We start from the raw sequence: 108,169 nt of genomic DNA, 5'->3' as shown, positions 1-108,169 counted from the left end.
GCCAGCGCGTATCGCCTGCGAGCGGCGCCAGACTAAGCGCGGCATTACCGCGGAAGTCGTAATTGAAATCGACGAGAAGCGGCCGACCGATGAGGCCCGACGCGTCGATCCAGGCGAAGAATCCGCGACCGCCACTGCTTCCGCCACCCGGCTGCAGCCGCAACGGCCGCCCATCGACGATCACGCGGGGATTCGCACCGAGCCCCCGCGGGTCGCTCAGGCCGAAGCGAAACTCTGCGCGGCTAAGGTTCATCTGGTCGAGCGCAACGCCGGCGCGCGACAAGTCAGGTGGAAAGGCGAAACGGGAACGGCCACTGACTTTCGCGTCATAGACCACCGCTTCGTAGATCGACCTCTTGCGCACTTCCGGGCCGACATTGGTGGAGACCTCCGCAATCTCGGGCGCCAGCGTCAGCTCGCGCATGATGTCCCGGCTTCGCGTGACGCTTTGCCCGTTTTCGACGACGGTCTCGGTCGCGCTTGTGCGATAGGGAATGACGAGGACCGGCCCTGTCATCGCCTGCGGACCGCCCCAGCCAGCAGTGATCGACTGGCTGGCCTGCTCTGACTGACTCTGGCGGTCGTATACGAGGAACCATACCATGAAGATCGGAATCGCGAGCGCCGCGGCGATCAGAATTGCGATAAGCAGCTTCGTCGCAGGCGTTCGCTCGATACCCGTCTTGAACACGATCATGCCTCCTGATGTGGGAATTCAGCTGCTGCCCCACGTTGCGGGGAAAGGTCATGAGCAGCTTATGAGGAATTGATGAGCTAAGTCACATCGGTGACACTTGAGAGCTTTCGGCAGGCTGGCCATGTCCCGATCATGATCGACATCCGCAAATTCGACAGCCTTGGCCACGCCGATCACGGCTGGCTCAATGCACGCCATCACTTCTCTTTCGCCAGCTATCATGACCCGAGCCGGATGGGATGGGGCCGGATCCGCGTCTGGAACGACGACCAGATTGCGGCGAAGAGCGGCTTCCCGCCGCATCCGCACCGCGACATGGAGATTGTGACTTACGTTCGCACCGGCGCGATCACGCACCAGGATTCCATGGGCAACAAGGGTCGCACCGGGGCGGGCGACGTGCAGGTGATGAGCGCCGGCACGGGGGTCGTGCACGCGGAGTATAATCTGGAGGACGAACAGACGACCTTGTTCCAGATCTGGATCGAGACCGACAAGCCGAGCGCCCAGCCGGGCTGGGGGGCAATGCCCTTCCCCAAGGACTCGAGGAAAGGCAGTTTCCAGCTGCTCGCCAGTGGCGATCCGGCCGACGGTACGCTGACCGTCAATGCCGATGCGCGCATTCTGGGCGCGACGGTCGCCGCGGGCGAATCGATCGACATCGACGTGGCCCCCGATCGCCACCTTTACCTCGTTCCCAGCGGCCGCGTCCGGGTTAATGGTATCGAAGCGGGCCCGCGCGACGGGGTCGCCATCACCGGTGAAGAACAGCTCCGGATCGAGGCCGAGGATGATGCGGAGCTGGTGCTCGTAGACGCTCTCTAAAATGCGTTTCCACCCGCGATTTCGGCTAGGTTCATCCAAGCTATGCTTGAATAGGCTGCGATAGGCGGGCATGTGCCTGAGGCCGCGCGGGATTTCGCGCGATTCAAGGACAAATGAGCGGGTTTTCATGAAGGCGGGCGGGCGCTGGACTATTGCAATTGTTGCTGTCGGGCTTGCGTTCGCGTCCGCACGGGTCTCTGCGCAGGAAGCGGACCAGCCCGCCGCGCCGGCAACTGAGACGATCGGGCCGCGCGACCTCCAGAACTTCAATCTTCAGGGTACGGTCACCCGCTCCGCCGACACGCCCGCGCCGGCGACCCAGTCCACGCCGCCTGCGACCCGCGCAGCTAACGCGGAGGCGCGCCCGGCTCGCTCGCAGACACGGCAGGCCGCTTCAGCTGAGTCCCGGGAGTCTCCCGCCGAGCGCCGGACGCCGACGGCGCAGGCCTCGTCGACCGGCCCTTCGCGCGCGACGGCGGAAACCAGCCGGCCTCACGCCTCGATCACCGCAGCGCTTCCGCCTATTTCTACGGGCCTATCCGGAAATGATGAAGCGCCCGCGAACCCCGGGTTCGCCCAAGAGGAGGTTGCGGCCCCTTCTCTCGCCCCTGAGCATCGCATGGCGTTGTGGCCTTGGCTTCTTGCGGCAATGGCGCTCGGTGCGGGTGGCGCTTTCCTGTTCTGGCGTCATCAGCATGGGCGGCATGCCTTTGCCGGCGGACCTCAGGCGGATGCCTTCGTCGCGCCGGAAGCGGGTGCGCCGCGCCCGCGTCACGCACCATCCGTCCCGCCACCGGCGGCGCCGGCCAGCAATGGCCTGGTCGCAAGCCGCCTTCGCCCCTGGCTGGACATTTCCTTCGAGCCGCTACGCTGCGTCGTGGAAGATCAGCAGGTAACGTTCGAGTTCCAGCTGGCACTGCAAAATACCGGAACGGGCCCTGCGCGTAACGTGCTCATCGAGGCCTGCATGATCAACGCTAGCCCGACGCAGGAGGAGGAGATCAACAACTTCTTCGTGAATCCCGCAGGCAAGGGCGAACGCATCGCAGCAATCCCGCCACTGAAGAGCGTAGAGCTCCGGCCGCGGGTGGTGGTCGGCGTGGACCAGCTGCGGATTCTCGACGCGGGCGGACGCAAGGTCTTCGTACCGCTGCTCGCCTTCAATGCTCTCTACCGCTGGGGCTCAGGCGAGGGCCAGACGTCGGGAGTTTACCTTCTCGGCCGCGACAATAAGGGCGACAAGCTCGCGCCGTTCCGCCTGGACCTTGGGCCGCGTCTTTTCCGGGGAGTTGAAGCGCGCCCGCTTCCACAGGCGGTGCGTAGCTAAAGTACGCTGCTGTTGTAGCTGTGCCAGGCGAGCACGGCCGCTGCCCCGCGATACGGTCGCCATGCCTCCGCAAGCTCGCGCAATTGCTTCTCGCTGGGCTTGGCCGGCAGTCCGAGCAGGCGCCCCAGTTCAACCAGCACGGCCAGGTCCCCGGCAGGGAAGACGTCGGCCCTTCCCTCGGCGAAGAGAAGGTAGATTTCCGCCGACCAGCGCCCGATGCCCTTGATCTTCGTCAGCAGCGCGATCGCCTCTTCATCATCGGCCGGAAGGCTTTCCAGGTCGAGCTCGCCTGAGATGACCAGCTCGGCGAGGCTGCGGATGTAGCCGGACTTCTGTCGGGACATGCCGGCGGCGCGGAGTTCCTCGTCGCTGGCCGCGAGCAGCTTCGCCAAGTCCGGCGGGGAGCCGAAGGCCGCTTCCAGTTTCGCCCACATCGAACGCGCAGCCGCAACGCTGACCTGCTGCCCGACGATGGTACGTAGAAGCGTCTGCGCCCCCCGCTCGCTGCTGCGGGGCTCCGGCACGCCATGCGTCTCTACCACCCTGGCAAAGACCGGCTCACGTTCTGCCAGGGCCTCGACATGACTACGAATGCTCTTCGACGTGCGGACCATCAGGCGATGCTCGCTGCGTACAGGGCGACCGCTGCGGCGTTCGACACGTTCAGGCTTTCGATGGTGTCGCTGATCGGCAGGCGCGCCAGTGAGTCGCAATGCTCGCGGGTGTTCGGACGGAGGCCGGCGCCTTCGGCCCCGAGCACGAGCGCAACTCGCGGCGACCCCAGCGCCTCGCGCAGGTCTGTGTCGGCGTCGCCCGCGAGCCCGATGCGCCAGAAGCCTGCCTCGCCGATCTCGTCGAGCGCCCGGGCGAGGTTGACGACGCGGACCCAAGGGACACGCTCCAGCGCACCCGAGGCGGCTTTCGCCACTACACCGCTCTCGGGCGGCGAATGTCGGTCCTGTGTGACGATCCCGACCGCGCCGAATGCCGCTGCCGAACGCAGTATCGCGCCGACATTGTGCGGGTCTGTGACCTGGTCGAGAACCAGCAATGTTCCGCGTTCGCCTCCCTGGCCCGCGACCTCGTCGAGCCAGACTTCCTCCAGCGGTTCGACGTCTATCACCACACCCTGGTGCGGGGCGTCGTGGGGTACGAGCCGCGCCAGGTCGGTCACCTCGGCCATGGTCAACGCCACATCGTTCGGAAATTGCATGAAGCCTGCCGCCTCTCGGGTGGCCCAGGCGCGGAGGATTTTTCGTTCGGGATTATCCAGCGCGGCGGCGACCGCGTGCTTGCCCCAGAAGCGGGGACGCTGCGGTGTTCCGTGCGACTGGTGCGACTTTTTCCGGCGCGGCATCGCGTTCCCATGGGAGGATGGGACGCGGCGCGCAACAGCCTTCAGGTCGCGGCCGGCCGCAAGCGCTCGCGTCTCCTCCGGTGCTGACGCCACGCACCCGCGAAAAGGATGAGAAGGATCGGGTAGCTCCAAAAGCGCTCGGCCGCGGCATAGGCGAACGGCATAAGGTCGGGCTTAATCGCTTTCATTACGTGCGATACGGTTACTGTCAGCTGCAAACCTGCCACCCACAGAGGCCAGAACCGATCGGATCGAAGCGCAATCCCAAGCAGGGCCGCGAGTACGCCGAGGTCGATGACGAGGTCGCTCGTCTCGATCCCGATGTAACGGTCCTGCGCCGGAGCATGCGACAGGAGCGATGCGATGCTCGCCGCGATGAAGACCAGGGCTGAAAGCTGCTCATATTTCCGGCCTCGCCAGAGCGCATATCCGCACGTGAGCAGCAGGAATGCCCAGAAGATGATGTAATGCGGGATCATGGTGGCGGACCGGACCACATCGCTGTGGCCCGGTCAAAGGCCGTTTACGCAACGACGCGCAGGTCTGGGGCCTGGACGCCGCCTGGAGGCGGGCATTCGTCGACATCGCCCCACGCGACCGTCCTCAAGCCCGGAATGGACTGCTTCGCGGCGGCAAGAGCCGCATGGCAATTGGCAATTCCTCCGCGCGCCGCCACCAGCCCCGACGTCGTCGCCGCGAGTTGTTCGAATGCGGCGTGCGTCGTAACGAAACCGGCGTTCATGGCGCCGCGGGCATTGCACATGCGGGCCTGCAGCTCAGCTAGCTGAATGAGCGCCGCCTCGATGCTTTCCTCGACCGCGCGCACCTGCGTTGCGACTTCGTAAGCGGCATTTTCGATCATCTGTTTGCGCATGACTGCTCCTTCCCCGGCGAACAGGCGCCGGAGTGGCTGTCGGTCTGATTGAATGCCGGCTGGGCAGTAACTTTTACTGGGTCACCAGCCGCGAGAGGCTCTCGAGCCCGGCGAGGTACATGCCCGCCGAGAACGCCGCTCCGATCGCAATTGCCACGATCCAGAACAGCCTCTGGCCGACACTCATCTCATTCCGGGGGTTGCTCCTCGTTGCGAACGGCGGTTGCAGGGAAGGCCAGAATGATGCCGGCCTCTGCTCGGTAAGGAAACCTGCTCCTCCAACCTCCCCTGCGCGGTCAGCGTGCCGAATCTGTTTGCTGACCGCGGCTTCTGGGTGGCTGTCCTGGCCTGCTCCCTCAATGTGCGGCGATTGATGTATCAATCGTTGATATGGTCCCCCGTATTGCGCGACGATGCGCGCGGCCTGGGCTCGCCGGGGAACGCCGAGGATCTGCAACGCCTGGCGAATGCGCTGGTCGACTGTGTGGGGCGAGATGTTCAGCTCTGAAGCTATCTCTTTCGACGAAAGATGCTGATCGACCAGCCGCAGGCAGTCGAGCTGGCCCTGGCTCAACCGCGCAACGCGACCTAAGACTTCCTGACCGGCGCAGCCTGCCGGCTCCCGTGCGGCGTCGACCACGCCACTCTCCTCCCACTCAAATTTTTCCGTCCCCCAAAAACGGCTGCCCGGACGTCCGAGTCAGTCATCACTTAGGTCAGCATTGTCAGAATCGCCAGTTTTTCAAGAATTTTGATCCGAAGCGGATCGGTTAAAGTCCAGGATGCGTGGAATGGCCGGGGCAACGGGTGATCCGGATTGTCCCTTATGGATGATGCGGGTCTCGACGGTAAGCATCCCTGCCTGGGCATCGGGAGGTATGAGATGGGGCATTGTCGCAAGGCCGCTGCGGTCTTTCCGCTGCTGTTCGTTTTGGCGAGCGCCGCCGAGGCAGCTCAACCGGCTGACGCTCCAACCGACACCCCGCCTGTGGAGGCTGCGAGCCCCGAACCGGCCGACGCACCGCCCCCGGCCAAGGACGGTTGGCAGTTCGCCACCATCGGTTATGCCTGGTTCGCCAACGCGCACGGGGAAACGGATGTGATAGGCCCCGCCGCGCCGGTGGGGCTCGACCTATCCTTTTCTGACGTGCTCAAGGCTTTCAAGTTCGCCTTCATGGGCGCCGCGGAAGCGCGGCACGATCGGTTCGTCGCCCTGGGAGACCTGACTTTCATCCACCTCGACACCAAAAAGGGAATCGACATCCGGGAGCAGGATTTCCTGGATGCGGAGCTGGATAGCCGGACTGCGGAGGTTACGCTGCTTGGCGGGTACCGGGTGGCCGACAGCGGACCCGTGATCGTCGACCTGCTCGGCGGGGGCCGGATCAACTTCTTCAAAACGACGCTGCAATTGGACGGTCCCAACCGAAGCGCTGATGGATCGGTCAAGCAGACCTGGTTCGACCCGCTAGTTGCCGCGCGCGTCGGTGTTCCGCTCGGCGGAAAATGGAGCGCGTCGCTGTATGGGGATCTCGGCGGCATCGTCATGGGCTCCGATGTCACCTGGCAGACAGTCGCGGGCGTAGACTATCAGCTGAAGCCCAAGATGAGCATCGGTGCCGGCTATCGAATCTATAAGGTCCACTTCGACGAGGGCGATTTCCTCTACGACGTCGCGCAAAAGGGCCCGATGATCACCTTCCGGACGGACTTTTAGTCCCGTCGCCGTGAAATGGTGGAGAGGGCTGGATTCGAACCAGCGTACGCTTGCGCGGGCAGATTTACAGTCTGCCTATGAGCCGCAGGAAACTGCCATTTTCGGCCGGTCATGTATCATCTGTGTATCGCGGCTCTACGCGAGCAACGCAGCTTCGGCCCCCGCGGCAAGGGCGGCGTCCTTCTTCGCATCAATGATTAGGTGGCCGTAAACGTCGATCGTGAGCTGGATATTCTCGTGGCCGATCCAGACTTGAAGCCGTTTCAGGTCGATCCCGTCATTGAGCCAGTTGGAGGCAGCGACATGCCGCAGATGGTGCCAGTCGTACCGCGGCGCCCAGATGGTGCGGCCCTTGCGGTCCTTGCGGCCGGTGTCGAGTGCGAGCCCAGCCGCAACCTGCACTTTCACCAGCAGGCCTATAAACCCCTTCTGATCAATGACGCCGCCCCGGGCGTTAGGAAACATGAGATTGAGTTTTGATGGCGGGCAGCGCAGCTGCCATGCCTTTAGCGTCGTAGCGAGCCTCGGGCCGATGGGAACGCAACGGTGACCAGCGTTCGACTTCGGCCGACCAATCTCGTTCCAGCGGTCGGCGCGCTGGGTTACTGACAGGCTAGGGATCTTCAAGTCCGCGCTCGGCCATGCGAAGCCTCGCGCCTCGCTGGCGCGCAGTCCCCCGAGCATCACGACCCGGAGCAAGACCGGCAGTCTGGGATCCTCATCACCGAGCTGATCGGCGGCTTCGATCATCGCCTTCAGATGCTCGGCCGGCGGTATCTCGGCGCGCTTTGCCAGCTTCTGATGTTCGCCGCGCGGACGCTTCACCTTCACCGCTCGAGCTACGTTCTGGGCGACGAGGCCCCGCCGCATCGCCTCGGCAAGGATCATCGACAAATGGCGAACGGCCTTGCCCGCCATGGCATGGGAGCGCGTAACCATCATTGCATCGCGGAACTCGACGACCCGGGGCGCGGAGAGACGGGACAGTTTCTCGTTGCCGATCTGCGGCTTGATGTGTCGGTTGGCGATCTCACGGTATGTCTTGAGCGTACCACGGTCGCAGCCGCTCGCCTCGCAGGAGGCGATCCAAACGTCTGCCGCTTCGGCGACGGTGGCGCTCTTGGCGTCCGGAGTGTGAATGCCCTGTGCAAGTTCACCTTCGACCTTGATGCGATACGCGTCAGCGTCCCGTTTGAGGGTAAACTGCTTGTGCTGCCGTTTGCCGGAGCTGTCCGTGTATGAGACCCGGAAGGCATCGCGCTTCTCGCCGGCCGCTGTCGTCCACGCGCGTTTCTTAACGGTCGCCATCCTTGCGCCTCCGCTTCTTGGGTGTGACCTGCTTCTCCTGCTTGGCCTTGTTCCTCGTAGACGCTTCCACCGCGCCGCGGGCAAGAAACTCCGGCAATCCGCTCATGGTGAGCCGGCCGATCATTTCCTCGACGAACTCCGGCCCGCTCATGTTGGCGATAGGTTTGCCGGTTAGGCCCGCGCCGGGCCCGGGCACCTCTCCGGTTTCGACGATCCGTCTGACGCGCTCAACCAGTGCCTCTGCCACTGGCTTGGGCAATCCCTTCAGGCCTTTGAGCGTCTCGGCATGCTCGATGATCTTTTCCGGGGAGTCGAGGACGAGCATGTCCTCCTCAACGGCTCCTTCGACAGTCTCGGTAAGGTGCTCCCTTTGAAGTTCGTCGGCCCATGTCTCGACCTCTTTGCAGAATTGCTGCTGACGCTCCGGCTTCGTGCGCACGATCAAGCTCCAGAGTAGGGCCGTAACATTGATGAGGGAAAGGCGTCGGGTGTGCGGTCCAGCGGTCCAGCGAACGATGTTCTCGCGCACTATGCCAGGGCCACCGTAGAAGAAGGTTGCGGAGGCCTGATCCTCGTATTTCTCTGGAATATCCGTCAGCGATGCGAGCGCGGTGGGATCGAAGAAGAGGAACATCGACATCGGGTCGTCCTCTTCGTCGTGGGTGACCCACTGGCTCCCCGTAGCGACGGTCATGTTCTGGTCGACGCGCTCCCTGTCCGGCAGGAAGCCGCCCTTTTCCATGATTGCCCGCGCGGCCATCGCGACCCCTTGCGCGATAGGGAACTTGTTCAGCTGGAACACTTGGACCACGCGCTCGGGCAGCAGGCCGAGCTGGGTCAGCTCTAAGGCTAACGCCATCTCAACGACTTGTCCCGGCGAGTAGTGAACCGATTTGCCGCGGCCGGTTGAGACGTTCGCGGGGATGCCGAGTCGCTGGAAGTTGCGAAGGCGGGCCTGGAACTGGGTTCGCTTCTCGCTCGCAATCTCGTGGAGTATGGAGAGCCTAGCTTCCATCTCACCGAAGTTCAGGGTGATCCCTTCCGCATTCTCGTCTTGGCTCGGCATTTCCGCGTGAACCTCCGACCCACAATCCACAGCCAAAGTTCAGACGCGCTTCTAAACCCGTTGACATGGAAGCCGTGTCATGTCCTAGTATGATTCAGAAGCGTTTCAAAACTACGCTGCTAATGTTGGCGACTACGGAATAAACGGAGTTCATGCAAATGCTTTCTGAAGACCTAATCCGGGGCGCACGCGGCGCAGCGGAATACACTGGCCTTCCAGTGCGGACGATCTACCACATGACCGAGAAGTCACTCCTTCCTGTGATCCGAAAGGGCCGGGCCCTTTTTTACCGCAAGTCCGATCTGGATTTGGCGTTCACGTCCAAATGACCCGGCGGCGAGCGAATCCGAATCTCATCAAGATCCATCGAAACTACACGGCGCGGGAACTGGCTGACCGCCTTGGCGTGCACAAAAACACAATCCGGCACTGGCACCGGAATGGACTCACGCCGATCGATGGACAGCGGCCCTACCTCTTCAAAGGGGCTGCCGTGCGCGCCTTCCTAGTCGCCCGTTACGCGAAACGAAGACGGCCTTGCCCCGCAGGAACGCTCTATTGCTTCAGATGCCGGGAGGCGCGGCCGCCAGTCGTGACGTGCGTCGAGTACGTCCCAATGCGCTCCGCATCTGGCAATCTCAGGGGTATCTGCGTGGATTGCGGAACCGTCATGCATAGACAGACGAGGCAGGCGGCAATCCACTCGGTTCTGCCGGGAATGCTGGTTCAAATCAGGGAAGCGCCATCGCGATTAAGTGAGTCCTCGGACCCCTCCCTAAATTGTGACCAGGAAAGGCGCTTAGCGACATGACGAAAGCCAACGGCAAGAACGAGCGCATCAAGCGCGCTTACTGCGATTACCTGCGCGAAGCGAACGGCCGGGACGAGGCAACGATCGATCGCATTTTGGCGTCAATCGCGCGCTTCGAAGCGTCCACTCAAAGCAGGGACTTCAAGCGTTTCCATCGTGAGCAGGCCGTCTCCTTCAAGCGTAAGCTCTCCGAAGCATTGAACCCGCGGACTGGCGAACGTCTAAGCAAGTCGACGGTGCTCGCCACCGTCCGCGATCTTCGAGCTTTCTTTCTCTGGCTGGCTCGCGAGCCGGGCTTCCGGTCGCACATAGACTATGGCGATGCGGACTATTTCAGCCTCTCCGATAAAGATGTCGCCGTGGCTCGAGCTCGCCGCGAGCGCGATGTGCCGACCGTCGAGCAATGCCAGCGCGCCTTAGCTGCGATGCCGGCCGATACCGTGCTCGCTCGTCGTGACCGGGCCCTGTTCGCCCTGACGCTCGTCACGGCCGCCCGAATCAGCGCCCTCGCGTCGTTCAGGCTGGGTCACATCAACGTCGCCCAAGGCTTCGTCGATCAGGACGCACGAACCGTTCGCACAAAGGCCGCCAAGACATTCCGAACCTACTTCATGCCCGTCGACGACACGGCCCGGTCTATTGTAGCGCAGTGGGTCGACGAGCTTACCACGGAGCATCTGTGGGGGCCGGCTGATCCATTGTTTCCGAAGACCCAGATGGGACTTGATGCCGACCGCGGGTTCGTGCCCATTGGAATCGCCCGCCAGGCATGGGCATCCGGCGACCGGGCTCGAGACATCATTCAAGGCGCCTTCGTTTCCGTCGGCCTGCCCAAGTTCCATCCGCACAGCATTCGGCACGCACTAATCCGCTATGCGATGGCTCTCGATCTATCGCCCGAGGAAATGAAAGCGTGGTCCCAGAATCTTGGGCATACTGACGTTCTCACCACGTTTCTTAGTTACGGCCAGGTTTCGACGTACCGGCAGGGAGAGCTGATCCAAGCGGGGTCGCTTTTTCCGCGAGGCAGAGATCGGGTCGATGATCGCGCGCTGCTGGAGGCGCTAGCCGCGAGGCTCAATGGTGGTGGCGTCAACCCGGTCGGCGGGGGGAGGGGGTCGGTAGATCTCTAGAAGATTTGCGCAGGAGAGCGGCGCTGGTCAGTTACGATAACGCTAAACCAGCTTTTTCCGGTCTCACGGCTGTCCCGGCCGAATTAGGGGCGTGCCGGCCGCTCAAGCACCGCTTTGACTTGCGCAGCATGCCACTTGCCACCGCGCGGCGCCGTGATGCCACGGGCATTCAAGGCTGCCGCAATCTGCCGCAGGCTCTTTGCGTTGGTCTCGGCAGTTATGGCGTCGATTCGTCGGCGGACCTTTAGAGCGCGTTCCGCAGCGTGCCGGCCCCGGACGTCCGCGCTTATCGCAGGCCCCTTCCTAAGATCGTCTAGATTGCCACGGTTGCCGCCTAGGCGCACGCCTCGCGCTTTGGCAGCGGCGAGAGCCTCTCGCGTGCGAGTCGAAATGGCCTTGCGCTCCGCCTGGGCGACGGCAGCCATGATGTGAATGGTGAGCTCGTTCGCCTCGGGCATGTCGGCAGCAACAAAGCGGGCGCCGCTGTCTTGGAGCTTCGCAAGAAATGCCAGATTGCGGCTCAGTCGGTCGAGCTTGGCCACCACCAGAGTGGCGCCCGACAGCTCGCAGGTTGCCAGTGCCTGCTCCAGCTGCGGCCGATCGTCAGCTTTGCCGGACTCGACTTCAACAAACTCGGCTAGGAGCTCCCAAGAGCCGCCGTCCAGGAAGTCCGTCACGGCTCGACGCTGCGCCTCCAAACCTAGTCCGCTTCGGCCCTGGCGGGCAGTGCTGACGCGGTAATAAGCGACGAAATTGCCCTGTGCCACGTGCGTTCCATTTATAGCAACCAACGTTGCTACTAATAAAACACCAATGTGATGTGTGCAAGGGGCGGCGGCCGCGGGGGCCCGACCTATTGGAGGTGCGGTTGAAGAACCGCGCCCGACCTTAGCCTTCCATAGATCGTAACATTGGGCGTGCGGCCGACGGGACTCTTATGTCTGCTATCGACCCATTCCTGCCATTAGCGGCGTGTCCTCTTGCCCCATGATCCGTCCTCGGGCCGGCAGAGCGTTCGGCTCTGGCGAAGCAAATGGTTTGGGACTAAAATCCGCAGGTGCGATCCAGCGATGGCGCATCCTGCGACCGCCGCTGGGGAGTTGCCGAATGGATCACGAACCCGTCCTTGAGCCGATGCTTCGGAAGCTGCGGCTGTGGGTGAACCTCGACACCGCGAGCGAACAGGCTCTGCTTGATCTACCGCATAGCGTGGTCATGATCGAAAAGAACAAGTCGGTCGTCCGGGAGGGAGACGCCGTATCGCACGCTTGGCTGGTGCTTAAAGGCTTTTGCGTGCGCCTTAAATATGTGGGCACCGGCGGTCGGCAGATTGTCTCCATTCACATGAAAGGCGACCTCGTCGATCTGCAGAACGCCTTGCTGGGCATCGCCGATCACACCGTGCAAACCCTGACGCCATGCAAGATGGCGAAGCTGCCCATCCGGGCTGTGCGACAACTTACCGACACCAACCCCGCGATCAAGGATGCGCTGTGGCACGATACCTTGGTGGATGGTTCCATCCATCGTGAATGGGTCGCCAATGTGGGGCGGCGCGATGCTCCAACGCGCGTTGCGCACTTGCTTTGCGAGTTCGCTCTCAAGCTGGAGGCCGTCCATTTGGGGGAGCAGCTCGATTACGAGCTTCCCATGACGCAGGATCAGTTGGCGGATGCAACCGGCTTGACCGCCGTTCACATCAACCGAGTCTTACGCGATCTCGAAAAGAATGGGCTGATCGAACGGATCACGCCGAGATCTGTTCTCATTGGCGATTGGAAAAAGCTCGCGGCCTATGGCGATTTCCGCAGCGACTACCTCCACTTGGATATGGCGAAGCGGAGGGCCCAAGGCCGCTAGCTCAATCGTCGGACGGGAACTTGGGCCGGTCGCCGTGGATGGGCGGGCGGAGAGCATGAATGTTGTGCCCGTCCAGCTGCGACGCACCCTGCCGATCCCGGACTGCTTCAAAACTAGAATATGTGCGCTGTAGTATGGTCAGCGCTGGGCTTGTCTCTGGCGATGGCGTTCCATCATCTTCCATCCGACTGCGGACCACTTCTGCCGCCGTTTGAACCACGCTCAGGGCGTCGTTCTTTGTGAGGACGCCTTTTTCGATCAGGTGATGAACCAAGCTGTCGAACAGCAGGTATCCAACCTCACCAGATGCCTCGGTATGGGTTTGCTCAGCCGGCTTTGTGCCGTCGTTATCGGAGCGCATGTGCTTCTACCTTTGAAATGCAGGCGGGAGCACGTCACTCTCAGCCGCTGACGCCCGAACAATCGCTATGTCAGCGATGCTCCAGATATGAGCGCGCGCCGGTCGAAAGGCAAACTCCGCGCGATTGAAAAGCTAAGCGCTTCTCTGCTCAGGTTCGGCGGCTATCTCGGTAGCGAGGATGCCGTTCGGGCTAGCAAGAGAGTCGTATTTAGCTGCCATCTCCAGGTGAATCCTGCGCACGTTTTGATCAGCAGAAGCCATTGCGAGGCGACGCTCCTCGCTCGCGCGGGTAGCGTAGTAAGATGGGTCGTCGGACATAAGACACTCCCCAATGCAGCGGGAGCTCTCATTTTGTCTCTCGGTCGCCGGCTCGCTGTATGCCGTGCCCGGCGATTGGTGTGGATTACGCCTCCGGTCTGACGATTGATCTAACATATGTGGGTGGCTCTCTAATGGCAGATTTCCACTTACGGCCATTCGGGGGCGTAGGGCGTCAACCTTCCAACCCGAGCCTTAACCTCCGTGCCAGAGCGGACAGCCGTTCTCCAACTGCGGCCTGAAGGTCGGGGTCGTCGGGGGTAGGCGAAAACCTGGCAACCAGCCGATTGCCCTGCCAGACTTCGCACCAAGCATCGGGATATTTAGTCTTTACTTGAGAGGCCGCTTCCTCGTCGCTCTCAGCGACAAACCAATCTCCGACCTGTGTGTGGCCGCGACCATCGAGACGGTAATAGCGATAGTTCTCTGGAGGCATGGAAGCACCCCTACACAGCGGGAGCTTTCCATTTACTCTCGGTCGCCGTCGGGCTGAGGCTAGAGCCGGCGATAGGAACGCCGTAACCCCTCTTTACGAGAGAGTATCTAACAGGGGTTAGGTGTCTGCTTTCCACCCAAACCTGCCGTCAGCAATCGACCCATTGCTGCCGTTAGCGACGCCCACTTTCTGAGTCGTGTTGCGGACATGTCGACTTCTGTTACTCTCCAAACGTCGCCGGGGGGATCGCATGAGCGACTTCGAGGGACTCTTCGGATTATTGAGTCTTATGTTCGGCCTCATTGTCGCCGAACTCGCAATCAAATCTGCGGATGCGATTGATTCACACGCTGAGCGACCCATCGGGATTTTGACGCCCGCTCTGGCGTTGCTTGTCCTGACCGATGTGACCAGCTTCTGGCTGTTCGTTTGGGGAGCTCGCAAAGTATTGATGACCAACTGGTCCACTGTCTTTGGAAGCGTCTTCCTGGCATTCGTCTATTTTCTCGCGGCATCGCTTGTTTTCCCTCGAACGAGCCGCGGATGCATCAATCTCGATGATCATTACTGGTCGCGCAAACGACTGGTCGCGCTTGGCATGCTGTTTGCCAACATTGTCATCACAGGGTCGATGCTGACCCGCGCGATGCCGGCCTGGAACGACTGGTGGTTCTATTTCAATTTCGTCGGCTATTCGATCGCGCTTGCGGGATTAGTGGCGAGCCGATCGCGCCGCCTCGATTATGTGTTTCTCATTTGGGCGATCGGTATCAATGTCGCGGCGGGAGCTAATCTGCTCCCCGGTTCCCAATGGGGCCACAAAGTCGCGATAGATTTTTCATCGTAGCAATTGCCGCGAATCTCTAATGTCAGCCTTCCACCCATCGGACATTGGTCGGACTACGAGGGCGCTGGTCCGTGAACGGTCTTAAAGCACGAAGTTCAAAGCGCTGAGATTCTGCAGTCCGTCCAGCCGTATCCAGAAGTCCGCAACGGCATCGCCGTTCACGTCGCCTTGAATGTAAGTGTTGCCGCTGATCTGCTCGTAACGCAGCTGACCGGCGACATGGCCGAAGGCAGCTGTGCCGATAAAGGCGAAAGCCTGATCGCCGATCAGCCCTTTGTTCGCATCCACAAGGTTCAGCCGGATCGTGTCGCCAGCTGCACCGTTGAAATCGTGGACCACGTCGCAGGTCGTGGCGGTGGCTCCGCCGAAGTGCGAGTCATCGAAAATAAATCCGTCGGCACCCGTGCCGCCCCACATCTCGTCCCGGCCCGCATCGCCGCGCAGCGAATCGGCGCCATCACCCCCATAGAGCTTGTCGGCGCCTGTCCCTCCATAAAGGCGATCGTTGCCGGTCCCGCCATCGAGCAGGTCGTTGCCGGCATAGCCGCGGATCGTGTCATTGCCGCCAAGTCCGTAGATGGATTCTGCAGCAGACGTGCCGGCGAGGACATTTGCGAGATCGTCGCCGGTGATCGTGCCGGAAGGCGGCGGAGGAGGCGGTGGCGAACCGCCGAAGGCAACCACGTTCTCCACATTGGCGGGTTTTGAATACGACCCGGCGGCAGTTAGAATAATGGTGTCTGTGCCCGCGCCAACGTTCTCCAGGATCGTCGGGGGAGACGCAGGGTCCACGTAATAAGTGTCATTGCCCGCGCCGCCGTCCAGCGTGACGCTGGCGTTCAAGAATCCGAAGAATTGGTCGTCGCCAGCGTCCCCGCTGATAGTGCCAATGATGGCATGGCGGTTTCCGTAGAACAGATCGTTATTGTCCCCGCCGGTAACGTCCGTGGCGATGTTGGAATAGAAGTTGACGCGGTCGGCACCCGCGCCCCCGTCGAACGACAGATGGACACCGCCATACACGTTGGCGGTGTCGTTCCCGATCCCGCCCACAAAGAGCACGGAGCTTGAGTACATGTCCACGCGGTCGATCCCGGCTTCGCCGTAGACGTGAACGTATGTTCCTCCGTTGACTCGGACGAAGTCATCTCCGTCACCCATGTTGCAAATGGTTTCCCAGCCGCCGGTAACGGTGATCGAGTCACTGCCTGCCAAGGCGTTCACGGTAATGGGGATGTCGACGTTGAGTCCGGCGGTCGTGTAGACGTCGTTGCCGCTGGTCAGCGTGATTGTGAATAGGTCGATTGTTGCCATGGGGCCTTCCCATCCGTCGACTCGAACGGTGAGACGCTCACACCAGGAAGCTCCCAATACTGCGTTCGTATCGGGTCCACAATGAACGTCGGGCAGCGCGTTTCAGCAACAATCTCGGTATGTCTGTTTTCGACCCATTCTTGCCGTTAGCGGAATGGCAGCTCTCGACTACACCGGGGTTGTCGGCATTCAAGTCGCGGCGCCGTCGCGGCACCCGATCTAGGAAAAAGGAAAGAGCCGCGGCTTTCGCCGCGGCCCTCCTTACTCGCATAATACGCGCGTGATCGATATTAGAAGCCGCGGTACGCCACCTGATTGCGGTTGATGTTGACGTCCGTCACCTGCCCAAGCGTGTTGACCTTGCAAGTGAATCGCAGGTCGGCCGCCTGGTTGGCGTAGGAGTTCGGGCCGTTATAGCCATTGCTGTAAGCCTGGCCATTGTATCCATAGCCACGACCCGAGCTGGCAATTCCCGACACCTTCAGGCTGCCGTTATAGCGGGGTTCGACATTGGTGATGCCGAGGACACGGCCGATCTGGCCATTGTAGCCATTGGCATAGCCCGGATAGCCGCTGTTATAGCCGTAGCCCGGCTGGCCGCGATAAGTTGCGCTGATCCGCTGTTCGGCGGCGGCGGCACACATGCCGACCGCTGCGCGCTGGTTCGTCTGACCGTAGCCGTAATTGCCTTGCGGGTACTGGCCGTAGGAGTAGGCGACCGGCGGATACTGGCCGTAACCGTAAGCGCCCTGCGGATACTGGCCGTAACCGTAAGCGCCCTGCGGATACTGATTGTAGCTGTTACCGGTGACGGCATTGACGATTGCGCCCAATACCCCAGTGCCCTGGTTGTTATAGGGATAAGGCTGCTGAGCCGCGGCGGGCGAAGCAAGAGCAAGGGTCGCTGCAAGTCCGGTAGTACCGATGAGGAGTCTCGATAGGCTTGTCATATTAAAAGTCCTTAATTAATCCAAGAGTATGTCTCGTCATGGAATATAACTAAGCTAAACGCTTTTAGATGCATATCGCATGTATCTAAATAAATATTCCGGGTCCGTCATGGTATATTTGGAATATTATCTATTATAAGTAATAGCCTATCCTTCAGAGACCTATGGTAGCTATCAATCCACTTCCGCCAATGTGCAGGACGCGATCAATGGATCTTAATCGGCGAAAGCTAATGTAGTTCACCTTCCGGAACACAATGCCTCTCGCGTTGTTTAAACTTTGTCAGCCGACAATTTAATTCTCTCACCAAATGTGGCGACATCGCCGCGTCGGCTGTTGGGGGTTAGCGTGGAAGAGCCTGTGTTGCTGCTTGTTGAAGATGACGCCTTGGTTGTCATGGTTGCCGAAGACGCCCTCAAGCGGGGCGGTTACGCGGTGAGTGTCGCCACAAGTGGCGTCGAGGCTGTCAGTGCGCTCAACGCACCTTCAGCCAACTTTGCGGCCGTGATCACGGACATTGGTCTGGGTGTTGGTCCCGATGGCTGGGAAGTCGCTCGGTATGCGCGCGAGTACCAGGCCGACATGCCAATCGTTTATATGACTGCGGAGAGTGCGGGAGAGTGGCCGACCCACGGAGTTCCGAACAGCCTGCTTGTGCAGAAGCCCTACGCCCCGGCGCAGTTGCTCGCCGCGATCGCGACACTGATTATGGATGCGGATGCCAGCCGAGCTACATCTGAACCTCCTTGCGACCCTCCTCGAGCAGGCGATTAATCCGTGGTGGGATCATCATCCCAAGTAAAGTATGAGAATCCGATCACCGGACGGCCGCGTGGCGCGCTAACGACAGATCGATGCGAAGCTCCCGCCCGATTGGAGCAACGTCGATGAAACAGCTGCACGATAGAGAACAGGCGCAAGCCTTGGCGCTGGCGATCGTCGACACCTTGCCGGAACCGTTCCTCGTTCTGGATGACACGCTCCATCTTCTTGCAGCCAGTCGTTGCTTCTACGAGGTCTTCGGCGAGGACCCAGCCGCTGTGCACGGTCATTCTCTGTTTGAGCTATCGGGAGGCGCTTGGGACATACCGGGCCTGCGACAGCTGCTTGCCGCGGTTGTCGACGACCGGACAACCATCGACAGTTTCGAGTTCGAGCGCGACTTCAGCAAGCTCGGGCGGCGCACTTTGTGCCTCAACGCCCTTCCGATCCGGGACGAAGTCGGATCGGGTCGAATGGTATTGGTTGCGATCAAGGACATCACCGAGCGTCGGGTCGCAGAACAAGAGAAGCAGAAACTACTCGAGCATACGGAGGAGTTGCTGGAGCAGCAGAGGACGCTTCTTCGCGAAATGCGGCATCGAATCGCAAACAGCCTGCAGATCATTGCCAGCATACTGTTGTTGAAGGCGGGCGCGGTGACCTCCGAAGAAACCAAGAATGAGCTCCGTGCAGCGCACCAGAGGGTCATGTCAGTAGCCGCGGTGCAGAGCCACCTGCATGCCTCGGATGGCATCGAGCACATTGAGATCGGCCCCTACATTACGAAGCTCAGTTCCGGCCTTGCCGCGTCCATGGTGGACCCGCGTCAGGACATCGCCATTACTGTTAGTGCTGACCCTGGCGTGCTCCCAACAAGCCACGCAGTTAGCATTGGCTTGATTGTCACAGAGCTGATCATCAACGCGGTCAAATATGCATTCCCCGTGGCCCATTCGTCTGCGCGGATTCGAGTGACCTTCGAGATGGCAAAGTCGGATTGGAAGCTGACCGTGGCGGACAACGGCATCGGCAGACGGGAGACCGGCGAACCGAGTGCATCAACCGGACTTGGAACGGCGCTCGTGGCTGCGTTGGCGAAACAACTAAACGCCCAGGTTTCCGAAACTTCATCGAAGGTTGGGCTGGCCGTCACGATCACTAAGGCAACATTTGAATCACGGCTCACTCACGCGGCCTGATCCTTCGTTTAAGCTAACGGCAGCTTTCCACCCATTACGGACACTTAATTCATAGCTCCAAGGCTTCCGACAGCTCCAAGGCATCATCGACGTCGACACCGAGGTAGCGGACGGTACTTTCCAGCTTGGTGTGGCCGAGTAGGAGTTGGCAGGCGCGCAGGTTGCCCGTCTTCTTGTAAAGCAGCGCCACCTTTGTGCGCCGCAGGCTGTGAGTCCCGTAAGCGGCCCGGTCCAATCCGACAGTTCAACCCAATGGTCCACCAGCCGCGCGTACTGGCGTGTGCTGAGATGGCAGCCAAGTTTCATGCGGCTAGGGAACAGCCAATCGTCCGTCCCGAGCTGCTTGGCTTCGACCCACGCTGCAATCGACCGGCGCGCCTGTTCCGTCACCTCGAACTGAACTGGCCTGCCAGTTTTCTGCTGGAGGTCGTTACGCGGCGTTTCACGCCATTCGCAGATAGCAGGTCCGCTACCCGTAGCTGTACCAGGTCGCACCCGCGAAGCTTGCTGTCTAACGCCAGGTCGAGCAAGGCCAGGTCGCGAGTGCGGTTGCTGACCTGTAACCGCACTCGAATGCCCCAGACATGGAACGGCTTGAGCGCGAGCTTCGTGCCAGTCGGCCGGCGAGCGGGGAATTGAAAGTTGGGTGAGTAAAGCATGGGCGCCTCCAGCGTGTGCTGGACCGCTACTGCTGGACGCGATTGAAGGTCCGTTAAGGGTGGAAAGCGGACATCAAGTTGCGCAGCCTGCCTGGACGGAACTCGTGCGAATCATCGACAAATCGCCCGGCGACTTCCTCCTAGCCGCGGCAACATCTTATCGACCTAAGCTCGGGCCACTCGGTTAGCGGATGGGCGAGTCTGATGGCGGTTCTGGCTCCGCCGGCTCGACTAAAGCGTCCGGCAGACCGGCATCCGCTTCGACCGGAACCGCCATGCCCGCGGCGACCAGCTGCTCGCGCTGATCGAAGAATTGCGCCCGCTTGATCCGCTTCTTGATCGACAGCGAAGGGTTGTCCGCACTCGGCCCTTCGCAGGCGGCCTCGACATGGCTGCCCGGCGCCGCATCGGCACAAGGGGATGGCGATGCGGCTGGCGCAGAGGTGTCGTCGGACGTGGCGGATGGGTTTTCTGGGGTGCTTTGGGTCATGATAAGGGTCAACGAACGACGTGCCAGTATGGGTACACGCCCGCGGTTCCGCTAATGGCAGGAATGGGTCGAAAGCGGGCACTATCGCACCAAGGGCCGCTAGAGTCCGCGACGGCCACCCGTCCTATTCACCGACAACTGTCTCTGCCTCGATCGCTTCAACTATCCGTCGGCGACTTGCGAGACGCGCGACCAATGTCGTGACAGCCATGTCCATCGTGACGTTGGCAACGGTATTGAACATGTCGGGTATCGCGTTGACCGCGATCATCAGCGCGAGGATTTCGATGGGAATGCCCATGCTGTTGAAAATGGGCACGTAGGTTGCAAAGAAGGTTATTTCTCCCGGCACCCCAGCACCGGCGGCAATAATGATGATCGCTATCAAACCCCCGGTCACGAGCTGAGACGTGCCGAGCGGAACGCCGAGGACGTGAGCGGCGTAGATCGCTCCAGTGAAGCTAGACATCGGGCCGCAAATCCGGAACACCGAGACGGCCAGCGGCACCGTAACCGACGTGACCTTCTGGGGTAGCTGGAGTTGGTTCTCGCAGGCGCTGATCATGGCCGGGAGCGTTGCGACCGAGGAGCGCGTGCTGAACGCGATCGATTGTGCCGGCGCAGCGGCGCGCGCAAAGCGCAAAAATCTGGACCTTCCACCGAACACGGCGACACAAAACGCAAACGCCACAGCAAGCACGGCCATTGCAATTACCAGCACTACGAATTGGGCGAGCGCGCCAATTGCGCTTAGCCCGGTCTTCGCGCCCAGCTCGAGCGCCAGCATGAAAACGCCGACCGGCGCCAACAGGAGAACCCAGCCGACGATCACAAGCATCGTTTCGCGGATCCACTCGAAGAAAGTTGAGAGACCGAGCCGGCGGTCGCCCGGACCGCTCGCGACCGCGAAACCGAAGACCAGCGCGAACATGACGACTGGAAGCATGTTGTCAGCCGCCGCGGCACTGAAAACGTTGATGGGAACGAAGCCTTTCAGCATTTCTCCGAGCCCTGGCAACGGCGGTAGCCTGCTACCGGTCGACAGCGCCTGGCGAACAACCGCCGTGGCTCCTTGCGAGATCGGCCAGAGCGAAAGCAAAGTGGGGACGATAATCCCAACGATCGCCGATCCCACGAGCAGGATCGATACGAAAGTGAGCAGCGACAGGCGGGTCAATCCGCCGGCCGAGCTCGCTTCCACGCGCGAGGCTACGCCTGTCACGACTAGGGCAAAGATCAGGGGAAGGATCGTCATCCGAAGCGCAGCGATCCACAAGCCGCCAATGGTATCGGCGGTCGTTACGAGAACGCTGTCAGGATGTACGCCGGCAGAAGCCAGTGCGAAGCCGCCCGCGAGGCCGAGCCCAAGGCCTGTGAGAATGCGTACAGGTGGTGACATCGCAACCCCCCGATCAGCCCGCGTCGCAGCGGGTCCCCCATTTCATCGGATATCACATGGATGAGACCTTGGTGAGCCCACTGGCTTATTGATGCGGCTCGCGGGTTCGTAATGGATGGAAAGCGGGCATTCGCCGATGAACGCGCTATGCTTCTCTCTGCGTGTTGAAACGTAGGCCCTCAAACGGCTGACGGAGGAGCAGTTGGCAGCGTCTAAGACAAAACCCACCAGGGTGAGCGTCGATGCCTTTCTTGAAGGAATCGAGCACCCCGTGCGCCGTGCGGACGGCAAGGCAGTGCGCGCGATGATGGAGCGTGTCACGGGCCAGCCTGCAAAGATGTGGGGACCGTCGATCGTCGGGTTCGGCACCTACCATTTTCGTTACACCAGTGGACATGAGGGTGACTCACCTCGTGTGGGCTATTCACCCCGCTCCGCCAATCTGGTGCTCTATGTCGGCGGCTTCCCCGAATATGAGGCCCTTCTGGGCCAGCTAGGAAAACACAAGGGGTCGAAGGCTTGCCTCTACCTCAACAAGCTGGCCGATGTGGACTTGGACGTTCTCGAGGAGATCACGCGGCGCACGTTTGCAGCGGCGGAGGACATCGATCGCTGTCCGGTGTGCTCCGCCTCAAGCGAATGACCGCAACGGGTGGAAAGCGGTCATTAGCGCCATCAGTTGGGTACGGCCTTCATTCCATCCGCGAACGAACGCGTTGGGAGGCCTTGGCTCTTGCAGAATTTGTAAGTGCCGAACCGCTCGACATCGCGGACGGCATCCGCTGGCCGCGGAACCATTCCGACTGTTTGGATATGGTCGATCAGCTGTCCCGCCTGAACGTCCATGAACTCAACCCGGCCCCGCAGCCGCTCTAGCCGTTCAATGAGGCTGAAGCGGACGACTGCATCGAGCAGCAGCGGGCGCCCGAACGTCTGCAACGTCATCTGATCTTCGAGGTTAGACTGCGTTTCGGCCCGGAGCATTGCAGCCTGCGTGTAATGGTCAGCCAGTTCGCGCCTAAGCTCTGGAGGCAGGCGGGACGCGGTGCCGTCCGCGATCGCCGCCTGCCAGGCCGCATCGGAATACTCCTTCCCCGGTAAACGGATGGTATAGCGAGGAACGGCGGCTTCCGAGAACAGCGGTGCCGGCTGAAGAACCGAGCCACTCCGTTCAACGCGATCGCGCAACCGGTCAGTTTGGGCGACCAAGCATGGAAGGATAACCCGCCATTCCACCGACCAATTGTAATGCTTCGCGAGCTCGCCACTGATAGCGGCGCGCGATTGGCGGAGTTTAGCATCCCATGATCGCGCCTCCGCCCACTGCTGCGCGGCGAGCGCGATGAGCACACCGAGCGTGACTATGGCCAATTCCCACAGCACCGTGCGCCAGCCATGCGGGGGCCGCAACTTCAGCATCCGGAACATTATGGCCCCCTGTCGATCAACAGCATGGGGGCTCCGGTCGCTCAACACAACAAGCGGTCGTGCAATGTCCGCAATGGGTCGAAAACAGACACAAGCATTTTGAACAGCCGAACAGCTGGTGCGCATCCTTTTTGTGTCTCATCATGTATCGGGCATGTAGCGCGGAAGCGCGGGGAGCCGACGGAAAATGGCGGAAAACTAAGGAAGCCCGTAAGACTCTACCGGAAACGCGTAACCCGCCCCTTTCGCGGCTGCCAACTCTTCACGACTGGCGCAAAACTGCGATTTTCGTGATGGTGGAGAGGGCTGGATTCGAACCAGCGTACGCTTGCGCGGGCAGATTTACAGTCTGCTGCCTTTAACCACTCGGCCACCTCTCCACGAGGTCATGCGGGTCCGCATGGGCAGGCGCGCCATGTGGCGAGACCTGCACTATGTGTCAACGCAGGTGGGTGCGAAGAGTTGTCGCCCCTCCGCTACGCTGCGGGCGTTCCAAGTTTCAGCAGTCCCCGAGACTGCAAGAATTTGGAGCGGGTGAAGGGAATCGAACCCTCGTCGTAAGCTTGGAAGGCTTCTGCTCTACCATTGAGCTACACCCGCCCGGGCGCTGAGGCGACGCCCATGCCATTCCGGGACAAGTCCAGTCAACCGATCGGAATCATGGCGGACTCGGAACGACTCTTAAGCTAAGATGGTTGAATCCGCCCTGATTCAAAGGGAGTGAATATGGCTGCGCGTCCTGTCTGGAGAGGACAGATCCGATTGGCGCTCGTGTCGATTCCGGTGGAGATATTCCCGGCGACGAAGAGTGGTGCCCAGATCCAGTTTCATCAGGTGCATGAGCCGTCCGGCAAGCGCATCAAATATGAGAAGGTGGTTCCCGGCATCGGCCCGGTCGACCGCGACGAGATCGTCAAGGGATACGAGGTATCGAAGGGGCATTATGTGCTGCTCGATCCCGAGGAGATCGAGAGCGTGAAGCTCGAGAGCCGCAAGACGCTCGATCTGGTCCAGTTCGTCGACGAGGACGACATCGCGCCAATGTATTTCGAGAAGCCCTATTATGTCGTGCCGGCCGACGATCTGGCCGAGGAGGCCTATGTCGTATTGCGCGACGCGCTCAAGGATGCCCGCAAGGTCGGCGTCGGCCAGCTCGCGATGCGCGGACAGGAATATGTCGTGGCGCTGAAGCCGCATGATCGCGGCATGCTGATGGAGACCCTCCGCTACGCAGACGAGGTCAACAAGTCGTCGGGCTTCTTCCGCGACATCGGCGACACCAAGCCGGACCCCGACCTGCTCGACATGGCGTCGATGCTGATCGAGCGCAAAGCGGGCGAGTTCGACCCGAGCGAGTTCCACAACCGCTATGTGGATGCGCTCAAGGACCTGATTGCCGAGAAGCAGAAGAAGAAGGGCGAGAAGGTCATCCAGGATCCGGATACGGATGCCGCGCCGCCCAAGGGATCGAACGTGATCGACCTCATGGCAGCGCTCAAGAAAAGCCTGGGTGAGGGAAAGTCGGAGGCCGGTGCCAAGGGGAAAAAGGCTGCGCCGAAGAAATCCGCCGCCAAGCGCGCGACATCCAGGAAGGAACCGGAAAAGGCGCCAGCGCGTAAACGGGCATAATCTCTTGGCTGAGTGATGGCTGCCCGCAAGCTCGACATCGAGACGTACAACCGCAAGCGCGACTTCTCGAAGACGAAGGAGCCGCGCGGCCGAAGGCTGAAAGGGAAGGGCGACAGCTTCGTCGTCCAGAAGCATGAGGCGTCACGGCTTCACTGGGACTTCCGGCTCGAGCTCGACGGCGTCCTCAAAAGCTGGGCAGTGCCGAAGGGCCCCAGCCTCGATCCCGGCGAGAACCGGCTCGCAATGCGGACCGAGGACCATCCGCTCGATTACGGTGGGTTCGAGGGGACGATCCCGAAAGGCGAATATGGCGGCGGGACCGTCATGCTGTGGGACCAGGGGCGCTGGATTCCCGATCCGCGCAAGGACCCGAGCAAGACCATCGAGGAAGGCCATCTTCATTTCACGCTCGAGGGCGAGCGGATGAAGGGCGAGTGGGTGATGTTCCGGCTGAAGCCCAAGCCTGGCGAGAAGGCCGAGCCTTGGATGCTGAAGAAAGTCACCGATGATTTTGCGGACGCCGACGATGGCGACGCGCTGGTCGACAATTGCGTCACCAGCGTAACTACCGGCCGAACCATGGCAGAGATTGCGACCGGCGTGGACGTGTGGCGTTCCAATCGCGGTGGACAGAAAGGCGGGCGCACCAGGCGCAAAGCGAGCAAGGCGCCGCCTGTGTTTCAGGAACCGCAGCTGGCGACGCTGGTCGACGAGGTGCCCACCGGAAGCAGCTGGATCCATGAGATCAAATATGACGGTTATCGCCTGCTGCTGGCGGTAGGCGAGGGCGCCGCGACGGCATGGACGCGGAACGGCAAGGACTGGAGCGACAAGTTCAAGCCGCTGGTGAAAGCTGCCGCCAGGCTGCCTGCCGGTTGCCTCATCGACGGCGAAGCGGTTGCGCTGGACGAGGATGGCCGGCCGAGTTTCCAGCTCCTGCAATCGACTCTGAAGGGCGGGAACGCCAACCTCGCCTTCTACGCGTTCGACCTGCTGGTCGATCGCGGCGAGGACATCAGGAAGCTTCCGAACATCGAGCGCAAGGAGAGGCTAGCCGCGCTGCTCCAGGCTGTCTCACCGCCGATTCTCTACGGCGATCACATCATCGGTCGCGGCGAGGAGATGTTCGAAGCCGTTTGCAAGCAGGGCGGGGAAGGGATCATCTCGAAGAAAGCCAGCGATCCCTACAGCGGCACGCGCACGCGGAACTGGCTAAAGATCAAATGCATCCAGCGACAGGAGTTCGTGATCGTCGGCTGGTCGGAGAGCGATAAGCGGCGTGGATTTCGGTCGCTTCTGCTCGGCGCTCGCGAGGGGCGCAAGCTTACCTACGTCGGGAAAGTCGGCACGGGCTTCAACGCGGCGCTGATCGAGGAATTGATGGAGCGGATGGAGCCGCTCGCAGTCGAAAAGTCCGCCGTCGACGTGCCGCGCGCCGACCGCAAGGGCGCGCACTGGATCAAGCCGGAACTGGTCGCGGAAATCGCCTTTACCGAATTCACCGATGACGGCGTCCTGCGGCATCCTAGCTTCATGGGGCTCCGCGAGGACAAGCCGGCGAGCAAGGTGGTGCGCGAAATGCCCAAGCATCTGAAAAAGTCGGAAAAGAAGGGGACGCCCGCGACGGCGGAGAGCTTCGGCATCGAGATCAGCAGCCCCGAGCGGATCATCTTCCCCGAGCTCGGCCTAACCAAGAAGGACCTCGCGGACTATTACGCCCAGGTCGAGCCCCTGATCATGGTCGACGCCGTCGAGCGCCCGATGACGCTGATCCGCTTTCCCTCGGGGCGAACCGGCGAGAGCTTCTTCCAGAAGCATGACAAGGGGACGTTTGGGCCGCACGTGAAGCAAATCCCGATCGAGGAGAAGGACGGCCACTTCGAGGATTATCTTTACTTCGATGACATTCGCGGCCTGCTCGCCTGCGTCCAGATGGGCACCATCGAGTTCCATGGCTGGGGCAGCAGGGTCGCCAAGGTCGAATATCCTGACCGCTTGGTGTTCGACCTCGACCCCGACGTCGGGCTCGATTTCGGGAGCGTGAAAGAAGCCGCGCTGCTGCTTCGAGAGTTGCTCAAAGGCTTGGGTCTTGAGAGCTGGCCGCTGCTGTCCGGCGGCAAGGGCATGCACGTCGTCGTTCCGCTCGACGCGTCCGAGGACTGGCCTACCGTCAAAAGCTTTGCCGAACGGTTCAGCCGCGCAATCTCAGAGGCCGAGCCGCAGATGTTCACGGCGAACATTCGCAAGGAGCAACGCAAAGGTCGGATCTTCCTCGACTGGCTGCGCAACCAGCGCGGTGCGACGGCCGTGTTGCCTTACTCCGCGCGCGGGCGGGAAGGCGCGCCGGTCGCCGCGCCCGTCGCGTGGGACGAGCTCGACCGCTATGAGAGCGGCCATCATTTCAGCATCCGCGACGCGAACGAACTGCTCGAGCGCGCGAGCTCGAAAGCACTGGCCGGCTGGTGCAAGGCGAAGCAGGCTTTGCCCGACGCCTGAGCCTATGGCGCTTAGTCCATCTTCCTCACGCGGTCTCGGATCTCGGTGATCATCGGGCCTACGCTCTCGCCAGTGCCGGAATTCATGTACATCGCGGTGGATCTGACCCGGCCTTCGATCAGGCCGAGCTCCTTCTGAGTCTCATCCAGACGATCGTTGAGTTGCTGGATTTGCTGAAGCAGCATCTCCGTATTCTTGAGGATCTTGCCGATCTGAACGTTCGGATCGAACTGGCTGTAGTCGGTAGCCGTTTGCGTCGAGGCATTTGGGTCGAACGGCCTCGCCTTGAAGGCGCGTTGAGCATCGGCCGCGGAGGCGCTTGCAAGCATGATCCCCGCGATGAGACCGTTAAGCAGAACGTGTTTGCGCATATCACTTCCCCTGTCTGCTGGTGATACGACTTCGGGCGCCACGATTTCGGCCCCGCAAGGGCAGCTTGCGCCTCGCGCCAACGCCACGCAAGTTCGGGCTTGAGACGCTTAGCGAGGCTGGGCGGAAAGCCGGCTCATCAGGATAGCGGCGCGCTTGGCCTGAAGGCTGATCGAGGGGATGTCCACGCGCTCTGCCGGCGTGTGGTCTCCGTCGCTCGCCGGACCGAGGCCGGCAAGGCCGTCGACGTCCGCGGCGACGAAGCTGATGTCGCCGGCGCCGCGCTTCACCGGATCGAGCTCGGGCATGACCTGGAAGCCGGCATCGCGGTTGACCCGGTTGAGTTCCTCCAGGACTGCGCGATTGCCCGCGGTCGGGGGCATGGGCGGATAGCCGTCGTTATCGAAGCTGATCGTCGCCTTGGTTCCGGGCAGAGACTGGGCAACGATCGTCCGCATCTTCTGCTGCGTGCGCTCGATCTGACTTGGATCGATAGCACGAAGATCGCCGCGGGCCACGGCGGTCGGGGGAATGATGTTGGTCTTGCCGGTGGCCTCCAGCCTGATGCGCCCGGCGTCGAGCGCGGCACTGGTCCCGCCGCCGATCAGCCCGACATTATAAGTCAGCTTGTCCTCGCGAAGCTCGCGACGGAAGCCATCCAGGATCCGCGCAAGCTCATAGATGGCGCCATAGCCGCTCGATTGGGTGAAGATGCCGCTCGAATGCGCGCTCGTGGCCGTGACCTCCACCGTCCAGCTTCCCGAGCTGCGGCGCGCCGTCGAGCCCATGTCCTGACCGCCATCGCGGACCAGGCCTTCGAAATCGAGCGCGACATCGGCCGCTTTGCCCGCAGCGATCAGATCGCGCCGCGCGAGCTCGATGGGATTCCCTGAGTCTTCTTCGTCCCCGGTAAGGAATATGGTGATGTCGGCATTCTTGAGCGTACCTGCCCGCTGCATCGCGCGAATGGCTGCGACGATGACGGCGACGCCGCCCTTGTCGTCGGCCGCCCCGGGCCCATGGCCCCAATCGCCTTTCCTTTCCCACCGTTGGAACGGCGAGTCCGGTTCGAAGACCGTGTCCAGGTGCCCGATGAGCAGGAGGCGCTTGCCGCGGCCATTGCCTTTGTGCCGCGCGACCAGATGACCGGCCCGATGCGCCGCCTTCATGTCGATCCATTCGACGGCGAAGCCCAGCGGCTCCAGTTCGGACCGGACCATTTGGCCGACGCTCGTCACACCGGGGGCGTTCAACGAGCCGCTGTTCTGGCCGACCCATTTGGCAAGCATTGAGACCGTGCGGTCGCGTTCCGCGTCCACGGTTCGCACCATTGCCTGCTCGGCGGGGGACAGCCTCGCTGCGGCCGGTGATGCGGCCATCACTGCTGCGGCGAAGATGATGAAAGAACGCATGCGCATCCGCGCGGCGTAGCCAATCACCGGCCCGCCGTCATCCCGTCGACGCGCTCGCCGCTTATTGTGATGCGAACCTGTCGGTCGCCCGTATCAGCCCGTCGAGAATTCCGGGCTCATTGTAGAGGTGGCCGCCGTCCGGCACGATGTTGAGCTCGACCTCCGGCCAGGCCTTCTTGAGCGCCCACGCTGCCTTCGGGGGCGTGCAGGTGTCGTGGCGGCCCTGCACTATGACGCCCGGAATGTGCCGAATCTTCTCTGCGCCGCGCAGCAGCTGGCCTTCTTCCAGCCAGCCGCCGTTCGCCATGTAATGATTCTCGATGCGGGCGATCGCCACCGCGATCTCCGGGCTTGTGAAATGCTCCACCGTTTCTTCGCTGGGCAGGACGGTCACGGTCGCCGCCTCCCACGCGCTCCAGGCCTTGGCGGCCGGCAACTGCTCCTCAGCGGTGCCGGAAGTGAGGCGCTTGCGATAGGCCTCCACCAAGTTTCCGCGCTCGTCTTCGGGGATCAGCGAAATGAATTCGTCCCACTTGTCCGGATAAACGGAGTCGGCGCCCTCCTTGTAAAGCCAGTCGACCTCATACTGGTCGAACAGGAAGATGCCGCGCAGGACCAGCTCTGTGACGCGATCGGGGTAGGTTTGCGCATAGGCCAGTGAAAGCGTCGAGCCCCAGCTCCCTCCGAACACCATCCACTTGTCGACCTTGGCTACTTCGGTCCGAAGCTTTTCGATGTCGTCGACGAGGTGCCAGGTCGTGTTCGCATCGAGGCTCGCATAAGGCGTCGACTTGCCACACCCGCGCTGATCGAACACCAGCATCTTGTATCTGTCGGGGTCGAACTGCCGCCGATGCTCAGGGCTCGATCCGCCGCCCGGGCCGCCATGCAGGAAGACGACGGGCTTGCCTTCCGGATTACCGCTCAGCTCCCAATAGAGAGTGTGACCGTCGCCCACGTCGAGCTGTCCGGTCTCGTAAGGGTCGAACGCTTCGTAAAGCGCGCGGCGGCCAGTGATCTGCATGTCCATCAGAAGCTGAATTCCTTGTAGATATGGGACAGGTCGCCGCTCCATTCGCCGTGATACTTGGCGAGCAGCCGATCGGCGGGCGTCATGCCGCTTGCGACGACGTCGCGCAATGGATCAAGGAATCCACCTTCGTTGTCGCCGGCAAAGTTGAGGAACCCGCGCTGGGTTAATCCGCTCGCCGATATGTCGAGCACTTCGGCCGCGAATTCGCCCATCGAACGCCCGTCGGGTACGCGCGCGTCGAGTGCCAGGCCGGGCACTTCGTGGCGCAGCCGCTCGCGCTCCTCGATGCGCCAGTCCTTCACCAGGTCCCAGGCGGCGTCGAGCGCGTCACTGTCGTAAAGCAACCCCACCCAAAAGGCCGGAAGCCCGCAGATGCGGCCCCACCGGCCCCCATCGGCGCCGCGCATCTCGAGAAAGCTCTTCAGCCGCACTTCCGGAAAGGCGGTGGAAAGATGGTCAGTCCAGTCGGTGAGCGTGGGCTTCTCGCCCGGAAGCTCCGGAAGCCTGCCTTCCAGGAAGTCCCGAAAGCTGCGGCCCGCGACGTCGATATATTCGCCGTCCCGGTAGATGAAGTACATCGGCACATCGAGTGCGTAATCGCAGTAGCGTTCGTAGCCGAAGCCATCCTCGAACACGAACGGCAGCATTCCCGTCCGGTCCGGGTCCGTGTCTTCCCAGATATGGCTGCGGAAACTCTTGAAGCCGTTCGGCTTGCCCTCCGTGAATGGTGAATTCGCGAAAAGAGCCGTCGCAACCGGCTGCAGAGCCAGGCCGACGCGGAACTTCTTCACCATGTCGGCTTCAGAACTATAATCTAAATTAACCTGTATGGTACAGGTGCGGAGCATCATGTCGAGGCCCAGGTTACCGACCTTGGGCATGTAGTTCAGCATCACCTTGTACCGGCCCTTGGGCATGATCGGCAGCTCGGCGCGCGTCTTGTCGGGCCACATGCCCACCCCCAGGAAACCGAGCCCGAGACGATCGCCGATCATCTTGCACTGACCGAGATGGCGCGCAGCCTCGGCGCACGTCTGGTGGAGGGTTTCCAGCGGCGCTCCGGATAGCTCGAACTGCCCCGCGGGCTCTAGGCTTATGGTGCCGTCGCTGCCGGTCAGGGCAATCACATTGCCGTTCTCGACGACCGGGCTCCAGCCGAACTCGGTAAGGCCCTTTAGCAAGTCGCGGATGCCGCCGCGCTCGTCATAGGAAGGGGCGCGATGATCCTCGACCCGGTAGACGAATTTCTCGTGCTCAGTACCGATCCGCCAGCTTTCTTTCGGCTTTTCTCCGCCTGAGAAGACCGACAGCAAATCGGCTCGGGTCTCGATGAGCGGGCTAGCGCTGTCGTCGGTGCGTTGGGTCATCCGCCGGCGCGCTTAGCGCCAGTCTCCGGCGAGCGCCATATAGGCGGCAAGCGCAGCCAGCGCGGCCGTTTCCGCGCGGAGGATGCGGGGGCCGAGCGAAATTGCGATGCTGCCATGAGCAGAGCGTACAAGAGCGCGCTCCTCGGCCGTAAACCCGCCTTCGGGTCCGGTGAGGATCAGGGCCGAGCCGGGCCGCATCGCCGAAGCTGCCGGTTCGCCGCCCTTTTCATCCGCGAAGTAAAGGGTTCGCGATCCCATTTGATCGAGCAGCTGCTTCAGTGACAACGGTTCGAGAATCTCCGGTAGAAGCGTGCGACCGCACTGTTCGGCAGCCTCGATCGAGATTGCCTCCAGCCGTTCGAGCTTGACGCGCTCCGCGACCGTTCGCTGCGTCATTACCGGGATCAGCCTGACTGCACCCAGCTCGGTGGCCTTTTCAACCAGCCAGTCTGTCTGCGTCCGTTTCACCGGCGCGAAAGCGAGCCAAACGTCGGGGACGATCTCCGGTTCGCGCGTACGGCGCTCGACAGTGAGCGTCATGCGCTTCTTCGCCGCGTCCAAGATATTTGCGAGCCACTCCCCGGAGCCTCCGTCGAAAACCAGTAACTCGCCGCCTTCCTTCAGCCGTAGGACGTTGCCGAGATAATTGGCCTGAGTTGCATCCAGCTCGATGTTCGCGCCTGCTGCCAGGGGCGTGCGAACGAACAGGCGCGGCAGGCTCTTCGGAGGCCAGGCGGGGGTTGCAGGCATCTTCGCCTTCTACGTCAGCGATGCTCGCGGTCAAAAGCGCGCTGATCCGATTGCATGCGCGCCGCGCTACGGTCACATTGGGCGCGGGCTCGGTGGGAAGACATCATGCGGTACATCATCATCGGCGCTGCAGCGCTCGCATTATTTTTGGACGGTCCCGTGACGGCCGCTCGGCCTGAGCTGGAGCAGGGGCTGGGGTTCCTGGTCGGTGAATGGACCATTGCGGGCATGGAAGACCGCTATCGGGACAGTTGCGCATGGTTCGAGGACCACGCGTTCGTGGTCTGCAACACGATGGACGGCCGCCACGGTAAGCCGCAGCACCACGTGGCTGTGCTGGGTTGGTCGGAAGCGGCGAAGACCTACACCTATCTGAGCTACGCGCAGGACGGATCGAGCCGATCCGAGAGCTGCTTTGCCAATGGCCTCAAAGGTGTGACGTGCCTTGGTGAATATCAGCGCCCGGACGGGTTCAATCAGGTGCGCACCCACATCTGGCCGCTCCCGACGGGCCTCGGCCTGCGCCAGGAGAAATCCGTCAATGGCGGAGCCTGGAGCGACGTCGGCCAGGTTCGGTACATTCGCACGAAGTGAGCGCGGCGACCGACATCGTACCCGATAGCGAGCGGCGCGGGTTTATCGGCGGCCTGCCGCCTCGGTTGCGCCCATTTGCGTCGCTGATGCGCCTCGACCGGCCGATCGGCACATGGTTGCTCTATTGGCCGTGCGCGTGGAGCGTGGCGCTCGCCGGCGTTGGCGGTCGCTGGGACCTGTTCCTGTGGCTGTTCCTGGGCGCATTCGCGATGCGCAGCGCGGGCTGCGTCTACAATGATATCGTCGACCGCGATCTCGACCGGAAAGTCGAACGGACGCGGCTGCGTCCGCTCGCGAGCGACCGCGTCTCACTCAAGGCCGCGTGGGCGCTCATCGGTCTGCTCTGTCTTGTCGGGCTGATCGTCTTGCTGCAGATCAACTGGGTGGCCGCGATCGCCGCGCTCGTAAGCATCGCGCCCGTCGCGGCTTATCCATTCATGAAGCGCATCACCTGGTGGCCGCAGGCATGGCTTGGCCTGGTGTTCTCATGGGGAGCGCTGGTCGGGTGGCCTGCGGTAACAGGGTCCTTGGACTGGGCGCCGCTGCTCCTCTGGTTCGGAAGCATCGCCTGGGTGGTGGGATACGATACGCTTTATGCCATCCAGGATATCGAGGACGATGCACTGGTCGGGGTGAAGTCGAGCGCACGTCGCCTCGGTGAAAATGCGCCGGCCGGCATAGGAATATTCTATTCGGTCGCGCTTCTATTGTGGGGTGCGGCAATCTGGCAGGTGCGGGGCGACTGGGTCGCACTCCTGGCCCTTGCGCCTGCGGCATTGCACCTCGCCAACCAGGTGCTGCGGGCCGATCCGAAGGATGGTGAGCTCGCGCTCCAGCTATTCCGCTCCAACCGATTGTGCGGATTTCTAATATGGCTCGCCATGCTGGTCGTAGGGCTGACTGCGCGCTAGGGCGCGGCGCTCATGCAATCTCCAGAACAAGCACAACGTATCGCCAAGTCGCTCGTGGAGCGCGGGATCGCCGCTGGGGCAACCGCCGCCGACGCGCTCTACGTCGGCGATCGCTCGAGCAGCGTGCAGGTCCGCCTCGGCGAACTCGAGGGCGTCGGTCGTTCCGAAGGCGAGGAAGTTGGCCTTCGCCTGTTCGTTGGCCAGCGATCCGCAACGGTCGCATCGTCGGATCTCTCCGACGAGGCCCTTTCAGCTCTCGTGGAACGCTGCCGGGCAATGGCGGCGGAGGCGCCCGAAGACCCTTTTGCCGGTCTCGCGCCCGACCATCTCCTGCTTCGCGAAGATCCGCCCGCGATTGAATCGTTCGACCCCGTGGAGCCCGATCCATCCGAGCTCCGCAATCGGGCACTGGAAGCCGAGCGAGCGGCGCTTGCGGTCGCAGGCGTGACGAACTCTAGCGGTGCGGGCGCGAGCGCATCGGCCTCGACCATTGCGCTTGCGACCTCGGGGGGATTTGCTTGCGCCTACCGCAGCTCAAGCCACGGCTGTTCGGCGGCAGTCGTGGCCGGTGAAGGCGCGACGATGCAGCGCGACCACGCCTGGCGCAGCAGCCGCTTCCTGTGCGATCTCGAAGCTCCTGCCGAGATCGGACGCCGCGCGGGAGAACGCGCGGTCAGCCGCCTCAATCCGGGGCGCCCCAAGCCCGGCCGATATCCCGTTCTCTTCGATCCGCGGGTCTCCTCCTCTTTGCTCGGTCATTTCGCGGGGGCGATCACAGGATCTTCGGTCGCTCGGAAGACGAGCTTCCTGCGTGACAAGCTTGGCGAGCGCGTGTTCGCTGACGGAGTATCGATCGTCGACGATCCGTTGCGACCGCGGGGCCTCCGCTCGCGGCCTTTCGATGGGGAAGGCGTTCGGGTCGGGCGCCGTGAGCTTATCGATGCTGGCGTTTTGACCAGCTGGATCGCGGAGAGCGCGTCGGCACGCCAGCTTGGCATTCAGCCCACTGGGCATGCTGCTCGCGGAGCCGGCGGCGCGCCGAGCGCTAGCCCGACCAATCTCTACATGGCCGCCGGCCGGCGCTCTCGTGAAGAGCTGCTCGCCGCATGCCCCGAAGCGGTGCTGATCATCGAGCTGATCGGGCAGGGCGTGAACGGAGTGACCGGAGACTATAGCCGCGGCGCAGTCGGTTTCATGATCCGCGACGGTGAGATCGCCGAGCCGGTAGCGGAGATTACCATTGCTTCGAACCTGATCGATATGTTCGCGACGCTCGAGCCCGCTTCGGACCTCGAGTTCACTCGCGGTATCGATGCACCGACCATCCTGGTGCCGGAGATGACGATAGGAGCGGCTTAGGCGTCGGCGGCGATCTTCGGGAGCCCAAGCCGGGCGATCTCGATCTTCGGGCAGCGGTCCATCACCACCTTCAGCCCGGCCGCCTCGGCTCGCGAAGCTGCCTCTTCGTTGATCACGCCCAGCTGCATCCAGACGGCCTTGGCACGGACAAAGATCGCCTGCTCGACTGCTTCCGCTGCCGCTTCGGGCCGGCGGAAGATGTCGACGATGTGGATCGGCACCCCGATTTGCGCCAGCTCGCGCCAGACGAATTCGCCATGCACATGCTCGCCGGTGATCTGCGGATTGACGGGAAGCACACGATAGCCGTGGTCCTGCAGATAGCCCATTACCCCGTAGGAGGGGCGGCTCGGCCGGTCGGAAGCGCCTACAATCGCGATGTTTCGGGCGCCGGTTAAAAGCTCTGCGATGTCCTCGTCGCGGGTGAGCGGCATGACGGCCTCCTTCGCGCGAGTTAATGCTTCACGGCCTCCAACAGTTTCGCGGCGATCGTCGCAAACGCCTGCGCATCCTCGCCGCCATCTACTGCAGGTGGCCGGCCCGCGTCCGAAGATTCGCGAATGTTCATCGACAGCGGCAAGCGGCCGAGGAACGGCACGCCCATCTCCGCGGCCGCTGCTTCTGCCCCACCCGTGCCGAAAGGATGCGACGCCTCTCCGCAGTGCGGGCAGACATAGGTCGCCATATTCTCGACGATCCCGAGCACCGGCACGCTCATCTTGTTGAACAGGTCGACCGCTCGGCGGGCGTCGATCAGCGAGAGGTCCTGCGGCGTGGACACGATCACCGCTCCCGCCGGCCGCGACCGCTGGATCAGCGAAAGCTGCACGTCACCCGTGCCCGGCGGCAGGTCGACGATCAGGAGCTCGGCATCGCCCCAGTCGGCTTCAACGAGCTTCGCGAGCGCCCCGGTGGCCATCGGCCCCCGCCACGCCAGCGCATGTCCTGGGGAGACCAGCTGTCCCAGCGAAAGGAAGCGGATTCCGTGAGCCTCGACGGGAATGAGCCGATCGTCCTCCGCGGTTGGCTTGGCGTCGGTCCCGAGCAGAGTCGGCTGCGACGGCCCATAAACGTCGGCATCGATCAGCCCGACCTTCTTGCCCATCCGCGCGAGCGCAATGGCCAGGTTTGCGGACACCGTCGACTTGCCGACGCCGCCCTTGCCGCTGCCGATGGCGATCAACGTCCGTGACGGCTCGGCGACGGTCATCGCGACCTTCGCTTCGGTCACGCCAGGAATTGCAAGAGTTGCCGAACGCAGGTCGCGTTCCAGCGCCTCGGCCTCCGCCTTGCCCAGGCCCGACGCGTCGGCGATCACCATTGCCACCCCATCCTTAACCTTCGCCGAGCGAATGCGCGGCGCGTGGGGTGAGTGTTCAAGCTCGGTGAGTTCCTCGGCGGGCATCGGGACGCACATAGGAGGCATCCCCTCGCTTGCCACTGTTTTTCGTTTCGCTCCCCTCCTATATCCGCGGACGATGAGCACTTTCATGGGGTGGGGCAGCCGCATCCGCGGCCTGTTCGCCGACACCAAAGGCCCTTGGGGCCCTTCCGGCGGAGACGAGGGCGGCGACCCGCCGTCTTCAGGCGATGGTCAGGGCGGCGGCCCGTGGGGCGAGACACCGCCGCGACGCCGGCGCGGGGTCGGAGGGTCTAGCAACGTCACGTCGCTGGACGAATTCCTTCAGCGCAGCCGCGCCCGGTTCGGCGGAGGCCAGGGCGGCGGGTTCCCGGGCCGACCGGATCGCTCCCTGATCTTCTGGGCCTTCATCGCCTTCATCATCCTGTGGCTGTTGTTCACCAGCTTCCACGTGATTTCGCCCGGTCAGCGAGGTGTCGTCACCCGCTTCGGCCGCTACAGCTCGACGCTGGGGCCGGGCGTCAGCATCACCCTTCCATCGCCTGTCGACCGGGTCATCAAGGTCGACGTCGAGAATATCCGCACGATCGACCTGGGATCGGCCGAGGCCAACGACCTCATGCTGACGGGCGACCAGAATCTGCTCGACATTGCTTATTCGGTGCGTTGGAACATCCGGACGCCTGAGCTCTACCTGTTCCAGCTTGCGCAGCCGGACGAGACGATCCGCCAGGTTGCCGAGAGCGCGATGCGCGCCGTGGTCAGCCGCGTCAGCCTCAACGACGCCATGGGTGACAAGCGCGCCGAGATCGAAACGCAGGTCGCCGAGACGATGCAGCGGATTCTCGACAGCTATCGTTCGGGCGTTCAGGTTCAGGGCATCGCGATCAAGCAGGCCGACCCGCCGGATGCCGTCAACGACGCATTCAAGGAAGTCACTGCAGCGCAGCAGGACGCCCAGTCCTACGTCAACCAGGCGCGCGCCTATGCGCTCCAGCTGACCGCCAAGGCGCAGGGCGAGGCTACCGCGTTCGACAAGGTCTACGAGCAATACAAGCTCGCCCCCGACGTGACCCGCCGCCGCATGTATTATGAGACGATGGAGCAGGTGCTTTCCAAGGTGGACAAGACCATCATCGAGGCGCCCGGCGTGACGCCCTATCTGCCCCTTCCCGAAGTCAAGAAAGCGCAGCCGGCGCGGGAGCCGCAGCAATGAGCGACCTCATTCGCCGCCGGCCGATTCTCTCGGCGATCGCTGCGCTCCTTGTCCTCTTCGTGGTGATCAGCAGCTTCCCGATCATCCCTGAGACGCAGCAGGCCGTCGTCGTCCGCTTCGGCAAGCCGGTCCGCATCCTCAACCGCTATGAGGCCGGCCGACCGATCGGCGCGCAGGGCGCCGGCATTTCCTGGCGTCTGCCGTTCGCCGAGCAGATGGTGTGGATCGACAAGCGCGTCCAGGACGTCGACATGCAGAGGCAGCAGGTGCTGTCGACCGACCAGCGCCGTTTGGAGGTCGACGCCTTCGCCCGCTACCGGATCGTCGACCCGCTGCTGATGTACATTCGTGCGCGCAACGAACAGCAACTGCGGGACCAGCTGCGGCCTATCCTGGGTTCCGAGGTTCGGAACGAGCTCGGGCGCATCGAGTTCGCCTCGCTCCTGACTCCCGAGCGTCAAGGCATCATGGATAGCGTTCGAACTTCACTGAACCGGATCGCCCGCCAATATGGCGCAGAGATCATCGACGTGCGCATCAAGAAAACGGACTTGCCGGACGGCACGCCACTCCAGTCAGCTTATGACCGCATGCGCACCGCGCGCCTTCAGGAAGCAAGGTCGATCCGTGCACAGGGTGCGAAGCAGGCGCAGATCATCCGCGCGGAGGCCGATGCCGAGGCTGCGCGAACTTATGCGGCCAGCTTCGGCAAGGATGCGGGCTTCTATGATTTCTATCGCGCGATGCAGAGCTACCAGACGACGTTCGTCGGTGACGGCCAGGACAAGACCGCCCCAACGACCGTCGTTCTGTCGCCGCAGAACGACTATCTGAAGGAATTCTCTGGACGTTCTCGCTGAGCTCGTCGTTCAATCCGCGTTAAGGCCCAAAAGAGATTAGCGCCTTGCGTCTCGACCCAATTGATGGAGTATCCATGTTCTCGAAGGAGTCCGGAAAAGTGCGCTACGCCTATGGGGTCGCAATGGCCCTGCTTCTGGGAGGGTCGGTCTTCTCGCTGGCTACGGGGCAGGCGGGGGCGCAGGTCGCTCAGAATGCTCCGTCGGCGATGGCTCCGCGGGCAGGCGCGCCGATGTCCTTCGCAGACCTTGCCGCGCGGCTGCAGCCAGCCGTGGTCAACATCTCGACCAAGCAGCGTGTCCCTGTCCGCACCCAGGCCGATCCGTTTGAGGAATTCTTCCGCAGGTTCGATCCCACGCTCCCGCCCAGCGGCGGCAACAATCAGCAGCAACAGCAGCAGCCGCGCACACGCGAGGCGGGATCCCTGGGATCCGGCTTCATCATCTCGCCGGACGGCTATGTCGTGACGAACAATCACCTGGTTCAGGGCGCCAACGGCAATGGCACGGTCGACAGCGTCACCGTGATCACGACGGATCGCAAGGAATATACGGCGCGGATCGTCGGCCGCGACGATACTTCCGACCTTGCCCTTTTGAAGATTGAAGGCCGCAACCTTCCCTACGTTCGATGGGGGGACAGCACCCAGGCACGGGTTGGCGACTGGATCGTCGCGATCGGCAATCCCTATGGGCTCGGCGGAACGGTGACCGCCGGAATCATCTCGGCGCTGCACCGCGGCATCACTGGCAGCGGTGCATACGACCGCTACATTCAGACCGACGCCGCCATCAACATGGGCAATTCCGGCGGTCCGATGTTCGATCTCAACGGCAATGTGATCGGCATCAACTCGGCGCTGATTTCCCCGACTGGCGCTTCGGTCGGCATTGGCCTTGCCATCCCGGCCGAGCTTGCCAAGCCGGTGATCGATTCCCTGATGAAGGGCCAGCGGCCGCAGCGCGGCTATCTCGGCGTCGGCCTCCAGCCGCTCGACGAGAATCTCGCGCCATCGCTCGGACTTCCGAAGGACAGCGGCGAAATCGTGCGCTCGATCGTTTCTGGAGGCCCGGCCGATCGTGGCGGGCTTCAGCAGGGCGACGTGATCCTCAGCGTCGGCGGTCAGCCGGTCACTCCGGAACAGACAGTCTCCTATCTCATTGCCAACACGCAGGTGGGCCGGAAGGTCCCGCTGGAGATCATTCGCGGCGGCCGTCGCCAGACGGTTACCGTCACGGTTGGCGAACGCCCGACGGAGCAGGAGCTGGCGCAGCTCGGCGGAGGCCAGGGCCAGACGCCTCAGCAGCCGGGCGGCGGCACCGCTGCCCCACAGCGCGCGCTCGGACTTTCACTTGCACCGCTGACACCGGACCTCGCACGAGCGGCCAACCTGCCGGCAACGGCGCACGGGGTGATCATAACGGCGGTCGACGCCAACAGCGACGCGTCCGACGAAGGTTTGCAGCGGGGCGATTTGATCGTCTCCGTCAACAACGTCCTCGTGCGCACTCCTGCCGATGTCGTCGGCGCAGTGGATGCCGCCAAGCGTTCGGGCCGGACGAGCGTGTTGCTGCTCGTCAAGCGCGGCAACAGCCCGGAGGCGTTCGTCGGAGTAGACATCTCGGGCCAGTAGCGGCTGCCGACCATCGTTTCGGCTTCTTCGGGGCTTGCGCTGCCGCTGTTGCTGCGCAAAGGCCGCCCTAAGGAGGTGAAGCGTGAGCGAAAGCGGCATCTTCATTGGCGCGGAGTCCGGCGGCGGTAATCCGCAGACCCTCGAATTGTCCCGAGCCAATCGGCACGGCTTGATCGCCGGCGCCACCGGGACGGGCAAGACCGTCACTCTCCAGGGAATAGTCGAAGGCCTCAGCAAATCCGGCGTGCCCTGCTTCGTCGCTGACGTGAAGGGCGACCTTTCTGGGCTGGCGATGCCCGGCGATCCCAATGCCAAGAACGCCGAGATTTTCCGGCAGCGCGCCACCGACATCGGCCTGACCGATTATGCGCTGGATGGCTGCCCCGTGCAGTTCTGGGATCTCTATGGTGAGCAGGGCCATCCGATCCGCACCACGGTCAGCGAGATGGGGCCGTTGCTGCTCGCTCGGCTCATGAACCTCAATGAGGTTCAGGAAGGTGTCCTCAACATCGCCTTCACCGTTGCCGACAAGGAGGGCCTGCTTCTCCTCGATCTCGATGATCTCCAGTCGATGCTGGTCCATTGCGGCGAAGAGGCCGATCAGCTGACGTTGCAGTACGGCAATGTGTCGAAGCAGTCCGTCGGCTCGATCCAGCGCTCCCTGCTTCAGCTTCGGGCGCAGGGCGGGGACCATTTCTTCGGTGAGCCCGCGCTCGAACTTTCCGATTTCATCGTCGCGGACGACAGCGGGAAGGGCGTGGTCAATGTGCTGGCCGCGGACAAGCTGATGGCGAGTCCACGTCTCTATTCCACCTTTCTCTTGTGGCTGTTGTCCGAGCTTTTCGAGCAGCTTCCCGAGATCGGCGACCCGGATAAGCCGAAGCTCTGCTTCTTCTTCGATGAAGCGCATTTGCTCTTCGACGACGCTCCACCCGCATTGTTCGAGAAGGTTGAGCAGGTCGTGCGCCTGATCCGTTCGAAGGGCGTCGGCGTCTATTTCATCACGCAGAACCCGATCGACATCCCCGACAAGATTGCTGCACAGCTCAACAATCGGATCCAGCACAAGCTCAACGCTTTCACCCCACGGGACCAGCAGGCCGTGAAGGCTGCGGCGGACACCTTCCGCTCCAACCCGGCCATCGACGTGGCCACCGCGATCACGGAACTGAAGATTGGCGAAGCCCTCGTATCGCTTCTGCAGCCGGACGGATCGCCTGAACCCGTGCAGAGGAGCCTCATCAAGCCACCTTCCTCCCGCGTCGGCCCGCTGACTCCGCAGGAACGTCAGGTGATCGTGACGACCGATGCGGTGGGCAACAAATATGACGCTCTGGTCGACCGCGACTCCGCCGAGGAAATCCTGAGTGCCAAGGCCAATGAAGCGGCTGCCGCGGCCGCTGCCTCACAGGCGAAGACCGAATCGGATCGGCAGGCTGCGGAGCAGGCGCGCACCGACGCGGCCGCCGAACGGGAACGGCTCAAGCTTCAGCGCGAGCAGGAAAGGCTCGATGTCCAGCGCGAGCGCCAGCAGGAGCAGGCTGAGGCGCGTGCGCGCCGCGAGGCGGCTCGCCCGACAATGGCGGACAAGATCATCACGTCCGCGACGCGATCAGCAGCGAGCTCGATCGGCCGTTCGCTCGGCAACCAGCTGCTTCGCGGAATTCTCGGCGGACTGATGCGCGGACGATGATTGCCGCCCTTGCGGCGCTGGCGCTCGCCGCACCGTCCACCGCTGCCACGTTGGCAGGGCTCTATGAGACCCAGCAGATGGAAACCGCTGCTGCGCTCGAGCTGCAGCCGAACGGCCACTTTCGCTATGCACTCGAGTATGGCGCCGTCTCGGAGCGAGGGGATGGGGATTGGACGTTCGACGGACGATTCGTTCACCTGACAAGCGATCCGATGCCGCCCGCGCTTCACGCCCTGGAGCTCGGCAATGCCCGCTTCGAGGATGAGCGGCTGGCGCTCGAGGGTGGCGATTTGCTCCTCGAGCGCTACGAGACAATCTTTCGCTTCAGGCGCATAGAGCCCTAGGCTCAAGGCAGGAGGAATCCCGTGGCCGACAAGAGCTGCCAATTGATCGAGGCGCTCGAAAATGACTGGCGCGACGCCTTGTGCAGCAAGGATCTCGATCGGCTGCGCTCGCTTGTTCATCCCGATTTCGTCCTGATCGGCACGCGCTCCAGCGGACCATTCACGATGGGCAGGGATGAATGGCTCGACGCCATTCAGCGCCGGGACGTCGACAGCATCGAGCTCGCGATCCGCGATGCCACGGTTCTCGAACATGTGATGATCGGGACCATCGAGGCGAAATGGCGGCTGAAATATCTAGGCCGCGTGATCGAGGATTGCGTCCTCCTGACCGACGTCTGGGTTTTGGAAGACGGTCAATGGCGCGCGCTTCGCCGCCACTCGACACCCGCGCCATGCGCGAACAGCACTGACACGAGGAGGAAGTAACAGGTGGCAACCGTAAGCAGTGGCGCTCGAAGTGCTGGCGATTCGATCAAGGAACTGACTCTTCGAGGGATAATCCTCGGCGCCTTGATCACTGTCGTATTCACTGCAGCCAACGTCTACCTCGGCCTCAAAATCGGCATTACCTTTGCCACCTCCATCCCAGCCGCCGTGATCTCGATGGCGGTGCTCAAGGCATTCCGGGATTCCACGATTCAGGAAAATAACATCGTCCAGACGATTGCCTCGGCTGCGGGGACATTGTCGGCCATCATCTTCGTCCTCCCCGGCCTGATCATGGTCGGCTGGTGGACTGGCTTCCCCTACTGGCTGTCAGTTGCCGTCGTCGGCATCGGGGGCATTCTCGGAGTCATGTATTCAGTGCCGCTGCGCCGTGCCTTGGTGACCGGTTCGGATCTGCCCTATCCGGAAGGCGTGGCCGCCGCCGAGGTGCTCAAGGTCGGTTCCGGTGTAGGCGGAGCCGAGGAGAACCGGCGCGGCCTGGCGCTCATCAGCGGCTCGACGATCGTCGCTGCTCTCTTCTTCATCCTCGCCAAGACCCGGCTGCTCACGGATACGGCCAGCCGCGTCTTCCGCTTTGGCGGGGGCGCGACTGCAGTCTCTCCGACCTTCTCGATGGCCTTGATGGGAGTTGGCCACCTGGTGGGCCTTGCGGTCGGCATCGCCATGCTGATTGGAATCCTCATCAGCTGGGTCGTGATCGTCCCTTACTGGACGCAAGACCCGACGCTGATCGCCCAGTCGGCCGGGGATCTGGAGGCGTTGGTCAGCACGGCATTCCGGGCCAAGGCCCGCATGGTCGGCGCCGGCGCTATCGGCGTCGCGGCGATCTGGACGCTGATCAAGATCATCGGTCCGATCGTGGCCGGCATTCGCTCGGCTTTGCTTGCGAGCCGGGAGCGGAAGGCAGGCCGCGCCGATCAGCTGCCGCTGACCGAGCGCGACATGCCGATTGGAATCGTGACAGGCACGATCCTGCTGTCGATGATCCCGATCGGACTGCTGCTGTTCGCCTTCGGCAACACCGCACCGATCTCCAGCAACGCGGGTGTGACGGTTGGCATAAGCATCGTCTACATCTTGGTCGCGGGCGTCGTGATCGCCGCCGTGTGCGGCTACATGGCGGGCCTCATCGGCGCTTCGAACAGCCCGATCTCCGGCGTCGGAATCCTCTCGGTACTCGGTATTTCGCTGATCCTCGCTGCACTGTTCGGCGGGGCCGGCGGCGACGAGACGAAAGCGCTGGTGGCGTTCGCCTTGTTCGTGACCGCGATCATCTTCGGCGTTGCGACCATCTCCAACAACAATCTGCAGGATTTGAAGACCGGCCAGCTGGTGGACGCGACGCCTTGGCGGCAGCAGGTCGCCCTGGTCCTGGGCGTCGTCTTCGGGGCGCTGGTGATCCCGCCGATCCTCGACCTGATGAACACGGCCTTCACTTTCCAGGGTGCGCCCGGAGCGGGGCCGAATGCGCTTCCTGCGCCACAGGCCGCGATTATCTCGACGATTGCCCAAGGGGTCCTTGGCGGAAGCCTCGACTGGGGACTGATCGGGCAGGGCGCAATCATCGGCGTGATCGCCGTCATCGTCGATGAAGTCCTGCGCCGCGCCACCAACAAGCGGTTGCATTTGCCGCCGTTGGCCATCGGCATGGGCATCTACCTGCCGATGGAAGCGAACCTCCTGATTCCGGTCGGAGCGCTGCTCGGTTATCTCTACAACCGCTGGGCGCTGCAGTCGAAGAGTCCGGCCTTCGCCGAGCGGATGGGCGTGCTCATGGCAACAGGCCTGATCGTCGGTGAGAGCCTGATGGGCGTCGTCTACGCGGGGGCGGTCGCCGGAGCAGAAAAGGCCGGATCGGCCGATAGCGCGAACGTGCTGGCGTTGGTCGAGCCTTATCCGGCGGTGATGATCGTCAGCCTGGTCGTCTTCTCGGCGGCGATCGGGGCGCTCTATTTCTGGACCAAGGGCCGGGCATCGGACGCGCCTGCTCCCGACGACCACGCACTGACGCCGGAGCCCGACTTCCGCTAGGGCGCCTAGCCGCGCCCCCGGTACGGCGCGACTCCTTGGTCGGGCAGCCATAGCCCTTCAGGCGGCGCGCCGGATTGCCAGAAGACGTCGATCGGCATGCCGCCGCGCGGGTACCAGTAACCGCCGATGCGCAGCCATTGCGGCTTCAGCTCCGCGGTCAGCCGCTGGCCGATGCCCACGGTCACGTCTTCATGGAAGCCGCAATGATTGCGGAACGATCCGAGGAAGAGCTTGAGGCTCTTGCTCTCCACGATCGTTTCGCCGGGCGCATAGTCGATCACCAGGTGCGCGAAGTCGGGCTGGCCGGTGACCGGGCAAAGGGATGTGAACTCGGGCGCCGCGAAACGAACGAGATACAAAGTGCCGGCGCGCGGGTTCGGAACATAGTCGAGCACCGCTTCGTCGGGCGATGCGGGAAGGGCGCTGGGCTGGCCGAGGTGACGTGTCTCCATTGCGCGCCCAACTAGCAGCAGGTCGTCGGCAAGCCTATCCTCTCCCAATGGACTCGCTCGTCACCACGCAATGGCTCGCGCAGCACCTCGGCGACCCCGATCTCGTTATAGTGGATTCAAGCTGGCACATGCCCGCCACCGGGCGCACCGGTCGCGAGGAATATCTTGCGCGGCATATTCCGGGCGCTCGGTTCCTCGACATCGATGAGGTTAGCGACAGGTCGCAATCAGCGCCCCACATGCTGCCTTCCGCCGAGGATTTCGTCGCGGCGATGGAGGGGCTCGGCGTCGGCAGCGACGACCGCATTGTCGTCTACGACAATTCCCCGACGCGGAACGCCGCCCGCGGCTGGTTCATGTTGCGCCACTTCGGTGCCGAAAAGGTCGCGATCCTCGATGGCGGTTTCGGCCAATGGCTGGCGGAGGGACGTCCGACGGAAAGCGGCGATCCGCCACCGCGAGGGGCGCACTTCGAACGGAAGGTTCGCGAAGGCGAAGTCGTGACTAAGGAAGATGTTCTATCTAGCGGTTCGCTGCGCCTGCTGGATGCCCGCGGCAGGGGGCGCTTCGAGGGGACCGAAGGAGATCCACGGCCGGGCGTAGCAGCCGGTCACATTCCCGGCTCGCGGAACCTTCCCTTCGCGGAGCTTTATCGGGAGGACGGCCGCTTCAAGTCGGTGGATGAGCTGCGACGTCTGTTCGACGAAGCCGGCATAGATCCGGAGCAGCCGTTCACAGCCACGTGCGGCTCGGGCGTGACGGCAAACAGCCTGATTTTCGCCGCGCACTTACTCGGCAACGATCGGGTTCGGCTATACGATGGAAGCTGGAGCGAGTGGGGCGCGGATCCCGCGACTCCCAAAGCGACCGGGCCAGCCTAGTCGAGAATGACCTTCGCGATATCCGCCATTTCGCGGCGGATTTGCTCGACGAGCTCGCGGTTGGCTTCGCTGTGCGGGTCGCGACCGGCCTTCCGGGCAACCAGCAGGCTTTCGACCCCCGCAGCCGTAGCGCTCACAAGTCGTTCGGAACGCGTGTCGAAGCAGCGTCGGCGAGGCCCGCCGGCTTCGGTCCAGGCTGACGCGATCTCGGCGTCCCGATCGAGATCGGGGGAGGGACCGTCTCCGCAGGCGTTGACGAGCCGCAGTGCGTGACGAACGCTCGCCAGCCGCGCAACCGCTTCGGCATATGGCTCCGGCGTCGATCGAGAGGCAGAATCGGCGAGCAAGGTCAGCATCGAATCGAGCTAACCGCGTCACGGTTAGGAATTAATGAATCCCCGAGGGCCTAAGCCCAGCAAGCGAGGCTGCTACGCGCCGCTCTTTTCGTCGACGTCGCGCAGGATCCACCCGCGCTGCGGGATCGTCTCGATGAACTCGGCTCCGCCACTGGCATTGCGCAGCTTCTTGCGCAGCTTGGAGATGAACACGTCGATGATCTTCGGCTGCGGCTGGTCGTCCGCGCGGCGGTAGAGGTGCTTCAGCAGCATCGCCCGCGTCACGACGTTGTTGCGCGCGAAAGCAAGCAGCTCGAGCACGCGATATTCCATCTCGGTGATGCCGATCGGGTGTCCGTCGATACGGATCAGCCGCTGCACCTGGTCCACGGAGAGCCGGCCACCGCACAGCGTTTCCGGCATTTCGCTTCCGCTTGCCTTCAGGGACGCAAGAAGGCGCGAGGCGACTTCCTCGCTGTCCTCCGGCGAAGCGCTTCGCGGCGCGCCGATCAGCGCCTGCTGGATTTCGCCGAGGATGGCGTGCGCTTCCTCGACCAGCCGCGAGCCCTCTTCGAAGCGGCGCCGCGAACGGTCGAGCATCGATTCGATCTCGACCAGTCGTGCGGATAGGGTGTGTTCAGCCATCGTCAGCGTCTGGCCCCCCAATCAATTCACTGCCCGAGCTGCGCCGAGGCGATGTTGCTGTCCGCCTCCGCCGCAGAAAGGATCGACATCGTGGTCGGGCCCTTGTCGACCACGCGCGTATCCGGGTCCCAGGCCGTCGAGCGGATGCCCTGCGGAACGAGCGCGCGGCCGGCCTCATCGAGCAAAGTGATCTCGGCCGCGCTGCGTGGCGCCGGTCCGCCGAACAAGGCATCGATGGCCTGCTGCTGAACGTCGGGCGCGTTCGTGACGGTGCCCGCCACCGGCGGCGCCAGGCTGAAGTCGGGCGGAATGATCAGCGGCGCGTTGCGCGCAACCGCGAATTCGTCCGGCGTCCGCGCTTGCCCGCTCAGCGTCGAGCAGCCCGCGAGGGCGGTGGCCGCGGCAAGCAGGAGGGCGGTGTAAGTCTTACGCATGTTCGGTTCTCTCCTCAGGGCTTGCGCCCTCTCGCTGCTCCTTACGAGTCAGGAAGGCTCGCAGCAACAAGATCACGACACCGATGCTAATCGCCGCGTCGGCGACATTGAATACCAGAAACGGGCGGAACGTGCCGAAGTGGAGGTCGGCGAAGTCCACGACATATCCGTGGCGGACACGGTCCAGGATGTTCCCGAGCGCGCCGCCCAGCACCATTCCGAGCGCCAGCTGGTCGAGCCGGTTCTTTTCGCGCCCGATCCAGACCGCGACGCCGATCGCGATCGCCGACGTGAGGGCCACGAGCATCCAGCGCCCGACCGGGTTCGTTGCATTGAGGAGGCCCAACGAGATCCCGTTATTCTCGGTGTAGGTGAAGTTGAAGATCGGCAGCAAGATGAGCTGGTCGCCGATGCGGTTGAGGTCGAGTGGACCCGTCACCATCCATTTGATCAGCTGGTCGATGGCGAAGACCACCGCAGCTACAGAAAAGCCTAGCCCCCGTTCACGCATTCAATACGTCCTCGCAGCGGTTGCACGTTTCGCCATCCTGCCGGACTTCCGGAAGCAGGCGCCAGCAGCGTCCGCATTTATGATTATCCGTTTTGGCCACGCCCAATGCCTCGCCGGCCTTGACTGACGAGACGATGAACAGTTCCGCCAGTTCGGCTTCCGAAGCCGGGGTGCCGGGAATCGTAACTTCGGCTTCGAGGCTTGATCCGACAATCTTTTCGCGGCGCAGCGGCTCGATCGCTTCGGTCACTGCGGTCCGAAGGTCCCGCAGTTGCGTCCATTTCGCGTCATCGGCATCGACCGCGGGAATCTCCGGCCATTCGAGCAGGTGGACCGAGCCGGCGTCCGGATTGCGTGTTCCCCACACCTCTTCGGTCGTGAACACCAAGACCGGCGACAGCCAGCGCACCAGCGCGTGGAAAAGGATGTCGAGCACGGTGCGGTTCGCGCGCCGCTTGTCGGTCTGGGAGCCCGTCTCCGCGTTCACCTCGCAATAGAGGACGTCCTTGCGGATATCGAAATAGAAGGCGCTGAGATCGTTGTTCGCGAAGTCGGCGAGCAGGCGAGTATAGCTGTTATAGTCGAAGTCGTTGACCGCCTGCCGTAGCTTCTTGTCGAGATCCGCGGCGAGGTGCAGCACGTAGCGCTCAAGCTCGGGCATCGCATCGACGCCGACCTTCTCATCGTCGCGGAAATCGGCGAGCGCGCCGAGCAGGTAACGGAAGGTGTTGCGGAGCTTGCGGTACTGATCGGCGACGCCGGCAAGTATCTCCTTGCCGATGCGATGATCCTCGGTGAAGTCGACCGACAGCGCCCACAGCCGCAAAATGTCCGCGCCATAGTCGCGCATCAGGTCGAGCGGGCTGATCGTGTTGCCCAGGCTCTTGGACATCTTCAGGCCCTTTGAGTCCATCGTGAACCCATGGGTCAGGACCGCGTCGAACGGCGCGCGCCCGCGCGTTCCGCAACTTTCCAGAAGCGACGACTGGAACCAGCCGCGATGCTGGTCGGAGCCTTCGAGATAGAGGTCGGCGGGCCAGCGTTGCTCGGGCCACTTGCCGCTTTCCAGCGTGAAGACGTGGGTCGAGCCGCTGTCGAACCAGACGTCCAGGATGTCCGTGACCATCTCGTAATCATCGGAATTGCGGTTGCCGAGGAAATGCGCGGCATTCTCCGAATCCCAGGCATCCACGCCATGGCTGCGGATGGCGGCGACGATCCTTTCGTTCACTTCATGATCGACCAGCAGAGCGCCAGTCCTGCGTTCGACGAAGACCGCGATCGGCACGCCCCAGGCGCGCTGTCGGCTGAGCACCCAGTCCGGGCGACCCTCGACCATCGATCCGATACGGTTGCGGCCCTTTTCCGGCACGAAGCGCGTATCGGCGATCGCCTGCATCGCGCGCTGGCGGAGCGAACGGCCATCGTCGAGCGGCCGGTCCATCGCGACGAACCATTGCGGCGTGCAGCGATAGATGACCTTGGCCTTCGACCGCCAGCTATGCGGGTAGCTGTGCTGGAAGTCGGCGCTGGCGGCGAGCAGGGCGCCGGCCTCGCGGAGATCGGAGCAGATCGGGCCGTCGGGCGCGTTGAACTTGGGGTTGATGACGCTGCCCTGGCCGCCGAGCCACAGCCAGTCGGGGCGGTACTTGCCGTCGCCTTCGACCGCGAAGACCGGATCGATCCCGTTCGCCTTGCAAAGCTCGAAATCGTCCTCGCCATGGTCGGGTGCCATATGGACGAGGCCCGTGCCCTGGTCGGTGGTGACGAAGTCGCCGGGCAGGAACGGGCGGGGCTTGGCGAAGAAGCCGCCGAGCTCGTGCATCGGGTGCCGGACGATCGTGCCGGCCAGGTCCGAGCCCTTGATATGTTTGATCGGCTGAAGGTGGACGAGCCCGCTTCGCTCCTTCAGCGGGCCGATCAGCGGTTCTGCGGCGAGCACGTGAAAATGCTCAGCCGAGAGGAGCACATATTCGACCTCGGGATTGTAGGCGATGCCCTGGTTGACCGGGATCGTCCACGGCGTGGTCGTCCAGACGACGGCATAAGCGCCGACCAGCTCCGGGATCGGACTTTCGACGATCTCGAACCCAACATCGATCTGGGTCGAGACGATGTCCTCATATTCGATCTCGGCCTCGGCGAGCGCGGTCTTCTCGACAGGCGACCACATCACCGGCTTCGCTCCGCGATAGAGCTGGCCGCTTTCGACGAACTTCATCAGTTCGTTGACGATGGTCGCCTCGCTGTCGAAGTCCATCGTCAAATAGGGCTTGTCCCACTGGCCTGTGCAGCCCAGCCGCTTGATCTGCTCGCGCTGCACGTCGACCCAGTGCTGGGCATAGGCACGGCACTCGGCGCGGAACTCGCGGACCGGAACTTCGTCCTTGTTGAGCTTCTTCTTGCGGTATTGCTCCTCGATCTTCCATTCGATCGGAAGGCCGTGGCAGTCCCAGCCGGGAACGAAGGGCGCGTCCTTGCCCAGCAACGTCTGCGTCCGGACCACCATGTCCTTCAGCGTGCGGTTGAGCGCATGGCCGATATGGATGTCGCCATTGGCGTAGGGCGGGCCGTCGTGGAGGATGAACTTCTCGCGACCCTCGCGTGATTTGCGGACCTGGCCGTAGAGATCCTCGGCTTCCCAGCGCGCAAGGATCGCCGGCTCCTTCTGCGGAAGGCCGGCCTTCATCGGAAAGTCGGTCTTGGGCAGGAACACGGTCGAACGATAATCGGGCTTGGCTGGTGTATCGGCTTCGGACATTGCGCGCGGCTCTAGCGGTCGAGTTACCGATTCTGCAAACTCCGCCGTCATTGCGAGCGTAGCGAAGCAATCCAGTCTGGATTGCCACGTCGCCTTCGGCTCCTCGCAATGACGACCTATTCGATGGCCAGCAGCTTCCGCGCCTTCGCCTCGTCCTCCTTCATGCGTGAAACGAGGGCTTCGACCCTGTCGAACTTCTGCTCTTCGCGAATGAATGCGTGGAGCGCGATTTCGATCTTGCGGCCGTACAGGTCGCCGTCGAAGCCGAACAAATGTGCCTCGAGCAGTTCCTCCGGTGGCTCGAAGGTCGGCCGGACGCCGAGATTGGCGACGCCGGGATATTCGCTGCCGTCCTCGAGCGTGACCCGAACCGCATAAATCCCGTACTTCGGGCGCTGGTAGTCGCCGAGCGTAAGGTTGGCGGTCGGGTAGCCCAGCTCGCGTCCGCGTCGGTCGCCGCGTTGCACTATGCCTTCGATCGCGAAATCGCGGCTCAGGAGGTGCGTCGCGGTGGCGATATCGCCCTCGACGAGCGCCTCGCGGATGCGGCCCGAGGAGATGCGTGTGCCCTCGAGCACGGGCGCGACCGCCTCCGCCGCCACGCCATGCTGCTCACCGAGGGTCTTCAGCGCCGCGACGTCACCCTTCCGCGCGCGCCCGAAGGTGAAATCGTCGCCCGTGACTACGCCTGCCGCGCCGATCTGCTTTGCAAGCGTGTCCGCAACAAAATCCTCCGCGCTGGTGATTGCGAGCGCCTTGTCGAAACAAAACACGAGCATCGCATCCGCCCCCGCGTGGGCGAACAGCCGCTCGCGCTGGTCGAGCGTGGTCAGCCGAAACGGCGGGGCGTCGCGCTTGAAGAAGGCGACCGGGTGGGGATCGAAGGTCGCGACGATGACCGGCCGCCGCTCGTGGAACCCGCGCTGGATCGCTCGCCCGACCACCGCCTGGTGGCCGAGGTGGAATCCGTCGAAATTGCCGAGTGCGACGATGCTCCCCTTGAGGTCCGCGGGGATGCCGCCTTCGAGAGTCAGTCGCTGCATTGGCAGCGGCTCTATCGGTGAGCAGGCGCGACGGCAATCAGTGCGTCGGCAAGTGGCGCCGCACTAGGCGGTATTCGTGGGCCGCAAGCGCGATCACGAACAGGTCGAAGACGGACAGGAGGATCAGCCCAATGTCTTGGGTGTAGGTGTACCGATAGAGCTGGTAGGCGATGAATGTGCCGAAAACCGCGAAGCTCGCCGGATAAGACCATAATTTCTCGCGAAGCAGGCCGACGAGCACCACCGACTTAATCAGCCCGTGGCTCAGCAGATAGAAAGCATAGAAGTGATGCTCCGCCACCGAGAAGTGTCTGGTGAACTCAAGCAAATGGTTCGCTACCCAGTCGTTGCGGTCCTGGGCGAGGTGATCGAGGCTGTAGCGGTTGAGGACGCGGATGATCGTGTCGGTTTTCACCAGCAGCAGGCTGACGCCCGCCGCCATCTCCAGGAGCGCGTTGACGCCCTTGAGCAGCAGGCTGAGGACGAAGACTTGATGGACCCGTTTTTCACGCATTGTCGCACTAATGAACGCTCCGGTGATTTGCTCCTATAGTCCGCTTGACTCTGCTTTCTCGCATTCCTATCTGCGCTCTATCCCGATCCACCGGCATCCCGGCGGCGCATTCGTGCGCGCGTCGGTTTTTCGTTTAGGACGGGGCTTTCTAGCGACGAGATGGGGCATTGGGCCCTGTGGAGCTGAAGAAGGGTAGAGAATGGCTCGCATTGCCGGGGTGAACATCCCCACGAACAAGCGCGTGGAAGTCGCGCTGACCTACATCCACGGAATCGGCCGCACCACGGCCAAGGACATCATCGCCAAGCTGGGCATCGCGCCGGAAAGGCGCGTCCAGGAGCTGACCGACCAGGAAGTCGTGCACATCCGCGAGGCGATCGACCGCGACCACACGGTCGAGGGCGACCTTCGCCGCGAGACCGCGATGAACATCAAGCGGCTGATGGACCTCGCCTGCTACCGCGGGCTTCGCCATCGCAAGGGCCTCCCGGTCCGCGGCCAGCGCACGCACACCAACGCGCGCACCCGCAAGGGCAAGGCCAAGCCGATCGCGGGCAAGAAGAAGTAATCTTCGCCCACAGCTGCAATTCACGCCCCGCCCATGAGGCCGAGGGCGAACGGAAGTAGGAACAGAGATCAATGGCCCAGGCACCGCAGCGTCTCCGCAGAAGGGAGCGCAAGAACATCACGGCCGGCGTCGCGCACGTGAACGCCAGCTTCAACAACACGATGATCACCATCACCGACGCGCAGGGCAACGCCATCGCGTGGAGCTCGGCGGGGATGATGGGCTTCAAGGGCAGCCGCAAGTCGACGCCCTACGCCGCGCAGGTCGCCGCGGAAGACGCGGGCCGCAAGGCCGCCGAGCATGGCGTCCGCACGCTCGAAGTCGAAGTGAAGGGCCCGGGCTCCGGCCGCGAGAGCGCCCTTCGCGCGCTGCAGGCGGTCGGCTTCCAGATCACCTCGATCCGCGACGTCACGCCGATCCCGCACAACGGGGTCCGGCCGAGCAAGCGCCGCCGCGTCTAAGATTGAAACCGTGCCCGCGCATGCGGGGATGACGAGAAGTTTTTGAAAATCAGGGGCTAAGGCCCCCAACTGCCAAGGGATGAACATGGCCGTCAACGCAAAGAACTGGCAGGAACTGAAGAAGCCCAACGCGCTCGAGAAGAAGCAGGCCGGTGGCGACAGCCGCCGCCGCGCGGTCTTCGTCGCCGAGCCGCTGGAGCGCGGCTTCGGGATGACGCTCGGCAACTCGCTGCGCCGCGTCCTCCTCTCCTCGCTCCAGGGCGCCGCCGTCACCTCGATCAAGATCGACGGCGTGCTTCATGAGTTCTCTTCGCTAGCCGGAGTCCGTGAGGACGTGACCGACATCGTGCTCAACGTGAAGCAGATCGCGCTGAAGATGGAAGGCGAGGGGCCCAAGCGCATCCATCTCGCCGCCACCGGCCCGGCCGAAGTCACCGCGGGCATGATCCAGACCAGCGGCGACATGGAAGTCACCAACCCCGACCTGGTGATCTGTCACCTCGACGAAGGCGCGACGCTCAACATGGAGCTGACCGCGGACATCGGCAAAGGCTACCAGCCCGCCGCCGCCAACCGCCCGGCTGACGCGCCGATCGGCCTGATCCCGGTCGACGCTTTGTACAGCCCGGTCCGCCAGGTTGCGTACAAGGTCGAGAACACCCGCGTCGGTCAGGAGCTCGATTACGACAAGCTCACGCTGACGGTCGAGACCGACGGCACCGTCGCCCCCGAGGACGCGCTCGCTTATGCCGCGCGCATCCTTCAGGACCAGCTGCAGCTGTTCGTCCACTTCGACGAGAGCCAGGTGCGCATGGCGCCGTCGCCGATGATCGGCCAGGCCGTTCCGATGGCCGCGGAAGCGCCGACCGACACCAACCAGCTCAACCGCTACCTCCTGAAGAAGGTGGACGAGCTCGAGCTTTCGGTGCGCAGCGCCAATTGCCTGAAGAACGACAACATCATCTACATCGGCGACCTCGTCCAGAAGACCGAGGCCGAGATGCTCCGCACGCCGAACTTCGGCCGCAAGAGCCTCAACGAGATCAAGGAAGTGCTCGCCAGCATGGGCCTTCGCCTCGGCATGGACATCCCCGGATGGCCGCCCGAGAACATCGAGGAGATGGCGAAGAAGCTCGAGCAGGAAATGCTCGGCTAGGCATTCCGCCCCTGCGAAAGCAGGGTCTGCAACTGGGCTCCTGCCTGCGCAGGAGCACATCGGGTCGCTCGGAAACGGGCGGCCCTTTTTTTGTGTGCTCCTCACGCGATATTAAGACGAAGGTGCGACAGAGTGACAACCGACCGGCACTCTGAGATTCTATCGGGCACGAGGCACGCATGAATGCGCATTTGAAACCCAAGGCCAAGGCTCCTGCTCGCCCGACGGGCAAGAAGCCGTCGGCCGAAGAAATGATCGAGCGCGCGAAGACCCGTTGGCCGAAGACAATGGCCCGCCTTGCCGAGTGAGCCGACGTGGCTCCCGGCCGAACTCATCGTCAGCTTCAATGAACTGGTTGTCGGGGAAACCGGCGAGCCGCACGTGCTACGCGACGAAGGCGCGCTCGAAAATGCACTCGCCAAGCCGATGAACTACTGGGCCTATGGCGAGCGGGACGCGGTGGTCCTACTCATGGGAATTGCTCGAACCCATCCGTTTCTACAGGGCAACAACGCACCGCTTTCGAAGCGGCGGACTATTTCCTTCACCTCAACGGGTACGATTTAACGATCGCGGACGGCACGGACCTGGCCGATTTCGTGATCGACGTCATCAATGGCGAAGTCAGCGAGCAACGACTTGTTGAAACGCTGTGGGAGCATGTTCAGCGCGTTTGAGTGGCGAACCCATAATATTGATCGATGTTGTTTTTAGGCTATGCCGGAGGAGCTCGGTGAGTCGCGAGGAGGCGACCCATGCGGGCTCTTTTTGTATCTGCGGCCTTCCGGCCCGCGTTGTGGGGCTCAGGATCATGATCAAGCGAGTAGCCTGTTACGCGGTGGTCGGTGCATCCGCGCTTGTCGCTGCAACGCCCGCCATCGGCGCGCCTCTCCAGCCATTGAAGCCGTGGGTTCTTGATGTCGGCGAGGCCCAATGCACCGCCACGCGGGAGTTTGGAAAAGCTGAGGACCCAGTCACTTTGGTCATCCGCCCGGCCCCCAACGGCGAGACATATGAACTCATCTTGATGCGGCATCAGGTTGGGAGTTCGAAGTACGCGTCTCAATATCCCGGGAGCGTGGACTTTGGGGGCACGCCGATAAAGGTCCAATCGCTCAAGTTCCGGCCCAAGGACCAGAGGCTCACGCAGCATCATTTCCGGATTTCCCAGACGGAAATGCAGCAAGCCAAGCAAGCGCCATTGGTCACCTTCAGATCCGAAGGACTCTTGGCCACCTCACTCGCATTGAGAAACATGCCGGCGGTCCTGGAGGGCCTGACGAATTGCACCGCCGACCTCATGCGGTACTGGAATACCGATGGCGTCAACGTGGGTACGGTCGCGGTTCCTTCGAAAAGCGACGTCCGCACGCTTTTCACGACGGACGATTATCCTATGGAGGCGTTCGCCAGGAACCAGCAGGGGACCGCCCAGTTCCTGCTCCTGATCGATACTGACGGTAAGGTCGCGGCCTGCCACGTGGTCAAGGCGAGCGGCGTCCCCTCGCTGGACGGGATGGGGTGCCAGGCGCTCCGTCAGCGAGCGACTTTCAAGCCTGCGCTCGACCGGCACGGCAAGCCGGTTCGAAGCACCTACACGACGCCGCCGGTCAGCTGGCGCCTGGAAGGATAGCGAGCAAAAATGAGCGCACGCGCCTGGCTGTGGGCATACATCATAGGTTTTGCGGTTTTCACGGTTGGCTATTTCACAAAAGTATATGACACGCCCTACTTCCCGTATTTTATAGCTTTTTGCATGCTTTACGGTGGCTTTTTTTCATTCATGCGATGGCGCTCTAGACGTTGAGTGGTCTATCGTGATCGCACTGGGGCCTTTTCTTGCATCCGCAGCGCCCAGAGATCCCTAGCGCGCGCGCCGACTTGCGAAGAGCGCAGCTTAAACGCACATTTAACGCACATCGGATGGAGATTCCGTGGCGCGGATCTTTCTCAGTTATGCGCGGGAGGACCTTGCGGCCGCAGAGGCCTTCTCCGGCGCGCTTGAGCAGGCCGGCCACGAAGTGTGGTGGGACCATCACCTGCGGGCGGGTTCGCGCTTCTCATGGGACATCGATGCCGCGCTGAAGGGCGCCGAAGCGGTCGTCGTCCTGTGGTCGAAGGATTCCGTCGAGTCCGCCTGGGTGCAGGATGAAGCGGCGGAAGGCCTGGAAGGGTCGCGTCTCGTCCCCGTGACCCTGGACGGAAGCAAGCCGCCGCTGGGCTTCAGGCAATATCATACGATCGACCTCGCCGGCTGGCGCAGGGGCGGCGCCCTGTTTGCCGAGCTCATCGCCGCGATAGGCGCAAAGGCATGTGGCGAAACCGCCAGCGCACCGCCGCCGCGCCATGAGATTGCGCCGCAGCAGCCGACGATCTGCGTCGTCCCCTTCGCCAACAAGAGCGGCGATCCCGACCAGGATTATTTCAGCGACGGCATAACCGAAGACGTCATCACCGACCTGTCGAAGATCTCGGCGATGTCCGTGATCGGCCACAACACCAGCATCGGCCTTCATGGCGGGACGATCGACCTCAAGGAGCTGACCAGCCAGCTCGGAGTCACGCACGTGGTCGAGGGCACCGTTCGCAAGGCGGCCTCGCGGTTGCGGATCACCGCGCAGCTGGTCGAAGCCGCGAACGGCCGCAGCCTTTGGGCCGAGCGCTACGAACGGGAACTGAGCGACGTGTTCGCGATCCAGGACGAAATATCCCATGCGATCGTCGAGGCGCTGCAGCTCACCCTGCTGCCGGGGGAAAAGACGGCGATCGCCGAAGGCCGCACCACCAGCGCCGAAGCCTACGACCTCTATCTGAAATCGCGGCGGTTGTGGCCCGACGGCGCCGCGGGGGATTATCGCAAGAGCGATGAGATCGCCCGCCTTTGCGCGCAAGCCGTCGCGATCGATCCGGACTATGCCAACGCCTGGGCACTGCTGGCGATGGCCAATAGCGAGCTGCGTTTCTGGCAGAACCGGCCGGTCGACGCGATCGGCCCGGCGGAACGGGCGATGGAGCTCGACCCCGGAATGCCCGAGCCTCATTGCGTGCGCGCCCGGCACTTCGAGGAGCATGGCCGGATCGAGGAAGCGAGGGCCGCGGTCCGCGAAGCGCTTCGCCTCGATCCCAGTTCGTGGGAAGCCAATTTCGTATCGGCGCAGCTGATGTTCCGGAACGGCGATTCCGAAGCCGCAATCGCTCAGTTCGAAAAGGCCGTCGGCCTCGGCCGCAAGGACCATGCGAGCGCGTCGATGCTCGTGTCCTGCCGCGCTGCCGCAGGGGACCGGCCAGGTGTCCAGAATGCCGCGCAAATGTCCGTGGCCTTCGCCGAGGCGGTCGTGATCTGCGACCCGACAAGCGGGATCGCCTTCGCCTCCGCCGCGAGGGGCTTCGCGGCGCTGGGCGAGCATGACCGGGCCCGGAAATGGATCCACAAGGCCCTCAACGTCGATCCGGGAAATCTTGCGATGCGCTACAGCCTGGCTTCGACGTTGGCCCTGTTCCTGAAGGAGTGCGCCGAAGCGATCGAGATCCTCGAACCGTTCGCCGAGGCCGCGAAATCGAGGCCGCAATTGCGGTTGCTCGAAGTCGACCCAGCGTGGGCGGAAATCCGCGGCGCGGCGGAATTCGACGCCATGCTGCAGCGCGCGCGGAAGCGGGTCGACGCCGTGGCCGTCAGCTGCTGATACGGGGTCGCTCGGGCGCGGGCATTTCCGCTGCCGGCTTCCAGCGCCACAGGCTCATCTCCGCGGCTGGGCGAGCGGCAACGCGATCCATCCACTTCTTCACTGCGGCGCACTCGTCCGGAACCTGCTGACCCTTTTCGGACATTTCCTGGACGAACGAATAGAGATGGATGTCCGCGACGGTGAAGGACGGGCCGGCCACCCATTCGCCCCTCAGCAATCCATCGAGCCAGCGAATGCCGTCGCGCGCGCGCTCCTTCATTCCGTCCGCCGCTTCCGGGATGCACCGCATTCGCGTCCGATAGGTTTCGAGGCCCTCGCCATAATAGAAGCCCAGGATCATCGGCTGGCAGATGTTGAGCTCCACCCTCCGCCACCACATGCGGGTGATCGCGCGCTCCTTCCCGGTCATGCCGATCAAGGGCGGGTCCGGATACAGCTCCTCCAGATATTCGCAGATGACCGGCCCTTCGCACAGGATCGTGCCGTCGCTGAGCTCGAGCGCCGGCGTCTGACCGGACGGGTTGAGCTTGAGATATTCGGGGTCGCGATTCTCGCCGAGCAGCAGGTCGACTTCGTAGCGCGGGACGTCGAGACCCTTTTCCAGCAGGAAGAAGCGGATCACCCTAGGCAGGATTCCGAAGCTGTCGAACAGGCGGATCGGGCGTGGTCCGGACTCGTGCATCGGCGAGGTCGCTCCTCACGGGCTACGGCCTCAAGTCTTAGGCCCGAGCGCGAGCTTTTCCAATTCGGGCGGCTGTTATCTGCTTTCAGTCGTTGCAGATATTCTGCGCGCCTAACCTCCGCTGGCCGGCAGATCGCTGTTGAAGATGTCGGCGGCGGCTTTCCACTCGCCGCCAATCTTCCGCCAGACGACCACATATTTGCCGGTGTCGGTCATCGCGCTGCCCTTGGGCGCAACCGCCAGCCTGTACGTCCCACGATCGAGCGCCATGTCACCCGACGATGACACGATGATCTGCTCCGGAACGAAGGTCAGATCAAAGCCGGGCGTCTGCATCAGCGATGCCCAAGTTTGCTGGATCGCAGTACGTCCTTTGCCGATCGGCGCATTGGAAGGCATCACGGCACCGTCCTCGGCGTAGAGTTCCGCAATCGCCGCGGCGTCCTTGGCTTTCACAAGCTGGAGCCAGCGATCGACCTGGGCGCGGATCGCCTGCTCATCCGCGCCGGCGTCAGCAGTGGCGGCATTATTCACTTCGGCGGCTTGGTTGGCGGACTTGTCGCTTGCCTGGCACGCGGGCAGCAGCAGCGCTGCGGCAGAAAGCAGCAATAACGATCTCGTCATCGGCCCCTCCTTATGCTGCTCCTCCCGTAGCACCGACGATGCGCTTCGCGCCAGTTCGCCAATCTCCGCCTTTTGACCGAAGTGGACATTGGGGTTCGTCCAAACACGGCCTGGTCGGCGTTGTCCTTTCCTACACACAACCTAATAGGTTATGTAATCTGGATGAACGAACCAAAACGGACGCCGCGCTGGACGATAGCCTTCCTCCGCGCGCTCCAGCGCACCGGCGAGGCGCGGGCGGCGGCGCTGGACGCCGGTGTCGACCATACGACCGCCTATGCCCGACGGCGGGCGCATCCGGACTTCGCCGTGGCGTGGGATGAGGCTCTGCGACCTCATTCGGAGCGGACGGCTCGGGATGATGCCGAGGCGATTGCCCGAATTGCATCACCGTCTTCCTCCTCAACCGAGGAGGGGAAAGCCAAGGCGCAGCTGAAGCGTCCGGGGCATGACCGCTGGAGCCAACAGAAGGAAAAGCTTTTCTTCGACGAGCTCGCCGGTTCGGCCCATGTCAGGCGCGCGGCTTCCGCCGCGGGGGTCAGCACGAACGCGGTCTATGCGCGGCGGATGAAGCAGCCATTGTTCCGGGCCAAATGGGACGCGGTGCTGGAAACCGGGCGCGCGGCGATCGAGATGAAATTGGTCGAGGCGGCGAACAGGAGCTTCGATCCTGAAGATCTCGACGTGGAAGGAACGGAGCCAAAGGTCAGCGTCACCGAGGCGATCCGGATCGTCCAGGCGCATGGATCGAAGAAGCAGCGCGAAAGCCTGCCCAATCCATTCGAAGAGAAGGCCGCCTCAATGACCGAGGAGCAGGTGAAGGAGGCGCGCGAGCGGATCGTTCGCAAGCTCCTTCGGCTGCGCGAGCGCGAGATGGCCAAGATGATCGCGGCCGGCTGGTCGCTGGATGAAGGCCATAATCATCTGGTCCCACCCGGGTGGGTGCGGGCGGAATAGCGTTCGCCTGCGCTCGGCATCCGTGCTGAATTTTCGCATTATCGTCTGCACTTAATGCTGATACACTCGAACGTGTTCGGGGGGGTCGGCTATGGAAAACGACACGATCCGTGCGAGTGGCGGAAACACGCTCGTCGATATCTGGATCGACGGGCGGATGCGATCCATCAGCATTGCTCGCGAGGCGATCGAATATCTTTGCGACGAAGCAGCGATGACCGAGAAGGACCGCTGCGAGTTCGTGCGAACCCACCTCTCGCTCGTCATCGACGCGGCGCGCCAGCGGCTGGAGGACGGGCTGACGCCCGGCGCGACAATCGTCATCGCCTCCGGCCAGCTCGATGCGCCGGCCCGGAGCACGGGCCGCAAGGCCGAGCGGCGCAAGGGCGATCGCCGAAAGCGCAAGGATCCGGGCGCGATGCCGCCGGCGGGAGATCGGCGCCGCTCCGAGCGCCGCAAAGGCGACCGCCGAAGCGCGGCGAAGGACAAGCCGCCAGGCCAAAGCCGTTAACCGGGATTCACTCCGGATCAGGTGAATCGGGTAATGCCGAGCGGCCCTGCGCGTGCGGCGACCCGAGCTGGATTCTCGCGAAAAAGAGGTGAACCTTCCGACACTTAGAGTCGGGATGGGTTTGCCTTCGGGGGTCGCAAAATGGTCAGCACGGTCAAGGCACGGCCGAATCATTATGAGATATTGGGCGTGACGCCCGCAGCCACGGACGACGAGATCCGGCGGGCCTTCGCGCGGGAGATCAGCGCACTGCGGCCGCGCGCGTTCGGCGGCGTCGGCGAGGTCAGCATCGCCTTCGAGACCTTGCGCGATCCGGCCAGGCGGAAGGCCTATGACGCGTCGATCGGGATCAGGCCGGAGCCAAAGCCGGGCCCGGCATCGATCGCCGGCGTGGGCGCGGCGCAGTTCATCGGAGCAACGCTCGGCGCGCGCCTCGAGCGGTTGGCCAGCGATGACTTCGGTCCGGGGGGACGGCCGGCGGCGCCGACCCCGGCGGCGCGATCTGCACCTGAGCCGCGAACGGCCTCGTTCATCGCCTCCTCGCTGCGGAGCCCGCCCGAAGCAGCGCCGAAGCCCTCACTGCCGGAGGCTCGCACAGAACCAGTCGCGCCGCTGCGGGCGCCCCCGCTCGTGCAAAGGTCCCAGCCGGAGGCGGAGCGCAGGGCGCCACCGGCGCTCAAGCCCCAGGCTGCTGTGCGGGTTCCGGAGCAGGATTTCCTGCACGTCGAAGAGGGTGCATTCGATTGGAAGCGGCCGGCGGCGATTGCGGGCGGCATGGTGCTGGCGGTTGGGCTCCTCGGCGCCTGGGCCGGCTGGGAAGCGGGCAATGACATGCAGCCCGACGCGCTTCCGAAGCGCACCGTTACTCAAAAGCTGCCGCCTCCGCCCGAGTTTTCCGTGACGGATCAAGAAGCGATTGCGCCTGTCGTGAGCGACGTGGCTGCGCCGCCGCCGGCAGCGCCCAAGCGCGCAATCGCGGCGGCTCGCGTCGAACGCCCGTCAGAGCGGCCGCAATATGTCGCGCTTGCTGACGAACCGGCGGAGACGGCTCAGGCGCAGAATCTCGTCGAAGCGGCGGTCGAGCCGGCCGCCGCGGAAGCGGAGCCGGCTGCGGTGGTCCCCGCTACGATGCCCCTCCCGCACGCGGTGGTTGCGCGGACGATCGGGAGGATCGGCTATTCGTGCGGCAAGGTCGCCTCGGCGAGCGCGGTCGACGGCCAGGCCGGCGTGTTCAAGGTCACCTGCACGTCCGGCCAGTCCTATCGCGCCGCGCCGGTGCGCGGACGCTATCATTTCAGCCGCTGGAGCAGGAACTAGGTTAGCGGTCGCCGGCGATAACAGAAGCGGCCCGGAGACCTTCTGCCGGACCGCTTCGTGCGTGTATGCTGCCAAGGTCGGGCAGAACGCCACGCCAGGCCGCATCAACAAACATCGCCGCATGCAGGTTCCGACGGGTGACTGAGCACGCAGCCGGACCGGGCGTGCCGCTTCGGGACAGATGCTTGCCGACGCGTTGCCTCGCAAGCCGGCGGAAGGCAGCGTCGCCACATGATTATCGCGTCCGCCCTGATCCTGCTCGCCGATGCGGCCGCCACGTGCCCAGCGCCCGGTGCCGCCCGCCTGGGCGGGGGTGCGATCCTAATCCGCCCTGTCGGCACCTTCGAGCCGCTTCCTTTCGAGCCGCTCGGCCCCGCGCCGAGCGTGGTCACGCGGCCGACCGACATCCAGCATACCGCTGCGCCGGCGAATGAGGCGGATGGAGGCGACCCTGAACAGGATCAACCGGCAACTCAGTGTGCCGCGGTCGAGATACCGATCATCTGATATCGCCCGTCATTCTTCGGTCCGGACGAGGACCGTCTCTCCAATCAGCAGGAACAGAAGGAAGGGCGCCCAGGCGGCGATCAATGGCGAATAGGCTCCGGCATTGCCCATCGCGAGGCTGAAATTGTCGGCCACGAAATAAGCGAAGCCGAGAGCCATGCCGAGGCAGGCGCGCAGGAGCACCTGGCCGGACCGGGCGAGCCCGAAGGCGGCGACGGCGGCGAGCAGAGGCATGAGCAAAGTCGAAAGCGGACCAGTGATCTTGTGGGCAAGACCGGCACGCGCTTCGTCGGCGGGACGACCGGCTGCTTCTAGCTCCGCCGCGCGCCGCTTCAATGTCGAATAATCGAGCTGGTTGGGATCTACCTTCGCAAGCGTAAGCTGGCCGGTCGTGATGCCGTCCATCCCCATCATCCGAGGGACGTGCCGAACCACGTTCATGTTCGCGTCGTAGATCGTGACATCCTGAAGCGTCCAGGCGCTTCCGGGGCCGGGTGTCGCGCGGGCCGCTCGGTACACGCGCTGAAGAACGCCGCCGGCGCGATCGTAGATAGTGAGCCGCTCGACCCGCAGGTTAGGCGGCCCGCCGACCACCAGGCCCGCCCGGATCAGGTCATCGCCCGACAGGACCCACACGTTACTGAGGACGCCGCTGTCGGGCGGAACCGGCTTGTAGTCATTGTCGGACCAGGCATTCACAACGCGAGCGGACTTGACGACGATCGTCTCGTTGAAGGCGAACAGCGCGATGGAAATGCCGATGCTGGCGACAACGAGAGGCGCCAGGATCTGGTGGGCGGAAAGACCGCTGGCCTTCATCGCGACGACCTCGCTGTGCTGGTTGAGGCCGACGAACGCGATCAGCGCGCCCAGCAATACCGAGAAGGGGAGGAAGCGCGAGAAGAGCAAGGGGAGCCGCAGGCCGACATAACGCCACAGATCGGCGTCGCCATTGCCAGGGACGGCGAGAATCTTGCCCGATTCGCCCAGGAGATCGAGGGTCATCAGAATGAGGACCAGCGCGATCAGGACGGCGAGACTGCGCGTGACGAACAGCCGCACCATGTAGGTCGCAAGATGACGCGACGGGAAGAATTTGAGGTTGATCATCAGGCGCTAGCCCGGACTTCGCGCGGCTTCGGTAGCGCGCGGCGCACGACCTTGCCGGCCTTGGCGAAGAAGCGCTCGAGCGCACCGATCGGCTGGCCGCCGGGACGATGGGCGAGGACATGGTACATCCAGACGATCAGGCCCGCGAGGAGGATCAGTGGGATCCACAAGGCAAGGATCGGATCGAGGCGTCCCTGCGCCCCAGCCTGCTCGGCGTACTGATTGACCTTGTGATAGGCGACGACGACCAGGATGCCGACGAAGATCCCGAGTGCCGATGAGCTTCGCTTTGGCGGGACCGCGAGCGCTACAGCAAGCAGCGGAAGCATCAGCATCATCACCACTTCGACGATGCGGAAATTAAACGTCGCCTGCGCTTCTAGCTGCTGACGTTCCGTTGTCGCGCCTCCGCCATAGCCGATGCGGAAGAGCTCATGCAGGAAGAGCTCATCCGATTGCGTGCCGCCACGCCGACGGAATTGCTCGATCACGGGCAGGCTGACCGGCAAGTCGTAGACGTCGAATGCGAGGGTGCGCGGCGTCGAAAAGCGCGGGGAGTCCTGGATCAGCCGGCCCTTTTCGAGCCGGAAAAGGATCGTGTCGGGATCGTCTGTCGACAGGAAGCGGCCCTTTTCCGCGGTCGCCGCGATGTTCATCCCCTTGGAATCCTCCATCTGGATGAAAATCCCGTGGAGCTGCGTGCCCTTCTTCTCGCTGCGGTCGATGCGCAGCGTCAGGCCCTTGCCCAGTCGGTTGAACTCCCCGACCTTTATAGCCGCGCCGAGCGCGCCCGAATTGAGGTCGAAGCGCAATCCTTCGTAGCGATAGTGAGAATAAGGCTCGAGGTAGCCGACGATGCCGAGATTGATGAACATCAAAGGCACCGCGAAGAAATAGGGTACGCGGAGCAGCCGGCCGTAGCCCGCCCCAATGCCCCGCAGCGCGTCCAGCTCGGACGACAATGCAAGCTTGCGGAACGCGAGCAGGATCCCGAGCATCAGCCCGATCGGGATGCCCAGCGCGAGATATTCGGGAAGGAGGTTGGCGAGCATGCGCCAGACCACGCTCACGGGTCCCCCGGCATCGACGACGTACTGGAACAGCCGCAGCATCTTATCGAGCACAAGCAGCATGGCCGCCAGCACGAGCGATCCGAACAAAGGAACCGCGATGGAGCGAGCTAGGTACCGATCAATTAAGCCGATGGGCACTTTTGGTCGTCCGAGCACCATGATTTGGCCGCAAACGCGACCCAGATTGCGATAACGGATGGATGTATCCGGGTGGACCCGGGCACAACCGCTCCTCGTTCTATAGCGGACTGGTTCGGGAATTCATGTTTAAATCGTGCGACGGCGATTTTGTGGAAGGCTCGGCGGAAACTGCTCCCGCATGCCATAAGTCGCGTCCGCGTATCGCCTTGCTGTCGAACCCGAAGTCGACCGGGAATATCGCACAGCTGCCGCGGATCCGTGAGTTCTGCGCCGATCACCCGGACATCTTCCACTATGAGGTGGAGCATGCTGACCAGATCGGCCAGGCGATGGTCGCCATCGCCCGCGTCCGGCCCAAGGTGCTCGTCGTCAATGGCGGAGACGGGACCGTACAGGCCGCGCTGACCGAGCTCTACAACGGCGATCATTTCGGTGCGGAGCGCCCGCCGGTCGCGGTGCTGCCAAGCGGCAAGACGAACCTGATCGCGCTCGATCTCGGAGCGCGCGGCGACCCCGTCAAGGCGCTCGAGCAGCTGATCGAGCTCGCCCAGCACGATCTTTCTCCTTACATCGTCGCCCGCGAGCTGATCGCGCTTCGCCGCGGTTCGGGCGACGAGGAGGGTGCGAGCCGCCCGGTGATCGGGATGTTCCTTGGCGGCGCCGGCCTTGCGGACACGATGCTCTACTGCCGCGACAAGATTTATCCGCTCGGCCTGCCGAACGGCATCGCGCACGGGATCACGGCCTTCGCGTTGCTAGCGAAGCTGTTCCTGAAGGTGAAGGCGAGCTTCCTGCCGCCGGATCCTCAGCCGCTCAACGTCTCCCTTCGCCAGGAAGAGAATACGATCAGCGGACGCTTCTCGCTGCTCGCGGTAACGACGCTCGAAAAGCTGCTCCTGTCCAGCGATGTCGGCAGGGGCGAGGGCGCGCTCACGCTCCTGGCGATCGAGGAAAAGCCGATGTCGCTGATCCGCGGGCTCGCGGCGAGCATCGCCGGAAAGCTTGGCCGAACGTCACTTCCCGGCGTGCACTATCAGCAAGCCGACGAGATCACGATCCAAGGCGAGAGCTCGAGCGTAATCCTGGACGGCGAAACCTTCCATGCCGAGCGCGGCCAGACGATTTTCCTGCGACCCGCACGGCCGCTGTCATTCGTCAGGCTGGCAGCGTAGTCGCCCTCCCATGACCGAATTGCGCGACCTCGTCGCGGAAGAGCTGGACTTGCCCGTAGACGACCGGGTGACCGGCATGGCAGCCGCGATTGCCGCCAAGCATGGCGAGGCCAGCCGCGCAGTGCTGTTCTACGGTTCGTGCCTGCGGCAGCAGAAGCTCGACGGGCTGATGCTCGATTTCTACCTGATCGTTTCCAATTATCGCGCCGCCTACGATAAAAGCTGGCTGGCGGCCGCCAACCGGCTGATCCCGCCGAACGTCTTCTATTTCGAGCGAGACGGGCTTGCCGCTAAATATGCGGTGCTCAGCGAACGCGACTTCCATCGGCTAAACGGTCCGGAAACCCGCAACGTCTCGGTGTGGGCCCGTTTCGCCCAGCCTTCGCGCCTCGTCTGGGCAGCGGACAAGGAGGCGCGTGAGGAGGTAATCGACGCGGTCAGCAGGGCCGCGCCGACCTTGCTCGCCGCGGCAGGTGTGAGATCGAAAGCGAAGCCGCTCGACGCCTGGCGGCGCGCGTTCGCGCTAACCTATTCCGCCGAACTGCGCGCCGAGCGGAAGGGCAAGGAAGCGTCGGTCGTCGACCAGGACCGCGACCGCTATCTGCGCTTCGCCGACCCCGCAATCGCTGCCGCAAAGGAGCTGCGTATCTCACGCGGCTGGAGGCGCCGCCGTATCCAGGGCAAGACGCTGTCGGTATTGCGGCTGGTCAAGGCGAGCGCGACGTTCGCCGGCGGCGCGGAATATATCGCGTGGAAGATCAACCGGCACGCCGGCACCCAGATCCGGCTGAAGCCGTGGCAGCAGCGGCATCCGCTGCTCGCTGCGATTACCCTTTTGCCGCGGCTGCTGAAGAGCGGGGCAATTCGCTAGCGATCCGCCCGAGCGCCGATGAGACGGCGCTTGCCAGGGCCCCGACCGTGAAGGGCTTACGAAGGAGCTCGTAGCCGCGCAGCTCGTCGCTTTCGCCCTCGCCGACATATCCAGTGACAAAGAGCACCGCGAAATCGCGATCGTAGCTGCTCTTGAGGTGGCGGATGAGCTCGGGGCCGGTCATTTCCGGCATGATCACGTCGGTGATGACGAGGTCGAATTCCTGCGCCTGGAAAATCTCGATCGCCTCCGCCCCGCTCGAGCATGCTACGGGATCGTAATCGAGATCCTCAAGCGCTCCGACGGTAGCCGTGCGGACGCGAGGATCGTCTTCAACCAGCAGGATGCGCGCGCCCGGCACGCGGATCTCCGCGTCGGCAGCGCGCTGCACGGCGGGATGGACGCGGACAGAGGCGGCGACCTCCGTGCGCGGCAGGTAGATGGACACCGTGGTGCCTCGTCCCACCTGGCTTTCAATGCCGACCTCGCCGCCCGATTGGTGCGCGAAGCCGAAGATCTGGCTGAGGCCGAGGCCGGTGCCTTTGCCCACCGGCTTGGTCGTGAAGAAGGGCTCGAAGGCGCGCTCCAGGACCTCGGGAGGCATTCCGCAACCCGTATCGGTGACACTGATCCTGACATACTCGCCAGCGCGCACGTCGCCGACCTCATTGGCCGCCAGCGATACGTTCTCGGTGGCGATGCGCAGCAGTCCCTGGCCGTCCATCGCGTCGCGCGCGTTGACCGCGAGGTTGACGATAGCATTCTCAAGCTGGTGGGCATCGACGTAAATTGGCCAGGTCTCGCGCCCGAGGTCGATTTCCACCTTGACCCGCTCGCCCAGCGTTCGGTCGAGCAGGTCGGACATGCCCCCGATCAGATCGGTGCTGTCGACCCGCTCCGGCAACAGCGGTTCGGAGCGAGCGAAGGAGAGCAGGCGCCGGGTGAGCGCCGCGGCGCGCGTAGCCCCCTCCATCGCATTCTGAAGATGCATCAGCACTTCGCGGCGCGGTCCGTTGAGGCGCCGTTGCGCGAGGTCAATGCCGCCGACGACGACGGCCAGCATGTTGTTGAAGTCGTGCGCGATGCCGCCGGTGAGCTGGCCCACCGCCTCCATCTTCTGCACCTGCCGCAGCTGAGCCTCGGCCGCCTCGCGCTCGGCCGCTTCGGCCTTGAGGGCCTGGTTCGCCTCCCACAATTCCTGCGTCCGATCGCGCACCGCCAGCTCCAGCACTTCGGCACGCTCCGCCTCATTTTCGGCATCGCGACGGGATTGCGCATTCTGGCGCAGCGCCTGCACCGCGATCACGCCGAGGAATACGGCGCCGACGGCGACGATTCCGCCGAGCCAGCTGAGATAATCGGTGAACCGGTCCGCCTCGGCCGAGAAGATCTGGCTTTGCTCGATGCGCTCGCGAAGCGAGCCGCGTTCGCTGACAATGATCTCATTGAGCTTGGAGTCGAGCTTGGTCAGCGTGTCCGAGCGGCCGGCCTGGTAGAAATAGCTGATTCCGCTCTGATCCTGTCCGGCGAGAGCGGCGCGCGCCGCCAAGGCCAGCTCCTCGCCTCGTTGCCGGTATAGGCTCTGGAGCTCCTGGACGCGCCGCTCCTGCGCGTCATTGCCGCGGATCAACCGCGCGAGCTGGGTGATCTGGTAACCGGCGAGCTCCCAGTCGCTCGAATAGATGGCGCCGGTTTCCTTGCGCTCGTCCAGGACGAAGCGGCCCAGCGCGGCTTCCGCCCGCGAGATGTTCGAGCTGACATTCCGAACGACCAGCGCGACATCGTAGGCGCGCCGCTCCGCATTGAGGGCGCGCTCGCGATTGTCATTGGTGAACTTGACCAGGATGACCATGGACAGGAGGATCAGCGCCGCGAGCAGGCCCACGCCAGCCGCGCCTCCTCGACGCCAGTCGAACCTGACCTCTTCCCCGTCCCCGATCATGAGCGCAGTCTAGACGCGTTAACCAATTGGCGAAAGCCAAAGGTTCCCTTGTTTTTCCTCAGCTTATGCAACCTGTAGCACGGCCCGCCGCAGCGAACATGCCAAGGATCTCGCCGACCTGTTCCTCACTATGCAGGGCGCATAACGAGCAGCGCAGGAGCGTCATGCCGGCCGGCGTCGCCGGCGGCCTCGCGAGGTTCACGTACAAGCCTTCCTGCAGCAACGCCTCCCACATCGCCGCCCCAGTCTCGAGATCGGGCATGATGACGGCGATGATCGCGGACTGCGGCTCATCGGTTCCAAGCGTGAATCCGAGCTGGCGAAGGCCGGCGTGGAGACGCTTGCTGTTCTCCCAGAGATGAGCGCGCTTGTCGGCGCTATCCATCAGCTTGCGGATGGAGGTCGCGGCGGTCGCGACGACAGATGGCGGCAGCGAGGCCGTGAAGACGTACGGACGGCAGACGAGGCGCAGGATCTCGAACTTCGGATGGTTCGACACGCAGAAGCCGCCGACCGTACCGACCGATTTGGAGAAGGTCCCGATGATGAAATCGACATCGTCGATGACGCCCTGTGCTTCGGCGACGCCGCGGCCATGCTCGCCGATGAAGCCCATCGAATGCGCTTCGTCCACGAGCACCATCGCTCCCGCAGCTTTCGAGACAGCCACCATTTCCTTCAGCGGAGCGACGTCCCCAAGCATCGAATAGACGCCCTCGAGCACGACGAGCTTTCCGGCATCCTCCGGAATACGTTTCAGCCGCTTCTCAAGCGCTTCGACGTCATTGTGGCGGAAGGGGACGATCTGCGCGTTGCCGAGCGCGCAACCGTCGTAGATCGACGCATGGCTGTCGATGTCGAGGACGATATAATCCTCTTTCCCGGCGATGGTCGAAATGATGCCGAGGTTCGCCTGATAGCCCGTCGAGAAGACCATCGCGTGGTCCATCGCGTAGAAGTCGCAAAGCGCCTGCTCGACCGCCTTGTGGCCGCCGTAAGTGCCGTTGAGGACGCGGCTCCCGGTTGTGCCCGAGCCGAACTCGTCAAGCGCCTTGTGACCCGCGGCGACGACGTCCGGATCGAATGTCATGCCCATGTAATTGTAAGTGCCGAGCAGGATCGTCCGCCGGCCGTTGCAGATCGCGACGGTCGGGCTCTCGACCCGTTCCATGACCAGGTTGAAGGGGTCGGTGACTCCGCTCGCGAGCAGCTGCTCCCGCTGCTGGATCAGCGGATCGAACTTGGAGAAAAGGTCGGGCGAGCTTGGGCCCTCCGCCGCCGCCGTGCCTTCAATTCCGGGATCGGTCACTTGCCGTCCTGCAGGCGCTGCAGGGCGTCGACGAGCTGGCCGACGGTCTCGATCTCGGCCTGCATGTTCATGCTGATGATGACGTCGAACTCGTCCTCGACGTTGGCTACGAAATCGAGCACGGTCAGGCTATCCCATTCGAGATCCTGGGCGAACCTGGTTGCTTCCGTGATGGAGACGCCCTTCTTGTTGAAGGGCGCGATCATCTCGACGACTTTGGCGTAAATGGACTGGCGGTCGGGCATTCGGGTTCCGTTAGTGCGCTAGCCGACCGTTCGCAACGCAATGGGGCGCGAATGCGGCCTTCGCGAGGCGATAAGAACGCGCCGATTTCGTCAAGTCCGGAACGGAAAGTTGATCATCGTCAGTTGAAGTGCGGAGCATTTGGTGCTGAGAAATCGCCCGGGGCACGGCAAGGGGGAGTGAGATGGTTCGCGCCGCTTTCATTCGCTGGCTTCTGAGCCCGGCGCCAAGCGCCTGGCAGGCACTGCTTTGCGGTCTTTTCGCAGTGTGGATTCCCACCGTCATGAGGATGGCTGTCGACGGGGTGATCACGGGCTGTGAGTTCACGCCCTACCTGCCGTTCGTTCTGATCTCCGCGATACTTTTGCGCTGGTGGCAGGCGGCGCTCGTCGCGCTGGCTTCCGTAGTCGTAATGGGTGGCCTGATCGGCGGCTCGTGGATGTTCGAAATGCCGTGCTTCGTCTCGGCGACGGGGATGTTCCTCGCGGCATCGACGGTGATGATCGGAGTGGCGGTCATTGTCCGTTACGTCATCGTGGCAATGCAGAAACGGGGCGCGGATGAATCCCTGGGCGGCGTCGTGTTCAGCCTGGAAAAGGGCGAGGTCTGGGCGAGCTGGTACGGCCAGGGGCCGCCGGTGCTTCTCGGATCGCAACGCAAGGTCGCCGAGATGATGCAGGACTTCCTCGCTCAGGTGGAGATCGGAAAGCGGCTCAACGGCCGTTGAACGGGCGTGCTCAGCGTCCCTGGATCTGCTCTGGCGCCGCGACGGCGCCGTCCCTGGTCACGTCGTCAGGAAATTTCGAAGCCAGCGCCGCTGCTGCTCGCCGAACTGCTCGTCGGTGCGGCGGCGATTGAAGCCCGCCAGGTAGCCAATCACTTCTTCCTGCGGAAAATCCTGTGGCGTGCCGGGTTCAGTCAGGCGGATATAGGTCCGCTCCGAGAGATATTCGACGCTCGCCCAATCGGCCTCAAAGTGATCCTCCTGAGCAAGGATCGCCGAAAGCTCGGCCTTCAATTCGTCGATTGTCATCACGCCTCGGGCTTGCCCTCATAGGTGAGGAAATACCCTAGGGACACGCACGAACAGGATTCTACGAATCGCGCCGCAATCATCACAATTCGTGACAAAATCCGGTCAGTTCCAAGCATCCGGGTTCTCCCCGAATCAACTAGCCCTGTCTCTTAACCTAGGCTATTATTCAGGCCACTGGGGGGCCGCGCATGGCAGGGGCAGCGCCCAATGATGAAAGAATCGCGACGGAGGCCGCAGGGCTTTACGTCGAGGCCGCTGCCGCGTCCCGCACCGCCGCAGAATTCGGATCCATCTTCGAAAAGCTGATCGAAGGGCTGCCGGAACAGATTGCGCTGCTCGACGAGAACTGGGTCGTCGCCGCCGCCAACGAGTCCTGGCTGAGCATGATCAAATCGCTCGAATATGACCTCAACCCGGGCTCGAATTACCGTACGTTTTGTATTGAGAAAGGCGCCAAGGGCCACAAGGCCGCTGCGGCCGCAGCCGCGGCGTTTCCCGGCCTGGAGAGCGGTGAAACCAGCTCTTTCCTTCTCGATTACGCCGGGCAGGGGGAGCTGGAAGGCCGCGATTTCCAGGTCCAGATCCATCGCTTCGAGATCGGGGGTCAGCGCTTTGCCACCGTCACCCGGGCAGAGGTTACGGAACTGGTCCAACTGCGGCGAATGAAGGAAGGCTTCAGCAGCACGCTGGAACGGACCCAAGAAGTCGAGCGCCAGCGCATCGCGCGGGAACTGCACGATTCAACGATGCAGTCGCTGACCGGCGCCGCGCTTGCTCTTGGGCACCTGAGGCGCTCGGCGATTAGCGAAGAAGCGAACGAGGTGGTCTCGGAGATCGAGTCCCTTCTGCTCGAGGCTCAGAACGAGCTCCGCTCCATCTCCTACCTCGCCCATGCGCACCAGCCTGAACATGTGGAGCTTGGCCAGGCCGTGGCTACGCTGGTGGAAGGGTTCGCCCGGCGCGCCGATCTTCGCGCCCTGGTCGAGATCGAAAGCCCGCTTGCGCTGCCTGGCAAGGGGGTGCAGCGGGCGCTCTACAGGGTCGTCCAGGAAGCCATTTCGAACGTGCATCGTCACTCTCGCGGCAGCGAATTGGGGGTCCGGGTGCTGTCGCGGCGCGCGCTTCTGCACGTGACAATTGCGGACAACGGGATCGGCATTCCCGAAAAGGCGATGGAAGGCGTCGGCCTCCAGAGTATGCGTGAACGCCTCAGGGAAATCGGCGGGCGCCTGTCGGTCCGCCACCTGGCGCCAGGGACGCTGGTGATCGCCAGCGTGCCCCTGGAGAAGAATGCACCCGATCAGGCGGCTATGCGGGTCATTCCCCAGCTTACTAACCAATAGTCGGTATAGCAGATGCAACCCGTTCGGTTCAGAATGGTTAACGAAGACTAATGGCATTCGCGCTGCAACTTCGTGAATCGCTCGACGAGCGACATGGCCGGCTGGAGCAGGAATTTGCCGCGGGCACCGACTTGCGCACAATTTTGACCCGCCATCTCGAGGCGGTGGAAAATGCCGCCGATACCGAATTGCTGACGTCTATATTGCTTCTCGAGGGCGGATTGCGCCTGCGTCATGCAGCTGCGCCAAGGCTTCCGGACTCCTATTGCGACGCAATTGACGGCGGGGAGATCGGCCCGGCGGCCGGTTCTTGCGGAACGGCCGCATTCGTCGGTCATCCGATCTATGTCGTGGACATCGCGACGGACCCACTCTGGGCCGATTATCGTGAGATTGCGCTCGAACACGGATTGCGGGCTTGCTGGTCAACGCCGATCTTCGGTCCGCAGCATGCGGTGCTGGGAACGTTCGCCATCTACCACCCGACGCCGCGTAGTCCGACGCCAGCGGAGGTGCAGGCGATCGCGATGATCAGCGAGCGGGTCTCGGCGGCAATCGTGATGTCCCGCACTTGCGCGCGCGAACGGCAAGCCGATTTGCATTATCTACGACTCCAGGAATTCGATGGGCTCAGGGCAGTTCGGGACAGGCTGAACCAGAATGCCAGCTCCCTGAGCGGGCTCACAAAAATCTCCGATGCGCAGGACATCACGGATCGGCTGCATGCCGTTGCGCGGGACTGCCGCAGCATCCTTTACGACCTCAAGAGCTGGAACAATCCGCTCAACTAGCTCGGCGGCTCACAACCATTTCTGTTCGCGATACCAGGCGGCCGTCTCAGCCAGCCCGTCCGGCGTCGGCACTTGCGAGCGCCACAGGTTCTCCGGCGCGCCGAGCTTGGCATCCACCACCCAATCCTTGTGCGAGAAATAAGCGGCGCGGTCGACGGTGAGCTTGGCCCTGGGGCCGCGGAACAGCTGATCGGCGCGCGCGGCAAGACGAAGCAGGATTCCGGGCGACGACACGATCGTTGGCCGGGTTCCGACCGCCCGGCCCAGGGCTTGTGCGAATTCGCGATGAGTCCAGCCGTTGGGCTTGCCGTCATCGGCCTCGATGGTCAGGCTCGATGGAGCATCGGACCTCGTCAGCGCGAGCAGCAGCCCCGCAAGATCGTCGGCATGTATGACCGATAGCCTTCCGCGCGGCGGCATGAGCATCAGGCCGAGCTTCGCCATGCGGAAAAGCTCCAGCGTCTCCTTGTCCCCGGGACCGTAGACGGCCGGAGGTCGAACGATCGCCCAATCGAGCCCGGATCCGCGCACCAATTCTTCGGCGCGCGCCTTTGAGGCGCCGTATAGCGACAGCTTCGGCTCGCGTGCGGCCAGCGAGGAGACGTGGATGAAGCGGTGCACGCCGCCGGCGGTCGCGGCCGCCAGCATGGCGAGCGTGCCTGCCACGTTGCCGAGCTCAAAACCCGCTGCCGTGGGAGAGCTGATCACGCCCGCGACATGGATTACGGCGTCGGCATCGGCCACGAGCGCTTCGAGCGCTTGGCGATCCTCAAGGCTGCCGCGAACCCAATGGATCCCGTCGCGGGCATCCCGGTCCCGTCGAGTCAAGGCCGTGACCTCATGTCCGGCAGCGACGGCGGCGGCGATCAGGTGCGCACCGACAAAGCCGGTGCCGCCGGTAATCGCCAGCTTCATAGAGGGGACCAGGGCCGCTCGGCGATCGCTTCCTCGCGCTCATCCTCGGTTGCGGCGCCAAGCCGCTCGATAATCATGTCGAGCAAGGGCGCGAGGCCTTCCTCCAACGGCGCGGAGATCGGGACGACCTTGGCGCCTGCCGCTTTCTCGAGCGCCTTGACGAGCTTCGCGCGCTTCTTGTCGTCGAGGAGATCGGCCTTGGTCAGGGCGATGATTTCGGGCTTGTCGGCAAGGCCCGCGCCATATTCATCCAATTCTCCCCGGACGACATTCCAGGCATCCACCGGGTCTTCGGCGTCCCCGGCTACAAGATGCAGCAGCACGCGCGTCCGCTCGATGTGGCCGAGGAAGCGGTCGCCGATGCCGGCGCCTTCGGCAGCGCCCTCGATCAGCCCGGGAATGTCGGCGATCACGAACTCGCGACCCTTATGCCGGACAACGCCGAGCTGAGGCCGGAGCGTAGTGAACGGGTAATCGCCAACCTTGGCGCTCGCGTTGGTCACGGAATTCAGGAAGGTCGACTTGCCCGCATTGGGCAGGCCCACGAGGCCGACGTCGGCAAGCAATTTGAGGCGCAGCCAAACCCACAGCTCTTCGCCCGCTTCTCCCGTCTGGTGCTGGCGGGGCGCCCTGTTGGTCGAGCTCTTGTAGCTGGCGTTGCCGCGGCCGCCCATGCCTCCGCGAAGCAGCACGACCCGCTCGCCCTCCCTGGTCAGGTCGGCGAGCAGGGTACGGTCCTCATCGTCGGTGAGGATCTGGGTCCCGATGGGGACCTTGATGACCAGATCGTCGCCCCCGGCTCCGGTCCGGTTGGAACCTGCGCCGCCCTTGCCCCGAGGCGCGCGGAAATGCTGCGTGTAGCGAAAGTCGATCAAGGTATTGAGGCCCGGCACGGCCTCGAACACGACGTCGCCGCCTTTGCCGCCGTCACCGCCGTCGGGGCCGCCGAACTCGACGAACTTTTCGCGCCTGAAGCTCACGGCGCCGGCGCCGCCGGCCCCGGACCGCACGAAAATCTTGGCCTGATCGAGGAAATGCATCGCGGCCAGTTAGGCGATGCGAGCGGGGAGGGGAACCTTTGGCCTGCCTGGCCTCCGTCGTCGGCATGGCGCGCCGCGCCAACGGACAGGCGATAACCGCCGATAGCAACCAGCGTTTTGACTTATGCTCACGGGTTCCAGCGAGTCGGGTAGGGAGATGGAGATCGAGAGTCCTTCGAATGTGCGCGAGAGCGCGGTGTCGGGCGAGGACGTCGCCGAAGGGCTGATGCTCGTCCGCGCAAGCACGCTCAAGATTATCCGGCTGCAGCTGGCGATGGAGCGGCACGACCGGCGCGGCGTGCTGGAGGCAGTGGACGATCTCGTTGCGCTCGACCGGCGCCTGCAGGATTGCCTCGCGCACATGCCGGCCGATGGCGACCGCCTGATGTTCAGGCATGAACTCGATACCGAGAGCGCCTTGCTCAATCGGGAAAAGCTTAGTCTTGCGGCCGAAGTGCTGTGCAGGCCGGCCGACCTCCTGGTCGAGCCGACGGAGGTGGCTGACGACGATTGGCTCGGCCCGCGCGATCTGCCGATGGAGCAACATCAAGAACCGCGGAAGCGGCGCCGGTTGCTGGCCCTGGCCCTTCCCGCGCTCGCGGCGGGGCTGGCGGCCGGGGCCTATGCGATAAGCCTCGATCAAGCCGCGAGCTGGCTCGCGCAGGCCGCCGGCCTGCTGTCGTGATGGCCTATTAACCGGCCTCGGGTTGCGGGTGATGGGGAACGAGGACGAGCGTCCGCCCCTCGACGCGCCAGGATTCGAGCGCTGACAGGAAGTTCATGCCGAGGACGTCCAGGTCGCCGAGCCCCGGCGATGTGACGATCTTGAGGTCGCGGGCAACGATATTGCCCACCTTGAGCTCATCGATGTTGCCGGTGCGCGCCGGCGCCATCCCATTCGCGGTGCGAAGCATGACCGGGGTAAGCCCGGTCCCGGTCTCTATCGCCGCGCGGCGCGCGGTATCGTCCGAAAGCGCCGTCATCGTCGCTCCGCTGTCGATGAGCATCCGGCGCGGCACGCCGTTCACGTCGGCATTGACCCAGAAATGACCGTCGGCGGCCATGCGCACGCGCACCTCCTTCCCGACGACCTTCTGGCTGTCGAGGCCGATCCGGCTCGTGAAGCGGGCGAGCGTGGGGTCGAACGGCGCCTGCCGCAGAATGACGAAGATCAGGAAGGCGAGCATCGCGAATGACAAAGCGAAGCGAATGAACTTACCGACGACGGGTATGCGCTGAAGCAAGGTGATCGTCAGGGCCGCGGCCACGGCGATGATCGCGAGATGCTGCCAGTCGGGAGTTGTAGTGGCGGGCATGATCACTCGCGCGGATGCGCATGCTCGATCTGCGAGCGGAGGCGCTTCGCGGCGATCTTGCGCGCCGTGTCGCCGTCAAGCTCCAGGGCCTCCGCGATCGATGGTCCAAGCAGGGAATCGCCGAGTGCAAGCAACGTCAGCCAAAGGGTGGTCTCGTCGACATGACGGTCCTCGTGACCGACCTTGAGGTGCCCGACGAGGTCGCGGATCGATTCGAGGATGGGATTCAACGCATCGCGATTGCCGGACAGGATCATCCACGCCGCGAGCGCTCCGGCACCCTCGCTGCTGAAGGCGTCGAACGTCATTTCGGCGATGTCGCCGGCGTCGGCCTCGCCGGCGCGTGCGCGCTCCACCGCCTCACCGATGCTGCCGGTCACGCGCTCCGCGATCGACCTTGCGAGCTCCGCCTGGAGCCCCGCCGCGGACCCGAAATGATGGAGGAGATTGGCGTGCGTACGCCCGATCTCCGCCGCGACGGCCTTCAACGTGACGGCCTGCGGCCCATCGCGCAGCAGAAGGCGCCGTGCTGCCGCAAGCGCGGCCGATCGGCTTTCTTCCGGGTTCAGGCGTTTTCGTGCTATTGACATCGATGTAAGTTATTTTACTTTCAGAGCATGAGCACGACTATGTTGCCGACTCCAGCGGACCTGACAATAACGCCGCGCGATCGCCGTTTCGGCAGGGACGCGACGCTGACCCGCCTGTGGCACGGCGGCCGCGTCGAAGCGACTGCCATCTACAACGCATTGTCGACGACTTTCCCCAAAGGCGAAGCGTATTTCGTCGAAAGCGTCCGGGCCTTCCGCGAGAACACGCCGGAAAAGCTTGGCCGGGAGATCAAAGCCTTCACCACGCAGGAGGCGATCCACAGCCGCGAGCATGATGCGTTCAACAAGCGCGCGGAAAATGCCGGCTACGATCTTTCGAAGCTCGAGGAGCGCGTCGAATATCGGCTGAGCTTCAGCCGCAAGCGGCCGCCCGTCGTTGCGCTCGCGGCTACGATGGCGCTTGAGCATTTCACTGCGATCCTGGCGCACCAGCTGCTCGCCAACCCCAGGCATCTCGAAGGCGCCGATAAGGAGGCCGCGGAGCTGTGGAGGTGGCATGCGGTCGAAGAGATCGAGCACAAGGGCGTCGCCTACGACACCTGGCTGTTCGCGACGCGCGACTGGCCGCGGTCGAAGCGCTGGAAGGTCAAGGCGAAGGTCATGATGTTCGTCACCCGCAACTTCCTTGTTGATCGCACGACAGGTGCGCTCGAATTGATGCGGCAGGACGGGGTGACGGGTGCGCGCGCATGGGCGCTGCTGCTGTGGTACCTGTGGATCAACCCAGGCATGTTTCGGAAGATCGCGGGCGCGTGGGGCAAGTTCTTCCTGCCGGGCTTCCACCCCTGGAATGAGGATGATCGCCACCTGCTCGCCGGCTATGACACCAGCGGAGAGTTCGACGCCGCGCCAAGGCGCAAGGTCCGCGCCGCCGTTTAAGCGGCGAGAGCCTCCTCTTCCTCCGTAACCGCCGCCGCGCATAGCCGGAGCCTCATCAGCCGGGCCGGGACCTCGGCGCCGCGCGCGCAGCTAAGCCGGGGGGCGATGATTCCAAGCGCCTCGAAACCGAGCTTCTCAAGCACCCGGCCGGATGCCGGATTGTCCACGAAGTGCGATCCTTCCAGGCTGCACAGGCCGAGCGCCCGAGCGATGTCGATGAGCGCCTCGCAGGCCTCGGTGGCGAGACCGCGTCCCCAGTGCGAGCGGGCGATCCAGTAACCCATCTCGACAGCGCCCGAGGGGCGCCTTCCCAGGCCGCAAGAGCCGACCAGCTGCGGCGCGCCGCTGGTCCGCTCGAACACCAGGAGGGAAGGGAGGATGGGATCGCGCGGGCTGGCGAGGAAGGCTTCCGCGTCGCGCATGCGGTAGGGCCAGGGCGCCGTCGCGAGATTCTTGACGATCGCTTCATCGGCAATCGCAGCGGAGAGCGCGGCGGCATCTTCCGGAAATCCGGGCCTCAACAGCAGTCTTGGCGTCCTGGCGAACATCACTTCAGCTCCTCCCGAACGGCGCGTTGGCACCGCTTGGTGACAATTTCGGGAGAAGATGAAGAAGGCTTGGGGTGAGCTGCCTTCAAATCGGGAGCAAAAGAAAAGCCCCCTTTCGGGGGCTTCCCTCTTCTCCCTTTTTGGTCTCGATCCTTTTAGATCTCGTCCGGGCCGCCCCCTTTGGGAACGGCCTTTTTGACCGTTCCTATTTAGTCGCTTCCGTAAAAATCGGCATGACATGCACGTATTTACGGCCGAGCTTGCCATCTCGGAACGCAACTTGGCCGTCGGTAAGCGCAAAGAGGGTATGATCCTTGCCCAGGCCGACGTTGTCGCCCGGGTGCCACTTCGTACCGCGCTGACGCACGATGATGTTGCCGGCGAGGACAGCCTGTCCGCCGAACTTCTTCACGCCGAGGCGCTTGCTCTCACTGTCGCGGCCGTTGCGGGACGAACCGCCTGCTTTCTTATGTGCCATGTCGAATTACTTCGCTTTCGGACTCTTCTTGGCGCTGCCCTTAGCAGGTGCAGCATTTTTTGTCGACGGGGTTTCGGCCTTGGCCTTGGCGGGAGCCGCCTTCTTCGCCGCGGGCTTGGGGGCGTTCGCCGCTTTCGCGTTGTCGGGAGCCGGATTTTCAGTCGGCTTGCCGGCGACCGCGTCGGCCTGCTGCTGGTCAGCAGTTGTCTTGGTCGTTTCCTTCGCAGATGCAGCAGGCGCCTTATCCGGCTTCGCGGCGGCCTTGGGAGCTGCCTCGGCCTTGGCGGGAGCCGCCTTCTTGGCTTCCTTGTGGTCGCCAATCGCGACGATCTTCAGGATCGTGTGCTGCTGACGGTGGCCCTTCTTGCGACGATAGTTGTGACGACGCCGCTTCTTGAAGACCGTGACCTTCTCGCCCTTCGCCTGGGCGACGATCTCGGCCGCGACCGTCAGGCCGTCGGTCGACTTTAGGCTCGACCCCTCGCCGGCGAGGAGGACCTCACCCAAAGTGATGCGGTCGCCCGCATTGCCGTCGAGCCTCTCGACGACGATCTTGTCTCCGGGGGCGACGCGATATTGCTTGCCGCCCGTGCGCACGACTGCGAACATTGGCTCTTCTTCCTATTCGAATTCCGTTTCCCAGGCGCGCGTACGCTCTGCCAAGCACTGCTGCGCTCAGGGAAGCGAGCCGCCTATGGCAGGGGGCGGCAGGTGTCAACCGCCCCGGCGGACGTCCTACTGCCGGTGTTCGGCCCGCAGCTGGTAGCGTCCGTCCTCGATCCGGTCGAACATCGTCGCGATGCTCGGGTGATCGATCGGCTCGTCGCTCTCATCGGGGATGAGATTCTGCTGGCTGACGTAGGCGACGTAAGCGCTCTCCGCATTCTCGGCGAACAGGTGGTAGAAGGGCTGCTCCTTCGAAGGACGGATCGCTTCCGGGATCGACTCATACCATTCCTCGCTGTTCGCGAAGACAGGGTCGACATCGAAGATGACGCCGCGAAAATCGAACAGCCGATGGCGTACGATATCGCCAATGGCGAAGCGTGCGGACGGCATTTCGATGGCGCGGGCCATGGGGACAGAACGTTCGAACTCCAACATGGCTTCCTATCTAGGCAAGCTTGGGGGCCGCTGCTAGAGCGCGCCCGCGACCGATGCCGGCTCCGGCCCGGCAAGCGCCCTCGCGGAGAGGTGGCTGAGTGGTCGAAAGCACCGCACTCGAAATGCGGCGTACGGGCAACCGTACCGTGGGTTCGAATCCCACCCTCTCCGCCATCGCTAAGTAGTTGACTTCATTAAATTATGGTATGTGCCAGTACTCCGGCGGAATTGCGCCATTCTGACGGGACCGGGCGACTGCGGAGGTAGCCTGGACCTCCATCAAAACGGGGAATCTGACCAGATTTCTCTACCGCCAATTCCGACAGTACGGTTTGAACAGGACGACACCACCAAAGGCCTGTCACGGCGAAAAGCCATTGGACACCGGCCCGGCAGCACGCCACGTCGTCCGTCCCGTTGTTGTGGGAGAGGGGCGTGGCGCTGAAGGGACTGGTGATCGACCGGCCGTGGATCGGGATGATCCTCGCCGGCGACAAAATTTGGGAAGTGCGGTCGCGGGGTACCGCCGTGCGCGGCCGGATCGCGCTGATCGAAAAGGGGACCGGGACGGTCGTCGGGCTCGCCACGCTGGCGGACTCGCTCCCCGCTCTGGCGCCCGAGCAGATGCAGGCGCATTTCGCGAAGCACCGGATCCCGCCGGCGAAGGTCGCCGAACCCGGGTTCCGGTGGTTCACGCCGTGGGTTCTGACCGATGTCCGGCGCCTCGACCGACCGGTACCCTACCGGCACCCATCGGGCGCCGTGACCTGGGTCAATTTGTCCGCGGGCGACGAGGCGGCGATCCTGGGATCGCGACGGGCGGGCGCCACATCGACGACGCAGCCGGTCCCGTCGGCGAACATGGTGATGCCCGAGCACCGGGTTCTCGCGGGGCGGGTCGTCTCGCAGATCAGCGATGAAGCGGGGCTCGGCATCCCGGCAGGCGCGTCGACACGCGTGCGGCGGGATGGCAGCAGGCTCTACATCGACGTCGAGTGGGACGACGGGCTGCCGGCACCACGGTCAGTGTCCGGCTGGCGCGACGTGATGGGATTGTTCGGGGTCGCCGGCTCAGCCCTGTGCGCGCTCGGCGCTATGATCCATTTGCCGCTGGCGATCCTGTTCAGCGGGATCACGATCTTCGGCGCCTTGAAATGGGTCGGCGCGATGCTCGTAGCCATGCTGGTCGCGGTGATCGGCGGACACGGCGACGAGCTCGAGAAGATTTTCGGAAAGCGCTAGCCGACGGTGACGGGGTGGCTCAGTTTGTAACCCGGTAGAGGCCGAGGGCCTCCTGGAGCGCGATGTCGAGTTCGCCGATCAGCTCATCGATCCTCTCGTTTCTCTCGCAGTTGCCCTCCTTGATGATGCCGGTGACGATCCAGCCAATCAGCTCGTAGCGGTGAAGCTGACGCTCCGAGGGAGTCATCTTGTCCATGTAGCTGGGTGCGCGCACGACCTTGCGTTCCGATGCCAACTGAAACCTCCACAACACATCCGTGACAGGCCCGCAGTTCGGAGCCGATGTTCTCACAATGCGTGGGACCCGTCCGGAGGACAAGGTACAGCGCAGCAATCCGAAACTCGGGAGATCCGCTAATCTCCAATCATCGCTCCTTTAGGAGGGAAGCGCGATCACTTTGGAGTCCGTGGTAGCACCGCGTAAGCACCTCCAATCGGCGCCGGCTTGGTCAGCGAAATGTCTGTTTTCGACCCATTACGGACATTCCACGCATCCATTTGGGTCCAGCGCAACCCTGACTTGCCAAGGGTCTCAGTTACGCCCAACGCGGCCCGTCTCCGTTCCATGGGAGTGCGCGTTATGAAGACCGACCGGCTAATGGCGTTCACCGACGCGGTGGTGGCTATCGCCATGACCATCATGGTCCTCGATCTGCGCGTTCCCGCCACTCCCGCCTGGCAGGCAATCCAGCCCGTGATCCCGCTATTGGTCGCTTATGCGATGGCATTCATCAATATCGGCATCTTCTGGACCAATCACCACCATATGCTCGCGACGGCCAGCCGGGTGAACGGGCCCGCACTCTGGGCCAATCTGTTTCTGCTCTTCTGGCTGACCTTGATGCCGTTTGTGATCCGCTGGATCGGCCTTGCCGGAGTCACGCCGCAGCCCGTTGCCGCTTATGGGATAGTGACCGTGATGGCGGCCTTCGCCTACATCTGGCTCGAACGCGAGCTGATCCTGGCGGAAGGGACCGAATCGCGGATCAGGGCAGTGGTCGGCTCCCGGAAGAAGGAGTGGGTCAGTTTCGGCCTGTACGGGCTCGGAGTACCGGCCGCCTACATTTCGCCGTGGATCGCCATTTCGCTCTACATCGGGGTTTCTTTGATGTGGGTGATCCCGGACCGCCGCTTCGAGCGCTGGCACGACTTGCAGCAGTCCAAAACGCATCCCCCCGCACCGCATGCCAACCAGCTGGCCTAGCGTTATCGGTTAATGATTCAAAAGCCGTTCGCCGCTGCCCAGATCGTAACGGCGGTGTCAAAGCTCATAACTGCAGGGCTTTGACACGCGTGCGCTGCCCAAATTTCGATTAGCTCGACGGCGTGCCCCGATCAAAACTCCTTTGTGAGCCCTGCCAGCACACTAACTGACGACGGCCCGCCCCAAGCCGCCGCAGAGCTTAGCCCCCTTGAATGGCACCCGTCAGCGTCGCGTCGTGTGTCGTCTTCCGCGTCCCGAAGTCTCCGGACAGCCACCCTGCGATATTCAGCGCATAAAGATGCGTGTCCGCCATCGCTTCAGGCACGCGTTGCAGGCCATCACCCGGCTTTTCGCTGACAAAGCTTGGGCAGCCGGACCGCGGGTCCCAATTATAGTCGGCGAAGCGGTGGAAGGTGCTTTCGGCAATCGCTGGACCGCCATGCTCGCCAGGCTCGAAGGCGACAGAGATGTTAAAGTCGGCGCCGGTCGCCTTGCTCTTCCCCTTTACGATCACGCGCGCGCCCTCTTCTTTCGGAGCGCCGATGTCGCCCTCGTGAGGGTGAGCAGGCAGAAAGCGGATCGAGGCGCGCGATCCCTTTTTGGCGAGCACAGGATGCGCGTCCCCAACAACCTCGATCTCCAGGAAATCGCCGTTGGCCCCGGAGTGAAAGTTCGGCCAATCGATGTCGGTCGTGTAAGGATCATCGCGCTTGCGACGGCTGACGTCCGGATCCGGCTGTTTGGAATGAAAGTAATGCGCCTTTCCAACGCCGCCCAAGGTGCAGACTGATGACCCCAAGTCCATGTGGTCGCGCGTCACGAGCAGTCCCCCGCCATTCTTCCGGAAGCGGGAGATGGCAGCGCAATCCTGCTCTGTAAGACCGTCTCCGGTATCAACCGCAAACAGCCAAAGCTCGTCGATGTCGCTTTGATCGATGGTCGATAGAACCGAGTCCGGCTTCCCGGGCGGCTCGCGATCGCGTGCAGTCACTTCGTAGAGCGCGTTGCTGCTTTCATCGCGCGCATCTCGAAGCAGCGCAGCGAGCTTGCCGAAGCGCGCGATCGACCAATCGTCTTCGGTGGTTGGGATGGTCGTCTGAAGCAGGATCTTCTTCGGCTTGATCATGAACGTCTCCATCAGCGCACCGACTGTTGAGTCCCAACGGAGCACCTTGATCGGAGCGGGAGCTCGATGGTCTCTCTGCCAGGCGTATGCTCACGGGAGGGAAGCCGCCTAATTGCTTCCCCCTAGCACCGAAAGGAAGCGAACGCCCGCCTTATCCAAGCGTTCTCCCCAAGAGCCGGCTCAAACCGAGTGTCTGCTTTGATCCATTGCAGACATTAGCGCTGTACTCGTTTCTCATTGAAAGCCCCGCCGTCGCCCCCACATCCAATCGCATGCTATCGATCCCTCTCTCGGTCCTCGATCTTTCACCGATCGTCGAGGGCAGTGACGCAGGACAATCTTTGCGCAATTCCGCGGCTCTCGCGCAGCACATCGAGAGACTTGGCTACAAACGCTTTTGGATGGCAGAGCATCATTCGATGCCGGGGATCGCGAGCGCAGCGACCGCCGTGGCGCTGGCATTCGTCGGATCCAAGACATCAACCATCCGGATGGGCGCCGGCGGCATCATGCTGCCCAACCATTCGCCCCTGATCATAGCCGAGCAGTTCGGAACTCTCGAAAGCCTGTTTCCGGGGCGTGTCGACCTCGGTCTTGGCCGTGCGCCTGGGACCGACCAAGCGGCCGCCTATGCGATGCGGCGCAACCTCGCGTCGGACGCCAACCAATTCCCGAACGATGTCTTGGAGCTGATCGGCTATTTCCGCGGAGAAAACGGCCGCGTCCGAGCAATTCCCGGCGAGGGCTTGGACATCCCGATCTGGATCCTGGGTTCGAGCCAGTTCGGGGCGCAGCTGGCCGCGATGCTCGGGCTTCCCTACGCATTCGCGTCGCACTTCGCGCCCCAGATGATGATGGAGGCGATTGCAGTCTACCGGCAGCAGTTCAAGCCTTCGGAGCAGCTGGCCGAACCTTATGTGATGCTCGGGTTCAACGCGATCGTCGCCAATACGGACGAGCAGGCCGAGCTGCTCGCGACCTCGGTGCAGCAGGCGTTTATTTCGCTGCGCACTGGAATGCCTACTAAACTGCCGCCGCCCAGGCGCGGCTATGCCGACGAATTGCCGCTCGAATCGCGTGCCATGCTGCGCTCGGTACTCTCCGCTTCCGCCATAGGGAGCCAAGAGACAGCGCGGCGGCAGATGGAGGAGTTTGTTGAGCGTACCAAACCGGATGAACTCATCGTCACCGCGCAGATTTACGACCATGAGGCGCGGCTCCGCTCCTACGAGCTTTTGATGGAAGCCGTCAGCCAGCCTGAAATCGCCCCCGCCAGTTAAAGCTCTAGGTCCGCTTTCGACCCATTGCAGACATTAGTGCCACCGGTCAGCTTGCCGGCATGATAGGCAAGTCACCTCGTACCGATAATTGCCGTGATCGGGTGGTCGCTTGTGAACCTGCGCAGTTGAATGCCGCCGCAAAGCAACCGATGATTTGACGGGTCCGCCGCACCCCCCCAATGCACTAGAGCCGACGCGCTACCGCGAACGGCGAGGCGTTGGTGGTTCTTCGTCCGCCCCATTCGCCTCGCCTTCGACTAATTCGTCCGCGGCCTTTTCCCAGTCCTCAGAGGCGTGGGGGCGACCAGCCGCGGCCGCTGCCTCTGCTCTCACCTGCGCGTACAAGGAGGCATCTTCTCCAAATTTGGCTTGCAGACCGGCGGGGTGCACTTCATCGTTTTGGGATCTTTTCATGCTCGCCGAACCTGCAAAAAACCGCTGAGCTTCAGTCAATTAACTTCGATTAGTGAAGAAGAGCAGCAGCGCTTAGAGTGGCCTCGGAACGCGCGCAATCGTCGGCTGTTATGACTGAACAAAACCGCGGCGCAATCAAGGAGCAGCCAATGCATAGGGCCGGCGCCGCGAGATCCGGACCACCTCAACCGTGTCCACGGCCATGAGCAGGTTCCTAAAGGACAATGGGCTAACCATCGTTCTGATGCTCTTGTTCGTTGTGAGCATTATCGGCCAGTTTCTAACCGGCTGGCACGTTCAAAACCAGCAACTGCAGCTGCACGGCGAACAGCCCATCGGCATTGTCGCTTTCCTAAAGGATCCCTTGTTTCTCGCGACGGTGTTCGAGAACTGGGAAAGCGAGTTCCTCCAGATGTCGGCTTATGTCGTTCTGACAGCTTTCCTGTTTCAACGTGGATCTGCCGAGTCCGCCGATCCGGACGAAGGAGCCCGCGAAGGCGATAGGCGGCCGCTCAAAACCCCGGCCGATGCGCCAGCTCCGCTTCACCGTGGTGCGTTGGCGCGCTGGCTGTACAGTCGCTCGCTAGGCATTGTGCTCGTGATTTTGTTCTTAGCTTCGTTCGTGATGCACTGGGTCTTCAGCGCGAAGGAGGCCGCCGCGGAGGCGGCGAGCCACGGGCAACAGACCATTCCAACGTTCGAGTATCTGACCAGTGCTCAGCTTTGGTTCGAATCGTTTCAGAACTGGCAAAGCGAGTTTCTGTCCACCGCTGTCATCGTGGTTCTGAGCATTTTCCTGAGACAGAAAGGGTCGCCTGAATCCAAACCTGTCGCCGCACCGCATGGTCAGACGGGGGTCTAACCTGATGGAAGATCTCTTTGGGAGCCAGTTCAACTTGGAATGAGCAATAAGCAAGCAAGGAGCTGGCGTCGTGAAATCCCGCCATCTTTAGCGGCAACTTGGCCGGTCGGCAGCCACTGCCAAAGTCGGCGATCAAAGAGAGAACGTCATTCTGACGTTTGTCCGCGCGTCGGAGAACCCTGCAAGCTTCGACCTGTGTCTAGACTGCACGGACCGCGCCTCAAGGCCCGCTCTCTCCTTTCGGCCGGGCCTTTTTTCAGGCCGAGGCGACAGGCACCTGCTTTTTCTTTCGGGGCGGGAGCAACCCGCCTTGCCACAGTTTGCAGCGGACGGCTTCCTGAGAACGACCCATGGCCTTGGCGATTTCGGCAATCGGACGGCCATCTTTCAGCGCGGTGTCGAGCAGATCGTAGTCCTCTGACGTCCACCGCGCGGCGTAATTGGGTTTACTGAACAGTCTCTCTACCATTCCCGCGCCACCCTAACGATCACCCTTGTCGCCTTCGCCCCGTTTGGGCGTAGTCTTGGAATCACGTTTTTGGTCCTGGGCGGAGCTACGCCCGACATCCTCGGACTCTTTGAAGCGCCCCTCCTTGTCGCGACGGACATAACGTTTATCGCTGCCTGTATCGATACGCTCGCGGGGCATTTCTTTAATCCTCCCACCGAACAACGCCGGAAACCAAAGCGCATCGCAAAACGTAAAATCCTGCGCGCGGTTCCTCTGTCGAAATGGCGACACTAATTCCTGGGCGCCGGTGGCGACAGCACCGTCAAGCCCGCAGCCTTCGCTCCGCAGTGCGAGCATTTCAGCCGCCCCTGGATCTTGAACTGGACTAGGCGGGAACGACGGTATGTCGCGCCTCGTTAAGTCTCTGATGAATTGCCTAAGGCCCCTGATCCGTGGATGGCGCGACAGCCTGAGAGGCAAGAGATTTCCGCGGCGGGTTACTGCGCCAGACGGGAGCGCTCGTTGGCAGAACGCGAGCGGCAGAAGTTTTGGCACCGTTGAAGAGGCCTGTGAGGCCTAGGAACCCCGAGCCGATCGGCTGCGCGACATGACTTCCTCGGCAACGCGCTCTTTCAACTGTTGGAGCGTGCCTATCTCGTGGCCGCAGTTCGCGCAGAGGATGCGAGTATCATCGGATTGCCCGCCCTCCAGATTGAAGCTGTTCTCGCCGCAAACAGCGCAGTTCAATTCGATGCGCATGCGCAATGGAAGCGCTCAAGTTGTTGGGGTGTCAATACGGTGTTCACGGATGCGCCGCAGCGAGTCCTTTTGGTGGCGGCTTCGCTGCACGAGGGCTAATTCCACACCGTTGCGCAAAGGCAACTTCGAATAATAACCCTCTGTATCTGGGAACGGCGATCATCCCGCTTAGTTCGCGGGTCATGGATACCGAGGAGCTGATCGCGAACATCCGAGCAAGGGTCGCTAAGTGCCGACAGCTCGCAAGACGTGTGAACGACCCCCGGACCACGGCAACGCTGCTGCAAATGGCTGAAGAGGGCGAGGCGGACATAAGGAAGCTTGAAGCTAGCCGTAATTAAGTGTTCGCACGCACGGCGGGGCCCGTTGCGACCCTGGCGCTCGTTTCGTCGCACAGCCGACATTGCATCTGGAGAAGTATGAGGTGCGGCGCTACCGCTGGGTGGCCCAGCGATGATCCCGCTGCGGCTACCGGAAATGACAAGAATGCCAGAGCCGATCATTCTGCTCGTGGAGGACGAGCCGCTCGTTTTATTGGTTGCCCAAGACGCACTGGAGGCGGGGGGCTTTGCCGTCATCCCAGTTCAGCTCGCCTCAGAGGCGGGTGAACATACTCGACAGTAGGGGCGCCGAGTTATCGGGCCTCGTGACCGACGTTCGACTGCCGGGAGGCACTGACGGCTGGGAAATCGCCCGCCATGCACGCAAACTGCGGACCGACTTGCCGGTCGTCTACACGACCGGAGACAGCGCCATTGACTGGCCGGTTCAAGGTGTGCCGCACAGCGTTGTCGTGCAGAAGCCATATGCAGGTGCGCAACTGCTCACGGCCATCTCAACTCTGATGACTGCGGCTGACACAAACAGAACGAGCTAAAGTCTGCTTTCGACCCATTTCAGACATCAAAAAATGTCAATTTGAGCCCTGCAAAATTTCACGCCTTAGTCGCTATACTTGGCGCGAAGCGCGGAGGCGGAAATGGCCAGGGGTATATGTCGAACGAAGTCCGAAGAGACCGGGGCGGAACACGCTCGCGTCGAATATGGAGGCGCGGGACCCTCTAGAGTTCCGCGGAGTCTATACGATCGCCACGGATACCAGCCGCCCTTTGAGCAACTCCCGCTATGCGAGGAATTTGATCGTGGAGAGTCCTAGAGGCCAGAAACGTCCGCTTTCCTTCGTCCGTGAAAGTGAATCTAGCCAGCCAATATCGTAGCTGCGGTTTCTTCGATCGTTCCCGCGACCAAGATCGCTTCGCTACCGGTGATGCCAATCTTGGTTTGACCGTTCTCGTGAGAGCGAAGCCAGGCGACGTTTTGCACAATCACCAAATAGTCGCCGCCGCGCGATTGAACGATACGATGTCTCCCCGCGCCTGCCAGCATTATTAAACTACTGTTTACAGCATCGATGCTAGGGAAGGCCGAGCCACTGTTGTCTAACGGGCCATTTCGTCGGAGCCCGTCCAGTGAACAAATCTGCCGCTAATCAAAGCGCTGAATGCCAATCCCAAACGGTCGATCGGGCCGCGCGTCGGTCAGTCGAGCTCCGCGGCTTCGCCGTTCTTGCCAACCGGCAGACGGCCTACTTGACCATCCTCGACCTGACTTATGACGGCTGCTGCGTCGAGGTGCGCACGGAATTACGGCCCGGCGATACGATCAAGTTGTGCGTGTCTGGGCGCGGAGCCATCGACGCGCAGGTAAGATGGTACGACCGTGGTCGTGCGGGGCTCAGCTTCACGCTTTCTCCTGCTGCGCGCGAGCGCGAGCTCAAGCCCCGAGTGGCCAAACGTTTTTCCGTTGACGTCGAGGTCGTTCAACGGAGGCCGGGTCATCCGAAATACAGGGTGCGATTAGTCGACATCTCGAGGTACGGGTGCAAGATCGAGATGGTCGAGCAAATGCGTGTCGGCGATCATCTTTGGATAAAGTTCGAACGTATCGAGGCGCTTCATGCCGAGATATGCTGGATAGAGAAGTTTCAGGCGGGCGTCAGATATCTCAACCCCCTCCATCCGGCGGTATTCGAGCTGCTGATAAAGCAGTTGAGCACTTAGCTCCTCGCCAAAGCATTGGAGGGCGGCAGCCCCCGGCAGGCTCGTAAGGTCAGTTTTCGACCCAAAGCTGCCATTAGCGGTTTCGACTGCTTTGCGCCCTTAGCAGCGATTGGCGACGCGACGCTCGAGATCCGCAAACGGACGCTCGTTCAGGTCTGGAGCTATCGAATGAACGTCAGACGCCGTTCATCGGAAACGTGCGAGGTATGGCCATCACCTGAGATCGCAACCGAGCGCCCTGTGACAGAGAGACCCTTCGTGCTCTCGCTCGCAGGAGATGAATTATGGAAAAGCGATATTGGCTCGGACGGAAGAGGGCATCCCTCAAGGCAGCGCAGAATGCCGTGAGCGCCGAGGCCCGGCTCATCCATTATGATCTTGCCGGTCGTTACAGCTTGAAAGCTCTTTCAGCCGAGACCGAAGCGATCAACCTGGCTGATGCGCTCCCACCGCCCATCTACGCCGGGGCACGCAATGGCGGTAGGCGCAATGGAGGTAAGGAGTGCTCCGATGCCTGAGCTTGCACAGACCCTTGCCTTCGTCGCGGCACTTCTGATGGTGATCTCGATTGTTATTTGGTCGAGCTGGCTCCGAGGTCCGCTGCTGCAGCGGCTCGACGGACAGCGGGCAGCAAACGCTGCACCGGCGGCTCTTGCCATGAAGTTGCTCATTGCAGCCTTCGGGGTCAGCGCCGTGGCAGCAATTCTGGCGATCGGCGGCTGGATCTCTCCTTAGGCGCGCGTCGACGAAGTTGCCCTACTGGCTCATCACTTCGCGAACTACCGCTTCCACTTCGCTCACGCGGAAAGGTTTGCTCAGAACTGGGTGCTGAGGCATTCGCGACCGAGCCGCGTCCACTCGGCCTGTGATGAAGATGACGGGTATCGGATTGTCCGAGCAGATAGTCTGGACCGCGTCGATCCCCGAACCGGGCTTCAACTCCACATCTGCCGTAATCAAACGCGGGCCTTTCTCGAGCCGCGGCTACTGCCTCGTCGAGTGACACTGCGAAATGAAACGAAGTGAAGCCGCATTCCCGAAGGACCTCCTCGATCGCGATGGCGATTAGATCGTCGTCCTCGATGATTAAGGCGTGCATGCGGCGCTCCGCCGAGGACGAGGAGTGCGATTGCACGCCAGCAGCGGTTCTCGGACGCGCCGGTGCTGATAGCTAAACTCGCCATAGCAGCGAACGGGCCAACTTTATTTAAGTTAGCTTTGTCGTGGAACAGTGTAAGGTGGGCGGACCACCGGATAATCGCAGGCGCGCCGGTTGCTGAGAGACGTGCGAAGCTCCCGCCGAACGGAGCAAATCGATGAAGCAGCTTTCCGACTTGGCCCAAGCGCAGGCGCTCGCGCTGGCGATCGTTGACACTTTGCCAGAACCATTCCTTGTGCTCGATGACGAGCTCCAACTCTTAGCCGGCAGTCGTTGCTTCTACGAGGTCTACGGCGAGGATCCCGCCAGTGCGCATGGCCGTTCCATGTTCGAGCTGTCGGGCGGGCAATGGGACATCCCTGGGCTCAGGCAGCTTCTTGCGGCCATCGTTGACGATCGCACCACCATCGACAGCTTCGAGTTTGAGCGTAGCTTCGCGAAGCTCGGCAAGCGGACGCTTCATCTGAACGCCTTGCCCATCCGCGATGAAAGCGGGTCAGGGCGGATGGTGCTGGTTGCGATCAAGGACATCACCGAGCGACGTGTGGCGGAGCAGGAGAAGCAACAACTCCTTGAACACACCGAGGAGCTGCTCGAACAGCAGAAGACGCTCCTGCGCGAGATGCGGCATCGCATCGCGAACAGCCTGCAGATCATTGCCAGCATCCTGCTACTGAAAGCGGGGGCAGTAAGTTCGGAAGAGACCAAGAACGAACTTCGTGCAGCTCACCAGAGGGTCATGTCGGTGGCTGCGGTGCAAAGCCACCTGCAGGCATCTGACGGTATCGAGCAGATCGAGATGGCCCCCTATCTTACGAAGCTGAGCTCGGGCCTCGCTTCGTCGATGGTCGACCCTCGGCAACACATCGACGTCGCGGTGAGTGCAGATCCAGGGGTGCTCCCCACGAGTCACGCGGTCAGCATCGGTTTGATTGTGACAGAGCTAATCATAAACGCCGTGAAATATGCATTTCCCGAAGTGCATTCGACCGCGCGTATTCGAGTGACTTTCGAGATGGCGAAATCAGACTGGCGGCTCAGCGTCGCGGACAATGGCACGGGACGACGCCAAGAGATGGAGCCGGGCGCATCGACGGGATTGGGCACCGCGCTCGTCGCGGCATTAGCTAAGCCGTTAAAGGCTCAAGTCTCCGAAACATCGTCAAGTGAGGGGCTCGTCGTGGCGGTAACCAAGGCGACATTTGAATCACGATTGCCGCGGGCGGCTTGAAGAACGCTTAGCGAGGACATCGAGTGCGCGACTGGCGGGACAGCGGGCTCATCGATACGGGCAACGCTCGGCAGACGTCGCTTGCAAAAAGGCGCCCAGCCAAAGCCGGGCGCCTTTCGCGTGACGAACTAAACTATCAACGCGCGATGTCGAGCAGTGCCAGGATCATCTGAGACTGACGGTCTATCTGGTAGACGCGCCCATTGTCGTAACCGTAGTAAACGCGAGCATCATCGACATACTGGCCGCGATACTCGGCTGGCAGGTTGACCATACGAGCGGTGGCGTGCTGGCCGATCCTTGCGTCACCGTTGAACCGATCGCCGGGGTGTAATCCCGCAAACCTGGCGTCGGGCACCCACTGCCCATTGGTACTGCCACTTTCCCAACTCGCCGTATCACCCCGGCGGCCGTTGTGATCGCGATTGGCGATACTGATGTCCTTGGCTAGTGCAGTGCTGCGTTGCAGCAACTGGGCGTGTTCACGGCCGCTGATGCCATTTGGACTGAACCTGCGTTCAAGGCGCACCAGCTGGCTTAGCTCTCCGCGCAAGGCGACGCTTTCACGCCGTGAGATCGTGCCCTGGCTAACACCGGCGTCGATCTGCATTCGGAGCTGCGGGCTGTAAGTGCGGCTGTGGCCCCACTGGGTAGGTGCAGACGCGTTCGGTGCCTGGCTGTAATTCGGCTGGGCCGAGGCGGGCGCCGCGAGCGAAAGCGTGGCAACGCCGGCCATCAGGGTATAAATCATTTTCATCGGATGTTCCTTTGGCTCCCCGGTCCGGGGGAGGCGGTCGCACCGCCAATCGCCCGGACCCCTTGAGGCTCGAACGATCGGCGTCGAAAAGCGGAACGGAGACGATCTTCGCCGCCGTTCGCGCCACTTGGTTAGATGGTCTGAAGGTTGAGCGCGCAGGGCTCGCGCTGGGGGTTCGTGCCCACGTCATAGGAAAGACGCTGACCGACTGTTGGGACGGCGTTGTTTTCCCACGAGAAGGCGCTCCGCTCAAAGCGAAGCATGTCGCCGCCGGTCTCCGGCTTGATCTCGCCGTGGCCGTTGCCGGTGTCAAACGAGCTGACGGTTCCGAAATATTTCATGTTGAGTTCCTTTGTTGGCAGACGCCGGAATGGCACCCTGCCGCTAGGAGACGTTAAAGATGGAGGAAGGTGCGGCTTAGCGCCCAAAACCGTCGATTGCGACTGGTAGCAACAGAGAGATAGCTGTTGGCGGCGAGTTAAACAAGTCCACCATCAAAATATAAATCATCGCAATTTTAAATGGTCTATAATAATCTCTTGCCGATCATCTAGTAATATCCTCGCCAATTCCCATATTGCACTTTGACAGATTATTATCGAGGAGAAGGGCGATGTTCGGATTTACTGGTGCTGATAGCGCAGAGACCGTCGTCCGAAAGCGGGGATACATGGCCGAGGCGCAGGCGCGCTGGCCCTTCCTCACCCACTTCGACGCCACCACAATCAAGAACGAACGGCAGCTGATCACAATGGTGAAAGAACGCTGCTCACGGTCGCAGGAAGAAGCGGAAGCCGACGTCCACGAATGGATGGATGGCAAGGCGTTCTAACGATGGAGACGGAGCGCCGCTCTCTGCCTGAGAGCCCGCTGTTCTTCAACGAGCGCGGGGTGAACAGCATCCAGATCGGCGTTGCAGCCTTTCATTGCATGGGTGCGATGCCTCCCCATGATCATCCGCACGTCTATCTCAACATGGGGGAGGAAACAGATATTCTGTGCTCATATTGTTCGACAGAATACCGCTTCAACGCTGCGCTCTCGTGGAATGAAACAATCCCCGAGAACTGCTGGGCGGCCGCAACGAAGCAGCCCCGCCCCGTTCCCCAGGTGCAATGAACAGGTGAGACACTTCGGACCGTCAATCGTTCGACGCCACGACTGGCCACGGTTCGATCTGCCCAAGTCGCGCCGACGGACTCATCAGCTTTCAAAAGGGCGCGGCTCTTTGGCAACGAAGCGTCGATCCGGTTTCTGGGCAGCGCTTGTCGTATGAGCTGGTCCTAACGGACGGCGGAGCACGAGCGGTCAAGCTGCGGAATGCTTGAGCGCATGCGTTTGGAGCAAATGATCGAAAGGAACCAAGATGAGTGCATATCCTGATGCCGAGCCCAGCAATGCCGAGCTCGAGCACTATGGCATCGAAAGAGTTCCCGCTGACACCTTCGTCTGGCAGGGCTACCGTTATACACAGGCGAGAGACGCCCTGGCGGCCGCGAAGCGCGCGGAGAAAGGATGAGTCGCGTAATCCTGCTTGCGTTGAGCGAGGCAGACGTAAGAACGCACTGCGCTCGCCTTGCGGTCGGGGTTTCGTCAATCGAAGATCTGTTGGGCGGCGGTGTCCGTTTGGTATGCCAGAGTAGCGCCGGCGCCGACACGATGAGGCACAAACTGCAAACGGCTGTGATCCGCGGTGACGTAGTTCGTGAAAGGGTTCGTCCGTCGAAGCATCGCAGGTGAGGCCTGAGAGCGTGCTTGGCCTACGATCGGCTAGATCGCTCTTATTGCATATCAATCGTCACTCGTCCCATCGAGCTCGTCTAGGATGCGTTCGGTCTCGGCGACCAGTCTCAGACGCTCTTGTTCATTAATTCCTGCCATTGCTAGGCCGCCGGCCAGCACGGATGCCGCATCGTCTGTCGAGATTTGTCGCAATCGCCGGTCAATGACTTTCAGCCGCGCAAGAATGCCCTCATCGTTCATCATGCTTTCCGCTTCGGTCGGAGATGTGGCAATCGCTGATGCGGGCCGGTCATAGGTTGTGGCAAGGACGGCGCCTGGCACTGGTGTGTTCCGCTTGATGAACGCCTCGGCCTCTCGCATCGTCGCGAACGCATGCTCGCTGGTTTCGCTTCCGTGATGTTCCAGGGTAACGACATACGGCAGGTCCGTCCGAGAGACGCGCATGACCCGGCCGCTCGTCGAGCTCATGTGACCACCTTCATTATCCCAGGATTGCTCCTCTCGTTTCGCTGCGTCGTTGGCGAGCTTGGTCTTGGCCTCCTCGGCTGCGGACCGAAAAGCGGTAAAACTTTTGTCTTTCGCTTTGTCGGGATCAGGCATGGGATTTCTCCTAAGCTCAGACGTCAGGCGCCACTAGCGGCCCTCTGATATGGGGACGCACGTGACGAGTTGCGAGCTGCTCCCCGCTTCGGCTCGGCCAACCTCAGGTGGGAAACTTAAGAGGGATTTGCACCTGCAGTGTTCGAGTGGTTCATGTGAACTAGAACCGCTGCTGAAACACCCTTGTTGTCCAACCGACTTCGACCAGCGGGCAGACTTTCAACGAAGGTGGAAACGCTGCGCGAAATACCCGAAACGTCGACGAGTATCAGCAACTCGGACCGGAATCCCGACTTGTCGTTTCGGAGTCGCTTGGGAGCAGGGTGGACGCCTGGCGCGAAGTACCTCGCTCTTACTAAGGCGAAATTGAAAGCGAAACTCGGCTAACGGCACCAACGGGTCAAAGGCTGCCGTAAGCGGATCGTCCGCTAACGGCCAGCTCCTGCCATACGAAGGGGTTAGGCTAATGTCTGCGTTCCACCCATTGCGGACCTTAGAGCGGCTGCCGGCCGTAGCTTTCCAGCACACGCTGGAGGCACCCCATGTTCTACACACTCGCGTTCAATTCGACTGGTCGGAAGCCCACTGGCGCGAAGCTCGCGCTGAAGCCTTTCCACGTGTGGGGGATCAGGGTCCGATTGCAGGTTGCAAACCGCGTCCGTGACCTGGCGCTGTTTGACTTGGCGCTCGACAGCAAGCTCCGCGGCTGTGACCTGGTGAGGCTCCGGGTTTCCGATCTCGTGTCTGCCAGCGGAGTGAAGCGCCGCGTGATGATCCTTCAGCGAAAGACTGGACGTCCGGTTCAGTTCGAGGTGACTGAACAGGCACGCCGATCGATTGGTGCCTGGGCCGAGAGGAAGCAACTTGGCAGTGACGATTGGCTCTTCCCCAGTCGCTTGAAGCCCGGGCACCATCTGAGCACGCGCCAGTACGCGCGGCTGGTCGATGAGTGGGTGGTGATGGTCGGCCTCGATCCGGCCGCTTACGGCACACACAGCCTGCGCCGAACGAAGGTTGCGCTGCTCTACAAGAAGACGGGCAACCTAAGGGCGTGCCAGCTTCTTCTGGGTCACACAAAGCTGGAGAGTACCGTGCGCTATCTGGGAGTCGAGGTAGACGATGCGTTGGAGCTCTCAGAGGCGCTGGAGCTCTGAGGCAAAGATCCTTCCACGCTTTCCACACGTACCTGTGTTCCTCTTACGTTCTCCACGCGTTAGCGAGCGGTCATGTCTACCAAGCACGTCCGCACCGCCGCCGATCTGATCCGCTTCAAGACGGCTCTCAGGGTCGAGTGCACCAGTTGTGGCAACTCGCGGACGATGAGCGGCTTTGATGTCGTGAAACTGTGCGGAACTGAGGATCTGAGGCGGCTCCAGCACCGGTTTAAATGCACGCTCTGCGGAGCACGGGAGGCGAGCCTTACGGTCCTCTCACCGCCTCCACCCAGGAACTAGCCTCGATGTCTGATTTGGGTGCAAAGCCGACATTAGCGCTCGCTTGGGGGCAAAGAGAATGGAGTGGCCTTTTCTGGCGCTTTGGCGATACTACTACAATTGACCCGGGGGCCTATGCTGCAGAAGCTCAGCGAAGGACAGCGGCGCACTATCGCTCATTGGGCCATGGAGTTCGTCGTTGTGGTTGCGGGCGTGCTACTGGCTCTATGGCTTCAGGAGATGGTTGCCCGCGCCGGGCAGCGCGAGGCGGCGAAGGCGGCCGAGGACGCCATCCATGCGGAGTACGACTATAATCTTACGGTTCTGTTGGCCATGAACGTCCTAGTCGATTGCCAGTCGACGCGCCTCAAGGAGATAGAAGCGGCGCTGGCAAATCCCAAATCGGCAAAATCGATCGGCGAAGACTATTTCGACGACGGAAAACAGCGCGCCTATCCAGGGATATATACGACGTTTGACGCCGATATCGCAGACATGGCCTGGCAGAGTGCACAGGCCAATGGCACTCTCTCGGGGATTGCTCAGGATAGGTACCGCATTCTCGCCGGCCTCCATGACAATTTCCAGGCTATCGAGCGCGCGACCGGCGAGGATGCGGATGCAGCGAGAGACTTGCAGGTCCTGCGCTACAACCTGCCACTCTCAGCCGACCGCCGAGGAGAGCTTTTGGGATCAATGTCCATACTCAGCCAGAATCTCCATTCCCGAGCCACCCGCTTTGCGCCGTCCGCCATCGCTCAAGAATTCAAGCGCGTGGGCTGGAATGACAAGGCCGAGATCGACAAGAGGATTGCCGAATGGAAATCGGGCATGAAGTCCTTTGGCGTGACCTTGAAGGCGTGCGCCAAGCCAGTCGAGAATCCATTTGCCGCGCAGCCTCGGCATTCGTGAGCACAGCATTAGTGTCCGCAATGGGTCGAAAGCTGACACTCAAAGAGGTCCAGTGGGTGATGGAGACCGCCCGCGGATACCGGATGTTACGGACCTGCGGATCGCAGTGACTGCGCGGTGACCAAGCCGACGAGCAGCCCCTGCAGCTGGTGCTCGGCATTATCAACGATCTCTTGCAGCAGGTTGAGTCCCTTCGCTGCAGTCTCGATCGAGGCGGTTGCAAGGCTCGATTCGACATCGATCGCAAACCTCCGCGCGAGTGCCACCTTTTGCGTGATTTCGTTACTGGCTGCATCTTCGGACTCGGACCAGACAGCCGCGAACTCCCCCTTCAGACCGGACCAATCTGCAGTCCTGCTTTCCAGGTCCGCGATCTGGATCAGGCAATTGCGGTAAAATTCTTGATGGTTCGCGCGAAGACCATCGTCGCCGCTCCTTTTTCGTCCAAACATTGACCCCCCCGCTCCCGCTGATGCCCGATCCGCCCCGCCCTTGATTCGCGTTTGCCCGATAATCTCGCGTCGATTCATAATGCCCGCAATGGGTCGATTGCTGACGGCAGGTTTGGGTGGAAAGCGGACACTGGGAGATTGGCTGTGCGCAAATGTCGGGTCGCGGTCTAACAATCGGCAGTCTGGGACCCCATTATTGTGCAGTGCAGCATGATCGGGCGACAGCCGTCGTCGGGGCCGCGCCAAGGAGGAATCTCGATGCGCGGCCTGGGAAACACTGTCTCACGTCTCGTGGCATTGCGCCGCACCATGCATGCCGTCAACGCAAACGACGACGGCCGGCTCGATGCCCTGACAGGATTTGGCACTAACCCCGGCGAGCTCGATGCGCGGATCTACGTGCCGGTCAATCCGCCGACTGCGCTGGTTGTGGTGCTGCACGGCTGTACCCAGAGCGCGAACGTCTATGATACGGGCAGTGGGTGGTCGGAGCTGGCCGAGCGGCATGGCTTTGCGGTTCTCTTCCCACAGCAACGCCGGTCCAATAATTCAAACCTCTGCTTCAACTGGTATCTCCCGTGCGATGCGCGACGCGGTCGCGGCGAGGCCTTGTCGATCAGCCAGATGGTTCAGCACGTGGCCGCCCGATACGGGCTCGATCGGTCGCAGACCTTCATCACCGGCTTGTCGGCGGGCGGCGCGATGACCGCGGTCATGGTGGCCTCTTACCCTGAGTTGTTTGCCGGAGGGGCAATCATAGCCGGCTTGCCGTTCGCCGGCGCCAATAGTCTGCCGGAGGCCCTGGAGCGGATGCGCGGGCAGGGATTTCCTTCCCGTCGGGAGCTATCGGCCCGGGTCAGGGCGGCAGCGGACCATGAGGGGCGTCCGCCTGCGTTGTCGGTGTGGCACGGGACACATGACGCTATCGTCGACCCGGCCAACGCCACGGCCATCGTCGATCAGTGGCGCGACCTGCATGGTCTTGGCGACGTCAGTGGGGCGGTAGAGGCCGTGGCCGGCCATCGTCGAGAAAGGTGGTTCGACACGCGGGGGCGTCCTGTCATCGAAAGATACGACATCCGCGGGATGGGTCACGGGACGCCGCTGGACACGCGCGACGACCATGCATGCGGCAAGGCCGGGCCGCACATGCTAGACGCCAACATTTGCTCGACGCGGCTGATTGCGAACTCGTGGGGATTGGTCGCCGAAGGCGTCGAGCAGCGTGAGCCCTTCCACGGTCCAAAGCGTCTTGGCGCAGCCGTAAGCCCGCCTGGGCCAATGCCCTTCACGACGCAGAGTTCGAGCGGTGTCGGGGCTGTCATCGAAGATGCTCTCCGCGCTGCAGGCTTGATGCGTTAGATGTTGCTGTGCCTAAAGTCGCCGCGCTTCATCCTACGAGCATGGGCCGTAGTGGATGGAAAGCGGACATTACGTTCGCCACACGGCATGCGCTTTTCGACCGGAAGCACACACGCGCTCTTATAATTTTGCCGCCGAACCCCTACATACGCCTTGCTACTAGTCGCAAACTGACGGTCTCTGGCGCTTTGCGGCTCCTTTTTCCTTCTCACGCAGCTCCTAGCAGGAGGAGTCCGATTCCCGGACTCCGCACGCAGAAGGAAACTTCCAAATGCCAATCGGCAAAGTTAAATTTTTCAACGAATCCAAGGGCTACGGCTTCATCCAGCCCGAGGGCAGCGGCAATGACGCTTTCGTCCACATCAGCGCGGTCGAGCGCGCCGGCTTTCACAGCTTGGTCCAGGACCAGCGGCTTAGCTACGACCTCGAACAGGATCAGCGCGGCAAAACCAGCGCCGTCAACCTGAAGAGCGCCGACGAAGCCGAGCAGCCCGCCACCGAGGCCTGAGCCACGGGCGATGTCGGCCGCAACTCAACTCCAATTCTACCGCGCCCGGGCCGACCAAGCCCGGGCGGACGCGGACGCGGCGGCACTCGGCCATGTGCGCGAGCGTTGCCTGCGCTCGGTCGAAGCCTGGGAAGCGCTTGCTTCGCGGGCAGCGAAATCGGAGGAACTGCGGGCCGCCGAAGCAATCAGAAAGGCGGACATCACCGCCGAAACGAGACATGAAAACACTATTCGAGACATTGGACCATCGGGTCCGGAAGACTCGCGCTAAAGCGGGCACGACGAACAATACGCAAAAATTCGCGCCGCGGCCGCGCGGCCCCCACGACGCGGTAGCCTACGCGGCTGCGCTCGAAGTGCTCGGATAAGTAGCAGTTTCCATCTGGGAGGGACGCTTGGGGTGGAAAGCGTACGTTAGCTGCGGCCCTAACAATTCGCCGTCCGCACCCTATATCAGGACTATCGCTGGCTCGGTTCTCGTAGGCGCCAGCGGCTGAGAGACGAACGCGCTCCCGCTTACAGCAGTGGGAAGGACTGTTCGTGGATTTCAATTCCTTGCGTCGCCGGCACCAGCTTTCGTTGATGAAGGCTGACGCGTCGCTCACCCCGGACCAAAGGCTCGCGCACGAACAGTTCGCGGACGATTATGCGAGGCAGGTTGGCGAGGCCCGCGCTGCTCGCGGCGCCGCGCCCGCCCTTCCGGGAAGCATCACGTGAATCCCAACGCAGGGCCGGAGGATGCTGCGCAGGATCGGCCCAAGAGGATGATGTTCCGCAAGCGCACCAACGCGCCGCGCCCATCACCCGAACAGATGCAGCGACAGAATGATGTCCTCCAGCGCGCCTGGCAGCACTTCGGTGCGGCCCCGTCGGTCATCGCCTTCCTCAACACCCGCCACGACCAGCTTGAGGCGCAGCCGCTGCATCTGGCGGTCGAGAGCGCCGAGGGACTTCAGCGAGTCGAGAGGCTTCTCGAGGAAATGGCCCTCAGGGCCTAGGCGGGATAGGCGCTTTGTCATCCAATCCGCCTTGGGACCCTTTCGAAACTGGTCAGCGCGCCGCGGCCGCAACGCAGGTGGTCCACGTGCCCGGCCACCCGTTGCCCTATCACGCCATTCTGACGCGCAGCAGCGGCCGCGCGTTTCAGCGTGCCTTCGCCACAATGCGCGAAGCGGAAGCCTTTATCCGCAGCAACAGCTCTGCCACTGCGCCAAGGCTATCCACCTTGTACGACCGGCCCGCGCCAGCGCCTAAGCCCTAGTTGCCGTCGTCGCCCAGGCGGACGTTGAGCTTCGCCAGGCGCTCCTTCAGGTTCGCGATATTCTCGGTGCTCGTCGGCTGGAGCTGCCGCTCGTCGTCCTCGTCGATGTGTGTGACTGCGCCGGATTCGATGCCTTTGATCAGCTTCAGCAGCCTGTCACGCTCCTCATGCCAATTCTCGGCGCTCACAATGGCCCCCATGCCCTAGTGCCAAAGAAGCAAGGGGCCGTTTCTTCCATGGGGGCAGTCCAGGACCTCGACCACCGTTTGACCATTCGGGCGCCGGACCAAAGTTCCATTGGCCCAGCTTCGGCGCTCTTTTCCGCAAACAGCTTCGCGCACAAGTCATTAAACGATCGAAATCTTTCCGCCGGGGGAAGGTGATCGGGATGATTAAAGAGATACAGCTGATACTCGCTCATCGTTGGTTTGGTGCCTTTCAACTCAATGCGCGCCAGCCGATCAGTCCACCCTTGTCGATCGCCATCGCTACTGCTCAATGACGCCGGGTGCGACTGGGACCGCTGTAACTTTCGGCTGCTCCGAGCAGCTTAGGTCGGCGAGACCAGGCCACGGCGCTGTGCTTGAACCTGATCCGCGGCCAGCCGTCGAGTGTCTCGTCAGCTCGCGCCAGGTCAGCGAGCGACCCACCTTCGATTTCCCATTCGAGCAACCCATGCTCGCTCGGGATCGCGATCACCACAGGGGCCGCACGGGCCGGAACCGTTCGCGCCGGACTTCGCCCTCAATGATGTGTCTCTTAAGGTTCGACTGGATCTGAGCCGCTCCATATCCGCTCATGCAAACCAATCGCAAACCGCCGTCAGGAAGTGCCTCGAGCGCGGAGATTGCGATGTTTTGGTCACGGCAGTGCTTGATGACGTCCGCCTCGGTCATTGCGAGGTTGAACGCGCGGCTCACTTTGTGCCTCGCTTAGCAGCCGCAATGGCATTCGATGCATTGCTGTAGCGGTATCCGCCCCATTCGTAGACAGCCTGAAGAATCACCGGGACGTCATAGCGGTCGAGTTCGGCACGAGCGCCGGGCGGTCCGGCGGCAGCTTGCCGAGCGTAGGACGCGGCAAGTTGTTCAAGCTTCAGCTCGATCGCCCTGTCCGGGATAGGGTCGACAAGCGGATGGCGGTAGGGGTGGTTCATGGACATGCTCCGGCGCTGCAAGCGGGAGCATGAAAAGACTCTCAGCCATCGACGCCTGCGGGAGGAATTGCCGATGATGGGACGCCATTAGCACACCGGCGCCCAATTAGCTTCGCCTTTTCAGCCCGCCGAGCCTGAGAGGCCGGCTGCGAAAGCGTACGGATTTATCCACATCGATCACGAACTGGGCGCTCAGCGACTAGTTGCCGATACTACCTTGGATCACTGTCGTGCGCGGCCCTTTGCTGGCCACTAATGGCAGCTTTGGGTGGAAAGCGGACATTATCGCCAGATTAGGTCAATCGGCTGATGGGGCGTATACGAGACACATCAGGCGACGACCTCCAACTGTGAGCATCCGCCTGACCGAGAGAATTCGTCGTGCTCCCGCTTGCTTCGCCAGGAGCACAATCATGCTTCCGCCAGATCAAGATTACTTCCGCTTGCGTGCGGAAGAAGAACGCCAACGTGCGTCACAAGCCACCTCTGCCAACATCGCAAACATCCACCTCGAACTGGCTGCCAAGTATGACGAACTTGTCGCGATTCATTCGCTACCTTCCGACGGACGCGACGGGGGAGGTTTTGATCCCGACGACCCCGTTCTCCAGAACGCGGTTGGCCGACGGCTGTCGGCAGCGGCGGCAAGGTTGAAGGCCGGATTAGAACTTTAGTGTGAGCGAACCTAATGTGTGATTTGGGTCGAAAGAAGACCTAAGCCCTCAGCGTCCGGAAGGGGTGGGGCGAGGTCCTGCGCAATCCGCTAACTGCGAGCGCCTCTGGATCGGCGTTAGTGCGAACAAGCGAGCCAATCGCTTTCCCGGAGTGATTTCGCTCCGTTGACTTGGTAGTTGCCCCGGCGCAGCGTGCGCGACCGGAGGGCGGATGGCGGCCATTTTCCTTAGCTACGCGCGGGAAGACCGAGCGTGCGCTGAGAAACTCGCCCGTGCACTTGAAACCGCCGGCCACGAGGTCTGGTGGGACCGGCGGCTGGACGGCGGAGAAGAGTTCTCTGAGGAAATCGAAGCTGCATTAGAAAAGTCCGATGCGGTTGTCGTCGCCTGGTCCAAGGAATCCATCAAGTCTCGGTGGGTGCGTGACGAGGCAGGAGTAGGCGGAGACAAAGGGAGGCTGGTCCCCGTCAGCATCGACGGTTCGCTCCCGCCGATGGGCTTTCGCCAATTCCACACGGTCGATCTAACCGGCTGGAAAGCCGCAAAGCGTGACGTACGCACCGCTGAATTGCTGCGGTCGGTTGAGCGGCGGCTGCAGGGCAAGGAGGAGTTGCCGCCGACCTCGCGTACTGCGAAGCTCCCGCGTCCCGCTCGGGTCTTGGGCAGACCGTCAATCATCCTCGCCGCGATGCTTGCATTTTTGCTCGCGACTGCTGGCGCCTACTTTTATCTAAAGGGCGATCAGTCGAGCAGCGCTTTGAAGCCGACGATCGGCGTGCTGCCCTTCACTTCGTCCGATGCCGAATTGCGTCAACTCGGTTTGCAGGCTCGTGACTCGCTCGGGCACACCTTCTCCCAGAGCGGCGTGCCGGTGCGGCTTATGGATTCCGCTCCGCAAGCGGATCGCTCCCCCGTAGACTTCTTGATCTCTGGCGACTTGAGCAGGACCGCGGGCAAGATCCTAGCCACTGTCAGACTAGACGAAGCCGCCAGCCAGGTGACGGTTTTCTCACAACGGTTCGAGGTATCTCGCGAAGATGTCGGCAACTTGCCGGAGCGCATCGGTGCGCAACTCGCCGGCAACCTCACCTGGGCATATCCGATGATGTTGCTGGACCGCAGACGGCCAATAGATCCGGCTCTGCTGGCAGACCTTCTCCAAGGCGAGAACTTCGCCGGTGATCGCTTCGGGCTGCAGCCATATCAAAACTTGAAACGCGTTGCGGCGAAAGCGCCCAGCCTCGCCGCCGCCCAAATCGGGGTGGCCTTCAATACATCGTTCGTACTGGATCAGATCCCGCGCGACGAACGGCCCGGAGAGGTGGTCGCGGCGCGAAGTGCCGCTGACCGCGCGATCAAGATGAGCCCTCGCTTCGGCGATACTTATGCGGTTTGGTGCAACCTTCACAGCGAAGCGCTCTTAGCAGGGTGCGAGGATTCTCTTCGCGCGGGCCGGCGCGTCGATCCCGACGCGCCGTTCCTCAACGCCTTCCTGAGTCACCTGCTCCGGTCGGTAGGCCGCCCGGGCGAGGCGCTGGAACTCGCAAGGTTAAGCTACACGCATGACCTCTATGTGCCGACGAAGATCTCCTGGATGCTCAAGATGCTCGAATATGTCGACGAGGGTGATGAAGCCGAGGAGCTGTACCAGCAGGGCGCGCGTTGGTGGCCTGAATTTAAAGGGTCATTCTTCCGTGACCGAATTTCAGGCGTGATCGATCGAGGCGATTTCCAAGCGTTGCCCGACATCGAGCGCGACATGGATGCAAAGAAGCTTCTTCCGCAGTACGCGGGGTCCGCTCCTCTCGTCGCCGCGTTGAAAACGAAATCGGTTGGCGCTGCGAGGCGAGCCTGCACCGATGAGGATGACTACTGGCTAAGTGTTTCCTGCATGCTCGTGCTTGCTAGGCTCGGCGATGAGGATGGCGCTTACGCAATCGCCGACAGGCTTTACCCACAGCGCGTCGGCCAAACACCCGCTGAAACCGAGCGCATCTGGTTGGATGACCCATTCGGCGCGGGGTCGCTAGAGTTCATCACGTCCCCGTCGGCGGCACCGATGCGCCGTGACCCGCGCTATCTCCAACTCGCGCAGCGTGTCGGTCTGCTCGACTATTGGCGGAGCGGTCGCCCGCCCGATTTCTGCCGCAAGGACCCGGAGCCTATCTGTCCCCAATTGCTGAAGCGGCGCTGATCGCGGTTCATTTTCCTCGTATTTAACAAGCATCATATGTATCTTTTTGTTCGCGCTGAGGATCGAGAAAGGTCTGGTGCGGATGGGGGCAAACACTGCCGTTTTGCGCCGGCTGCTGTGCGGCACGGCCTTGGTAGCGGTCGCCGGCATTGAGCCAGCGTCCGCTGCCGCAGCCCAGCCCCAGTCTCCAGTAAATGCGATGGCTCAGGGGGTGGCGACGGCGGCGGAGCCTCAGGAGCCTCAAGCGACCCAGACGCCAATCGTCATTACGGGCTCCCGAATCCCGCGGACAAATCTTACGGCAGTGAGCCCGGTCACAGTCGTGCCGAGCGCAGAGATCAAGCTCGAGGGCGCGGTCGCAATCGAGGAGCTGCTCAACCAGCTGCCCCAGGTTCGCCCGGGCCAGGGACTATTCGTTTCGGACGGGGCGACGGGCACTGCCGAAGTCGACCTTCGGGGCCTCGGTCCGGCGCGCACTCTGGTGCTTATCAATAGCCGCCGGGTTGGCCCCGGCGACAAGACGGTGCCCGATATCAACTCGGTTCCGGCTTCGCTCATCCAGCGAATAGAGGTTCTCACCGGGGGCGCCGCCGCGGTTTACGGCTCGGATGCGGTAGCTGGTGTGGTCAATTTCATTCTCGACACCGGGCTGCGTGGCTTACGCGTCGATGCCCAGGCGTCGTTCTTCCAGCACAACAATGACATTGGTCCGCCCTGGAAAGATCTTCTGGCTGAGGCGGGGATCAACCATCCTAGCGGGAACGTGGCCGATGGAGGCCGCCAAGATATCAACGCGGCGTTCGGGCACAGCTTCCTCGATGATCGCGCTCACGTCACAGTCTACGGTGGATACCGAAATGTGTCGGAGATCACGCAGGATCGCCGCGACTATAGCGCCTGTGCCTTCGGGATTGTCGGGGAAGCAAATCCCAACATCACCAGCTGTTCGGGCTCGGAAGCTGCTTTCCCGGGCAACTTCTTCACCTTTTTCGACGTGTTCCAGCTCGGGCCCGACAGGACCTTCGAACCGGGTTTCGTCCCCTATAATTTCGCTCCGTTTAATTACTTCCAGCGTTCGGATCGTCGCTACACCGGCGGCGGCTTTGCCGATTTCGAGATCTCGCAGGCAATCCATCCGTACCTGGAAGTCATGTACATGGACGACCGATCGCTCGCTCAAATCGCCCCGTCGGCCGATTTCCTGACTACGCAGACGATCAATTGCGACAATCCATTATTGTCGGTTCAGCAACGCTCTTTGGTGTGCTTCCCGGGAAATTTTGTCGGTGAGGAACAGGGCGGTGCTCCGATCGAGTTCGTCGATCCTGTCACGGGCGGGAGCTATCTTCGGGGCTCGCTGTTCATTGGCCGTCGCAATGTCGAAGGAGGTCCACGACAGGACGATTTACGACACAAGAACCTGCGGCTCGTTGGGGGATTGAAGGGCGATCTCGGCCGCGGGGTCGTCTATGACGTAAGCTATATTTCCACCGACGCCAGTACCCGCGGCGTGGTCACCGGCGACCTCTCAGTGACTCGCATGAGGCGTGCGCTCGACGTCATCAACGATCCGCAAACTGGACAACCTGTCTGTCGTTCAGTTCGTACCGGCGAGGATGCGGACTGCGTACCCTGGGATATTTTCGTGCTTGGTGGCGTGACGCCGCAAGTAGTCGCCTACATGGACACCGAATCCACTCGGCGCACGAAAGTCACGGAGAAGGTCGCCAACGCGAACAGCACGATCGATCTGGGCGAGTGGGCCCTGCGCAGCCCGTGGTCCGACGAGACGCCTTCGATCAACTTCGGTGCGGAGTATCGCAAGGACCGGCTCGACTTTGATCCCGATGAGGCTGCGCGGAGCGGGGATCTTGTCGGCACGGAGGCGAGATTCCCGATTCACGGTGCGGTCACCATCAAGGAGCTGTTCGGTGAGATTCGCTTGCCCCTCGTCACGAAGCACCTGGTTGAAAGTCTGACCTTCGAGGGGGGCTATCGCCACTCCTGGTACCGGAACTCGGAAAGCAATTTTCGAGCGGATGCGTACAAGCTTGCGCTGGACCTGACCGCAGTTCGCGGATTGCGGCTGCGGGCCAGCCAGCAACGCGCGGTGCGTGCGCCGAACATTGCCGAGCTCTTCACGTCCATCGACAGCTATGAATTTCCAAACGACCCGTGTGCAGGGTCGTCGCCCGACGCGACTTTCGAGGAGTGTGCAAGGACTGGGGTTTCGGCGGCTCAATACGGGCACATACTCGCGGTGCCTGACGCCGGACTTCGCGGGTACAACGCGATTTTCGGTGGCAACCCGGATCTTCAGCCAGAAACGGCGACCACGCGAACGATAGGGATCGTGTTGGAACCGCGATTTGTGCCTGGCTTCAATCTCACCGTCGACTGGTGGGACATCGACCTCAAGGGATGGATCTTCGAGATCGGAGCCGAGGTGATCATGGACACCTGCATCCGAACCGGAGACCCGCTCTTCTGCGGTCGCGTCCACCGGGATTCGTCGGGCTCCCTGTGGCTCAGCCATCAGGGCTTCGTCGACGATCGCAACGCGAACATCGGAACCTTGAAGACACGCGGCATCGATGTCGGAGCGAACTACGTGCGGAAGCTGGGTCGCTACGGGAAAATGAATCTCGGCTTCCTCGGCAGTCGCCAGACAAAAAACGTCGCCGAATTCGCCGGAATCTCCGTGGCTTGTCTCGGGCG

At 62.6% G+C, this 108,169-nt stretch carries 121 protein-coding genes and 3 tRNA genes (2 of these 124 running past the window's edge); 62 read left to right on the top strand and 62 right to left on the bottom strand.

Annotation, left to right across the window (positions count from 1 at the left end; genetic code table 11):
* A protein-coding gene (gene creD / locus LZ538_RS07460; RefSeq protein ID WP_249831358.1) for a cell envelope integrity protein CreD crosses the window boundary here: on the bottom strand, positions 1–697 show its start. Its footprint begins 713 nt before the window's first position; only the first 697 of its 1,410 coding nucleotides appear in the window; its start codon is at positions 695–697; the stop codon falls past the left edge of the window.
* Between the two features lie 132 nt (positions 698–829).
* On the opposite strand from creD, the gene LZ538_RS07455 reads away from it, so the two are divergent.
* Positions 830–1,522, top strand: a complete 693-nt coding sequence (locus LZ538_RS07455; RefSeq protein ID WP_249831596.1) for a pirin family protein — start codon at positions 830–832, stop codon at positions 1,520–1,522.
* Positions 1,523–1,649: 127 nt separating this feature from the next.
* A complete protein-coding gene (locus tag LZ538_RS07450; RefSeq protein ID WP_249831357.1) occupies positions 1,650–2,849 on the top strand; it encodes a hypothetical protein in 1,200 nt (399 codons plus the stop codon).
* Here LZ538_RS07450 and LZ538_RS07445 read toward each other — a convergent pair.
* From LZ538_RS07445 to LZ538_RS07425, 5 genes are all read right to left on the bottom strand, one after another.
* Positions 2,846–3,463: a DNA-3-methyladenine glycosylase family protein gene (locus tag LZ538_RS07445; protein WP_249831356.1), complete on the bottom strand. Its 618-nt coding sequence runs from the start codon at positions 3,461–3,463 to the stop codon at positions 2,846–2,848. The genes LZ538_RS07450 and LZ538_RS07445 overlap by 4 nt on opposite strands.
* Positions 3,463–4,206 (bottom strand): 23S rRNA (guanosine(2251)-2'-O)-methyltransferase RlmB, encoded by a 744-nt coding sequence (rlmB, locus tag LZ538_RS07440; RefSeq protein WP_249831355.1) that lies wholly within the window; start codon positions 4,204–4,206, stop codon positions 3,463–3,465. The genes LZ538_RS07445 and rlmB overlap by 1 nt, the downstream gene beginning before the upstream one ends.
* Positions 4,207–4,247: 41 nt before the next feature.
* The gene (locus LZ538_RS07435) at positions 4,248–4,685 is read right to left on the bottom strand and encodes a hypothetical protein (protein WP_249831354.1); all 438 of its coding nucleotides are present in this window, start codon (positions 4,683–4,685) and stop codon (positions 4,248–4,250) included.
* A 44-nt stretch (positions 4,686–4,729) separates the two neighbouring features.
* Positions 4,730–5,080 (bottom strand): hypothetical protein, encoded by a 351-nt coding sequence (locus tag LZ538_RS07430; protein ID WP_249831353.1) that lies wholly within the window; start codon positions 5,078–5,080, stop codon positions 4,730–4,732.
* A gap of 73 nt (positions 5,081–5,153) precedes the next feature.
* Positions 5,154–5,720, bottom strand: a complete 567-nt coding sequence (locus tag LZ538_RS07425) for a response regulator transcription factor (RefSeq protein ID WP_249831352.1) — start codon at positions 5,718–5,720, stop codon at positions 5,154–5,156.
* A gap of 243 nt (positions 5,721–5,963) precedes the next feature.
* On the opposite strand from LZ538_RS07425, the gene LZ538_RS07420 reads away from it, so the two are divergent.
* A complete protein-coding gene (locus LZ538_RS07420) occupies positions 5,964–6,797 on the top strand; it encodes a porin family protein (protein WP_249831351.1) in 834 nt (277 codons plus the stop codon).
* Positions 6,798–6,932: 135 nt separating this feature from the next.
* Here LZ538_RS07420 and LZ538_RS07415 read toward each other — a convergent pair whose 3' ends face one another.
* Together LZ538_RS07415 and LZ538_RS07410 are read right to left on the bottom strand one after the other, a co-directional pair.
* Positions 6,933–8,105 carry a tyrosine-type recombinase/integrase gene (locus LZ538_RS07415; RefSeq protein WP_249831350.1) on the bottom strand — a complete coding sequence of 391 codons (1,173 nt, stop codon included), beginning with the start codon at positions 8,103–8,105 and terminating at the stop codon, positions 6,933–6,935.
* The gene (locus LZ538_RS07410; RefSeq protein WP_249831349.1) at positions 8,092–9,171 is read right to left on the bottom strand and encodes a hypothetical protein; all 1,080 of its coding nucleotides are present in this window, start codon (positions 9,169–9,171) and stop codon (positions 8,092–8,094) included. The genes LZ538_RS07415 and LZ538_RS07410 overlap by 14 nt, the downstream gene beginning before the upstream one ends.
* Before the next feature lie 152 nt (positions 9,172–9,323).
* Here LZ538_RS07410 and LZ538_RS13250 point away from each other — a divergent pair, with 152 nt between their 5' ends.
* A complete protein-coding gene (locus LZ538_RS13250) occupies positions 9,324–9,500 on the top strand; it encodes a helix-turn-helix domain-containing protein (RefSeq protein WP_347402746.1) in 177 nt (58 codons plus the stop codon).
* Positions 9,501–9,978: 478 nt separating this feature from the next.
* On the top strand, positions 9,979–11,115 hold the full coding sequence (locus LZ538_RS07400) for a tyrosine-type recombinase/integrase (protein WP_249831348.1): 1,137 nt from the start codon (positions 9,979–9,981) through the stop codon (positions 11,113–11,115).
* A gap of 83 nt (positions 11,116–11,198) precedes the next feature.
* Here the strand turns inward: LZ538_RS07400 and LZ538_RS07395 are convergent, their stop codons facing one another.
* Positions 11,199–11,882, bottom strand: a complete 684-nt coding sequence (locus LZ538_RS07395; RefSeq protein WP_249831347.1) for a recombinase family protein — start codon at positions 11,880–11,882, stop codon at positions 11,199–11,201.
* A gap of 391 nt (positions 11,883–12,273) precedes the next feature.
* On the opposite strand from LZ538_RS07395, the gene LZ538_RS07390 reads away from it, so the two are divergent.
* On the top strand, positions 12,274–12,975 hold the full coding sequence (locus tag LZ538_RS07390; RefSeq protein WP_249831346.1) for a Crp/Fnr family transcriptional regulator: 702 nt from the start codon (positions 12,274–12,276) through the stop codon (positions 12,973–12,975).
* 1 nt (position 12,976) lies between these two features.
* Here the strand turns inward: LZ538_RS07390 and LZ538_RS07385 are convergent, their stop codons facing one another.
* Positions 12,977–13,336 carry a hypothetical protein gene (locus tag LZ538_RS07385; protein ID WP_249831345.1) on the bottom strand — a complete coding sequence of 120 codons (360 nt, stop codon included), beginning with the start codon at positions 13,334–13,336 and terminating at the stop codon, positions 12,977–12,979.
* Positions 13,337–14,340: 1,004 nt separating this feature from the next.
* Here LZ538_RS07385 and LZ538_RS07380 point away from each other — a divergent pair.
* Entirely contained in the window at positions 14,341–14,937 is a 597-nt protein-coding gene (locus LZ538_RS07380; RefSeq protein WP_249831344.1) for a hypothetical protein, read from the top strand.
* 81 nt (positions 14,938–15,018) lie between these two features.
* Here the strand turns inward: LZ538_RS07380 and LZ538_RS07375 are convergent, their stop codons facing one another.
* Together LZ538_RS07375 and LZ538_RS07370 are read right to left on the bottom strand one after the other, a co-directional pair.
* On the bottom strand, positions 15,019–16,251 hold the full coding sequence (locus LZ538_RS07375; protein WP_249831343.1) for a calcium-binding protein: 1,233 nt from the start codon (positions 16,249–16,251) through the stop codon (positions 15,019–15,021).
* Positions 16,252–16,541: 290 nt separating this feature from the next.
* Positions 16,542–17,201, bottom strand: a complete 660-nt coding sequence (locus tag LZ538_RS07370; protein WP_249831342.1) for a hypothetical protein — start codon at positions 17,199–17,201, stop codon at positions 16,542–16,544.
* A gap of 364 nt (positions 17,202–17,565) precedes the next feature.
* Here LZ538_RS07370 and LZ538_RS07365 point away from each other — a divergent pair, with 364 nt between their 5' ends.
* Entirely contained in the window at positions 17,566–17,976 is a 411-nt protein-coding gene (locus LZ538_RS07365; RefSeq protein ID WP_249831341.1) for a response regulator, read from the top strand.
* A gap of 113 nt (positions 17,977–18,089) precedes the next feature.
* Entirely contained in the window at positions 18,090–19,163 is a 1,074-nt protein-coding gene (locus LZ538_RS07360; RefSeq protein WP_249831340.1) for a sensor histidine kinase, read from the top strand.
* Between the two features lie 49 nt (positions 19,164–19,212).
* Here the strand turns inward: LZ538_RS07360 and LZ538_RS07355 are convergent, their stop codons facing one another.
* The 3 genes from LZ538_RS07355 to LZ538_RS07345 form a co-directional block, all read right to left on the bottom strand.
* Complete coding sequence (locus tag LZ538_RS07355; protein WP_249831339.1) at positions 19,213–19,353, bottom strand: site-specific integrase; 141 nt, start codon at positions 19,351–19,353, stop codon at positions 19,213–19,215.
* Positions 19,354–20,006: 653 nt separating this feature from the next.
* Positions 20,007–20,312 (bottom strand): hypothetical protein, encoded by a 306-nt coding sequence (locus LZ538_RS07350; RefSeq protein WP_249831338.1) that lies wholly within the window; start codon positions 20,310–20,312, stop codon positions 20,007–20,009.
* Positions 20,313–20,436: 124 nt separating this feature from the next.
* Positions 20,437–21,711 (bottom strand): dicarboxylate/amino acid:cation symporter, encoded by a 1,275-nt coding sequence (locus LZ538_RS07345; RefSeq protein ID WP_249831337.1) that lies wholly within the window; start codon positions 21,709–21,711, stop codon positions 20,437–20,439.
* Positions 21,712–21,982: 271 nt separating this feature from the next.
* On the opposite strand from LZ538_RS07345, the gene LZ538_RS07340 reads away from it, so the two are divergent.
* Positions 21,983–22,354 (top strand): DUF1801 domain-containing protein, encoded by a 372-nt coding sequence (locus LZ538_RS07340; RefSeq protein WP_249831336.1) that lies wholly within the window; start codon positions 21,983–21,985, stop codon positions 22,352–22,354.
* Between the two features lie 32 nt (positions 22,355–22,386).
* On the opposite strand, the gene LZ538_RS07335 is transcribed toward LZ538_RS07340, so the two are convergent.
* The 3 genes from LZ538_RS07335 to LZ538_RS07325 form a co-directional block, all read right to left on the bottom strand.
* Positions 22,387–23,139 carry a hypothetical protein gene (locus LZ538_RS07335; RefSeq protein WP_249831335.1) on the bottom strand — a complete coding sequence of 251 codons (753 nt, stop codon included), beginning with the start codon at positions 23,137–23,139 and terminating at the stop codon, positions 22,387–22,389.
* Between the two features lie 294 nt (positions 23,140–23,433).
* Positions 23,434–23,519, bottom strand: a tRNA-Tyr gene (locus LZ538_RS07330).
* A 146-nt stretch (positions 23,520–23,665) separates the two neighbouring features.
* Positions 23,666–23,739 (bottom strand) — tRNA-Gly (locus LZ538_RS07325).
* A 126-nt stretch (positions 23,740–23,865) separates the two neighbouring features.
* On the opposite strand from LZ538_RS07325, the gene ku reads away from it, so the two are divergent.
* Together ku and ligD are read left to right on the top strand one after the other, a co-directional pair.
* The gene (ku, locus tag LZ538_RS07320; RefSeq protein WP_249831334.1) at positions 23,866–24,768 is read left to right on the top strand and encodes a non-homologous end joining protein Ku; all 903 of its coding nucleotides are present in this window, start codon (positions 23,866–23,868) and stop codon (positions 24,766–24,768) included.
* Between the two features lie 15 nt (positions 24,769–24,783).
* Positions 24,784–27,264, top strand: coding sequence for a DNA ligase D (ligD, locus tag LZ538_RS07315; RefSeq protein WP_249831333.1), 2,481 nt, complete (start codon positions 24,784–24,786; stop codon positions 27,262–27,264).
* 11 nt (positions 27,265–27,275) lie between these two features.
* Here the strand turns inward: ligD and LZ538_RS07310 are convergent, their stop codons facing one another.
* The 5 genes from LZ538_RS07310 to LZ538_RS07290 all read right to left on the bottom strand — a co-directional run bounded on the left by LZ538_RS07310 (position 27,276) and on the right by LZ538_RS07290 (position 32,195).
* Positions 27,276–27,635 (bottom strand): hypothetical protein, encoded by a 360-nt coding sequence (locus LZ538_RS07310; protein ID WP_249831332.1) that lies wholly within the window; start codon positions 27,633–27,635, stop codon positions 27,276–27,278.
* Between the two features lie 108 nt (positions 27,636–27,743).
* Positions 27,744–29,045, bottom strand: a complete 1,302-nt coding sequence (locus tag LZ538_RS07305) for a M20/M25/M40 family metallo-hydrolase (RefSeq protein ID WP_249831331.1) — start codon at positions 29,043–29,045, stop codon at positions 27,744–27,746.
* A 61-nt stretch (positions 29,046–29,106) separates the two neighbouring features.
* Positions 29,107–30,069: a prolyl aminopeptidase gene (gene pip / locus LZ538_RS07300; RefSeq protein ID WP_430741962.1), complete on the bottom strand. Its 963-nt coding sequence runs from the start codon at positions 30,067–30,069 to the stop codon at positions 29,107–29,109.
* 5 nt (positions 30,070–30,074) lie between these two features.
* Positions 30,075–31,445 carry a glutamate--cysteine ligase gene (locus LZ538_RS07295; protein ID WP_249831329.1) on the bottom strand — a complete coding sequence of 457 codons (1,371 nt, stop codon included), beginning with the start codon at positions 31,443–31,445 and terminating at the stop codon, positions 30,075–30,077.
* Positions 31,446–31,457: 12 nt separating this feature from the next.
* The gene (locus LZ538_RS07290) at positions 31,458–32,195 is read right to left on the bottom strand and encodes a 16S rRNA (uracil(1498)-N(3))-methyltransferase (RefSeq protein WP_249831328.1); all 738 of its coding nucleotides are present in this window, start codon (positions 32,193–32,195) and stop codon (positions 31,458–31,460) included.
* Between the two features lie 105 nt (positions 32,196–32,300).
* On the opposite strand from LZ538_RS07290, the gene LZ538_RS07285 reads away from it, so the two are divergent.
* Genes LZ538_RS07285 through LZ538_RS07275 form a run of 3 tightly spaced genes read left to right on the top strand, consistent with a single transcriptional unit; the run spans position 32,301 to position 35,059 of the window.
* Positions 32,301–32,789: a hypothetical protein gene (locus LZ538_RS07285; RefSeq protein ID WP_249831327.1), complete on the top strand. Its 489-nt coding sequence runs from the start codon at positions 32,301–32,303 to the stop codon at positions 32,787–32,789.
* Entirely contained in the window at positions 32,786–33,700 is a 915-nt protein-coding gene (ubiA, locus tag LZ538_RS07280) for a 4-hydroxybenzoate octaprenyltransferase (RefSeq protein ID WP_249831326.1), read from the top strand. Before LZ538_RS07285 ends, ubiA begins: the two co-directional genes overlap by 4 nt.
* Positions 33,701–33,712: 12 nt before the next feature.
* Complete coding sequence (locus LZ538_RS07275) at positions 33,713–35,059, top strand: TldD/PmbA family protein (RefSeq protein WP_249831325.1); 1,347 nt, start codon at positions 33,713–33,715, stop codon at positions 35,057–35,059.
* Here LZ538_RS07275 and LZ538_RS07270 read toward each other — a convergent pair.
* Together LZ538_RS07270 and LZ538_RS07265 are read right to left on the bottom strand one after the other, a co-directional pair.
* On the bottom strand, positions 35,056–35,493 hold the full coding sequence (locus LZ538_RS07270; RefSeq protein ID WP_249831324.1) for a CoA-binding protein: 438 nt from the start codon (positions 35,491–35,493) through the stop codon (positions 35,056–35,058). The two genes, LZ538_RS07275 and LZ538_RS07270, sit on opposite strands and share 4 nt — an antisense overlap.
* Before the next feature lie 20 nt (positions 35,494–35,513).
* Positions 35,514–36,269: an Mrp/NBP35 family ATP-binding protein gene (locus LZ538_RS07265; protein ID WP_249831594.1), complete on the bottom strand. Its 756-nt coding sequence runs from the start codon at positions 36,267–36,269 to the stop codon at positions 35,514–35,516.
* A 268-nt stretch (positions 36,270–36,537) separates the two neighbouring features.
* Here LZ538_RS07265 and hflK point away from each other — a divergent pair, with 268 nt between their 5' ends.
* The 7 genes from hflK (at position 36,538) to LZ538_RS07230 (ending at position 44,644) form a co-directional block, all read left to right on the top strand.
* A complete protein-coding gene (hflK, locus tag LZ538_RS07260; protein ID WP_249831323.1) occupies positions 36,538–37,635 on the top strand; it encodes an FtsH protease activity modulator HflK in 1,098 nt (365 codons plus the stop codon).
* A complete protein-coding gene (gene hflC / locus LZ538_RS07255; RefSeq protein WP_249831322.1) occupies positions 37,632–38,495 on the top strand; it encodes a protease modulator HflC in 864 nt (287 codons plus the stop codon). Before hflK ends, hflC begins: the two co-directional genes overlap by 4 nt.
* A gap of 74 nt (positions 38,496–38,569) precedes the next feature.
* A complete protein-coding gene (locus LZ538_RS07250) occupies positions 38,570–40,126 on the top strand; it encodes a Do family serine endopeptidase (RefSeq protein WP_249831321.1) in 1,557 nt (518 codons plus the stop codon).
* Between the two features lie 82 nt (positions 40,127–40,208).
* The gene (locus LZ538_RS07245; RefSeq protein ID WP_249831320.1) at positions 40,209–41,819 is read left to right on the top strand and encodes a helicase HerA-like domain-containing protein; all 1,611 of its coding nucleotides are present in this window, start codon (positions 40,209–40,211) and stop codon (positions 41,817–41,819) included.
* Positions 41,816–42,163: a hypothetical protein gene (locus LZ538_RS07240; RefSeq protein WP_249831319.1), complete on the top strand. Its 348-nt coding sequence runs from the start codon at positions 41,816–41,818 to the stop codon at positions 42,161–42,163. The genes LZ538_RS07245 and LZ538_RS07240 overlap by 4 nt, the downstream gene beginning before the upstream one ends.
* Before the next feature lie 21 nt (positions 42,164–42,184).
* A complete protein-coding gene (locus LZ538_RS07235; protein WP_249831318.1) occupies positions 42,185–42,592 on the top strand; it encodes a nuclear transport factor 2 family protein in 408 nt (135 codons plus the stop codon).
* A 3-nt stretch (positions 42,593–42,595) separates the two neighbouring features.
* Positions 42,596–44,644 (top strand): OPT family oligopeptide transporter, encoded by a 2,049-nt coding sequence (locus LZ538_RS07230; RefSeq protein ID WP_347402745.1) that lies wholly within the window; start codon positions 42,596–42,598, stop codon positions 44,642–44,644.
* 5 nt (positions 44,645–44,649) lie between these two features.
* On the opposite strand, the gene queF is transcribed toward LZ538_RS07230, so the two are convergent.
* The gene (queF, locus tag LZ538_RS07225; RefSeq protein ID WP_249831317.1) at positions 44,650–45,096 is read right to left on the bottom strand and encodes a preQ(1) synthase; all 447 of its coding nucleotides are present in this window, start codon (positions 45,094–45,096) and stop codon (positions 44,650–44,652) included.
* Positions 45,097–45,143: 47 nt separating this feature from the next.
* Here queF and sseA point away from each other — a divergent pair, with 47 nt between their 5' ends.
* Positions 45,144–45,977 carry a 3-mercaptopyruvate sulfurtransferase gene (sseA, locus tag LZ538_RS07220; RefSeq protein ID WP_249831316.1) on the top strand — a complete coding sequence of 278 codons (834 nt, stop codon included), beginning with the start codon at positions 45,144–45,146 and terminating at the stop codon, positions 45,975–45,977.
* On the opposite strand, the gene LZ538_RS07215 is transcribed toward sseA, so the two are convergent.
* The 7 genes from LZ538_RS07215 to LZ538_RS07185 all read right to left on the bottom strand — a co-directional run bounded on the left by LZ538_RS07215 (position 45,974) and on the right by LZ538_RS07185 (position 52,220).
* Positions 45,974–46,333: a hypothetical protein gene (locus LZ538_RS07215; RefSeq protein ID WP_249831315.1), complete on the bottom strand. Its 360-nt coding sequence runs from the start codon at positions 46,331–46,333 to the stop codon at positions 45,974–45,976. The genes sseA and LZ538_RS07215 overlap by 4 nt on opposite strands.
* 72 nt (positions 46,334–46,405) lie before the next feature.
* Positions 46,406–46,957, bottom strand: a complete 552-nt coding sequence (locus LZ538_RS07210; protein WP_249831314.1) for a winged helix-turn-helix domain-containing protein — start codon at positions 46,955–46,957, stop codon at positions 46,406–46,408.
* Positions 46,958–46,983: 26 nt separating this feature from the next.
* Complete coding sequence (locus tag LZ538_RS07205; protein ID WP_249831313.1) at positions 46,984–47,391, bottom strand: DUF3035 domain-containing protein; 408 nt, start codon at positions 47,389–47,391, stop codon at positions 46,984–46,986.
* A complete protein-coding gene (gene lspA, locus LZ538_RS07200) occupies positions 47,384–47,902 on the bottom strand; it encodes a signal peptidase II (protein WP_249831312.1) in 519 nt (172 codons plus the stop codon). The genes LZ538_RS07205 and lspA overlap by 8 nt, the downstream gene beginning before the upstream one ends.
* Positions 47,895–50,663, bottom strand: coding sequence for an isoleucine--tRNA ligase (gene ileS, locus LZ538_RS07195; protein WP_249831311.1), 2,769 nt, complete (start codon positions 50,661–50,663; stop codon positions 47,895–47,897). The genes lspA and ileS overlap by 8 nt, the downstream gene beginning before the upstream one ends.
* Positions 50,664–50,779: 116 nt before the next feature.
* Positions 50,780–51,706, bottom strand: a complete 927-nt coding sequence (locus LZ538_RS07190; RefSeq protein ID WP_249831310.1) for a bifunctional riboflavin kinase/FAD synthetase — start codon at positions 51,704–51,706, stop codon at positions 50,780–50,782.
* Between the two features lie 37 nt (positions 51,707–51,743).
* Positions 51,744–52,220: a DUF2127 domain-containing protein gene (locus tag LZ538_RS07185; protein WP_249831309.1), complete on the bottom strand. Its 477-nt coding sequence runs from the start codon at positions 52,218–52,220 to the stop codon at positions 51,744–51,746.
* 199 nt (positions 52,221–52,419) lie between these two features.
* Here LZ538_RS07185 and rpsM point away from each other — a divergent pair, with 199 nt between their 5' ends.
* The 7 genes from rpsM to LZ538_RS13365 all read left to right on the top strand — a co-directional run bounded on the left by rpsM (position 52,420) and on the right by LZ538_RS13365 (position 58,088).
* Positions 52,420–52,788, top strand: coding sequence for a 30S ribosomal protein S13 (rpsM, locus tag LZ538_RS07180; RefSeq protein ID WP_249831308.1), 369 nt, complete (start codon positions 52,420–52,422; stop codon positions 52,786–52,788).
* 71 nt (positions 52,789–52,859) lie between these two features.
* Positions 52,860–53,249: a 30S ribosomal protein S11 gene (gene rpsK, locus LZ538_RS07175; RefSeq protein WP_166202296.1), complete on the top strand. Its 390-nt coding sequence runs from the start codon at positions 52,860–52,862 to the stop codon at positions 53,247–53,249.
* 85 nt (positions 53,250–53,334) lie between these two features.
* A complete protein-coding gene (locus LZ538_RS07170) occupies positions 53,335–54,405 on the top strand; it encodes a DNA-directed RNA polymerase subunit alpha (protein ID WP_249831307.1) in 1,071 nt (356 codons plus the stop codon).
* Between the two features lie 179 nt (positions 54,406–54,584).
* Positions 54,585–54,713 (top strand): hypothetical protein, encoded by a 129-nt coding sequence (locus LZ538_RS13245; protein WP_283937654.1) that lies wholly within the window; start codon positions 54,585–54,587, stop codon positions 54,711–54,713.
* Positions 54,703–54,972 carry a hypothetical protein gene (locus LZ538_RS07165; RefSeq protein WP_249831306.1) on the top strand — a complete coding sequence of 90 codons (270 nt, stop codon included), beginning with the start codon at positions 54,703–54,705 and terminating at the stop codon, positions 54,970–54,972. Before LZ538_RS13245 ends, LZ538_RS07165 begins: the two co-directional genes overlap by 11 nt.
* Positions 54,973–55,216: 244 nt before the next feature.
* A complete protein-coding gene (locus LZ538_RS07160; RefSeq protein WP_249831305.1) occupies positions 55,217–56,038 on the top strand; it encodes an energy transducer TonB in 822 nt (273 codons plus the stop codon).
* A gap of 301 nt (positions 56,039–56,339) precedes the next feature.
* Positions 56,340–58,088, top strand: coding sequence for a TIR domain-containing protein (locus tag LZ538_RS13365; RefSeq protein WP_249831304.1), 1,749 nt, complete (start codon positions 56,340–56,342; stop codon positions 58,086–58,088).
* Here LZ538_RS13365 and LZ538_RS07150 read toward each other — a convergent pair.
* Positions 58,078–58,773, bottom strand: coding sequence for a glutathione S-transferase family protein (locus LZ538_RS07150; protein ID WP_249831303.1), 696 nt, complete (start codon positions 58,771–58,773; stop codon positions 58,078–58,080). The genes LZ538_RS13365 and LZ538_RS07150 overlap by 11 nt on opposite strands.
* A gap of 111 nt (positions 58,774–58,884) precedes the next feature.
* Positions 58,885–59,397, bottom strand: a complete 513-nt coding sequence (locus LZ538_RS07145) for a YybH family protein (RefSeq protein WP_249831302.1) — start codon at positions 59,395–59,397, stop codon at positions 58,885–58,887.
* Between the two features lie 162 nt (positions 59,398–59,559).
* On the opposite strand from LZ538_RS07145, the gene LZ538_RS07140 reads away from it, so the two are divergent.
* The 4 genes from LZ538_RS07140 to LZ538_RS07125 all read left to right on the top strand — a co-directional run bounded on the left by LZ538_RS07140 (position 59,560) and on the right by LZ538_RS07125 (position 62,689).
* Entirely contained in the window at positions 59,560–60,354 is a 795-nt protein-coding gene (locus LZ538_RS07140; protein ID WP_249831301.1) for a hypothetical protein, read from the top strand.
* A gap of 91 nt (positions 60,355–60,445) precedes the next feature.
* The gene (locus LZ538_RS07135) at positions 60,446–60,865 is read left to right on the top strand and encodes a hypothetical protein (RefSeq protein ID WP_249831300.1); all 420 of its coding nucleotides are present in this window, start codon (positions 60,446–60,448) and stop codon (positions 60,863–60,865) included.
* Between the two features lie 141 nt (positions 60,866–61,006).
* Positions 61,007–62,182, top strand: coding sequence for a J domain-containing protein (locus LZ538_RS07130; RefSeq protein ID WP_249831299.1), 1,176 nt, complete (start codon positions 61,007–61,009; stop codon positions 62,180–62,182).
* 231 nt (positions 62,183–62,413) lie between these two features.
* Positions 62,414–62,689, top strand: coding sequence for a hypothetical protein (locus LZ538_RS07125; protein ID WP_249831298.1), 276 nt, complete (start codon positions 62,414–62,416; stop codon positions 62,687–62,689).
* Positions 62,690–62,698: 9 nt separating this feature from the next.
* Here the strand turns inward: LZ538_RS07125 and lptG are convergent, their stop codons facing one another.
* A complete protein-coding gene (gene lptG / locus LZ538_RS07120; RefSeq protein ID WP_283937653.1) occupies positions 62,699–63,799 on the bottom strand; it encodes an LPS export ABC transporter permease LptG in 1,101 nt (366 codons plus the stop codon).
* On the bottom strand, positions 63,799–65,010 hold the full coding sequence (lptF, locus tag LZ538_RS07115) for an LPS export ABC transporter permease LptF (protein ID WP_430741958.1): 1,212 nt from the start codon (positions 65,008–65,010) through the stop codon (positions 63,799–63,801). Before lptF ends, lptG begins: the two co-directional genes overlap by 1 nt.
* 125 nt (positions 65,011–65,135) lie before the next feature.
* Between lptF and LZ538_RS07110 the strand changes: the two genes are divergently transcribed.
* Complete coding sequence (locus LZ538_RS07110; RefSeq protein ID WP_249831296.1) at positions 65,136–66,185, top strand: diacylglycerol/lipid kinase family protein; 1,050 nt, start codon at positions 65,136–65,138, stop codon at positions 66,183–66,185.
* 10 nt (positions 66,186–66,195) lie between these two features.
* Complete coding sequence (locus LZ538_RS07105; RefSeq protein ID WP_249831295.1) at positions 66,196–67,056, top strand: hypothetical protein; 861 nt, start codon at positions 66,196–66,198, stop codon at positions 67,054–67,056.
* Here LZ538_RS07105 and LZ538_RS07100 read toward each other — a convergent pair.
* The 3 genes from LZ538_RS07100 to LZ538_RS07090 are packed head-to-tail and all read right to left on the bottom strand — an operon-like array spanning position 67,013 to position 70,552.
* A complete protein-coding gene (locus LZ538_RS07100) occupies positions 67,013–68,998 on the bottom strand; it encodes an ATP-binding protein (RefSeq protein ID WP_249831294.1) in 1,986 nt (661 codons plus the stop codon). The two genes, LZ538_RS07105 and LZ538_RS07100, sit on opposite strands and share 44 nt — an antisense overlap.
* Before the next feature lie 58 nt (positions 68,999–69,056).
* On the bottom strand, positions 69,057–70,307 hold the full coding sequence (gene spt / locus LZ538_RS07095; protein WP_249831293.1) for a serine palmitoyltransferase: 1,251 nt from the start codon (positions 70,305–70,307) through the stop codon (positions 69,057–69,059).
* Positions 70,304–70,552, bottom strand: coding sequence for an acyl carrier protein (locus tag LZ538_RS07090; RefSeq protein ID WP_249831292.1), 249 nt, complete (start codon positions 70,550–70,552; stop codon positions 70,304–70,306). The genes spt and LZ538_RS07090 overlap by 4 nt, the downstream gene beginning before the upstream one ends.
* A 182-nt stretch (positions 70,553–70,734) precedes the next feature.
* Between LZ538_RS07090 and LZ538_RS07085 the strand changes: the two genes are divergently transcribed.
* Positions 70,735–71,277, top strand: coding sequence for a hypothetical protein (locus LZ538_RS07085; RefSeq protein WP_249831291.1), 543 nt, complete (start codon positions 70,735–70,737; stop codon positions 71,275–71,277).
* 57 nt (positions 71,278–71,334) lie between these two features.
* Here LZ538_RS07085 and LZ538_RS07080 read toward each other — a convergent pair whose 3' ends face one another.
* Positions 71,335–71,583 carry a hypothetical protein gene (locus LZ538_RS07080; protein ID WP_249831290.1) on the bottom strand — a complete coding sequence of 83 codons (249 nt, stop codon included), beginning with the start codon at positions 71,581–71,583 and terminating at the stop codon, positions 71,335–71,337.
* Positions 71,584–71,774: 191 nt separating this feature from the next.
* Between LZ538_RS07080 and LZ538_RS07075 the strand changes: the two genes are divergently transcribed.
* Together LZ538_RS07075 and LZ538_RS07070 are read left to right on the top strand one after the other, a co-directional pair.
* Positions 71,775–72,929 carry a sensor histidine kinase gene (locus LZ538_RS07075; RefSeq protein WP_249831289.1) on the top strand — a complete coding sequence of 385 codons (1,155 nt, stop codon included), beginning with the start codon at positions 71,775–71,777 and terminating at the stop codon, positions 72,927–72,929.
* A gap of 50 nt (positions 72,930–72,979) precedes the next feature.
* Positions 72,980–73,720 (top strand): GAF domain-containing protein, encoded by a 741-nt coding sequence (locus LZ538_RS07070; RefSeq protein WP_249831288.1) that lies wholly within the window; start codon positions 72,980–72,982, stop codon positions 73,718–73,720.
* A 9-nt stretch (positions 73,721–73,729) separates the two neighbouring features.
* On the opposite strand, the gene LZ538_RS07065 is transcribed toward LZ538_RS07070, so the two are convergent.
* Together LZ538_RS07065 and obgE are read right to left on the bottom strand one after the other, a co-directional pair.
* Positions 73,730–74,635 carry an NAD-dependent epimerase/dehydratase family protein gene (locus LZ538_RS07065; RefSeq protein ID WP_249831287.1) on the bottom strand — a complete coding sequence of 302 codons (906 nt, stop codon included), beginning with the start codon at positions 74,633–74,635 and terminating at the stop codon, positions 73,730–73,732.
* Positions 74,632–75,675 carry a GTPase ObgE gene (gene obgE / locus LZ538_RS07060; protein WP_249831286.1) on the bottom strand — a complete coding sequence of 348 codons (1,044 nt, stop codon included), beginning with the start codon at positions 75,673–75,675 and terminating at the stop codon, positions 74,632–74,634. Before obgE ends, LZ538_RS07065 begins: the two co-directional genes overlap by 4 nt.
* A gap of 157 nt (positions 75,676–75,832) precedes the next feature.
* On the opposite strand from obgE, the gene LZ538_RS07055 reads away from it, so the two are divergent.
* Complete coding sequence (locus LZ538_RS07055) at positions 75,833–76,360, top strand: hypothetical protein (RefSeq protein WP_249831285.1); 528 nt, start codon at positions 75,833–75,835, stop codon at positions 76,358–76,360.
* A 7-nt stretch (positions 76,361–76,367) separates the two neighbouring features.
* Here LZ538_RS07055 and LZ538_RS07050 read toward each other — a convergent pair whose 3' ends face one another.
* Both LZ538_RS07050 and LZ538_RS07045 read right to left on the bottom strand, forming a co-directional pair.
* Positions 76,368–76,991 (bottom strand): retropepsin-like aspartic protease family protein, encoded by a 624-nt coding sequence (locus tag LZ538_RS07050; protein WP_249831284.1) that lies wholly within the window; start codon positions 76,989–76,991, stop codon positions 76,368–76,370.
* Positions 76,992–76,993: 2 nt separating this feature from the next.
* Entirely contained in the window at positions 76,994–77,581 is a 588-nt protein-coding gene (locus tag LZ538_RS07045) for a TetR family transcriptional regulator (protein ID WP_249831283.1), read from the bottom strand.
* Positions 77,582–77,620: 39 nt separating this feature from the next.
* Here LZ538_RS07045 and LZ538_RS07040 point away from each other — a divergent pair, with 39 nt between their 5' ends.
* Positions 77,621–78,481, top strand: a complete 861-nt coding sequence (locus LZ538_RS07040) for a metal-dependent hydrolase (RefSeq protein WP_249831282.1) — start codon at positions 77,621–77,623, stop codon at positions 78,479–78,481.
* Here LZ538_RS07040 and LZ538_RS07035 read toward each other — a convergent pair.
* The 4 genes from LZ538_RS07035 to hspQ all read right to left on the bottom strand — a co-directional run bounded on the left by LZ538_RS07035 (position 78,478) and on the right by hspQ (position 80,611).
* A complete protein-coding gene (locus LZ538_RS07035) occupies positions 78,478–79,029 on the bottom strand; it encodes a GNAT family N-acetyltransferase (RefSeq protein ID WP_249831281.1) in 552 nt (183 codons plus the stop codon). The genes LZ538_RS07040 and LZ538_RS07035 overlap by 4 nt on opposite strands.
* A gap of 205 nt (positions 79,030–79,234) precedes the next feature.
* Positions 79,235–79,507: a 50S ribosomal protein L27 gene (gene rpmA / locus LZ538_RS07030; RefSeq protein ID WP_249831280.1), complete on the bottom strand. Its 273-nt coding sequence runs from the start codon at positions 79,505–79,507 to the stop codon at positions 79,235–79,237.
* Between the two features lie 6 nt (positions 79,508–79,513).
* Complete coding sequence (rplU, locus tag LZ538_RS07025) at positions 79,514–80,116, bottom strand: 50S ribosomal protein L21 (protein ID WP_249831279.1); 603 nt, start codon at positions 80,114–80,116, stop codon at positions 79,514–79,516.
* 126 nt (positions 80,117–80,242) lie between these two features.
* Entirely contained in the window at positions 80,243–80,611 is a 369-nt protein-coding gene (gene hspQ, locus LZ538_RS07020; protein WP_249831278.1) for a heat shock protein HspQ, read from the bottom strand.
* A gap of 84 nt (positions 80,612–80,695) precedes the next feature.
* Between hspQ and LZ538_RS07015 the strand changes: the two genes are divergently transcribed.
* A tRNA-Ser gene (locus LZ538_RS07015) sits at positions 80,696–80,785 on the top strand.
* 261 nt (positions 80,786–81,046) lie between these two features.
* The gene (locus LZ538_RS07010; RefSeq protein ID WP_249831277.1) at positions 81,047–81,853 is read left to right on the top strand and encodes an ASCH domain-containing protein; all 807 of its coding nucleotides are present in this window, start codon (positions 81,047–81,049) and stop codon (positions 81,851–81,853) included.
* A gap of 19 nt (positions 81,854–81,872) precedes the next feature.
* Here LZ538_RS07010 and LZ538_RS07005 read toward each other — a convergent pair whose 3' ends face one another.
* Entirely contained in the window at positions 81,873–82,088 is a 216-nt protein-coding gene (locus LZ538_RS07005) for a hypothetical protein (protein ID WP_249831276.1), read from the bottom strand.
* A gap of 345 nt (positions 82,089–82,433) precedes the next feature.
* Here LZ538_RS07005 and LZ538_RS07000 point away from each other — a divergent pair, with 345 nt between their 5' ends.
* Complete coding sequence (locus LZ538_RS07000; protein ID WP_249831275.1) at positions 82,434–83,057, top strand: TMEM175 family protein; 624 nt, start codon at positions 82,434–82,436, stop codon at positions 83,055–83,057.
* Between the two features lie 199 nt (positions 83,058–83,256).
* Here LZ538_RS07000 and LZ538_RS06995 read toward each other — a convergent pair whose 3' ends face one another.
* Positions 83,257–84,183: a hypothetical protein gene (locus tag LZ538_RS06995; protein ID WP_249831274.1), complete on the bottom strand. Its 927-nt coding sequence runs from the start codon at positions 84,181–84,183 to the stop codon at positions 83,257–83,259.
* Positions 84,184–84,455: 272 nt separating this feature from the next.
* Between LZ538_RS06995 and LZ538_RS06990 the strand changes: the two genes are divergently transcribed.
* Complete coding sequence (locus tag LZ538_RS06990) at positions 84,456–85,463, top strand: LLM class flavin-dependent oxidoreductase (RefSeq protein ID WP_249831273.1); 1,008 nt, start codon at positions 84,456–84,458, stop codon at positions 85,461–85,463.
* Positions 85,464–86,079: 616 nt separating this feature from the next.
* Entirely contained in the window at positions 86,080–86,739 is a 660-nt protein-coding gene (locus LZ538_RS06985) for a DUF6766 family protein (protein WP_347402756.1), read from the top strand.
* 256 nt (positions 86,740–86,995) lie between these two features.
* Here LZ538_RS06985 and LZ538_RS06980 read toward each other — a convergent pair whose 3' ends face one another.
* Together LZ538_RS06980 and LZ538_RS06975 are read right to left on the bottom strand one after the other, a co-directional pair.
* A complete protein-coding gene (locus LZ538_RS06980) occupies positions 86,996–87,208 on the bottom strand; it encodes a hypothetical protein (protein WP_249831271.1) in 213 nt (70 codons plus the stop codon).
* A 12-nt stretch (positions 87,209–87,220) separates the two neighbouring features.
* Positions 87,221–87,547 (bottom strand): hypothetical protein, encoded by a 327-nt coding sequence (locus tag LZ538_RS06975; protein ID WP_249831270.1) that lies wholly within the window; start codon positions 87,545–87,547, stop codon positions 87,221–87,223.
* A gap of 970 nt (positions 87,548–88,517) precedes the next feature.
* On the opposite strand from LZ538_RS06975, the gene LZ538_RS06970 reads away from it, so the two are divergent.
* The 5 genes from LZ538_RS06970 (at position 88,518) to LZ538_RS06950 (ending at position 92,399) form a co-directional block, all read left to right on the top strand.
* Complete coding sequence (locus LZ538_RS06970) at positions 88,518–88,826, top strand: response regulator (protein ID WP_249831269.1); 309 nt, start codon at positions 88,518–88,520, stop codon at positions 88,824–88,826.
* A gap of 592 nt (positions 88,827–89,418) precedes the next feature.
* On the top strand, positions 89,419–90,009 hold the full coding sequence (locus tag LZ538_RS06965) for a PilZ domain-containing protein (protein ID WP_347402744.1): 591 nt from the start codon (positions 89,419–89,421) through the stop codon (positions 90,007–90,009).
* 284 nt (positions 90,010–90,293) lie between these two features.
* Positions 90,294–90,527: a hypothetical protein gene (locus LZ538_RS06960; protein WP_249831267.1), complete on the top strand. Its 234-nt coding sequence runs from the start codon at positions 90,294–90,296 to the stop codon at positions 90,525–90,527.
* On the top strand, positions 90,520–90,744 hold the full coding sequence (locus LZ538_RS06955) for a hypothetical protein (RefSeq protein WP_249831266.1): 225 nt from the start codon (positions 90,520–90,522) through the stop codon (positions 90,742–90,744). The genes LZ538_RS06960 and LZ538_RS06955 overlap by 8 nt, the downstream gene beginning before the upstream one ends.
* A gap of 581 nt (positions 90,745–91,325) precedes the next feature.
* The gene (locus tag LZ538_RS06950) at positions 91,326–92,399 is read left to right on the top strand and encodes a sensor histidine kinase (RefSeq protein ID WP_249831265.1); all 1,074 of its coding nucleotides are present in this window, start codon (positions 91,326–91,328) and stop codon (positions 92,397–92,399) included.
* 136 nt (positions 92,400–92,535) lie between these two features.
* Here LZ538_RS06950 and LZ538_RS06945 read toward each other — a convergent pair whose 3' ends face one another.
* Positions 92,536–93,156 (bottom strand): hypothetical protein, encoded by a 621-nt coding sequence (locus LZ538_RS06945; protein ID WP_249831264.1) that lies wholly within the window; start codon positions 93,154–93,156, stop codon positions 92,536–92,538.
* A 131-nt stretch (positions 93,157–93,287) separates the two neighbouring features.
* The gene (locus LZ538_RS06940; protein WP_249831263.1) at positions 93,288–93,497 is read right to left on the bottom strand and encodes a S1 domain-containing protein; all 210 of its coding nucleotides are present in this window, start codon (positions 93,495–93,497) and stop codon (positions 93,288–93,290) included.
* A 329-nt stretch (positions 93,498–93,826) separates the two neighbouring features.
* On the opposite strand from LZ538_RS06940, the gene LZ538_RS06935 reads away from it, so the two are divergent.
* The 3 genes from LZ538_RS06935 (at position 93,827) to LZ538_RS06925 (ending at position 94,675) form a co-directional block, all read left to right on the top strand.
* Positions 93,827–93,988, top strand: coding sequence for a hypothetical protein (locus LZ538_RS06935; RefSeq protein WP_249831262.1), 162 nt, complete (start codon positions 93,827–93,829; stop codon positions 93,986–93,988).
* Positions 93,989–93,990: 2 nt separating this feature from the next.
* Positions 93,991–94,275: a zinc-finger domain-containing protein gene (locus tag LZ538_RS06930; protein WP_249831261.1), complete on the top strand. Its 285-nt coding sequence runs from the start codon at positions 93,991–93,993 to the stop codon at positions 94,273–94,275.
* A gap of 247 nt (positions 94,276–94,522) precedes the next feature.
* On the top strand, positions 94,523–94,675 hold the full coding sequence (locus tag LZ538_RS06925) for a hypothetical protein (RefSeq protein WP_249831260.1): 153 nt from the start codon (positions 94,523–94,525) through the stop codon (positions 94,673–94,675).
* Positions 94,676–94,947: 272 nt separating this feature from the next.
* On the opposite strand, the gene LZ538_RS06920 is transcribed toward LZ538_RS06925, so the two are convergent.
* The gene (locus LZ538_RS06920; protein ID WP_249831259.1) at positions 94,948–95,499 is read right to left on the bottom strand and encodes a hypothetical protein; all 552 of its coding nucleotides are present in this window, start codon (positions 95,497–95,499) and stop codon (positions 94,948–94,950) included.
* Positions 95,500–96,041: 542 nt separating this feature from the next.
* On the opposite strand from LZ538_RS06920, the gene LZ538_RS06915 reads away from it, so the two are divergent.
* Positions 96,042–96,653, top strand: coding sequence for a tyrosine-type recombinase/integrase (locus LZ538_RS06915; protein WP_249831258.1), 612 nt, complete (start codon positions 96,042–96,044; stop codon positions 96,651–96,653).
* 414 nt (positions 96,654–97,067) lie between these two features.
* Positions 97,068–97,844 (top strand): hypothetical protein, encoded by a 777-nt coding sequence (locus LZ538_RS06910; protein WP_249831257.1) that lies wholly within the window; start codon positions 97,068–97,070, stop codon positions 97,842–97,844.
* Positions 97,845–97,930: 86 nt separating this feature from the next.
* On the opposite strand, the gene LZ538_RS06905 is transcribed toward LZ538_RS06910, so the two are convergent.
* A complete protein-coding gene (locus LZ538_RS06905; protein ID WP_249831256.1) occupies positions 97,931–98,296 on the bottom strand; it encodes a hypothetical protein in 366 nt (121 codons plus the stop codon).
* Positions 98,297–98,554: 258 nt separating this feature from the next.
* Between LZ538_RS06905 and LZ538_RS06900 the strand changes: the two genes are divergently transcribed.
* From LZ538_RS06900 to LZ538_RS06890, 3 genes are all read left to right on the top strand, one after another.
* Positions 98,555–99,658: an extracellular catalytic domain type 1 short-chain-length polyhydroxyalkanoate depolymerase gene (locus tag LZ538_RS06900; protein WP_249831255.1), complete on the top strand. Its 1,104-nt coding sequence runs from the start codon at positions 98,555–98,557 to the stop codon at positions 99,656–99,658.
* A gap of 271 nt (positions 99,659–99,929) precedes the next feature.
* Positions 99,930–100,166: a cold-shock protein gene (locus LZ538_RS06895; RefSeq protein ID WP_249831254.1), complete on the top strand. Its 237-nt coding sequence runs from the start codon at positions 99,930–99,932 to the stop codon at positions 100,164–100,166.
* A gap of 540 nt (positions 100,167–100,706) precedes the next feature.
* On the top strand, positions 100,707–100,883 hold the full coding sequence (locus LZ538_RS06890; protein ID WP_249831253.1) for a hypothetical protein: 177 nt from the start codon (positions 100,707–100,709) through the stop codon (positions 100,881–100,883).
* 83 nt (positions 100,884–100,966) lie between these two features.
* Here LZ538_RS06890 and LZ538_RS06885 read toward each other — a convergent pair whose 3' ends face one another.
* The 5 genes from LZ538_RS06885 to LZ538_RS06865 form a co-directional block, all read right to left on the bottom strand.
* The gene (locus tag LZ538_RS06885) at positions 100,967–101,185 is read right to left on the bottom strand and encodes a hypothetical protein (RefSeq protein WP_249831252.1); all 219 of its coding nucleotides are present in this window, start codon (positions 101,183–101,185) and stop codon (positions 100,967–100,969) included.
* 238 nt (positions 101,186–101,423) lie between these two features.
* Positions 101,424–101,615: a hypothetical protein gene (locus tag LZ538_RS06880; RefSeq protein ID WP_249831251.1), complete on the bottom strand. Its 192-nt coding sequence runs from the start codon at positions 101,613–101,615 to the stop codon at positions 101,424–101,426.
* Between the two features lie 307 nt (positions 101,616–101,922).
* Positions 101,923–102,126, bottom strand: a complete 204-nt coding sequence (locus tag LZ538_RS06875) for a hypothetical protein (RefSeq protein WP_249831250.1) — start codon at positions 102,124–102,126, stop codon at positions 101,923–101,925.
* Complete coding sequence (locus tag LZ538_RS06870) at positions 102,123–102,347, bottom strand: hypothetical protein (protein WP_249831249.1); 225 nt, start codon at positions 102,345–102,347, stop codon at positions 102,123–102,125. Before LZ538_RS06870 ends, LZ538_RS06875 begins: the two co-directional genes overlap by 4 nt.
* Positions 102,344–102,583 (bottom strand): hypothetical protein, encoded by a 240-nt coding sequence (locus LZ538_RS06865; RefSeq protein ID WP_249831248.1) that lies wholly within the window; start codon positions 102,581–102,583, stop codon positions 102,344–102,346. Before LZ538_RS06865 ends, LZ538_RS06870 begins: the two co-directional genes overlap by 4 nt.
* 413 nt (positions 102,584–102,996) lie before the next feature.
* On the opposite strand from LZ538_RS06865, the gene LZ538_RS06860 reads away from it, so the two are divergent.
* From LZ538_RS06860 to LZ538_RS06850, 3 genes are all read left to right on the top strand, one after another.
* Positions 102,997–103,257, top strand: coding sequence for a hypothetical protein (locus tag LZ538_RS06860; protein WP_249831247.1), 261 nt, complete (start codon positions 102,997–102,999; stop codon positions 103,255–103,257).
* Positions 103,258–103,468: 211 nt separating this feature from the next.
* Positions 103,469–105,451: a TIR domain-containing protein gene (locus tag LZ538_RS06855; RefSeq protein ID WP_249831246.1), complete on the top strand. Its 1,983-nt coding sequence runs from the start codon at positions 103,469–103,471 to the stop codon at positions 105,449–105,451.
* A gap of 46 nt (positions 105,452–105,497) precedes the next feature.
* Positions 105,498–108,169, top strand: the 5' portion of a protein-coding gene (locus tag LZ538_RS06850; protein WP_249831245.1) for a TonB-dependent receptor plug domain-containing protein. The gene runs 391 nt beyond the window's last position; 2,672 of the gene's 3,063 nt are visible here — the first part of the coding sequence; it begins with the start codon at positions 105,498–105,500; its stop codon lies off the right edge, out of view.

This window comes from Sphingomonas hankyongi, from assembly GCF_023516575.1.
Lineage (GTDB): Bacteria > Pseudomonadota > Alphaproteobacteria > Sphingomonadales > Sphingomonadaceae > Sphingomicrobium > Sphingomicrobium hankyongi.
Note: the sequence above shows the minus strand (reverse complement) of the source record. Positions and strands in the feature narration are given on the sequence as shown.

Bases quoted from the DNA above. Each gene is read 5' to 3' on its own strand.
- LZ538_RS07160 (WP_249831305.1), top strand. From the start codon at position 55,217: ATGATCAAGCGAGTAGCCTGTTACGCGGTGGTCGGTGCATCCGCGCTT.
- LZ538_RS07375 (WP_249831343.1), bottom strand. From the start codon at position 16,251: ATGGCAACAATCGACCTATTCACAATCACGCTGACCAGCGGCAACGAC.
- LZ538_RS07385 (WP_249831345.1), bottom strand. From the start codon at position 13,336: ATGCGCTCCGATAACGACGGCACAAAGCCGGCTGAGCAAACCCATACC.
- LZ538_RS07345 (WP_249831337.1), bottom strand. From the start codon at position 21,711: ATGTCACCACCTGTACGCATTCTCACAGGCCTTGGGCTCGGCCTCGCG.
- LZ538_RS07275 (WP_249831325.1), top strand. From the start codon at position 33,713: ATGCAATCTCCAGAACAAGCACAACGTATCGCCAAGTCGCTCGTGGAG.
- LZ538_RS06985 (WP_347402756.1), top strand. From the start codon at position 86,080: ATGAGCAGGTTCCTAAAGGACAATGGGCTAACCATCGTTCTGATGCTC.
- LZ538_RS07450 (WP_249831357.1), top strand. From the start codon at position 1,650: ATGAAGGCGGGCGGGCGCTGGACTATTGCAATTGTTGCTGTCGGGCTT.
- ileS (WP_249831311.1), bottom strand. From the start codon at position 50,663: ATGTCCGAAGCCGATACACCAGCCAAGCCCGATTATCGTTCGACCGTG.
- ligD (WP_249831333.1), top strand. From the start codon at position 24,784: ATGGCTGCCCGCAAGCTCGACATCGAGACGTACAACCGCAAGCGCGAC.
- LZ538_RS07050 (WP_249831284.1), bottom strand. From the start codon at position 76,991: ATGCCCGCCACTACAACTCCCGACTGGCAGCATCTCGCGATCATCGCC.
- LZ538_RS06930 (WP_249831261.1), top strand. From the start codon at position 93,991: ATGGAGACGGAGCGCCGCTCTCTGCCTGAGAGCCCGCTGTTCTTCAAC.
- LZ538_RS06935 (WP_249831262.1), top strand. From the start codon at position 93,827: ATGGCCGAGGCGCAGGCGCGCTGGCCCTTCCTCACCCACTTCGACGCC.
- rpsK (WP_166202296.1), top strand. From the start codon at position 52,860: ATGGCCCAGGCACCGCAGCGTCTCCGCAGAAGGGAGCGCAAGAACATC.
- LZ538_RS06855 (WP_249831246.1), top strand. From the start codon at position 103,469: ATGGCGGCCATTTTCCTTAGCTACGCGCGGGAAGACCGAGCGTGCGCT.
- ku (WP_249831334.1), top strand. From the start codon at position 23,866: ATGGCTGCGCGTCCTGTCTGGAGAGGACAGATCCGATTGGCGCTCGTG.
- LZ538_RS07335 (WP_249831335.1), bottom strand. From the start codon at position 23,139: ATGTTCCGGATGCTGAAGTTGCGGCCCCCGCATGGCTGGCGCACGGTG.
- LZ538_RS07205 (WP_249831313.1), bottom strand. From the start codon at position 47,391: ATGCGTAAGACTTACACCGCCCTCCTGCTTGCCGCGGCCACCGCCCTC.
- LZ538_RS07110 (WP_249831296.1), top strand. From the start codon at position 65,136: ATGTTTAAATCGTGCGACGGCGATTTTGTGGAAGGCTCGGCGGAAACT.
- LZ538_RS07090 (WP_249831292.1), bottom strand. From the start codon at position 70,552: ATGCCCGACCGCCAGTCCATTTACGCCAAAGTCGTCGAGATGATCGCG.
- LZ538_RS07240 (WP_249831319.1), top strand. From the start codon at position 41,816: ATGATTGCCGCCCTTGCGGCGCTGGCGCTCGCCGCACCGTCCACCGCT.
- LZ538_RS07055 (WP_249831285.1), top strand. From the start codon at position 75,833: ATGGAGATCGAGAGTCCTTCGAATGTGCGCGAGAGCGCGGTGTCGGGC.
- rlmB (WP_249831355.1), bottom strand. From the start codon at position 4,206: ATGCCGCGCCGGAAAAAGTCGCACCAGTCGCACGGAACACCGCAGCGT.
- queF (WP_249831317.1), bottom strand. From the start codon at position 45,096: ATGGAGACACGTCACCTCGGCCAGCCCAGCGCCCTTCCCGCATCGCCC.
- LZ538_RS06900 (WP_249831255.1), top strand. From the start codon at position 98,555: ATGCGCGGCCTGGGAAACACTGTCTCACGTCTCGTGGCATTGCGCCGC.
- LZ538_RS07305 (WP_249831331.1), bottom strand. From the start codon at position 29,045: ATGCGTTCTTTCATCATCTTCGCCGCAGCAGTGATGGCCGCATCACCG.
- LZ538_RS07075 (WP_249831289.1), top strand. From the start codon at position 71,775: ATGGCAGGGGCAGCGCCCAATGATGAAAGAATCGCGACGGAGGCCGCA.
- LZ538_RS13245 (WP_283937654.1), top strand. From the start codon at position 54,585: ATGAATGCGCATTTGAAACCCAAGGCCAAGGCTCCTGCTCGCCCGACG.
- LZ538_RS06925 (WP_249831260.1), top strand. From the start codon at position 94,523: ATGAGTGCATATCCTGATGCCGAGCCCAGCAATGCCGAGCTCGAGCAC.
- LZ538_RS07250 (WP_249831321.1), top strand. From the start codon at position 38,570: ATGTTCTCGAAGGAGTCCGGAAAAGTGCGCTACGCCTATGGGGTCGCA.
- LZ538_RS07410 (WP_249831349.1), bottom strand. From the start codon at position 9,171: ATGCCGAGCCAAGACGAGAATGCGGAAGGGATCACCCTGAACTTCGGT.
- LZ538_RS06945 (WP_249831264.1), bottom strand. From the start codon at position 93,156: ATGAAAATGATTTATACCCTGATGGCCGGCGTTGCCACGCTTTCGCTC.
- LZ538_RS07185 (WP_249831309.1), bottom strand. From the start codon at position 52,220: ATGCGTGAAAAACGGGTCCATCAAGTCTTCGTCCTCAGCCTGCTGCTC.
- LZ538_RS07360 (WP_249831340.1), top strand. From the start codon at position 18,090: ATGAAACAGCTGCACGATAGAGAACAGGCGCAAGCCTTGGCGCTGGCG.
- LZ538_RS07040 (WP_249831282.1), top strand. From the start codon at position 77,621: ATGTTGCCGACTCCAGCGGACCTGACAATAACGCCGCGCGATCGCCGT.
- LZ538_RS07125 (WP_249831298.1), top strand. From the start codon at position 62,414: ATGATTATCGCGTCCGCCCTGATCCTGCTCGCCGATGCGGCCGCCACG.
- LZ538_RS06955 (WP_249831266.1), top strand. From the start codon at position 90,520: ATGCCTGAGCTTGCACAGACCCTTGCCTTCGTCGCGGCACTTCTGATG.
- rpsM (WP_249831308.1), top strand. From the start codon at position 52,420: ATGGCTCGCATTGCCGGGGTGAACATCCCCACGAACAAGCGCGTGGAA.
- LZ538_RS06940 (WP_249831263.1), bottom strand. From the start codon at position 93,497: ATGAAATATTTCGGAACCGTCAGCTCGTTTGACACCGGCAACGGCCAC.
- LZ538_RS07150 (WP_249831303.1), bottom strand. From the start codon at position 58,773: ATGCACGAGTCCGGACCACGCCCGATCCGCCTGTTCGACAGCTTCGGA.
- LZ538_RS06990 (WP_249831273.1), top strand. From the start codon at position 84,456: ATGCTATCGATCCCTCTCTCGGTCCTCGATCTTTCACCGATCGTCGAG.
- lspA (WP_249831312.1), bottom strand. From the start codon at position 47,902: ATGCGTGAACGGGGGCTAGGCTTTTCTGTAGCTGCGGTGGTCTTCGCC.
- LZ538_RS07380 (WP_249831344.1), top strand. From the start codon at position 14,341: ATGAGCGACTTCGAGGGACTCTTCGGATTATTGAGTCTTATGTTCGGC.
- LZ538_RS07310 (WP_249831332.1), bottom strand. From the start codon at position 27,635: ATGCGCAAACACGTTCTGCTTAACGGTCTCATCGCGGGGATCATGCTT.
- LZ538_RS13250 (WP_347402746.1), top strand. From the start codon at position 9,324: ATGCAAATGCTTTCTGAAGACCTAATCCGGGGCGCACGCGGCGCAGCG.
- LZ538_RS06910 (WP_249831257.1), top strand. From the start codon at position 97,068: ATGCTGCAGAAGCTCAGCGAAGGACAGCGGCGCACTATCGCTCATTGG.
- LZ538_RS07105 (WP_249831295.1), top strand. From the start codon at position 66,196: ATGACCGAATTGCGCGACCTCGTCGCGGAAGAGCTGGACTTGCCCGTA.
- LZ538_RS07435 (WP_249831354.1), bottom strand. From the start codon at position 4,685: ATGATCCCGCATTACATCATCTTCTGGGCATTCCTGCTGCTCACGTGC.
- LZ538_RS07170 (WP_249831307.1), top strand. From the start codon at position 53,335: ATGGCCGTCAACGCAAAGAACTGGCAGGAACTGAAGAAGCCCAACGCG.
- LZ538_RS07190 (WP_249831310.1), bottom strand. From the start codon at position 51,706: ATGCAGCGACTGACTCTCGAAGGCGGCATCCCCGCGGACCTCAAGGGG.
- LZ538_RS06905 (WP_249831256.1), bottom strand. From the start codon at position 98,296: ATGTTTGGACGAAAAAGGAGCGGCGACGATGGTCTTCGCGCGAACCAT.
- LZ538_RS07035 (WP_249831281.1), bottom strand. From the start codon at position 79,029: ATGTTCGCCAGGACGCCAAGACTGCTGTTGAGGCCCGGATTTCCGGAA.
- LZ538_RS06950 (WP_249831265.1), top strand. From the start codon at position 91,326: ATGAAGCAGCTTTCCGACTTGGCCCAAGCGCAGGCGCTCGCGCTGGCG.
- LZ538_RS07210 (WP_249831314.1), bottom strand. From the start codon at position 46,957: ATGGCTGAACACACCCTATCCGCACGACTGGTCGAGATCGAATCGATG.
- LZ538_RS07215 (WP_249831315.1), bottom strand. From the start codon at position 46,333: ATGCTGACCTTGCTCGCCGATTCTGCCTCTCGATCGACGCCGGAGCCA.
- LZ538_RS07270 (WP_249831324.1), bottom strand. From the start codon at position 35,493: ATGCCGCTCACCCGCGACGAGGACATCGCAGAGCTTTTAACCGGCGCC.
- LZ538_RS06895 (WP_249831254.1), top strand. From the start codon at position 99,930: ATGCCAATCGGCAAAGTTAAATTTTTCAACGAATCCAAGGGCTACGGC.
- LZ538_RS06995 (WP_249831274.1), bottom strand. From the start codon at position 84,183: ATGATCAAGCCGAAGAAGATCCTGCTTCAGACGACCATCCCAACCACC.
- lptG (WP_283937653.1), bottom strand. From the start codon at position 63,799: ATGATCAACCTCAAATTCTTCCCGTCGCGTCATCTTGCGACCTACATG.
- LZ538_RS07290 (WP_249831328.1), bottom strand. From the start codon at position 32,195: ATGCCTGCAACCCCCGCCTGGCCTCCGAAGAGCCTGCCGCGCCTGTTC.
- LZ538_RS07350 (WP_249831338.1), bottom strand. From the start codon at position 20,312: ATGACCCAAAGCACCCCAGAAAACCCATCCGCCACGTCCGACGACACC.
- hflK (WP_249831323.1), top strand. From the start codon at position 36,538: ATGAGCACTTTCATGGGGTGGGGCAGCCGCATCCGCGGCCTGTTCGCC.
- LZ538_RS06865 (WP_249831248.1), bottom strand. From the start codon at position 102,583: ATGAACCACCCCTACCGCCATCCGCTTGTCGACCCTATCCCGGACAGG.
- rplU (WP_249831279.1), bottom strand. From the start codon at position 80,116: ATGTTCGCAGTCGTGCGCACGGGCGGCAAGCAATATCGCGTCGCCCCC.
- LZ538_RS06860 (WP_249831247.1), top strand. From the start codon at position 102,997: ATGCTTCCGCCAGATCAAGATTACTTCCGCTTGCGTGCGGAAGAAGAA.
- sseA (WP_249831316.1), top strand. From the start codon at position 45,144: ATGGACTCGCTCGTCACCACGCAATGGCTCGCGCAGCACCTCGGCGAC.
- LZ538_RS07065 (WP_249831287.1), bottom strand. From the start codon at position 74,635: ATGAAGCTGGCGATTACCGGCGGCACCGGCTTTGTCGGTGCGCACCTG.
- LZ538_RS07070 (WP_249831288.1), top strand. From the start codon at position 72,980: ATGGCATTCGCGCTGCAACTTCGTGAATCGCTCGACGAGCGACATGGC.
- LZ538_RS07085 (WP_249831291.1), top strand. From the start codon at position 70,735: ATGGTTCGCGCCGCTTTCATTCGCTGGCTTCTGAGCCCGGCGCCAAGC.
- LZ538_RS06960 (WP_249831267.1), top strand. From the start codon at position 90,294: ATGGAAAAGCGATATTGGCTCGGACGGAAGAGGGCATCCCTCAAGGCA.
- obgE (WP_249831286.1), bottom strand. From the start codon at position 75,675: ATGCATTTCCTCGATCAGGCCAAGATTTTCGTGCGGTCCGGGGCCGGC.
- LZ538_RS07295 (WP_249831329.1), bottom strand. From the start codon at position 31,445: ATGACCCAACGCACCGACGACAGCGCTAGCCCGCTCATCGAGACCCGA.
- pip (WP_430741962.1), bottom strand. From the start codon at position 30,069: ATGCAGATCACTGGCCGCCGCGCGCTTTACGAAGCGTTCGACCCTTAC.
- LZ538_RS06975 (WP_249831270.1), bottom strand. From the start codon at position 87,547: ATGCTCGCACTGCGGAGCGAAGGCTGCGGGCTTGACGGTGCTGTCGCC.
- LZ538_RS07285 (WP_249831327.1), top strand. From the start codon at position 32,301: ATGCGGTACATCATCATCGGCGCTGCAGCGCTCGCATTATTTTTGGAC.
- LZ538_RS07100 (WP_249831294.1), bottom strand. From the start codon at position 68,998: ATGATCGGGGACGGGGAAGAGGTCAGGTTCGACTGGCGTCGAGGAGGC.
- hspQ (WP_249831278.1), bottom strand. From the start codon at position 80,611: ATGTTGGAGTTCGAACGTTCTGTCCCCATGGCCCGCGCCATCGAAATG.
- LZ538_RS06980 (WP_249831271.1), bottom strand. From the start codon at position 87,208: ATGGTAGAGAGACTGTTCAGTAAACCCAATTACGCCGCGCGGTGGACG.
- hflC (WP_249831322.1), top strand. From the start codon at position 37,632: ATGAGCGACCTCATTCGCCGCCGGCCGATTCTCTCGGCGATCGCTGCG.
- LZ538_RS07455 (WP_249831596.1), top strand. From the start codon at position 830: ATGATCGACATCCGCAAATTCGACAGCCTTGGCCACGCCGATCACGGC.
- LZ538_RS07430 (WP_249831353.1), bottom strand. From the start codon at position 5,080: ATGCGCAAACAGATGATCGAAAATGCCGCTTACGAAGTCGCAACGCAG.
- LZ538_RS07140 (WP_249831301.1), top strand. From the start codon at position 59,560: ATGAACGAACCAAAACGGACGCCGCGCTGGACGATAGCCTTCCTCCGC.
- LZ538_RS07415 (WP_249831350.1), bottom strand. From the start codon at position 8,105: ATGGCGACCGTTAAGAAACGCGCGTGGACGACAGCGGCCGGCGAGAAG.
- LZ538_RS07265 (WP_249831594.1), bottom strand. From the start codon at position 36,269: ATGACCGTCGCCGAGCCGTCACGGACGTTGATCGCCATCGGCAGCGGC.
- rpmA (WP_249831280.1), bottom strand. From the start codon at position 79,507: ATGGCACATAAGAAAGCAGGCGGTTCGTCCCGCAACGGCCGCGACAGT.
- LZ538_RS06920 (WP_249831259.1), bottom strand. From the start codon at position 95,499: ATGCCTGATCCCGACAAAGCGAAAGACAAAAGTTTTACCGCTTTTCGG.
- LZ538_RS07130 (WP_249831299.1), top strand. From the start codon at position 61,007: ATGGTCAGCACGGTCAAGGCACGGCCGAATCATTATGAGATATTGGGC.
- LZ538_RS07145 (WP_249831302.1), bottom strand. From the start codon at position 59,397: ATGACGAGATCGTTATTGCTGCTTTCTGCCGCAGCGCTGCTGCTGCCC.
- LZ538_RS06885 (WP_249831252.1), bottom strand. From the start codon at position 101,185: ATGACAAAGCGCCTATCCCGCCTAGGCCCTGAGGGCCATTTCCTCGAG.
- LZ538_RS07400 (WP_249831348.1), top strand. From the start codon at position 9,979: ATGACGAAAGCCAACGGCAAGAACGAGCGCATCAAGCGCGCTTACTGC.
- LZ538_RS06915 (WP_249831258.1), top strand. From the start codon at position 96,042: ATGTTCTACACACTCGCGTTCAATTCGACTGGTCGGAAGCCCACTGGC.
- LZ538_RS07080 (WP_249831290.1), bottom strand. From the start codon at position 71,583: ATGACAATCGACGAATTGAAGGCCGAGCTTTCGGCGATCCTTGCTCAG.
- LZ538_RS07135 (WP_249831300.1), top strand. From the start codon at position 60,446: ATGGAAAACGACACGATCCGTGCGAGTGGCGGAAACACGCTCGTCGAT.
- LZ538_RS07370 (WP_249831342.1), bottom strand. From the start codon at position 17,201: ATGACAAGCCTATCGAGACTCCTCATCGGTACTACCGGACTTGCAGCG.
- LZ538_RS07045 (WP_249831283.1), bottom strand. From the start codon at position 77,581: ATGTCAATAGCACGAAAACGCCTGAACCCGGAAGAAAGCCGATCGGCC.
- LZ538_RS07445 (WP_249831356.1), bottom strand. From the start codon at position 3,463: ATGGTCCGCACGTCGAAGAGCATTCGTAGTCATGTCGAGGCCCTGGCA.
- LZ538_RS07420 (WP_249831351.1), top strand. From the start codon at position 5,964: ATGGGGCATTGTCGCAAGGCCGCTGCGGTCTTTCCGCTGCTGTTCGTT.
- LZ538_RS07000 (WP_249831275.1), top strand. From the start codon at position 82,434: ATGAAGACCGACCGGCTAATGGCGTTCACCGACGCGGTGGTGGCTATC.